Here is a 110,353-nt window from a genome sequence, read left to right on the forward strand (position 1 = left end):
CTCTTGGGGATCCGGGCGTAGGTGGTGCCGTCCAGGTCGATGCCGGCGCGTACCCGGGGATCCCGCACCATGGCCGCCACCGTGCTCGCCCCGCCGATCGACTGGCCCGCCATCGCGATCCTGGAGCGGTCGATCAGGTGTGCGCCGTCCCACTGCGACGGCAACCGGTCGAGCACGAAGGAGACGTCGGCCGCCCGCCCCTGGACCACCCCCGCGCCGAAGCCGGGGTCGGTGTCGCTGTCGCACGCCAGGCACTCCGCGACCCGGCCGCCGGTCAGGGTCGTGACGTGGCTCTCGTGGGTGTGGTCGATCCCGGCGACCACGTACCCTCGGCTGGCCAGCTCCTCGGCCAGCGACGTGAGCGTGCTCAGCGGCTTGGTGAAGCCGGGGGACAGCACCACCAGCGGCAGCTTCCGCCCCGCGGGCTCGGCGTCCCTGACGGCGTGGGTGCGGGTCTCGCTGAGGGTGTCGTACGGCACGCCGGCGATTCTCGATCCCTTGAGGAAGAGCTCCGACTCCTGTGCTGTCATGTACGGCGCCCGCTCACCCTCCCGCTGTTCGGTCGGGTACCACACGGTGACCTTCAGCTCCCTGGCGTCGGCGTCGAGGTCCCAGGGGTCGGGGCGGGAGGTGTCCTTCAGGTGCAGGACGGTGGTGCCGACGTGATGGGCGCCGGTGGGCGCGGGCAGGACAGCGGGGCCGGTCGGCGTGGGCGACACGCCGGCGGAGCGGGGCGGCGTGGGAGCGGAGCAGGCGGCCGAGGCGAGGATGGCCAGGCTCGCGGCGACCGCCAGGAGGTGTCTCATTCGGGGGTCCCTTCACTTCCGCAGCAAGGTCAGGGCCTTGGCCAGGGCGGGGTCGCGCCCGTCGGCCGCGTCCTCGGGGGTCAGGGGCACGTGGTGGTCGGGCGGCACGCCGATGCGGTCGATCACCTCGCGGTCGGGGCCCAGGTGGTGTCTGGCGGGGAAGGACAGCAGAGTGTTGTCGGCGAGCAGGTACGGCTGCGCCGGGCCGGAGATGACCCCTGCGGTCCTCGTGCCGACCAGCCGGCCGGCTCCCAGGTCCTTGATCGCGGAGGTGAAGTGCTCGCAGGCCGAGGCGCAGCCGCGGTCGGTGAGCACCACCAGCGGCAGGCCGATGAGCTCGACGGTGTCGTCGGTCCGCAGGGTCTCGCAGACGCCGCGCACGGTGCACAGGTGGGCGGTGACCTTGCCGTGAGCGAAGGCGCTCACCAGCCGGGTCGCCTCGACGGGGCTGCCGCCGCCGTTGCCGCGCAGGTCGAGCACCACGCCGGACAGGGGACGGCCGGCCCGCAGCCGGGAGACCGCCTTGAAGACCCTGTTCGCGGCGTCGGAGCTGAATCCGCGCATGCGCACGTAGGCGACGTCGCCGTCCAGCAGCTTCGAGCGCACCGCCTGCAGGGTGGCCAGGTCCCGTTGGTAGAGGCCGGGTTCGAGCGTGACGCTCCAGCGGCGGCCGGTGCTCTGCCGCAGCAGCCGCAGCCGGACCGGGCGGGCCTGCGGGTATCGCGGGTAGAGCGCGGAGATCACCGCGGTGGCCTTCCCGTCGAGGAAGGGAACCGACCCGTTGATCGACTCGATGACGTCGCCGGGGCGCAGCCCGGCGGCCCGCGCCGCGCCGCCCTCCACGGCGGTGACGAACAGCGGGGGCAGGGCGGTGCCGGGCTCGCCGTTCACCTGCGCATCATGGACGCTCGCCGCCAGACCCAGGCCGTAGCCGTCACCGTCGTAGTGGTCGGGGTGCCGCTCGACGTCGTGCGCCCAGCGGGCGTGGTTGTCGCCGAGGGACGCGACCATGGCCTCCAGGGTCACCACGGCCGGCCTGTCGCCCAGGTCCGGGACCTGGGCGGCGATCCGCCGGTAGACGGTCTCGAAGGCGGCCCAGTCGGCCTTCCGGTCGCCGGTCAGCGCGGGCATGGTCGCGCCGGGCAGGTCGCGGCCCTCGCGGTCCAGCTCGCGCGTCAGGGCGGCGAACCCGGCGATCAGCAGCGAGCGGGCGTCCATGGTGGCGCCGCCGTAGTAGGTGCCGAGGATGCAGAAGTACGCCTGCTCGACGACGTCGATCGTGGTGGCCTTCTCCGGTCCCGGGATGTTCTGCGGTCGCGCGCAGACCGTGCCGCCCGGCGTGCCCGCGTGGCCGCGCGGCGGCTCCGGTACGGTGCAGGCCGTCGCCAGGAGGAGGGCGACCCCGGCGGCCGCGGCCCTGACGGCGGTCATGACACGCGCCTTCTGATCCACCAGAAGCAGAACCAGGTGAGGCAGGCGGTGAGCGCGGCGTAGATGCCGGTCTCGATCCACTGGAAGGGCCAGAAGCGGTCGAGAGGCTGGTAGGCGGCCTGCTGCCGGTAGCCGAGCCGGTTGACCTCGGCCAGGCACATCTCCATGCCGCCCGACGGCGCGCAGGGCCCCGACGTGGTGGACATCGTGATCCCGCCGGGCTGGCCGTCGCCGCCGATCGCGCGGCCCGACGGGTCGACGAGCTCGCTGGACAGGACCCAGGCGCCGGGGTGACCGGGTACGGCCTGCTCCAACACGATGTGCACGGTCTGGCCCTCGTCCCGGTCCACGCCGATGCCGTCGACGTTCGCCTCGCCCAGCTCGAACGTCGAGGTGACCGAGGGCATCAGGTGCGGCCGGACGAGCAGCGGCATGGCGAGCTGGACCACGGCGAACAGCGCCAGGGTGAGGGCCATGGCGGGCAGCATGCGGCGCACCAGCATGCCCACGGTCACGCCGAGGACGAAGGCGAAGGCCGCGTACCCCATGGGGGCGATGCCGCGCGCCCCGAACACCAGCGGAGCCATCAGGGCGAATTCCGGCACGGCCGACTTGTCCAGGGGGCCGGACCACCAGGTCACCGCGAGGCCGCACAGGCAGGCGGCGGCGACGGCGGCCAGGCCGACGAGCGCGAGCTTGACGGCCAGCCAGCGGCGGCGGGTGATGCTCTGGTTCCACACCAGCAGGTGCGTGCCCGCCTCCAGTTCGCGGGTGATCAACGGCGCTCCCCAGAAGAGCCCGACGAGGGCCGGCAGGAGCAGCACGACGAGGGTCAGGCCGATGAACGGGAGCTGGTGGTCGTCGAAGAAGCGGTCGTAGAAACGGCCGCAGGTGTTGTCCTGGACGCAGTCGGCGACACCGGCGGAGTAGCTGGACGCCAGTCCGGGCCCGGTCAGGCCCAGGGCGACGGCGAGGACGGCGAGGGCGGCGGCTGTCATCACGGCCGAGCCGCGGAACTGGCGCCAGGTGAGCCAGATCATCACCGCACCTCCAGGGCGACGCGCCGGTCCTCGGCGATGTGCTTGTCCATGTAGGCCAGGACGAGGTCCTCCAGGCTGAGCCGGCTGACCGTCCAGGCGGGGTCGTGGATCGGGGCGTCGGTACGGATCACGTACGTGCTCTGCCGGTCGGTGTGGCGCGCGGAGATCACCTGCTGGCCGGCGGGGAGCCGGTCGGGATCGCGGCGCGGGCCGCTCAGCCGGTGATGGCAGGCGAGCAGCCGTTCGACCTCACCCGCGACCTGCACGCGCGAGTCGACGAGCACGATCAGGAAGTCGCAGATCCGTTCCAGGTCGGAGACCAGGTGGGAAGAGAGCACCACGCTGAACGCGTGCTCGACGGTGGCCTCCATCAGCCCTTGCAGGAACTCGCGGCGGGCCAGCGGGTCGAGCGAGGCCACCGGCTCGTCCAGGATCAGCAGCTCGGGCCGCTTGGCCAGGCCCAGGGTGAGGGCGAGCTGGGCGCGCTGGCCGCCGGACAGCCTGCCCGCGCGCTGATCGGAGGCGAGGCCGAGCCGCGCGATCCGATCCCGCGCGAGGACGTCGTCCCAGCGCGGGTTGAGCCGGGCGCCTAAGCGCAGGTGCTCGGCGACGGTCAGCCCGGCGTAGACAGGGGTGTCCTGGGCGACGAACCCGACCCTGGCCAGCTGCGCCGGGCCGGCGGCTGGGCGGCCGCCCAGCACGGTGATGCCGCCCGCCGTCGGTTCGAGCTGGCCGCCGGCCAGCTTCAGCAGCGTGGTCTTGCCCGCCCCGTTCGGCCCCACCAGGCCGACCACGTGCCCGGCCGGGATGTCGACGGTGCACTCGCGCAGCGCCCAGCGTCTGCCGTACTTCTTGCCCAGTGCCTGGGCCTGCAAGACAGAGGTCACGCTATGTCCTCCTGTGAGGCGGTCCGAAAGGTGGTCATGAACAGGGCCTCGATGCTCTCGTCGTCGAGCCCGGCCTTGCGGGCCCTGGCCAGCCAGCGCCGCAGGTCCTGGCGGAGCGGGCCGTGCGCGGTCAGCGAGGCGCCGGCCAGCGTCCTGGTCACGAACGTGCCGACTCCCGGACGGGCGGCCACGAGGCCCTCGTGCTCCAGCTCCCGGTAGGCCTTCAGCACCGTGTTGGGGTTGATCGCCAGCCCCGCCACCACGTCCTTGACCGTCGGCAGCTGGTCACCCTCGTGCAGCAGACCCAGCCGCAGCGCGTGCCGGACCTGCTGGACCAGCTGCAGGTACGGCGAGACGCCGGACCGGCTGTCGAGGTAGAACTCGATCAACAGAATCTCCATTCATCTAATCTCCTAGTACTTTAGGAGTGTAGATGTTAAGCGGCCATAAGGCCGTCGTCCAGGAGAGGCTGTTCGGTCGCGGGGGTCGAGCAGCATCGGAACGAAGAATCCGCGGTAGTGGGGTGGGCCGTGCCGGGTTAACGTTGGAGAAGCTGTTCTTCCTGGACGACGCCGACCGCAAGCTGATCGCCAAGCGGCGGGGCCTACATCGAGCGGCAGCAGACAGGTTCCTTCCCCGCAGGGCGGCCCGGGAGGTGTCCGGCGGGTTCGATACCTGTCCGCGGGGCCCGGTCAGCGCAGCGGGTCGCCGTAGCTATAGGTGCCCGAGCTGCAGGCCGTGAGCAAGTCGGCGCGCTTCAACGCGGCTGGCTGGTGGGGTGTGCCGGCTGGGTGGCTGCCAGGCTGATAAGAAGCTTGAGCCGCTCTTCGGAGGTGCTGCCCGGTTCCGTGGTGTAGATGGTGAGGTCGTACACTGTCCGGCTGGAGATGGGCAGGTCAAGGGACTGGTAGGTCAGCTCCAGGTCGCCGACCTGCGGGTGCCACAGCCGCTTGCCACCAGCGTGGCGGATGCGCACATCGTGGGCGGCCCACTGGCGGCGAAACGCGGTGCTGAGCGTGGACAGCTCGCCGACGAGGTCGCGTAGCGCCCGGTCGTGGGGCTCGCGTCCGGCCTCGGCGCGCAGCAGCGCGGCGCTGATGGCGGTGGCCGCGTCCCAGTCGGCGAAGAACCGCTGGGAGCCCGGGTCGAGGAAGACGTAGCGGGCGAGGTTCGCGCGGCCGTGCCGTGTGGTGGCAGGGCTGTCGAAGACCGGCGCGAGCAGGGCCCGAGCCAGCGCATTGTGGGCGACGATGTCCTGGCGGCCGTTGCGTACGAACGCCGCCGACATCGACATGGAGTCCAGCAGCCACTGGACGCGCGGGGGGACCTGGACGTCCTTGCGGCGCGAAGGTGCGCGGCGGGCGGGCCGGGCGGCCTGGGCCAGATCGAACAAGTAGGTGCGTTCGTCCTGGTCCAGGCGAAGGGCCTGGGCGACCGCGTCGAGTACCTCTTCCGATACGCCGCTGATGTGGCCCTTCTCCAGCCGGGTGTACCACTCGGTGCTCACACCGGCCAGCACCGCGACCTCCTCGCGGCGCAGCCCGGGGACCCGGCGCCGACCGCCGGTGGACAGCCCGACCTGCTCCGGAGTGAGCTTCGCGCGCCGGATGGCGAGGAAATCCCGGATCTGGTCGCGGTTGTCGGGCCGGTCGTCCATGCTCCCACGGTAACCGCAGGGTTCGCGCAGGCGCCGACGGTAAGGGGGTTGAGCTTATCCCCCTATAAATGCGCTCTGTCTCGCGCCCGGCCAGGCGGGTTTCCTGGGATCAGCGAATCGAACGCGACCTGCGACACGGAGACGGAACCTGTCCGACCAGCTTCTGTAGTGGTGATCGGGCCGCCCATCTCCGTCGACGCCCTCCTGTGATGCACCACCAGGACCTCCAGCACCCGGGAGTATGACCATGACCGGCAGGATCGTACTGATCACCGGCGCGACCAGCGGCATCGGCGCCCACACCGCACGATTGCTCCTCGACCGCGGCCACCGCGTGGCCGTCACCGGCCGCGACGAGACCAAACTCAAGTCCTTCCTCGACGAGACCGGCCACCCCGACCGGCTGCTCGGCATCATCGCCGCCGCCGCCGACTGGCCGGCCACCCAAGCCGCCGTGACCCGCACCGTGGCACACTTCGGCGCCCTGCACCCGCGGTGGCCAACGTCGGCTTCGTCCCCGCCGACCACCCACGCACCATCGCCGACGGCGACCCGGAACTGTGGGCGCCCATGGTCCTCACCAACGTCCTCGGCCCCGCCCCGCTGACCAACGCCGCCCTGACTCACCTCGAGACCACGGGCGGGCGGCTGGTGCTCATCGGCAGCGTCGCCGGCCTGAAGAACAGCCCCGCCAACGTCTACTCCGCCACCAACTGGGCCGTCACCGGCATGGCCGAGAACCTGCGGATGTACGCCACCAGCCGCGGCGTCGGCGTCACGCTCGTCAACCCCGGCATGACCGACACCGCCTTCTGGCAAGGCGGCGTCCCGCCCTTGGTCAAGTCTGCGGATAGTCCGGCTCCATTTCCACCGCATGAATCTCACCTGCAAAGGAGAAGTCCATGAAACGCATCGCCAAGCGCGCGGCCCTGGCCACTCTGGCGTCCGTCGCGGTGACGGCCTCACTTGCCGTCGTCCTCCCGACGGCGGCGTACGCGATCGATGAGGTCCCGTGCGGCGACCGGACCGACCTCGTGCGCGCCACAATCCACGCAACCAGCAGCTCGTCAGTCGACTACTGTTACGCCAACGCCGGAGAGGACATGTACGCCCTGAACATCTGGTGGGTCACCCGGATCTCGACCGGTAACAACCGCGTTCAGTGGTACGGGGACGGAAGGTGGCAGCCGGCTCAGCCGATCCCGAAGTGGACCGTGTTCACCTGGCCGAACCATCCCGGCGGGGTCCGCATCCAGGGGATCAGGATCCTCTGAACTGCCGGCGATATCGGGGCGGCGATCCTGCCCGATCGCCGCCCCGCCCGGCTTTCCCGGGGCACAGCCCCGGGAAAGCCGGGCTCCCGCATTGAGGTCGCGAGTTCGCGTCACCGCCACTCACATCAACTGCCGCTGGCTCACTCGCGATGATCGGGACTGTACGGTTTTCGGCTCTGGCCCACTTTCGGTGGGGGTGACGGGGCGTGTCCAGTAAACCGTACAGTCCCCGCCGTACCCACTGAAACGACAGGCGGCTTCCAGAGCGGCGCGCAGGCGCGGGGCAGCGGCGGCCGCTGGCGCGCGGCGAATAGCGTCGCGGCGGCTGCGGGAGGCATCTCCACGACGCAAGTCCGCTGTCAGGTGACATCCAATCTGGCCATTGATCATGGCGTGACCTCGTGTTGGCCAGTTCACCTGTCACGGACTGCGGGGTGGCCGTGTCATCTAAAGTGGCCATTTTCCGGCAGAGGTAGCGGTTGCCATGCCTGACGCTGCTCGGCGTGCTGAACCGCCGCAGCCGCTCCCTTAGGTTAATTGCGTGGATCGTACTGTGCTGTCTTTGCCACAATCGCCCGGTGCGATTGTGGACGGTGCAGCACCGGGCGGTCCTCGACTTGCTCGAGACCGACAGCGAACTGGTCGGTGACTGGGCCCGCCTGCTGGTCTCATCGTATCGGCCGGTCTACGAAGGGATGGTGGCGGAGATGGCCAGGCGCGGCCTCGACTGCCGGGGCCGCCCGCCGGTGTGGGCGTGGCTCGGTCCGGATACCCGTGACAATGCGGTAGCCGTGACGGCCGAGCTCCTCCTCTGCCCGGAGACCGACGAGGAGTACGCCCGTTACGTCGTCTTGGACCTGGATGTGCCGAGCGAGATGGTCTTGCTCAGCTCGTACGGACGCTGGAACGACTTCATGGAGGCAATCCTCCTGGGCGGAGGGCCGGCGACCATGGACTGGTCGATCGACCGGGAGGAACTCGCCGGTGTGCAGGCGTGCCTGCCACGCGTGCCGGCCAGGTACGTGCTCGGCGCCCGCCCTCTGGAACCGTTCGATCCGGAGAAGGAAGAAGACGAGGACGACGGCTCCTGACCTCGCGTTGGCCAGTTCACCTGTCACTGGCCAACTCTCTGGCCACTTCGGTTGGCACGCGGCCAGATCGCGTGTCACCTGACATCCGCTATCGGGCCCGCCGCGCCCGGGATGTCTGCTGTGCCCCCTGCGGTGGAGCCGTCCTGCTGGCCAGCAGGACGGTCAGCCGTTCCTGCAGCGGCGGCGTCACGGGGCGGTGGGACCGGGCCGAGCCACCGGCGCGCTCGGCGATGGCCCGGGCCTGGCGCACGAGCTCGGCGCGGCGGCCGGCGTTGGCGGCGCTGCGCTCGGCGTTGGTCCCCAGGAGCGCGGCGTGCCGGGCACCGTCGTGCTCGACCGGCAGCTGGAGCGGCGTGCCGGGCGGCGCGGCGTAGCTTGGCCAGGGCCCGGCCGATGCGCCAGCGCAGCACGCCGGCTAGGTCGGTGGCGGTTGCGACCTGGCTGGTTAGCAGCTCGCGCGCCTCCGAGGGCGGCCAGCTCGGCCGCGCCGACATCGAGAGCTACCTGCACCGGGCTCGCCTACCAGGAGGCGAACGACAAGCTCACCCACAAAGCGCGGGCTCGGATCGTCCGCCAACTCAAGCGGATGCTGGCCCGCGTCCGCATCCTCGGGCTGACCCGCCCTGGCAGGCCGCCGCCGGCCTGCCCGACGACTTCGTGCTCTTGAGCAGCGACGTCCCGCAGGAACCCGAGGACGACGAACCCGGCCGAGAACTTCCACCGGAGATCATGCGGCAGCCCTGCGAACACCTGCCGCGGTTCGAGGAGCTGGCCAGGACCAGCCGCGAGGTCCGCGTCGCCGTTGAGCTGGCCATTGACACCGGCCGTCGCCCCGATGACATCTGCGAACCGCCGTGGGATTGTCTGGCTGGGGGGGCGGCCAATGCCTGGACATGCGCTACGTGCGGGCCGGCGTGGCCGGGCCGAAGCCCGCATCCGTAGAAGGTGTTGCGCATGTTGGCGCCTTCGGCCAGAGGGGCCCACTCAGCGTCGGTGAGCGGGGTGTAGTGCACGCACTGTTCCTCGATCGCGTGCCGTTGCAAGCCAATGGTCAGCCCGGCCGCCAGCCCGGCGGCGTCGAAAACCCCGTGCACGGCGTCGGTGACGTGTTCGATGTCGTCGGCGCTCAGCCGCGCGGCGCCGAGTTGATCGGCCAGCAGGTCGATGTGGGTGGCGAAGTGCCGGCAGGCGTCGACCAGCGCGGTTACCGGATCGGTTCCTGCAGCGGGCGAAGCGGCCGTCGGGTCCTGATGCGTCACGCCCGTGACGACGCCGAGCCGCCCAGTCACGCACCCAGCTCCGTCGTTGAGTGACGCGGGTGGCCTGCTGACTGATGAAAGCGCCCGCGCAGGGCGAAACTCCCCTGAGCGGCTCGTCTTCCGCTTCATGCCTGACCGGTTACTAATGACGTGTGAGGCATCTGGACTGGGACCTCGGAGAAACCGGGGCCGGCGCCATCTTCGAGGTGGACTGGCGCGGCTCGATCGCCGGGCTGCCTCATGGACAGCGACGAATACCAGGCCTACCTCAATGAAGAGGAATACCAGTACCACGGCGGCTTCTTCGACTACAGCCCCATCAGCAGCGCCATCGCCGCCGCGATCAAGACGGGCTTCGACGTGGACGCCATCCGGAAGATCGTGTCCCGGCGCATCGGCGCGCCACCGTCGTGCCGCATCGTCCCGATCGCCTCGACGTGGGTCTCCTCGCCGTGGCTCACCAGGGCGACGAGGCCGGGGATCCTCCCCGATACCACGTGCCTAGTCAGGACCTCACGCAGCCTGCGTAGTCCCTGCTCGGACAGGCTGTTTCTGCTAATTGTCGTGATCTTGTCCTTGTCGTCATGAATGGTCCGCCGGTTCCTTCCGATCCGGCGTTCGTGCGTTCCTCTCGCGGAGGGGCCTGTCAGCGGGCAGCCCGGCCAGGTGACGGCCGCTCCCCGGCGAAGCCGGGAGCGTAGTTCCTGAGCCGTACGAGGTGGGGGCGGGCCACCGTCGTGCGGCCGAGCTCCTTCTCCGGAGGTGGGCCCAGGAAGAACTGGTCGGCGCCGGCGTCGGCCTGCTCCAGCGGCGACCGAGTCGTCGAAGACGTACTCGACCTCCCGCCGGGTGGCCTGGTACAGCAGGCCGGCCAGGTCGTCCCTGAGGATCTCGACGTCGGTGGGGCGGATCGCCACCGGCAGGGCGCCCTCGTCCTCCATCGCCGCGCCGCCCAGGCGCAGGTTCAGTGCTCGGATCTGGTCCAGCAGGGCCATCCGGTCCAGCACGTCCAGCACCTACCGCGCAGCCCTGTCGCGTAGCCGCCCGCGCGCTCCACCACCGTCGGGGTGAACCCGTGCTGGCGCAGCCAGCACGCCAGGGCGGCCCCGGCGACGCCGGCACCGTACACAACGACGTCCATCCACGTGCTCCCTCGACCAGCGGCGAATCCTACGAATTGAGGATCGAGTACCGTGAACGCCCGGAACAATGACAAACCCTGAGCGATCACCTTCAGTGGGAGTGGACGGAGCAGGTCAGGTGTGGAACTGCGGGACATCGAGATCTTCCTGGCCTTGGCCGAGGAACTGCACTTCGGCCGGACCGCCGCCCGGCTGTGCCTGTCGCCCGCCCGGGTCACCCAGGCGATCCAGAAGCAGGAACGGCAGGTCGGCGCTGCGCTGTTCGAGCGCAACAACCGCACGGTCCGGTTGACCCAGGTGGGGCCGTCAGCTCCGGGACGACCCGCGTCCGCTGTATGCGGGGCTGAAGGGAGAGTGTGGAACGCGCCCAGCTCGCCGGTCAGGGCATCACCGGCACGCTGCGCGTACGGCATGCTCCCCCTCAACGCCTACGACCTACGCCCCTACTGGGACGTCTTCCGCCTCCGCCACCCGCGATGGAAGTTGCGCATCCACAAGGCACAGCTGGGCGAAGCCTTTCCCGCGCTGCGGCGCGGGGACATCGACGTCCTGGTGAGCTGGCTGCCCGTCGACGAACCCGACCTCACCGTGGGGCCGGTCGTGTTCGCTGAGCAGCGCGTGCTGGCCGTCGCCGCCGACCACCAGCTCGTCGGGCGCGCGTCGGTCTCGCTGGAGACGATCTCCGACTTCCAGCACCCGCACGCCGACACCGGCCCCGGCTACTGGTATGACGCCTACGCCCCGCGCCTCGCCCGGCGCGGACGTCAGATCGAACGCGGCCCCGTGGTGCGGGACGCGGAAGAGGCCATGACCCTCGCCGGCATGGACGGGCTCGTCGGGCTCTTCCCCGCCCACGTCGCCCGCTACTGGGCACGGCCGGACATCGCCTACCTGCCGGTCACGGATCTGGAGCCGCTGCCGTACGCGCTGGTGTGGCGCAGCGAGGCGGAGAGCGAGCCCATCCGGGCTCTGGCCGGGATCATCCACGACTTGGGCCCTCTCCCGTCGGCCTGAAAGCCCGTTCAGACCGTAGTGAAGTCGAGCCGGGTGTCCATGTCCAGCCGGAACCGGCCGTAGGGGTTCACGTGAGCCCAGAACAGCGGGCTGAGGGCTCGCCGGTCCTCCTCGGTGAGCTTGCCGGCCCACTGTGGATCTCGCAGAACGGCCTGAAGGAACTGGGTACTAATGAACACCAATGCCGACTGCAGCGGGTGCAAGGTGAGCATGGGCACCTCGGCGTGCTCGCGGTCGGCCCCGGTCAGCACGCCTTCGCGCCCGTAGAAGATCTTGTCGTTGGCGCTGTTCCAGTTCTCCACGACCTGCCGCTGTTGATCTCCCGGCGTAGCTGCTCGTCCGTAGATAGTCGCAGGCGAAGATCGTGCGCACGACCCGGCCGAGTTCCTCCAGGGCCAGGTAGACCGGGTGCTTGGGGCCGTTGCCCTTCATGAAACGGCGCGGCACCTGCTCGGTTTCCGCTGTTCGCAGCCGCAGCGCCGGACTGGGCAGTCCCGCGCTGAGCGCCGCCTCGGCGGGCCGGACCGTCAATTACTAGCGCCACAATCCGGTCCGATCCTCCTCCGAGGCCCTCCTGCGGGAGATCGCTCGTACGTACGGAAGAGCAGGCAGCACAGGGCGAGCACGACCGCGAACACCGGCAGCCAGGCCAGCCGAGCCGCCACCCAGCCGAGCCCATCGGGAACGGTGTGCAGGCCGGGCAGGTGACCGCCGGCCCGCAGGCCGGCGACGGTCACGGCGATCATCGCGGTCTGGTGCCAGAGGAAGACGGTCATCGCCGACAGGTTGACCGCCGCCACCGCCGCCCACATGACGGGCCTGGCCAGCAGCCGCCGCAGCGGCCCGGCCAGCAGCGCCGCCGCGCCGCACTGGGCGAGGCCGAAGGCGACGGCGGCGAGCGTCGGCGGATCGAGATTCGACATCGGCGCGCCCGGCACCCCCACCATGGCGGCCGGGTACCCGCCCCACGCCACCAGCCCGATCGCCGCCAGCCCGCCCCCGGCCAGCAGGGCCCACCCGGTGGAGTCGCGCGGCAGGCCGCGCCGGCCCCAGGCCAGGCCCAGGCAGTACGGCACCAGCCAGCCGGCCACCACGTTCGCCCAGCCCACCCAGGACGGTCCGCCCAGCCCGTGCCGGACGAGATCGACGCAGGCGACCGCGACCGGCGGCCACGCCGGGTGCAGCCGGGACAGCAGCGGCGTGGCGGCCGTCAGCAGCGCGAACACCAGCAGGAACCACAGCGGCGACACCACCAGCCCGCCCAGCGTGCGCACCGTCTCCAGTTCCGCTCCCGACACGAACATCGCGCCCGCGGCCACCGCCCACACCGCCGCGAGCGCGGCCACCGGCCGGGTCAGCCGCGCCATCCGCGCCCTCACCCACGCGCCGTACGGACCGCTGCGCCGGGCGTTCACCAGCCCGCCCACCAGGAAGAACACCGCCAGCGTCTGGAACACCCAGGACACCGGAGCCAGCTCCGGCACCGCCCGCAGCGGGCTGCCGGAGCGCACCGTGTGACCGGTGGCCACCAGCGCGGTCACCAGCCAGTGGCCCAGCACGACGCCGGCGATCGCCAGCGCGCGCAGCCCGTCGAGAGCGCGGTCGCGGTCCGGCGGGGTGGCGTCGTCGATCCGATGGACGAGGGCCAGCAGGGATGCCATGAGGCGAACCTAGGGACCACCGCCCCTGACCTGCGTCCCTCTGGAGAGCCCATTCGCCGGTAGTCCTGAAGTACGGGGGCGTTCCGGTGTATCGACCCCGGACTACGTCGAGTGGCGTACTTCGAGGTCGGCCAGGCAGCGGATGTGCGCGCCCGGCCGGTTGGGGAGAGTTGTGCGCAGGAAGCACGCGGCCCTCAGGGCGCCACCGCCGGGCCGGCCGGATCAGGGACGGAGGACGGGGGACGACATGCCAGGAGGGACGCGGGAGGACCGGCGGGCGACGGGGGCGCTGCTGCGGCGCCTGCGGGAACGCGCCTTACTCACTCAGGAGGACGTGGCCGAGCGGTCCGGGCTCAGCGTCCGAACCGTCCGGCGGTTGGAGAGGGATGGACTGCCGCGCGCCCGCAGCACGTCGTTACGGCTGCTGGGCGAGGCACTGGGCCTGGACAGCGCGGAACGGGAGAGGATGGCGGCCATCGCCCGTGGTACGGCCGAGGTCGCCTGGTCCGAGTGGGCCGGCCCTTCCGCGCCGGAGGGCGCGCGGACGCGCGACGGTCTCGTCCGCGCGCATGACGCGCTCGGCCAGGCCGAGCACGCCTGCCGGGATGGACGTGAGGCCTTGGAAGCCCTCATCGCGGGAAACGCCGAGCTCAGCCGGTGATCACCTCGTGGGTGCTCAGCGCCCGGGCGCGTTCGGTCAGGAGGGTGCGCAGCCTCTCGGCCTCGGAGTCGATCTCGGCGCGGTCCTCCGGCGGGCGGACCCGGCGCAGGATGGCCCGGACCCGCAGCACCACCTCTTCCAGGCTGAACGGCTTGGTGACGTAGTCGTCGCCGCCCGCGCTGAGCCCGGCGATCCGGTCGGACACCGCGTCCTTGGCGGTCAGGAACAGCACCATGGGGCTGTCGCCGCGCTGCCGCAACCGCCGGGCGGTCGACGACCAGCACCTTCGCGTTCATGACGCTACTTGTTACCGCCCCTGTCTGAGAGCCCGCTGAAAGGCGCGGTCCTGCTCCGGTGGGCGAATCTACCCGCCGGGGCGGAGCGCCGGGTTCGCGGCGGTGCCCTCGGTGTTGAGCAGCACCACCGCCGAGTCGCTCGGCACGCCGAGCGACGGGCGCCGCGCGGCCGAGGTCAGGGCGGCCCTGGCCCCCGCGAGGGAGGCGGCGCCGCACGGACCCGCGTCGACGCCCAGGGCCAGCAGCTCCCTGGCCGCGCGGGCGCTGTCGGCGTCCCCGACGGCGACCGCCGCGTCCAGCCCGTCACGCAGGTACGGCCAGGCCAGGCTGGAGGGGGTGCCGCAGTTGAGCCCCGCCATGATGGTGTCGCCGGTGCCGATCCGCGCCGGCCGGCCCTCCAGCAGACCGGCGAGCACGCACGCCGCGGCCTCCGGCTCCACGATCATGACGGCGGTGCCGCTCCGCGCGCGGTAGTGGGCCACCGCCGCCTGGGCCAGGGAGCCCACGCCGGCCGGCACCACCACCAGCCCGGGAGCCTCGCCGAGCTGCTCGTCCAGCTCCGCGAAGAGCGTCCCGTACCCCTCCACGATCCAGCCGGGCGTCTCCTCGTACCCCTCCCAGGCGGTGTCCTGCACCAGCACCGCGCCCGGCTCCTCGGCGGCCGACGCGGCCCGCTTCACCGCCTCGTCGTAGCTGCCGCCCACCTCGGTCACGTCGGCGCCTTCCGCGGCGATGGCGGCCACGGCCTCCGGGTGCACGCCGCCTGGGGTGAACACCCGCGCCCGCTGCCCGAGCAGCCGCGCCATCCGGGCGACCGCCCGCCCGTGGTTGCCGTCGGTGGCGGTGACCAGGGTCAGCGGCCCTTCATGCCGTTCCAGGATGCGGTGGATCGCCCAGGACGCCCCCAGAGCCTTGAACGCCGGCAGCCCCAGCCGCGCCGACTCGTCCTTGACCAGCACCCGGCGCACCCCGAGCTCCCCGGCCAGGGTGGGCAGTTCCGTCAGGGGGGTGGGGGAGTAGCCGGGCAGGGACGCGTGGAACTCCCGGGCCCGGTCCGACGGGGGCGGGCAGCTCCAGCGGCGGGCGGCGGGATTGGCATACCAGAACGATGTGAGCACACCTCATGATCGCGTGCCTCCCGGACCGTGGTCCAGTACGTGGTCACCCCACGAACCGCTCGTAGAACTCCCGCTTCGCCTCGACGCTCGGGAGCCGGTCGAAGGCCCGCCACAGCGCCGTCGCCTCTGCGGGAGGGAGCTGGGCGCGCTCGACGGCCTCGGCCAGCATGCGGATCACCTGCGCGTCGTCTCTCATGACGAAGGCGTCGGCGACTTCTGCGAACCGCGGATCCGGACCGAGCCCGAGCACCCAGGACCGCACCTGGGACCGATAGCGCTCGATGCCGCGGTCGAGCTCGCCGCGCCAGTCCTCGTCTCTCTCCATCATCAGCGCGATCCGCTCGGCGTAGTGCCTGAGGGCGGTGAGGCCGACATCCTGTGCGATCTCGCGGGTCACCGGGTCGCGGAAGCGCTCCGAGACCCGCACCGGGTTCAGCCCGCTCAACGGGTCGGGCTCGAACCGCTGCAACCGTTGTACCGGTCCTGTCTCGTCGAGCAGCGGCGGGCTCGTGAACCGCCCGTGAAGCGTGCTTTCGACGAAGTACATCGTGAAGTACTGGATGTCGTCGGCGAAGGGCTCCGGGTTCTTCTCCTTCGAATACTGCATGACATAGCCCATCTTCGACCCGGGATGCGGGTCGTTGGCGCTTTCTCCGTAGAAGGCCAGGCGCCCCCGGAAGGACCTCAGCGGGTGGATGGCGGCCAGCATCTCCTGCACACTGCCCCGGTAGCCCGTGTCGACGATCGTGATCACGGCCCTGGCCGACTTGATGGGGATGTCCTGTTCGAGCAGGTAACGCGACAGTCGCCGTGCCGCGCCCTCGATCACCGCCGGGTCGAACTCGGCTCTCCGGTACCTGAACCCTTCGAGCTGGGGGAAGGACTCACCGCTGTACAGCTCTCGATCTCGCACCGCCGCCTCCGCGACCGCCCGGGAGATGACCGCCTCCGTGCAGTACGCGGCGAAGAACTCCGGATCCAGCGCCCGCACGCCGAGGGCCAGCGTGTGCCCGTCACGCCCGAGAAAGACGATCTTGGTGTGCCGCTGCTGTCCGAGATCCGCCGCCACCTCCGCCCGCAGATCCGTCAACATGTCCTGCGCGACCTTGACGAGCAGGGGAGCGGGGTAGTCGCGCGCCACCTCGTACGCCAGCTTCAACGCCGCGCTCGCCTGCGGGTCGTCGCCACCCCACCGCGCCTGGGCGACGGCCACGGTCTCATCCCGTTGCGCCTGGCTGTCCCCTTGACGCCACGCCTCGAAGTCCGGGCTCGGCCCGCGTTCGGCCGGGGGCTTGTGCGGCCCGTCGGGCGCTGTTCTGGGCGGCCCGTACGGCTCGGCGGGCGGCCTGGTGCCGAACGCCTCGGCCACCCGGTGACCGCCCGCGTGCTCCCCCTGGTCGCGCAGGCCGGGTCGGGTGGCCTGATCCGCGAGATGCGGGCGAGGTTCGTTCGCGCCCTGGGCGCGGTCACCGTGGCCGGGAGCGGACGGCTGGGCGGGATCATCCCTCAGGTGCGCCGCGGCGGAAGTCGTGCGGGGATCGGCCTGCGCCGGTGGCGGGGAGACGGCATCCCGGGCGGCGGACGTCACGCCGTGATCGGTGGGATGCGCGCCGTCGTGCGGCCGGGCTCCGGCGGCGGCAGGAGGGGTGTCGGCGGGGGTCCGCTGATTGATCACGCTGATGTCGCCGGGCCGCCTGGCGGAGCCCCCGTCGGGGGTCACGGCTCCCGCATCGCCGGCGGACGCGGGTCTCGTGCCGGGGGACATGGGTTCCGGCCGGGCCGGCCGGGTGACGGTGGCCTCGCCAGGACGAGAGCCCTGCGGGGCCGGTGGTCGGCGACGACGTCACCGCGTGGCCTGCGCACCGGCGGCGAGGGTTCGGGGCCGGTCCCGCCTCGCGCCGCCTCTGGCCCGCCCCCTTCTGGGGGTCTGACCACCGGCGCGCCGCCGCTCGTCTCGGCGGACGCCGGGCGCGCCGTCCCAGTGAGACTCGAGGGCCGCGCCGCGGGGTCCGTCGCGGGGGGCGGGAACCGGCCGTCCGGCCGTAAGCCGGCCTCCGGGGCCGCGGCCGGGGGCGGCGGTTCCGGACGGGCCTGGCCGGGTCCGGTGCGGCTGGGCGACTGATCGACCGGCCCCGGCGGCTCGGAGGTCCGTCCCGGGACGGCGCCGTCCGGATCGGCGGTGCCGGCGAGGGCCGTCCCCCGGCCGGGTGGCGAGCCGGTCAGGCCGGGGGTGGCCAGGTGCTGGCCGTCCGCGCCCAGGGCCGCGGAAGTGCCGCTGGTCAGGATCAGCCGCCAGTCCAGGGGCCGGCCGTCGAGCGTCAGGCTGACGGCCGTGGTGGCCGACCCGGCGACGCCGTACTGGAGCGCCTGGCCGGGCGCCGTCCGCGTCAGCAGGGCCAGCATCTTCTCACGGAAGACGGCCTCCTCACGCGCTATCCCGGCCCGTAACGCCGGCGTGGCCAGCCGGCCCAGCGCCCCTCCGAGCAGGCCGGTCAACGCCCCGTTGATGGCTCCGTCCCGTACGGCCAGCAGCAGTTGCTCGCGGTCGATCCCGTCCCTGCGCCCTCCCCGGACCTGCGAGTACTGCGTCAGCCAATCCAGGCCACCGCCGAACGCGGCGAAGAAGCCGACCAGGGTCAGGGTCATCCTGGCGATCTGCAGCGCACTCATCCTGGCGACCTGCAGATACGACCTGAGCATCCACGGCGCGTTCAGGATCAGCAGCGGCAGGGTCGCCAGCAGCGTGATCACGATGAATGTGATCATGCGTTGGGCGTACTGAATCGTCACGCCCACCCCGTTGTACGCGACGGCCGTCTCGATGAGCGTCTCGACCAGGTCGGCGCGCCGGCCGCCCACCCTCACCCGCACGCGTGCGGCGAACGCCTGCTGCGCCGCTCCGTCCCACCTGTCGCCGACCAGGCCGGCAGTGACCAGGTCCGCCGCGCCGGTGTCGGCCGTCAGCCGATGCGCCGCCGCCACGCAGGCGTCGGCGATCCGGAAGCACTTCTCGGGATCGCCCTCCGGCCAGGCCATCCCGGTGACCCAGTCGACGTACGGCCGCAGCGCCTCCGGTACGACACATCCGTCAAATCCCATGGGTCGCCGCCCATGCCCGCGGGGCCGGCCGAGGGATGCCGCTCACGCCGGTGCCGGCCGTGGCATGCCCGTCCCTGGCCGTACCAGGCTCAACCGTACGATCCGTCACCTCGGCCGTCTCGCATCTCGCTGCCGTCAGTTCGTTCGGCCATGCGCTGGCCTCCTGAGCCGTGCGCCGGGACGGTCAGGCCTCACGGGACCACGCCGGAACACCTGCCTCAGGAGGCACACGGTTCACCTCACGATAGCGAGCCACAGACTCAGGATCGAGTGACTCTCGGGGATCAGTCGATTCCGGGTGAAAGGCCGGCTTCAGCGGGCGGCGGGGACCAGGCCCTCACGGTGGAGATGGTCGCGGGCGGCGGCGATGGCCTCAGGGGTCGTGGCGAACACCCGGCCCTCGTCGGCCAGCCGCTGGATCACGCCCAGTGCCCGCAGCGGCTTGTGATGACCGTCCTTGAGGCCGGAGACGTACACGGTGATGCCGCGATGCCGCAGCCGCGCGACGGCGTCGCCGAGGACGAGCGCGCCGCTGGCGTCGATGGTGGTGACGCGGGACATGCGCAGGATCACCACCGACACGTGGGCCACCTCCGACAGCTCCAGCAGGAAGCGGTGCGCGGCGGCGAAGAACAGCGGCCCGTCCAGCCGGTAGGCGACGATGTGCTCCGACAGCAGCGCCAGCTCCTGGTCGGTGTGGTCGCCGGGCAGGTCGTCGTGGATCGGCATCGCGTCCAGGCGCACGTGGCGCGCGATCGCCCGCAACGCCAGCGCGCCCGCCACGAGCAGGCCGAGCACGACGGCCTGGACCAGGTCGAGCACCAGCGTGGCGATCGCGGTGAGCACCAGCACCGCCGCGTCGCCGCGGGTCGAGCGGACCATCGCCCTGACGGAGCCGACCTCGACCATCCGGACCGCCGTGGCCAGCAGCACCCCCGCCAGCGCGGCCAGCGGGATCTTCGCCACCAGACCGGCGGCCGAGTAGACGATCACGGCGAGGATGCCGGCATGCGCCAGCGACGCCAGCCGGGAGGAGGCGCCGGAGCGGACGTTCACCGCCGTGCGCGCGATGGCGCCGGTGGCCGGGACGCCGCCGAAGAGCGGCGCGGCCAGGTTGGCCAGACCCTGCCCGAACAGCTCCCGGTCGGGGTCGTGCTTGTGGTTGACGCTCATGCCGTCGGCCACGGCCGCCGACAGCAGGGACTCCAGCCCGGCCAGCGCGGCGACCGCGACCGCCGGGGCGATCAGCGAGGTCAGCGCGGCAGGGTCGAGGAAGCCCAGAGACGGCGCCGGCAGCCCGGCGGGCAGCTCGCCGATCCGGGCCACCGGCAGGTCGGCCAGCGCGACGGCGACGGTCGCGGCGACCACGGCCAGCAGCGAGAACGGCACCGTCGGCCACCGGCGCGCCCCGAGGAGCATGATCGCGGCGACGGCCAGCGCGATGCCCACCGCCCACCACTGCGGGCGGGCGGCGAAGTCCAGCACGGCCGTCCAGGCCACGACGACGACCTTCTCGCCTTCCGGCGTCGGCACGCCCAGCGCGGCGGGCACCTGCTGGAGGGCGATCACGCAGGCGATGCCGATGGTGAAGCCCTCGACCACGGGGGCCGGCACCAGCGCCATGTACTTCCCGGCCCGCGCCAGCGCCAGCGCGATGAGCAGGACGCCGGCCAGCACGCCGACGGTCAGCACGCCGGAGGCGCCGTGCTGGGCCATGATCGGCACCAGCACCACGGTCATCGCCCCGGTAGGCCCGGACACCTGCAGGCCGGAGCCGCCGAACACGGCCGCGAGCGCGCCGGCGACCACCGCGGTGGCCAGCCCCGCCTCGGCGCCCATGCCCGAGGAGATGCCGAAGCCGAGCGCCAGCGGCAGCGCCACGATCGCGACGGTGAGCCCCGCGAGCAGGTCGCGGCGCGGGCGGCGGGTCATCGCGGCCAGGTCGGCCCGGACCGGCAGGAGGGAGCGCACGCGGGCCCGGCCCGAGGAGAGCAGACGGTTCACCGGGGGTTGGTCTCCGCCCGCAACAGCTCGCTCAGCAACTCGTGCTGCCCGGTCAGCATCTGGGTCAGCAGCTTGCGGGCCGCGCGCAGCAGATCGGCCACGTCACCGCCGGCCAGGGAGTAGACGACGGTGGAGCCGTCGCGCTGGGCGGTCACCATGCCGGAGCGGCGCAGCACGGCCAGGTGCTGCGAGAGCCCGGTCGGCTCGACCTCGATGGCGGCCAGCAGGTCGCGCACCGGCATGGGCCGCTCCTGCAGCAGCTCCAGGACGCGGATCCGCACGGGATGGCCGAGCAGGCGGAAGAGCTCGGCCTTGGCCTCGTACAACGGCACCGAGGTCACGGGGCCACCTCCTCGTCCCGCGCCGCCCGGGCTCGCTTGCTGATGGCGGTCTTGCTGATGGCGGTGGCGAAAGGCCCGCTCAACGTCCCACCCCTTGTCGTCGCTTGACGGCAATGCTATCTCACTAATTGCGCACCTTCGCAATTGCTAAGCGGACGTGCCACCGGTTCGGACCCGCCGTTGGCCATGTCAGAGCCCGAACAGGGGAAACAGCCCGGAGCCCTGGAACGCGACGACCCGGCAGACGCCCTCGGTCGTGAGCGTCAGTACGTGTAGCGCATGTGGGTGTTGTGCGCCGTCATGGCCGAGGGCGTACACCGCGAAGGCGGGTTGTCCGTTGGCGGAGGTGGGGACGAGCGCGGCCGGTCCGATCACTCGCAGCTGTTCGGCCAGGAAGGCGAGGATGGTGTCGCGGCCTTCGAACCAGGTCGCGATCGGCGGCATCTCCCATCTGGCGTCCTCGGTCAACACCGAGACGAGTTGATCGACGTCCGCGGTCTCGAAGGCGGTGACGTACCGGTCGAGCAGGGCCCGCTGTCGTGGCTCGGCGGGTTCGGTCAGGTCGTCCTGGCTGAGCGGAACCTGGGCTCGGGCGCGCTGGAGCGCGCTGTTGACCGCCGCTGTCGTCGTCTCCAGCAGTCGCGCAACCTCGGCGGTACGCCATTGGAGCACGTCGCGGAGAATCAGCACGGCCCGCTGTCGCGGCGGCAGCCGCTGGAGCGCTCCCACCAGCGCGAGCCGCACAGTCTGTCGTTCGACCACGACCGTCGCCGGATCGGCCGGTGCCTTGGTGAACAGGAAGTCGGGTATCGGCTGGAGCCACGGCACCTCCCGAACGTGTGCGCCGAGCGCCGCGTCCAGGTCTGTCTGGGGGGCGCCGAGATCCGCGGGCAGAGGCCTGCGTCCACGTTTTTCCAGCGCCTTGAAACACGCCCGGGTCGCGATACGGTACAGCCAGGTACGCAGCGACGACCGTCCCTCGAACGCGTCGTAGGCACGCCAGGCGTCGAGGTAGACGTCCTGCACCACCTCTTCGGCCTCGTGGACCGAGCCGAGCATGCGGTAGCAGTAGGCGAGCAGCTCACGCCGGAAGGATTCGCTCAGCCTTCCGAAATCCTTGTCGTCGGCTGCCTTGGCTTCACTCATGATGTGGATGATCCGCCGATTCTGGGGTGGGTGGGATGCCCGGCCGCCGTTTCGGCGGCCGGGACTCGTCGGGGTCAGTCGACGATGGGGACTTCGCGGTGATGAAATGAGCCCGGGCATAGGTGGTGACCGGGCGCAGGAAATTCTCGACCGGCAGTTCGGCGAGCGGTGTCCCCTGCAATCCCACGGGTGAGATCCCGATCGCGTCGAACGACACGTCGATGCCGCCGACGTCGGCGACGACCGCGTCCAGGTGCTCGATCACGGATCTCTCGTCCCCGGCGTCCACCACGGCGGTCTCGACCGCTCCACCCGCAGCGGAGATCTTCTTCGCGACCGTGTCGATGATGTCGAGATTTCGCCCGGTCAGGAACACCCTGGCACCTTCGCGGGCGAAACCGTGGGCCACCGCACTGCCGACCGAGCCGCTCGCGCCGTAGACGACGACATTCTTGTTCTCCAGCAACATGACCTTCCCCTCCTGGTTGTTCACGCCATCGCGTGAAGCCCGTGGCCGGTGAGCCGGTACACCCGGTGCTCCTCCTGGCGGTCGGTGTCCCGGCACAGCCGCGCGATCTCGGCGCCGACGACGGCCGGCGTGAGAAGCGGTCGCAGTGCCGCCGCGAACGCGTCGGTGTCGATCCCCTGCCGCTGGGCATATGCGGCGACCCCGGCGGCGCCGAGTTCGGTGGCGGGTGTCAGCTGCGGCAGCACGGTGACGAAGCCGATGCCGAGCTGGGCGCGGCGAGATTCATCGGCGGCGTAACCGGCGAGAAATCGGATCATCGCCTTCGCGCCCGAGTATCCGCCGCTGAGCGGTGAGCCGCTCAGGGCGGCCCCGCTGGATATCGCCACCACCAGGCTGCCTGGCGTCAGCGGGTGGCGCAGTGCCGCGCGGATCCAATGGAAAGCGTGCTGGGTGTCGACCTGCCAGTTGCGGCTGAACGATTCCCAGGACTGTTCGTGTACCGGGCCGATGACGGGTGTCGCGCCCGCGTTGAGCACGAGCCGCGTCGGTTGGTGCTGCTCGATCAGGGTGCGGGCGGTCTCCGGGTCGGTCGCGTCGGCGACCACCGGGACGAACGCGGCACCCGATCGCCGGCGTACGTCCGCCAACGCCGCGGCGGTGCGCGCGACGCCGACGACCTGGTGGCCTTGGTCGATCAGCGCGGCGGCGATCGCCGATCCGAAGCCGCGACCCGCTCCTGTGACCACCGCTGTGGACTGTGACTGGCACGATGCGCTCATACCGATACAGAGGCGAGCTCACCGCGAAAGTCATCGCCGCGGCCCGGTTCGGGTCGCCGACACGGATTCGTCGAACGACCTCCGTGCCATCCCTTACGCGAGCCGGGCCGCGCGGCCGTTGAGGTAGCGCTGCTGGGGCAGGCTCCCGGCGCGGCGGGCGGCCTCCTCGTACGCCGTGCGCGCCGCCTCCCGCGCGCCCGCCATCTCCAGCAGATGGGCGCGGACGGCGTGCGTGCGGTGGTCGCCGGCGATGCGGTCGTCGGCGGCCGGCCCGTCGAGCAGCCGCAGTCCTTCCTCCGGCCCTCGGGTCATGGCCACGGCCACGGCGTGGTTCAGCCGGACGACCGGGGTGTCGGACACCCGCAGCAGCACCTCGTACAGGGCCGCGATCTGCGGCCAGTCGGTCTCGGCGGCGCTGGGCGCCTCGTCGTGCACGGCGGCGATCGCCGCCTGGAGCTGATACGGGCCGGTCGGGCCGCGCGGCAGCGCCTCGCCGACGAGCGCGACGCCCTCGGCGATCAGCGCCGCGTCCCACCGGCCGCGGTCCTGTTCGGCCATCGGGACCAGCTCCCCGTCAGGAGAGGTACGGGCCGGGCGGCGGGCGTCGGTGAGCAGCATGAGCGCCAGCAGCCCGGTGACCTCCGGATCGCCGGGCACCTGCCGGCGCACCAGGCGGGTCAGCCGGATCGCCTCCGCCGACAGCTCGTCCCGCCGCAGCAGGGGCCCCGACGTGCTCGCGTACCCCTCGTTGAAGATCAGGTAGAGCACGTGCAGCACCGTCCGCAGCCGCCCGGCCCGTTCGGCGTCCGGCGGCAGGCCGAACGGGACGCCGCTGTCCTTGATGCGCTGCTTGGCCCGGGAGATGCGCCTGGTCATGGTCGGCTCCGGCACCAGGAACGCCCGGGCGATCTCCGCCGTGCGCAGGCCGCCCACCGCGCGCAGGGTCAGCGCGATCTGCGAGGCGGGCGGCAGCGACGGATGGCAGCACATGAACAGCAGCACGAGCGTGTCGTCCGCGGCGCGCGGCGGCCGGTCGGCCGGCGGGGCCAGCCACTCCTCGGGCAGCCTCCCGCGGGCCACGGCGTCCTCCCGCCGCTGCCGCGCCTGCTCGGCGCGGAGCAGGTCGGTGAGCCGGCGCGAGGCCACGGTGATGAGCCAGCCGCGCGGGTGGCCGGGGACCCCGTCCTTCGGCCACTGCACGGCCGCGGCCAGCAGCGCCTCCTGGACGGCGTCCTCGGCCGCGTCGAAGTGTCCGTAACGGCGCACGAGCGCGCCGAGGACCTGCGGCGCCAGCTCACGCAGCAGGCCCTCGCCGCCGGGTCCGGTCACTCGATCTCGTCCACGCCGCCGTGGATGGGCCGCACGTCCACGTACCACTCGGAGTCCGGCCTGGCGTGCTCGGGGTGCGGGGTGCCGGCCAGCCGGGCGGCGAGCTCCGTCGCGCGGTCGAAGCTGTCGCACTCCACGATCGTGTAGCCGGCCAGGACCTCCTGCGTCTCGGCGTACGGGCCGTCGGTGACGACCGGCACCCCGTTCCGCAGCCGCACGCGACGGGTGTGGACCGGGGTGTCGAGTCCCTGGGCGTCGACGAACTCGCCGGACTCGACCAGGGCGTCGTTCCACTTCTCCATGAACGCGTGCAGGGCGCCGATCTCCTCCGGAGTCCAGGCGGCCCGGCCGTCGACGGCCCTGCCCGTCAGCACGTCGTAGTCCCGCTGCGACCCGTACAGCATGATCATGTACTTCACGGCCTTCTCCTTCTCTCGATGCTCTCACCGGAGACGTCGGAGCCGCCTGCCCGGGTCCGGACACGTTCGCGCGACATCCTTCCCCGAACGCCGGGCGGACGCCAGAGCGCCTACGTTGGAGGGCATGCGGGTGCGCGTTCTGGGGCCGGTGGAGGTCGTGGCCGACGGGGAGCGGCTGCCCGTCGGCGGGGCGCGGCTGCGCGCCCTGCTGGCCCGGCTCGCGCTCGACGCCGGGCGGACGGTGACGGCGGAGGCGCTGGCGGAGGCGCTCTGGCCCGACGGGGCGCCGGGCGACCCGGTCAACGCGCTGCACTCGCTGGTGTCCCGGCTGCGGCGGGCACTGCCCGGCGGGCGGCTGGTCTCGGCCGACGGCGGTTACCGGCTGGACGTCGAGCCCGACGCGGTGGACGCCCGCCGGTTCGAGCGGCTGGCCGGCGAGGGACGGCGGGCCCTGGCCCGCGACCGGCCCGAGGCGGCGCTGCGGTTGCTGTCGGAGGCGCTCGCACTGTGGCGGGGCGACCTGCCGGGCGAGGTGCCGGAGCCGGTGCGGCGGCGGCTGGAGGAGCTGCGGTTGTCGGCCCGCGAGGACCAGGCGCAGGCGGCCCTGGCCGGCGGGCGGACCGAAGGATTGGTCGCCGAGCTGGAAGCCCTCGCGGCGGCGCACCCGCTGCGGGAACGGCTGCGCGGGCTGCTCATCAGGGCTCTGCACGCGCAGGGCAGGCGGGCCGAGGCGCTGGCCGCGTACGAGGACGCGCGCAGGCTGCTGGCCGCCGAACTGGGCGCCGATCCCGGGCCGGAGCTGCGGGAGATCCATCTGGAGCTGTTGCGCGAGGAGGCGCGGCCGCGCGCCGGCAACCTCCCGGCGGCGCTCACGCCCCTGGTGGGGCGGGCGGACGACGTGGCGGCGGCGGCCGAGGCGCTGCGGGCCGGGCGGCTGGTGACGCTCACCGGGCCGGGCGGCGTCGGCAAGACCCGCCTGGCGCTCGACGTCGCCGGCCGTGCCCCGGCGGCCTGGCTGGTGGAGCTGTCGCCGCTGGGCGAGGCCGCGCACGGGCCGTCCGGCCGGGAAAGCACTGCCGGAGTCGCCGCCGCCGTGGCGCGGGTGGCCGGGGTGCGCGAGACGGCGACGGGCGGGGGACGGCTGCTCGACCGGGTGGCCGAGGCGCTGCCCGACGCGCTGCTGGTGCTCGACGGCTGCGAACGGGTGGCGGGCGAGGCGGCCCGCGTCGTCACCCACCTGCTGAGCCGCGCTCCCGGCCTGCGCGTGCTCGCCACCGGCAGGGAGCCGCTGGGCGTGCCGGGGGAGACGGTGCTGCAGGTGCCGCCGCTCGCGCCGGACGCGGCCGCGCGGCTGTTCGCCGAGCGGGCGGCGGCCGCCCGCGCCGGGTTCACGGTGCGCGACCCGGACCTGGTCGAGGAGGTGTGCCGCAGGCTCGACGGCCTCCCGCTGGCGATCGAGCTGGCCGCGGCCCGGCTCCGCTCGTTCCCGCTGGAGGAGCTGGCGACCCGGCTTGACGACCGGTTCGCCCTGCTCTCGGGGGTCAGCCGGGCGGCCGAGCCGCGTCACCGCACGCTGCGCGCGGTCGTCGCCTGGACGTGGGACCTGCTGGAGGACGACGAGCGGCGGCTGGCCCGCAGGCTGGCGGCCTTCCCCGGCGGGATCACCGTGGAGAGCGCGGAAGCGGTCGCCGCCGCCCGCCCGGACCTGCTCGCGGCACTCGCCGACCGGTCGCTGCTGCGCTTCGACGGCGAGCGCTACCGGATGCTGGAGACGATCAGGGAGTACGGGCTGCGCGAGCTGATCGGGCACGGTGAGCTCACCCGGGTGCGCGCCGCCCACGCCGCCCACTTCTCCGGCCTGGCCGCCCGCGCCGAGCCGGAGCTGCGCGAGGCCGGGCAGCTCCGGTGGATCACCCGGCTGGCCGCGGAGCGCGACAACCTGCTCGCCGCGCTCCGCTTCGCCCACGAAACGGGCGACGCCACGGCGGCGCTGCGGCTCTGCCTGGCGCTGGGGACGTTCTGGCTGGTACGGGGCGACCGGGCGGCCATGGAGTCCTGGACCCGCCTGGCTCTGGACACCCCCGGCCGCGCCCCCGCCGAGACGAGGGCCGTGGTGGCCGCACTCCACCTGCTGGCGGCCACCACGTGGGCGGGCCTGGAGATGGACGCGCGGGCCGCCGCCCGCGTCCGCCGTTCGGCGCCGCTGGAGGCGCCGGAGCATCCGCTCGCCGTCCTGGTCGAGCCGGTCCTGGCCGCCGCGAGCGGCGACGCGGCGGCGGCGCTGCCGGCGATCGAGCGGGGGCTCGCCCATCCCGACGCCTGGATCCGGGCCACCCTGCGGCTGGTCAGGGCCCTGCTGCGGGGGAACGCCGGCGACGCCGCAGGCATGGGCCACGACCTGGAGGTGGCCGTCGCCGGGTTCCGCGCCACGGGGGAGCGGGCCGGGCTGGCGTGGGCGCTGACGTCGCTGGCCGACGTGCGGACCAACGGCGGCGCGTACGCGGAGGCGGCGGCCGCGCTGGAGGAGGCGGTGCGGCTGCTGCGCGAACTGGACCCGTCCGACGAGGCCGCGTCCCCGCGGGTGTGGCTGGCCGAGGCCCGCGCCCGCGCGGGCGACACCGCGACGGCCCGCGCCGAGCTCGAGACGCTGGCCGCGCTCCCGGGAGCTCCCGCCGGCCTGCAGGTCCACGTCCGTGTGACGCTGGGCGACCTGGCCCGCCGCGACGGCGACCAGGCGGCCGCGCAGGCGCACTACGAGCAGGCCGAAGCGCACCTCCGGCCGCCCGAGGACCCGGTCCTGGCCGTCACGCTCGCCTGCGCGCGGGCCCGGCTCGCCATGGACCGCCACGACCCGGCCCAAGCCGCGCGGCGCCTGGCCCGGGCCTTCGACGCCGGCGCGGGAGATTCTTCGCTGGCCGCCATCGCCGCCGCCCACCTGACCCGCCTTCTGGCGTCCCTGGGCCGCGAGGCGGAGGCGGCGGAGCTGCTCGGCGCCGCCCACGCTCTGATCGGCGCCCTTGAGGCACTCGACCACGACCTCGTACGCCTGGCGCCCGAACTCCGCACCGCCATGGGCGTGGGGCGGTACGAGGCCGCGTACGCGCGGGGCCGCGACGGCTCGGCGGACGACGCGCTCACCCTGGTCCGCGCCCGGCTCGACGAGACGCTGAGCCGGAGCGACGCCCGGCTCGCCGGACGGGACCCTGAGCCGGAGTCGTGCCCGGCTCAGGGCTGACGGGTTCGCCGGGCCTCGGCGGCTTCGGGTGCCTCCTCGTACAGGGCGGTCGCGGGGCCGTGCGGGAGGGGGGTCGGTGGTATCGGTTACGGTGGCGGCATGGGTTGCTTCGCCGCCATGAACATTCGCGCCGCCGCTTAGCGGCGGTATCACGGCCGCCCGGAAGCGCGGCCTCGTGGCCAGCCCCCGCTTGGGGCCGGCGCCACGGTGTACCGCCGGATCAGTGTCCCGCCGGCAGCCCCGTGGCGTGTCTCGCCGTGCTGCCGGATCGTCCCGCGTGATCCGGAGACCAGTCCATGTCGCAGCAGTTCCCCGCAACGCGCCAAGACTCTTTTCCCCGCGTGTCCAAGCCCGCCGTCGCCGGCGAACCGGACCATGACGTACGGCCGGAACCCGCCAGGCTGTTCCTGATGGTCGGGCTCCCCGGCGCCGGAAAGACCACCCGGGCCGAAGAGCTGGCCACGGCGCACCGCGCGCTGCGGCTGACCCCGGACGAGTGGATGATCTCCCTGTTCGACGGGTCGCAGCCCGACGGCAAGCGCGACCTCCTGGAAGGGCGCCTCATCGCACTGGCCCTGCGGGCGCTGCGCCTGGGCACCGGCGTGGTGCTCGACTTCGGGCTCTGGAGCCGCGAGAAACGCTCGGCGCTGCGCTGGCTGGCGGCGTCGGCCGGGGCGGCCTGCCACGTCGTCTACCTGCCCGTCGGCGAGGCCGTCCAGCGTGCCAGGATCGCCCACCGCCAGGCGACCGCACCGCACACGACGTTCCCGATGAGCGAGGCGGACCTGGACACATGGCGGAAGCGGTTCCAGGCACCGGACGCGGCCGAACTCGCCGGCGGCGACATCCCCGGTCCGCCGCCGGGGTGGCCGGGCTGGCCGGAGTGGGCCGCGGACCGGTGGCCCACGCTCACACCCGGCGACGCCCCGCACACCGGGCCGACCTAGGTCACCGTGCCTCCCACGCGAGGACGCGCTGCCGGATCACGTCCCCGTCAGGCGGACGGGCCCGGCACGGCCATCTCCAGGATCGTCATGCCGTACTTGTCGCGCCCGGCGACGAGGAGCATCGCCGCCGCCGCGTCCCGCAGCGGGTAGCGGCCGGTGATCGGCGGTCTGACCCGGCCGTCGACGAACATGGCCTCCAGCTCGTCGCGGTTCGCCCGCGCCTGGCCGGGGTGGTGACGCTCGAAGTCGCCGATCTCGTACCCGGTGATGGTCGAGCCCTTGAGCAGCACGAGGTTGAGCGGGACCCGGGGGATCGACCCCGCGGCGAAGCCGACGACCACGAACCTGCCGCCGTAGCCGACGGCCCGCAGGGCGGGTTCGGAGAAGTCGCCGCCGACCAGGTCGAGCACGACGTCGGCGCTGCCGCCGCACACGTCCTTGAGCGTCTGCTTCAGATCGGGCCGGGTGTACTCGACCAGCTCGTCGGCGCCCAGGGCGCGGCAGAACTCCAGCTTCCCCGGGGTGGAGGCGCAGGCGACCACCCGGGCGCCGAGCGCCTTGCCGATGGTGATGGCGGCGCTGCCCACCGCTCCGGAGGCGCCCAGGATCACCAGGTCCTCGCCGGGCCGCAGCCGCGCTGTGGAGACGAGAGCGTCGTAGGCGGTGCGGTAGGTGGTGCCCGTCAGGCACGCCAGGTCGGCGCTCAGCCCGGCGGGGGTGGGCCGCAGCTGCCCCTCGCCGGCGAGGGCGCGTTCGGCGAACGCGCCGGGGACCATTCCGTGCACCCGGTCGCCGACGCCGAACCGGGTGACCCCCGGCCCCACCTCGCGGACCACGCCGGCGGCGTTGAACCCGGGCGTGAACGGAACGGGCAGGGCGACCTGGTAGCCGCCTCTGGCGATCAGGGTGTCGACGAACTCCACCGACGCCGCCTGGACCTGCACCAGCACCTGGCCGGGTCCCGGCGCCGGTTCGGGGATCTCCTCCACGGTCAGCCCCGTCGTCAGATCGCTGGTGTCATGGCAACGCAGAGCGAGCACGGCCCTCTCCTCTCCGGCCCGGTATCGGCACTGGGCGCCCAAGCTAGCACCGTGATCAACGGCCTTCCCTACTGCGGTTTGCAGGTAGGTTGAGCCCATATGCTGAGTCCAGATCGTTACCGGATGGGCCCGGGTTCCGCGTGTGGCGAGCCGCGGTCCGGGCACTGTCCGTCAACCAGAAGAGGGACGACAGCCGCTCGGCGCTGTCTGGAAAGGGTGGCGGTGCCGGAATGATCGCTGCGGATCAACCCGACCCGCCGTTGGTGCTCCTCGTCGAGGACGACCCCCAGGACGCGTTCATCGTGCGGGAGCTGCTCGAGGACAGTGGCCTGGCGGTGCGCCTGGAGTGGGCCAGGTCGCTCGACGAGGCGAGGCAGCTGCTGGCGCGGCTGCGAGCCCAGTGCGTGCTGCTGGACCTGGGCCTGCCCGACGCGCGCGACCTGTCGGCGCTGGCGGCGATGCGGGAGGCGAGCGGCGACGCGGCGGTCGTGGTGCTGACCGGGCTGGCGGAGGAGCAGGCGGGGCTGGCCGCGGTCACCGCGGGCGCCCAGGACTATCTGGTCAAAGGGCGCGTCGAGGCCGAGTGGCTCGGCCGCACGCTCCGCTACGCGATGCAGCGCAAGCAGGCCGAGCAGGCGTCCGTGGCGCTGCACGCCGAACGCATCCGCGCCGAGGAGAACGCCCGCCTGGAGCGCGGGCTGCTGCCCACGCCGCTGCTGCAGCAGATGCCGATCGAGGTGGTCACCCGCTATCGCGCCAGCCGCACGTCGGGCACGCTCGGCGGCGACTTCTTCGACGTGGTGGAGGACGACGACAAGGTCGTGCACGCCATGATCGGCGACGTGTGCGGCCACGGCCCCGACGAGGCCGCGCTCGGCGTCTGCCTGCGCATCGCCTGGCGCACGCTCGTGCTCAGCGGCGTGACCGGCACGGCCCTGCTCCGCCAGCTGGAGCGGGTGCTGCGGGCCGAACGCGGCGGTGACGAGATCTTCGTGACCATGTCGACGCTCGCGCTGGAGCCCGACCAGCGCACGGTGCGGGTGTGGCGGGCCGGACATCCCGGCCTGCTGGTCCACTCCGGCGACGCGGTCACCTGGGCGGAGCCGGGGCAGGGCCCGGCGCTCGGGCTCCCGCTGGAGTCGGACTGGGAGCAGAGTTCGCTGGAGCTGCCCGCGGGCGGCGGGCTGACGCTGTTCACCGACGGGCTGTTCGAGCGCCGCCTGCCCGGCGCGGGCATGCGGATGCTGGGCGAGGAGGGCCTGCTCCACGTCGCGCGCGAGCACGCCCACCTGTATGGCGAGGACTTCGTGGACGCGCTGATCGCCGGCACCGAGGCGGCCACCGCCGCCGACGCCTCCGCCGACGACGTCGCGGTGGTCCACCTGCGCTGGAAGGAGACGGCGTGATCGACCGTTCCGTGTCCGACACGGGCTGGCGGCGGCTGACGGTTCATCAGTGGTTCCTGCTGATGCTCGCGGCGATCACCGTGGTGGTCATGATCTTCGGCGTGGTCGGCGCCGTGATGCTGGAGCGCACCACCCATCTCGCGGGCGACCTGGTCGACCGCATCTCCCCGGCCAAGATCGAGGCGGCCGAGCTCCAGGGCTCGCTGCTGGACCAGGAGACGGGCGTGCGGGGCTTCCTCCTGACCGGCAACCGGGAGCTGCTCGAACCGTACGAGAGCGGCGTCGCCGACGAGCGGCGGCTGTACGAGCGCATTGAGGAGCTCGTCGGCGACCAGCCGAAGCTGCTGGCCCAGCTCCACGAGATCCGGCAGGCCGCCGCCGGCTGGCGGCGCGACTACGCCGAGCCGCTCATGGCGGAACGGCAGGCCGAGCGGCCGATCACCACGGCGGAGATGGAAGTGGGGCAGCCGGAGTTCGACCGGATCCGGGTGCTGCTCGGCACCCTGAACGACAGCCTCACGCAGTCGCGTCAGGAGGCGCGCGACCAGCTCGTGGCGGCCCAGCGGCTGCGCGACTGGATGTTCATCGCGATGGTGGTGATGTTCCTGGTGGCCGGTCTGTCGATGGCCGTGCTGCTGCGTCGTGCCGTGGTCCAGCCGCTGGACGAGCTGCGGATGGCCTCGCGGGAGGTCGCCGAGGGCAACTTCGACCACCCGATCCCGGCCCACGGCCCGTCCGACATCCGTGAGGTCGCGCTGGACGTGGACGAGATGCGCAGCAAGATCCTGGCCGCGCTGGAGGTGTCCCGCGACCACGAGGCGACGCTCGGCCAGCAGGCGGCCGACCTCGACGCCCAGGCGGTCGAGTTGCGCCGCTCCAACGCCGAGCTGGAGCAGTTCGCGTACGTCGCCTCGCACGACCTCCAGGAGCCGCTGCGTAAGATCGCCACGTTCTGCCAGCTGCTGGAGAAGCGGTACGTGGACGTGCTCGACGACCGGGGCCGGCAGTACATCCACTTCGCCGTCGACGGTGCCACCCGTATGCAGGGCCTGATCAACGACCTGCTGAGCTACTCGCGGGTGGGCCGGCTGTACGACGCGCGCAGGCCCGTCAACCTGCGGCTCAAGCTGGACAAGGCGCTGGACAACCTGTCCGCCAGGCTCGACGAGTCGGGCGCGACGGTCGAGGGTCCGGACAACCTGCCGCAGATCACCGGCGACCCGATGCTGCTGACCATGCTGTGGCAGAACCTCATCGGCAACGCCGTCAAGTTCCGCCACCCGGAGCGGCCGCCGGTCATCCGGATCGGGTGCGAGCAGGTGGAGGACGACGAGTGGCGCTTCTGCGTCACCGACAACGGCATCGGCGTGAACGCCGAGTTCGCCGACAAGATCTTCGTCATCTTCCAACGTCTGCACAACCGCGAGGCCTACGGCGGCACCGGCATCGGCCTGGCGATGTGCAAGAAAATCGTGGAGAACCACGGCGGCCGCATCTGGCTGGACACCACGTACGAGGGCGAGGGGACCAGGATCTGCTTTACGCTTCGTTCTGACACGCTTTCGTCGGAGGCCCGTTTCGCGGCCGCCACAGCCAGCTCAGAAGGACCCCGCGTATGAGCCCCACCGGACAGCCCATTGAAGTGCTTCTCGTCGAGGACGACCCCGGCGACGAGCTCATCACGCGGGAGGCGTTCGAGGACAACAAGATCGGCAACAACCTCCACGTCGTCCGCGACGGACTGGAGGCGCTCGACTTCCTCTACCAGCGGGGCGAGCACGTCGGCAAGCCGCGCCCCGACCTCATCCTGCTGGATCTCAACCTGCCGAAGTACGACGGCCGGCAGGTCCTGGAGAAGATCAAGAGCGATCCGGAGCTGCGCGCCATCCCGGTGGTGGTGCTCACCACGTCCTCCGCCGAGGAGGACATCCTGCGCAGCTACAAGCTGTTCGCGAACGCCTACGTGACCAAACCCGTCGATCTGAGCCAGTTCATGGCCGTGATACGGCAGATCGACGAGTTCTTCGTCACGGTCGTCCGCCTCCCCGGGCGGCATCAGTAGCCGACGACCTCCACGTAGTGCGGGTTGTACATCACCCCGATGATGTTGCCGAACGGGTCGACCACCGACGCCGTCACGAATCCCTCACCCCGCTCGACGATCCCCTGGTGCTTCTCGGCCCCCAGCGCCAGCAGCCGCTCGTAGGCCGCCCGCACGTCGTCGACGTGCCAGTACGCGACCACGCCGCCGCGCTCCGGGCCGTGCGGCCTCCAGGCGGCGTCGATGAGGCCGATCTCGTCCTGGTGGTCGCCGACGCGGAACTCGGTGTAGCCGAGCCGGCCGTCGGGGCCGTTGCGGTGGAAGTACGGCTCGACGCCGAGGAGTTCGGTGTACCACCGCTTGGCCGCCTCCAGGTCGTCGGCCCAGTAGCTGATGTTCGCGAGTCCACGCAACATGTGCTGCTCCCTTTGTCGTCGGTAGGAACGACACTAGGAGCCGTTGAGGAACATTCCGTTCCGCAATGGCTCACGGAGTGAGCGACGCGCGGGATTCGTTGAGGAACGCCCGTTCCGCCTCGTTCCCGGTGCGGGCGATCGCCTCCTCGTACGCCTGAGCCGCCTCCTCCACCCGGCCGAGCCGTCGGAGCAGGTCGGCGCGTACAGCGTGGAAGAGGTAGTAGGGAGCCAGGTCGAGGGCGTCGACCAGGTCGAGCGCCCGCGCCGGGCCCGACACCTCGGCGACGGCGACGGCGCGGTTGAGCGCCGCCACCGGGCTGGGCGCGACGGCCATCAGCAGGTCGTACAGCGCCACCACCTGCGCCCAGTCGGTCGGCGGCTCGCTGTGCACGGCGTTGATCGCCGCCTGGATCTGGTACGGCCCCGGGCTGTCACGGCGCAGGCAGCGGCGCACCAGCTCCCGGCCCTCCTCGGCCAGGTCCTCGTCCCACAGCCGCCGGTCCTGGTCGGCGAGCCGGACCAGCCGGCCGTCGGGGGTGGTGCGGGCCGGGCGGCGCGACTCCAGCAGCAGCATGAGCGCCAGCAGCCCGAGCGCCTCCGGCTCGTCCGGCATCAGCTCCACCAGCAGCCGTCCCAGCCGGATCGCCTCCGCGCACAGCTCCGCGCGCACCAGACGCTCGCCGGAGCCCGCCACGTACCCCTCGTTGAAGATCAGGTAGATGACGGCCAGCACCGACCGCGTCCTGGCGGGCAGGTCCGCCTCGCGCGGGACCCGGTACGGGATGCGCGCGTCACGGATCTTGCCCTTGGCGCGCACCAGCCGCTGCGCCATGGTCTTCTCCGGCACCAGGAAGGCGCGGGCGATCTGGGCGGTGTCGAGGCCGCCGAGCAGCCGGAGGGTCAGCGCCACCTGCGCGGCCCTGGACAGCGCCGGATGGCAGCAGGTGAAGATCAGGCGTAGCCGGTCGTCGCGCACGGGCCCCTCCTCGATGGGTTCGTCGCGGGCATGCAGCAGGGCGGCCTGGGCGTGCTTGCCGGCGCGGGCGGCCTCGCGGCGCAGCCGGTCGATGGCGCGGTTGCGCGCGGTGGTGATGATCCAGCCGGCGGGGGAAGGCGGCGGCCCGTCCTCGGGCCACCGCCGGACCGCGACGGCGAACGCGTCCTGGACCGCCTCCTCCGCCACGTCGATGTCGCCGAACACGCGGGTGAGCACGGCCACCGCCCGGCCGTACTCCTCGGTGAAGACGCGCTCGATGTCCATCAGATGATCGGGCGCACCTCGATCGGCAGGCCGACGACCTCGGCCAGCCGGCGGCCCCAGTCGAGCGCCGCGTCCAGGTCCGGCGCCTGGACGACGGTGAAACCGCCGAGGTGCTCCTTGCCCTCGGTGTACGGGCCGTCGGTCATGAGGACGTCGCCGTCCTGGGCCAGCAGCACGGTGGCGGTGGACGGCGGGTGCAGGCCGATCCCGAACATCCACGCGCCGGACGCCCGCATCTCCTCGTTGAGCGTGTCCAGCCTCTTCAGGATGGGGTCGAGGAGCTCGGGCGGCGGCGGGTCGCCGTCGGGCTCGTAGATGCTCAGCAGGTACTGCTTCATCGTCTCAATCCTCTCTCTCACCTCTCAGACGAACGGCCGCCGCCCGGATCGACAGCCGGACCGGGCCCGGACGGCCGCCGTGCTCGCCCCGGCGTCCGGCCCTCCAGTGTGGCGTCCCGGGACCGCCCTGCGTCCCCGGCTCCGAATCGGTCCTCAGGTCGGTGCCCGAATCGGCCCTTATCCCGGGTACCGATTCCCGCCAGGCTGAGGGGCATGACGACGACCCGCTTCGACGGCCGGCTCCTCACCCCCGGCGACGCCGGCTACGACACCGCCCGTACCGTCTGGAACGCCATGATCGACCGGCGTCCGCGCATGATCGTCCGCGCGTCGGGCGTCGCCGACGTGGTCGCCGCCGTGCGGCTGGCCCGGGAACTGGACCTGGAGATCGGGGTGCGCTGCGGCGGCCACAACGCGGCGGGCTTCGCCGTTCCCGACGACGGGCTCATGATCGACCTGACGCCCATGGGCGGGGTGCGGGTCGACCCGGCCCGCCGCCGGGCCCGGGTGCAGGGCGGCGCGCTGCTCGGCGCGCTGGACCGGGCCTCCCAGGCGTACGGCCTGGCCACCACCGCGGGCAACGTCTCGCACACCGGCGTCGGCGGGCTCACGCTCGGCGGCGGCATGGGCTGGCTGGCCCGCCAGTACGGCCTGACCTGCGACAACGTCGTCTCCTGCACGCTGGTCACCGCCGAAGGGGAGGTCGTGACCGCGAACCGCGCCGAGCACCCCGACCTGTTCTGGGCCCTGCGCGGCGGCGGCGGCAACTTCGGCGTCGTCACCGAGTTCGCCTTCCAGTTGCACCGCACCGGCACGCGGACGCTGGTCGCCGAGTTCGACTTCCGCGCCGAGGACGCCGTGCCGGTCATCGAGGGCTGGCGCGACCTGAACGCCGTCGCGCCCCGGCAGGCGACGTTCACCGCCGGCGTCGCCGGCGGTCCCGCCGGGCCGATCGCCACGCTGGGGTTCGTGTGGGTCGGCGACCCGGACGAGGGCCGCCGGCTGCTCCCCGCGATGCGGGCGCTCGGGCGTCCCGTCGCCACGCGCGTCACCACCCCGTCCTACCTGGAACTCCAGCGACGCGAGGACTCCACGGGCGGCCACGCCTACCGCCGCTACGCCAAGGCCCACTACCTGGGGCGATTCCCCACCGCGGCGATCGAGGCGTTCCTGCTGCGCGGCGCCGCCGACCTGAGCGCGAGCCCGCGCCTGCCGGCCGTCGGCCTGCAGGCGCACGGCGGCGCGATCGCCGAGATCCCGGACGCGGACACGGCGTTCAGCCACCGCGGCACGATGTTCGAGTTCGGCGCCGGCGCCCGCTGGACCGACCCGGCCGAGGACGAGGCCAGGATGGCCGCCGCCCGCGCCGCCGGCGCGTCGCTCGAACCGTACGCGAGCGGGGTGTACGTCAACTCGCTGACGGCCGACGAACTGGCCGACGGGCGGGGTGGGATGCGGCGGGCCTTCTCGCCCGCGAAGCTGGCCAGGTTGACCGCGGTGAAGACCGCCTACGACCCGGCCAACGTCTTCCACCTGAACCAGAACATCCGCCCGGCACGCTGACGCGCCGGTCAGCGCCCCCGTACCTCCCTGATGGCCCTGGCCAGCAGCGCGACCCCCTCGGCGATGGCGCTCTCGCCGAGGACGGCGTAGCCGAAGATGAGGCCGCCCGGCCCGGCGGAGGCGATCCGGTACGGGCCGACGCCGTGGATGCCGAGCCCGTGCCGGGCGGCGGCCGTCACCACCGCCGCCTCGTCGAGGCCGGGCGGGAGCCAGGCGACCACGTGCTGCCCGGCGGCGACCCCGGCCGGTTCCAGATCGGGCAGGTGGGTGCGCAGGGCGTGCAGCAGCGCGTCGCGGCGGCGGCGGTACACCGGACGCATCCGGCGCAGGTGGCGGTCGAACTCGCCGCGCGCGAGGAAGTCGGCGAACGCGAGCTGGTCGATGACCGGCGAGCCGCGGTCGGCGAGCATCTTGGCGTCGGCGACGTCGGCGGCCAGGCGGGCAGGCACGACCATCCAGCCGAGCCGCAGCCCGGGCGCGAGCGTCTTGCTGGCCGTGCCGCAGTAGACGACGTGATCGGGCGCCAGGCCCTGCATGGCGCCCACCGGCGACCGGTCGTAGCGGTACTCGGCGTCGTAGTCGTCCTCGATCACGATCGCGCCGCGGCGCTCGGCCCAGGCGATCACCTCGGCCCTCGCCGCGGCCGACAGCACCGCCCCGGTGGGCCACTGGTGCGACGGGGTGAGCACGATCGCGTCGGCGTCGGTCCGGTGGAGCGCGTCGACCCGGACGCCGTCCGGGCCCACCGGGACGCCGACCACGTCCAGACCGGCGGCGCGGGCCAGCACCCGGGCGTCGTCGTCGGACGACGGATCCTCCAGGGCGATCCTTCTCGCGCCGCGCCGGGCGAGCACCTGGATCAGCAGCGAGATGCCCTGCCCGTAGCCGTTGCAGATCACCATGGCGTCCGGGACGGACGAGGTGCCGCGGACCCGGTTGAGGTAGTCGCACAGGGCCTCACGCACTTCCGGGACGCCCCGGCCGTCGAGGTAGGCGAACCGGTCGTTGGGCGTGGCGGTGAGCACGGCCCGGACCGAGCGCAGCCAGGCGGCCCGGGGGAACCGCGACACGTCGGTGCGCCCGTACCCGAAGTCGATCCTGAAGCCCGCCCCGGAACCGGTGCTGCGCACGGGTGGCCGCGCCGTCGGAGCCGAGCCCGCCCCGGCGGCGGGCGGCGCGGGCGCGGCGACCCGGGTGTATCCGCCCGACCGGCTGGTGAGGTAGCCCTCGGCCACGAGCTGCTGATAGGCCTCCACGACCACCCCGCGGGACACCCCGAGCCCGGCCGCGAGGGTGCGGGTGGGCGGCAGCGACGTGCCCGATCGCAGCCGGCCGGCCCGGATGCCGGTGCGGATGGACGACTCGATCTGCCGGTGCAGGGGCACCCCCGCCTCCCGGTCCAGTTCGATGAGCAGGTCCTCGGCCGGCCCCGAATTGGTCCTCGATCGGTCCACGAAGTCGGACCTTACCGGCGTGTACCAATTCCTGCCAGGCTCAGTGGACCTGCCGCGGTCCAGGGGAGCCGGCTCTCTTCGACCACGGCATCGACCGCAAGCGGATCGCAGGAGGCGACGCGTGAACGACACCGAGCCACGGACCACGGCCGGGAAGGAGACGAGCCCGTGCTGAGACAGGTCGCGCAGGGTGTGCTGGTCCACGAGAGCGCGTTCGTCCGGAGCAACGCCGTGGTCGTGCACGGCCGGGCCGGCGTGCTGCTCATCGATCCCGGGGTGCAGGACCACGAGCTGGCCTGTCTCGCCGACGACCTGTCCGGTTCGGGGCGGACCGTGGTGGCGGGCTTCTCGACGCATCCGGACTGGGACCACCTGCTCTGGCATCCCCGGCTCGGCGAGGCCCCCCGGCACGGCACGGCCCGCTGCGCCGCCGCCGTCCGTGATCAGCTGTCCGACCCGGACGCCAAGGACCGCATCGCCGATCACCTGCTCGACACGGAGATCGCCGGGCAGGTCCCGCTGGACCTGCTCGGGCTCATCGACGGCCTGCCCGCCGGGACGACGCGGGTGCCGTGGGACGGCCCGGAGGTCCGGATCATCGAGCACCAGGCGCACGCTCCGGGCCACGCGGCGCTGTTCGTCGAGGACCGCGGGGTTCTCGTCGCCGGCGACATGCTCTCCGATGTCCTGGTCCCGATGCTCGACCTGGACGCCGCCGACCCGATCGGGGACTACCTCTCCGCGCTGCGACTGCTGGAGGGCGTGGCGGACGGCGTCGACGTGGTCGTGCCCGGCCACGGGTCCGTCGGCGGAGCCGGCGAGGCGCGGGCGCGGATCGAGCGGGATCGGGCGTACGTGCTCGCCCTGCGTGACGGCCTTCCCTTCAGCGACCCGCGCATCGGCCCGTCGGCCGCGCCAGGCTGGGAGTGGGTGAGCCAGGTGCACGCCGGACAGCTCCAGCGCCTGGCGGGCGGGGAGCGGGCGGGAGGCTGACGGTCCCGGCCGCCCGCTCAGCCGAAGGCGGCGGCCTCGACCATCTCGATGAGCGACTCGGCCGCCGCCCCGGCGTCATAGGCGGCGTCCCGCAGGTGCTCGCCGACGATGGCGTCGATCGCCCCGCCGGTGATGAGCGCGAGGGTGCGCGGATCGGGCCCGGGGCCCAGGTCCCGGGCCTCGCGGGCGTCCCGCAGCAGGGCGGCCAGCGGCTTCCAGCGGGCTTCCGGCGCGGGGCGGCCGTGGTGGAGCATCGCCTCGACGATCAGCCGGGCGTGGTCGGGGCGCTCGGCCAGGTGCCCGATCATCCGTCGCACGTACGCGGCCGGAGCCTGATCGGCGGGCACGGCCTCGACGGCCGCCCCGACGTCGGCCACCAGCGCGTCCAGCACCTGCGCGTGGGCCGCCGCCACGACCGCGTCCTTGGAGGCGAAGTGGTAGAGCACCGCACCCTTGGTGATGCCCGCGGCCTGGGCGATCCGTGCCAGCGAGGCGGCGGCGTAGCCGTGCTCGGCCACCAGCCGGATCGTGACCTCGATGAGCTGGGCACGCCGCGTCTGCTCGATGAAGCTGAGCGGCCTGTCCTCAGCTCCCGGCGTCGTTCGCCTTGCTGCCATGGGCACGACGGTATCGTGTCGCGTATCCTCTGACCATACGGTCAAAAATCTGACCGATGTTCAGAGGAGGGCACTCATGGAGGACGTCCACCCCGGCGGCCCGGCCGTCCCGCGCCGCCGCCGGGCGCTGAAGGTCACGGGCGGCGTCGCCGCCGTGCTGGTGGTCGCCGTGGCCTTCCTGCTGCGTCAGCCGTCACCGGTGGGCCACTGGAACAGCGCGGCCGACCGCGCGGAGTACATGGCCGCCTACGACCGGGCGATGGCGGACCTGCCGCGGGCCGCCGAGACGATCGACGTGCGGACCGACTTCGGGTTCGTGCGGGTCTACCGGTATGCGGGCGCCCCCGGCGGGGCCGGGCCGCTGGTGCTGCTGCCCGGCAGGGCGTCCGCGTCCCCGGTGTGGGCCGGCAACCTGCCGCACCTGCTCAGGATCGGTGACGTCTACACCGTCGATCTGCTGGGCGAGCCGGGCAAGAGCGTGCAGGACGCGCCGATCACCTCCGACGCGGACCAGGCGGCCTGGCTCGACCAGGTGCTCGCGCGGCTGCCGGAGGATTCCTTCCACCTGGTCGGGCTGTCCATCGGCGGGTGGACGGCCGCCAACCTCGCCGTCCACCGGCCGGGGCGCGTCGCCACGCTGACGCTGCTCGACCCGGTCTACACGTTCTCCGCCATCCCGGCCGGCACCGCGATCCGCGCCATCCCCGCCTCCGTGCCGTGGCTGCCGAAGTCCTGGCGCGACTCGTTCAACTCCTACACCGCCGGCGGCGCTCCCGTGGAGGACGTGCCGGTGGCGGACCTGATCGAGTCCGGGATGCGCGCCTACACGCTCAAGCTGCGGCAGCCCTCGCTCATCGAGGAGGGGAAACTGGGCGGCCTGACGATGCCGGTGCTGGCGATCCTGGCCGGGAAGTCCGTGATGCACGACCCCGGCGTCTCCCGCGAGGTCGCCGGGCGCGTGCTCGGGAACGGCACGGTGAAGGTCTACCCGGACGCCTCGCACGCGCTCGGCGGCGAGCACCCCGAGGAGATCGCCGCCGACCTCGCCGCCTTCCTCGCCGTCGGCTGAACGACCGGAACCCCGGGAGATGTATGCAAAAACCTTGTCCTCAGGTCCCGGTATGCCCATAATCGGGGCATTCGGCGTGAGGATGTATGCATGTCCGTCATTGATGATCTCAGGGCCCTGATACTCGGCGGCCGCTACGCGCCCGGCGACCGGCTGGGCGAGGTCGAGCTCGCCCAGCTGCTCCAGGTGAGCCGCACCCCCGTCCGCGAGGCGCTGCGCCACCTGCAGTCCGAGGGCCTGGTCGAGGTCACCGCCAACAAGGGCGCCAGAGTCGTCGAGTATCCGGCGGCGGACCTGGAGACGATCTTCGAGCTGCGGGCCAGGATCGAAGGGCTGGCCGCCAGGCAGGCCGCCGCGACCGCCACCGACGAGGACGTGGCACGGCTGCACGCGGTCGCCGTGTCGCTCGGCGAGCACGCCGACCGGCGCGAGCTGGACGCGGTCTACCGGCTCAACACCGAGTTCCACCAGGAGCTCGTGCGCCTGGGCGGCAGCGCCATCCTCGCCCAGTCGATCAGCGCCCTGATCCACTCACCCATCCTGCTGCGCACCTACGGCGCCTTCGACGAGGAGGCCATGCGGCGCAGCGTCAACCACCACATCGAGATCGCGGCGGCCGTCAAGGCCGGGGACCCCGAATGGGCGGAGGCGGTCATGCGAGCGCACCTGTTCTCGGCCCGCGCCTCCCTGCTCGGACCGAGGAAGAAGGCATGACACATCTCCCGTTGGACGACGTACGGGTCATCGAGCTCGGCCAGTTGCTGGCCGGACCCTTCTCCGGGCAGCTGCTCGGCGACTTCGGCGCGGAAGTGATCAAGGTGGAGGATCCCGGCCGCGGCGACCCGATGCGGCAGTGGGGCCGGGAGAAGCCGCACGGCAAGTCGCTGTGGTGGCCGGTCGTGGCGCGCAACAAGAAGTCGGTCACCTGCGACCTGCGCACCCGGCAGGGCCAGGACCTGGTCAGGAAGCTGGTGGCCGAGGCGGACGTGCTGCTGGAGAACTTCCGGCCCGGCACGCTGGAGCGCTGGGGCATGTCGCCGGACGAGCTGCACGCGATCAACCCCCGGCTGGTGATCACCCGGGTGACCGGGTTCGGGCAGACCGGCCCGTACGCGCCGCGCGCGGGCTACGGGTCGATCGGCGAGGCCATGGGCGGCATCCGTTACGTCACCGGCGACCCCAGCCTGCCGCCGTCGCGGGCCGGGATCTCGATCGGCGACTCGCTGGCCGCCACCCACGCCTGCGTCGGCACGCTGGTGGCGCTGCACGAGCGGCAGCGCAGCGGCCGCGGCCAGGTGGTCGACTCGGCGATCTACGAGGCGGTGCTGGCCATGATGGAGTCGCTGCTGCCCGAGTGGCAGCAGGCCGGCTACCAGCGCGAGCGCACCGGCCCCGTGCTGCCGAACGTCTCGCCCAGCAACGTCTACCCCACCCGGGACGGCGACGCGATCCTCATCGCCGCCAACCAGGACAGCGTCTTCGCCCGGCTGGCCCAGGTCATGGGCGCCGAGGAGCTGGCCGGCGACGAGCGGTACGCCACCCACGGCGCCCGCGGCGAGAACATGGACGAGCTGGACGGGATCATCGCCGCCTGGACCGCCGGCCACGCGGCCGACGAGCTGCTGCGGCTGCTGCACGACGGCGGCGTGCCGGCCGGGCGGATCTACACGGCCAAGGACATGTTCGCCGACCCGCACTTCGCCGCCCGTGAGGCCATCGTCAACGTGCCGCACCCGGACTTCGGCGAGGTGGCCATGCAGAACGTGGTGCCGAAGCTGTCCGGCACTCCCGGCCGGGTGCGCAGCGCGGGGCCCGCGCTCGGCCAGCACAACGAGGAGGTCTACGGCGGCCTGCTCGGACTCTCCCCTGAGGAGATCGCCGGCCTCTCCACGGCCGGAATCATCTAGAAGCGAGGAACCCCCCATGCGCTACCGGCTCGGGGTGGACGTCGGAGGGACGTTCACCGACATCCTTCTCATCGATCAGGAGTCAGGGCAGACCTTCCGCGCCAAGACTCCGTCCACTCCCCATGACCAGTCGATCGGCGTCCTGGCCGGCGTCGAGAAGGCGTGCGCGGTGGCGGGCGTCTCCCCGGACGAGATCGGGGAGATCCTGCACGGCACCACCGTCGCCACGAACGCCATCCTGGAGGGCAAGGGCGCCAGGGTCGGCCTCGTCACCACGGCGGGCTTCCGCCAGGTGCTGCAGATCGCCCGCTCGTTCGTCCCCGGCGGCCTGGCGGGCTGGATCATCTGGCCCAAGCCGGAGCCGCTCGCCGCCCTGGAGGACACCGTGGAGGCCGTCGAGCGGGTCGCCGCCGACGGCTCGGTGGTGACGCCGCTGGACGAGGACGACCTGCGGGCCAAGCTGCGGTCGCTGCGCGGCGTCGAGGCGCTGGCCGTCTCGCTGATCAACTCCTTCGCCTTCGACGGCCACGAGCGCCGCGTCGCCGAACTGGCGGCCGAGGAGCTGCCGGGCGTGCCCGTCTCGATCTCCTCCCAGGTGCTGCCCGAGCTGCGCGAGTACGAGCGGACCGTCACCACGGTCGCCAACGCCTACGTCCAGCCGAGGGTCGCCACCTACCTGGACAACCTGGGCCTCGACCTGTACGTGCTGCGCAGCGACGGCGGCCTGGCCTCCCGCGCGAACGCCAAGGCGGCGCCGGTCAACATGCTGCTGTCCGGCCCGGCCGGCGGGGTCGCGGGCGCCACCTGGGTGGCCGAGCAGGCCGGGTACACCGACTTCCTCACCTTCGACATGGGCGGCACCTCCACCGACGTGGCGCTCGTCCAGGACGCCCGGCCGCGGGTCGGCCGCGAGACCAAGGTGGGCGACCTCACCGTACGCTCGGCCTCGGTGGACGTGCGGACCGTCGGCGCGGGCGGCGGCTCGATCGCGCACGTACCCGCGCTGACCCGGGCGCTGCGCGTCGGCCCGCAGTCGGCGGGCGCGGAGCCCGGACCGGCCGCCTACGGCAAGGGCGGCACGGAGCCCACCGTCACCGACGCCAACGTGGTGCTGGGCTACCTGCCGTCGCGGCTGGCCGGCGGCGAGATCACGCTGGACCGGGAACGGTCCCGCGAGGCCGTGCGGCAGGTCGCCGAGGCGATGGGGCTGACGGTGGAGGCCGCCGCCCAGGGCATCGTCGACATCGTCAACGAGAACATGTTCGGCGCGCTGCGCCTCGTCTCCGTCCAGCAGGGCTTCGACCCGCGCGACTTCGCGCTGGTCGCCTTCGGCGGGGCCGGGCCGCTGCACGCCAACGCGCTCGGCCGGCTGACCGGGTCCTGGCCGGTCATCATCCCGCCGTCGCCCGGCGTGCTGTGCGCGTACGGCGACGCCACCACGTGCCTGCGCGACGAGGCGGCCAGGACCAGCATCAAGCGCTTCTCCCAGCTGACCGACGACGAGCTGAGGCAGATGCTGGCCGAGCTGGCCGAGCGGGCCGCCGCCACCCTGGAGGCCGAGGGGGTGGGCCGCGCCGACCAGACCGTCACGTACCAGGTCGACGTGCGCTACCACGGCCAGGGCTTCGAGATCCCGATCGACCTCGGCCTGGACACCGGGCTGGAGGCGCTGGGCAAGGCGTTCGACGCCGAGCACGAGCGGCTGTTCTCGTTCCTGCTGAGCAACGAGCACGAGATCGTCAGCGCCCGCGCCTCGGTGAGCGGGCCGCGCCCCGACGTCCAGCCGGTCCGGCTCGCGCACGGAGGACCCGAGGCCGAGCCCGTCGGCAAGCACGAGGTCTGGATCGACGGCGGCTGGGCGGAGGCCTCGGTCTACGACCGCGCCGCCCTGCTCGCGGGCAACCTGGTCGAAGGGCCCGCGATCGTCACCGAGATGGACTCCACCACGCTCGTCCTGCCCGGCCACGTGGCCGAGGTGCACGAGAGCGGCAGCCTGCTCATCCGGCCACTGGAGGCATGATGGCCCAGATCATCCAGACCGCGACGGCACCTCTGGCCGAGGCCGAGGTCGACCCCGTCACGCTCGACATCATCGAGAACGCGCTGCGCAACGCCCGCTACGAGATGGACGAGGTGCTCTTCCGCACCGCGCTGTCGCCGGGCATCCGCGAGCAGCACGACGAGTTCCCGCTCATCGCCGACGCCGAGGGGCGGATGGTCGCCGGCCAGTTCGGCCTGTCCATCCCGGCCCTGCTCGACCGGTTCGACGGGACGGTGGAGGAGGGCGACGTGCTGCTCACCTCCGACCCGTACTCCTGCGACGGCGCGATCAGCCACGCCAACGACTGGCTGGTCGTCATGCCGGTGTACGTGGACGGCCGGGTGGTCGGCTGGGCGTCGATGTTCGGCCACATGTCGGACGTCGGCGGCAAGACCGCCTGCTCGATGCCGACCGACGCGCGCACGATCTTCGAGGAGGGCGTGGTCATCCCGCCCTTCAAGCTCTACTCCAAGGGCGTGCTGAACGAGGACGCGCTGCGCATCATCCTCAACCAGGTGCGCCGGCCCGACTGGAACCGGGCCGACCTCAACGGCATCGTGGCCGCCTGCCGCACCGCCGGGCGCCGCATCCAGGAGCTGTGCGCCCGCTTCGGCGCCGACACCTACACCTCGGCCCTGCGGGCGCTGCTCCAGCGCAACCACGACGCGATGCGGACGCTGCTCACCACCCTGTTCGAGGACGGCGAGACGCTCACGTTCAAGGACTACATCTGCGACGACGGCGTCGGCAACGGCCCGTACGAGCTGGTGCTGTCGCTGACCCGCACGGGCGACAAGGTGCTGCTCGACTTCACCGGCAGCTCCGCGCAGTCCGAGGGGCCGATCAACTACTACCTGAACGAGAACCTCGCCCGGATGTTCTTCGGGATCTACCTCATCACGGTGGCCGACCCGCAGATCCTCTGGAACGACGGCTTCTACCCGCTGATCGACGTGCGCATCCCGGACAAGAGCTTCTGGAAGCCGGAGTATCCCGCCGCGCTCAACGCCCGCAACCACGGCATCGGCCGGATCTTCGACCTGTTCGGCGGCCTGCTCGGGCAGAAGACGCCCGACCTGCTGAACGCGGCCGGCTTCTCCTCCTCACCCCACTTCATGTACGCGGGCGACGGCTTCCAGCTCTACTCCATCGGCTTCGGCGGCATCCCGGGCAGGCCGATCGGCGACGGCCCCGACGGCCACTCGCTGTGGCCGTCGTTCACCAACATCCCGTGCGAGTTCCTGGAGTCGTACTACCCGCTGCGCATCGAACGCTGGGAGACCGTCGCCGACAGCGGGGGAGCGGGCCTGCACCGGGGCGGCAACGGCGTGGACGTGGCGTACCGGTTCCTGAAGCCGGGCACCATCGCCATCCACGACGACCGCTGGCTGACCTACCCGTGGGGCGTCAACGGCGGCGAGCCGGGCGCGCGCGGCCGCAAGTGGATCGAGCGGGCGGACGGCGGCAGGGAGATCCTGCCGAGCAAGGTCCACGACGTGCCGGTCTCGCCGGGCGACGTGCTGCACTTCGTCACCTGGGGCGGCGGCGGCTGGGGTGACCCGCTGGCGCGCGACCCCGCCCTGGTCGGGCTGGAGGTGCGGCGCGGCCTGCTGACGGCGCAGGGCGCCCGCAGCTACGGCGTGGTCTGCGCGGCCGACGGCACGGTGGACGAGGCGGCCACCCGTGACCTGCGGGCCGAGCTCGAACGCACGAGGCCGGAGCCGAAGGTCTTCGACATGGGCCCGCCGATGGCGGAGATCCTGGCCAGGTGCGAGGAGGAGACCGGCCTGCCCGCTCCCCGGCCCCCGGCCAGGGCGTGAACCCGTTCGACGGGACGCTCCCGTTCGGGGAGCGTCCCGCGCTCATCCTCGTCGACCTGATGCGGGCCTACTTCGAGCCCGGCGCGGACCTCTACATGGGGTCGCGGGACTGCCTGGACAGCGCCGCCCGGGTGCTGTCGGCGGCCCGCGCGGCCGGCCTGCCGGTGGTCCACACCCGGGTCGCGTTCGGCGCGGGCGGGCTCGACGGCGGGCTGTTCTACCGCAAGGTGCCGCCGCTGCGGCACCTTGCGGGGCCGCTGGGCGAGCTGATGCCGGAGGTGGCGCCCGCCGACGGCGAGGTGGTGATCGTCAAGCAGTACGCCAGCGCGTTCTTCGGCACCACGCTCGCCTCCACGCTGACCGCGCTGCGGGTGGACACGCTGCTCATCGCGGGCGTGTCCACCAGCGGGTGCATCCGGGCCAGCGCGGTCGACGCGGTGCAGCACGGCTTCGTCCCGGTGGTGGTCCGGCAGGCGGTCGGCGACCGCGACCCGGGCCCGCACGAGGCGAACCTCTTCGACATCCAGGCCAAGTACGGCGAGGTCTGGGACGAGGAGGAGGTGCTGCGGCGGCTCTGACGCCTGAACCGGGCACAGTCCTCGGGGGTCAGTGCGTCACCCGCCACCAGAAGCCGTCCGGGTCGGTGAAGGAGCCGGAATATCCCTGGGTCGTCTGCGCGGCGGCGACGGTGATCCTTCCTCCGGCGGCGGCCGCCGACGCCAGGAGGGCATCGACCTCTTCCCGGGACCCGGCCGTGTGGGTGAGGATCATTGAGGGGAAGCCGCCGCCGTCCCTCGTCGTGCCCGCGTCCCTGGCCAGGACTCCGCGTTCCATCAGGCACAGCCTGGCCGCCGCCTTGGCGGGGTGGAAGTCGACGTACTTGCTGCCGTAGTCGCGGTCGACCGACATGCCCAGGGCCTCGTAGAAGGCCTTCGACGCCTTCGGCGCGGCGACGCCGAGAATGAGGGTGGTCTCGGTCGGGACCGGGCTCTCCGCCGCGGGGCCGGTGTCCTTGCCGGTGGCCGCCGCCAGCTTCCAGATGGCGCCGTCCGGCGCCCGGAACGCCCCGGAGAACGAACCGAAGAGGGCCTTCTTCGCGGGTTTGAGAACCTCCGCGCCGCCCCGGACGGCGGCGTCCATCAGGGTCCTGACCTCGGTGGGCTGGTTGACGACGCAGGTCAGCACGTAGCCGCGGAACCCCGCCGCCACCGGTTCCGCGGCGAGCCCCTCGGCCGCGGACAGGGTGAGCCGCCCCGTCCCGTGCAGGTCGAGGTTCACCGAGTCATCGTCGTCGGCGACGGCGGGAGAGAGTGCGGTGCTGTAGAACCTGCGCGCGGCGGGCACGTCGGGCGCCCCGAGGGTGACGACGTCGAGGGTGAGGGCCATGGCGTGACTTCTGGGGCGGGAGGAATCCGCAGTGGGGGTGCTGTTCACGCGGGTAACGCTAGGTGCGGCTCGGCGGGCCGCGCTTCTCGATTCCTGACCGCTTCGGCATCCGCTTCAGCGGTCCGTCAAAGCCGGTATCCCGCCGCTGACACCTTGATCTCGGTCAGCATGCGCAACTAGAACTCGCCGCCTGCCGCATCGTGGGGAGTCCTCACCGACACGATCCGGCAGGCGGCGCAGTGGAAGGCGCCATCTCCCAACCTGTTGACTCGTCCTTCGGCACTCCGTGGGCAGGGATCCGTCCAGGGTCACCGGAACGTACTCTCCGGACGAGGGCGCGAACTGCCCCATCTCGGGGAGCACCGTGATCAGCATGGACCGCATCGAGGTGTACTGGGTCCGTGGTGACCTCTTTGCGGCTCACCTGGGCTCTTTCCGGTCGGCTGAGGAGGGCGGGAAGAACGGTGCGCCGCCTGCCTGCGGAATGCTGTCCGTGTGGCCGCGATTGAGGAACTCGGCGAGGCGGGCGGCGGAGTCGCCTCCGTGGCCGGCCGACACCGCGGCGTCGACGGCGTTCTTGGCGGCCTGGGTTACGGCCGGGGAGATCCCGGCCTCCTCCAACGCGTGAACGATGTGGTCCAGGCTCGTGGCGACCGAGGTAAGCGAGGCCGATTCCGTCCCGGAGAAACGCCCGGCGTCGATGTCGGACGCGAGTCCGGGCAGCAGGTTGGCGACCAGTTCCGCCATCTGCTGGGCGTGCGGCGCGAGCGCGGTGGCCGGCACGTTCTGCCGCGCCGCGAGCGCGAAGGAGTGCATCAGACCGGCGATCGAGGTCCAGAACAGGTTCAGCAGGGCGACGTCGAAGCTCGCCGCCCTGCCGGGGTCGTCCCCGAGATGCACCGCCGCGCCGCCCAGTGCCGCCAGCGTGCGGCGGTGGCGGTCGAAGAGGACAGCGGGCCCGCTGTAGAGGATGCGGGTCGCCGGCGTACCGATGGCCGCCGCCGGAGTCATGATCGAGCCATCGAGGTAGCGCACGCCCAAGTCGCCTGCCCTGGCGGCCAGTTCGCGTGTGCGCCCCGGCCCGTCGGACGTGAGATTCACCAGTGTGGCGGCGGGCAGCCGTGACCGGCCCGACTCCGCCAGCGCCCGGTCGAGGATGACGTCCACCGCGTTCGCGTCGATGACGCAGACGATGACCACCTCGGCGGCGTCGAGCGCGGCCAGCGGGCTGTCGGCCTGGACGGCCCCGCGGGCGAGAAGCTCGTCGGCCTTACCGGCGGTCCGGTTCCACACCGTGGTCGGGTGACCCGCGGCGAGGAACGCCGCGGCGATGGCTCGTCCCATGGGTCCCATCCCCAGCACGGCCACCGGTGCAGGCGAGAACTGCTGAGTCACTGTCATGTTCTCCCGTCGTTCGAGGACGCCGGGGTTCCCGGCGCATCCCCGTTACGCTAAAGGTTCACGTTGACGTGAAGGTCAAGACGGAGAGGCAGCGACGGGTGCGGATCGGTGCTCTGGCACGGCGCGCGGGAGTGAGCCCTCGCGCGTTGCGCTATTACGAGGAGAAAGGGCTGTTGGTCCCCGGGCGAACGGCTGGCGGATACCGCGTCTACACCGAAGAACACGTCGAAACGGTGCGCCGCATCCGGATCCTGCTCGCGGCGGGCCTCAACAGCGACATGGTCAGCGAGATCCTGCCCTGCATGGTCGACGAGGGAGAGTTCCTCGCGCCTGGCTGCGAGGACCTCATCGCCGAATTCGAGCGGGAACAGCGGCGCATCGACACCCGAATCGCCGAACTGCACGACGTAAGAGCGGCGCTGACGGGAATCATCAGCGCCGGCAAGGCTATCGCGGACAGGTAGCCGTCCCTGTCTTCCGAGAAGGCGGCACTGCCCCTTCAGGGCTTGCCGGTCATCGATCAGTGCCGTCTCTTCCGGCGAGCGAGCGGCGGCCGGATCGCTGATCAGTGATCGACGGACGGGAAGTCGCCCGCGCGGCCGAGCAGGGCGGGCACCGGCGCGCCCAGCCGCTCGCCGATGTACGCCGCGGCCGTGGTCAGCTGTTCCAGGTCGACTCCGGTACGGATGTGCGATCGGCGCAGCGCGTAGGCCAGGTCCTCGGTGGCGATGTTGCCGGTGGCGGCCGGGGCGAACGGGCAGCCGCCGATTCCGCCGCTGCTGGCGTCCAGGGCGCTCGCCCCGGCCTCGACGGCGGCCAGCGCGTTGGCGTACCCGGTGTTGCGGGTGTTGTGGAAGTGGAAGCGCAGCGGCAGGTCCGTGACCGCGCGCACCGCCTCGGTGAGGCGGCGCACGTCGGCGGGCACGCCGACGCCGATCGTGTCGGCCAGCGCGATCTCGTCGGCGCCCGCCTCGGCGCAGCGCCGGACCATCGCGGCGACGTGGTCCGGCGACACCTCGCCCTCGAAGGGGCAGCCGAACGAGGCGCCGACCGTCGCGGTGACCGGCAGCCCGGCGGCCCGCGCGCGGGCGGAGATGGCGGCGAAGGAGCCGAGCGCGGCCGCGATGGTCATGCCCTGGTTGCGCTGGGAGAAGGTCTCGGTGGCGACCACGGTGACGTTGACCTCGTCGACGCCTGCGTCCAGGGCCCGGTCCAGGCCGCGCTCGTTGACGATCAGGCCGATGTAGCTGAGCCCGTCGCGCCGGGGCACCCGGGCCATCACCTGCTCGGCGTCGGCCATCTGGGGGACCAGGCGGGGGTGGACGAAGCTGACCGCCTCGATGCGGGTCAGGCCGGCGTCGGCCAGGGCCTCGATGTAGGCGACCTTGTCGTCGGTGCCCACCAGGACGGACTCGTTCTGGAGCCCGTCCCTGGGGCCGACTTCGACGAGGTTCACTTCGGGGGGATACATGCTTCCTGGATACCAACATGTATGCAAAAAATCCACATATTAGGCTATAAAGCGCGATATATGGATTGGATGCATACAATCGTCATCCGGTCGCCCGGTCCAGGTCGTCGGCCTGGCGCGCGTACAGGCGGGCGTAGGCGTCCTGGCGGGCCAGGAGCTCCTCGTGGGTGCCCTGCTCCACCAGGCGACCGCGGTCCAGTACGAGGATGCGGCCGGCGTCGGTCACCGTGGCCAGGCGGTGCGCGATGACCAGGAGGGTCCTGCCCTCGGCCAGGTCGTCGATCTGCCGCTGGATCTCGGCCTCCGTGTGCGTGTCGAGCTCGGAGGTCGCCTCGTCCAGGACGATGATCGGGGCGTCCTTCAGCAGGGCGCGGGCGATCGCCAGCCGCTGCCGCTGGCCACCGGACAGCCGCTCGCCCATCTCGCCGATCACGGTGTCGTAGCCCTCGGGCATCGCCGTGATCGTGTCGTGCAGGGCGGCCCGGCGGCAGGCGGCCTCCAACTCCTCCTGCGTGGCGGCCGGCCGGGCGAGCCTCAGGTTGGCGGCCACAGTGTCGTTGAACAGGTAGGTCCGCTGGCCGACGACGGCCACCAGGTCGCGCAGGTCGCCGAGGCCGAGCCGGTCGACCGGGACGCCGCCGACGCGCACCCTGCCGGAGTCCGGATCCCAGAACCGGAGCAGGAGCGAGACCAGCGTGGACTTGCCCGAGCCCGACGCGCCCACGACGGCGTACCGCTCGCCCTCGGGGACGGTGAAGGAGACGTCCCGCAGCGCGGGAGCCGGCCCGCCCGGGTAGGTGAAGGTCACCGACTCGAAGGCGATCGACCGGCCGGCGGGCCGGGCCTCGGGGGATCCGGGGTCGACGACCAGAGGCGGCCGGTCGGTGATCTCCCAGAGGCGGCGGGCGGCGGCGAACGCCTGCTCCAGGTCGGCGACGAACTCCTCCACGCCCAGCACCGGCCCGAAGGCCGCCAGGCCGATCGCGACGGTGATCGCGATGTCCTGCCAGCCCAGGCCCTGGGCGTAACCGGTGAACAGGACCGCGATCATCCCGGCGGCGACGAGCAGCTCGTTGAGGCCCCGGCGCAGCGCGATCAGGCGGCCGAGCCTGCCGACGGCCGACACGCCTGCGCCGCCGAGCGCGCTCAGCTCCGCCAGGCGGCGCGGCCCGTACCCGAAGGCGAGCACCTCCCTGATGCCCTGGACGCCGTCGGTGAGGTGCTGGGAGACCTCGCCGCGCGAGCGGCGCAGCTCGGTGGCGGCGGTGGCGGCGGCGCGGTGGCTCAGCCACGGGACCCCGATGCCCACCCCGATCAGGAACGGCGCGAGCACGAGCGCCACCACCGGGCTGAAGACCGTCCCCAGCACGGTCAGGGAGATCACCGGCACGACGGCGGCGGCCAGCGCGGGCGCGATGGTGTGGGCGTAGAACACCTCGATGCGGTCGATGTCCTTCATCACGCGGGCGAGCAGGTCGCCGGAGCGGCCGCCCTCGGTGCCGGCGGGCGCCTGCGGCTCGATCCGCGCGTAGAAGTCGTCGCGCAGCAGGGAGAGCAGCTTGAAGGCGACGAAGTGCCCCGAGTACTGCTCGACGTAGCGGAACAGGCCCTTGGCGAAGGCCATGACGACCATGGCCACGGCGATCTCGCCGATCACCTCCGGCTCGCCGGACACGACCCTGACCACGCCCCAGGCGCCCACGCCGTACAGGGCGATGCCCAGGCTCTGCTGCAGCACGCGGAAGAGGACCGAGACGGCGAGCGGGACCAGGAGCGGACGGCCGAAGGCCAGCAGCCGCCGGCTGATCTGGAACCTGGTCATCGTGACCTCACCGCCCTGGCGTAGTGGCCTTCGCCCGTCATCAGTTCCTCGTGCGTGCCCTGCTCGGTGACGGCGCCGTCCTCCAGGACCGCGATCCGGTCGGCGTCGCGGACGGTGGACAGCCGGTGCGCGATCACCAGCACGGTCCGCCCGGCGGTGAGCCGGTCCAGCGCGGCCAGGATCGCGGCCTCGGACTCCAGGTCCACGTTGGAGGTCGGCTCGTCGAGGACCAGGATGGGTGCGTCCTTCAGCGCGGCCCGCGCGATCGACACGCGCTGCGCCTGACCGCCGGAAAGGGTCAGGCCGCGCTCGCCCACCGGCGTGTCGAGGTCCAGGTCGAGGTCGGCCACGGCGAGCGCCTCGCGCAACCGGTCGTCATCGGCGTCGGGCGCGGCGACCTTGAGGTTGTCCCTGAGCGTGCCGGTGAACAGGTAGGTCGTCTGGGCGACGACGCTGATCTGCTCGCGCACCCAGGCGGCGGGCACCGCGGTCACGTCGTGACCGCCGACGCGGATCGTGCCCTCGCCGGGGTCCAGGTTGCGCTGGAGCAGGGCGGCGACGGTGCTCTTGCCCGATCCCGAGGGCCCGACCAGCGCCAGTTTCTCGCCGGGCGCGATGGTGAAGCTCACCTCGCGCAGCACCGGGGTGTCCGCCAGGTAGCCGAAGCCGACCGCGTCGAAGGTCACCTCGGAGGTGGTCCCTGCCGGGTGCCCGGCGTCGGCGTCGGTGACCGAGGGCCGCTCGGCCAGCAGGTTCCTGATCTCCTTGGCGGCGGCCATGCCGCTCATGCCGACGTAGAAGAACTGGCCGACCTTGTCCAGCGGCTCGACGAGCTGGGTGGCCAGCAGCACCAGGGCGACGGCCTCGCCCGGGCCGATCGCGCCGTCGCGGAAGCGGATCATCGCCAGGACGGTCGCCGCGGTGATCATCCCCAGCGAGAAGACGGTGTCGATCACGAAGAGGATGACCTGGTTGCCGGCCAGCAGCCGCATGATCGCCTGGCGCAGGTCTTCCGAGGCCTTGGCCAGGGTCCGGCCGTGCGCGGTGCCCTGGTTGAAGAGCTTGAGCGTGGTCAGGCCCTGCAGGGCGTCCAGGAAGCGGGCGGCCAGCCGGTTGGCGGTGTCACGGTAGCCGTCGCTGACCCTGGCGAAGGCCCGCTGGAAGACGCCGACGGTGAGCGGGATGGCCGGGACCGCGACGGCCAGGACGAGCGCGGTCCACGGGTCGACGAAGATCGCGATGGCGGCCAGCACGAGGATCGGCACGGTCATCGAGGCGAGGATCGGGCCGAGGAAGGTGGCGTAGTAGGTGGCGACGAGCTCGACGGCCTCGGTGCCGGTGGAGACCAGGCGGCCGGTCTGCTCGCTGGAACGCAGCGGGGCGCCGAGCCGGAGCAGGTGGCGGTAGACCCGGTCGCGCAGGTCGAGCTCCAGCCGCCCGCCGGCCCTGACGGTGATCGCCGGCACCCAGGCGGCGGACAGCGCCCTTGCGACGGCCGCGACGGCCAGCCCGGTGACGACGCCGCCGTCGGGCGGACCGCCCGCGGCGATCTGGCCGATCGCGTTGCCGGTGAACAGCAGCAGCGCGGTCGTGGCCAGGGCCTGGAGCCACGTGCCCAGCACGGACAGCAGGACCGGCCCGCGGATGGGCCGCATCAGCGACTCCACGTGCACCTCCATCTGCGTGGACCGTCAGTCGACGGCGTCTTCGTACGCGGGAGCCTTCGCCCGCGTCAGGAGCCAGACCCCCAGGGCGAAGGCCGACCAGTTCAGCGTGTTGAGGATCTCCTCCGCCCACTGCAGGGCGATCGTCTGCTCGGGCCGCGAGGCCAGCAGGCCCATCACGTACGTGCCGAGAAGGTTGAACCCGAACAGGTAGACCGCGGCGGCAGCGCCGGCCCGGCGGGACAGCAGCAGCAGCCGGATGCCCACGAGGGTGGCCGAGACGGTGGTCACGATCAGCATCGGCCAGGTGTCGCGGACCGCGATCGCGGCGGCGATGCCCAGCAGGGCGAAGCCGGCGAACGCCCACGCCGGCGGCCGCCGGGCGGATCCGGTCGCCAGCAGCGCCCAGGCCATCAGCGTGAACCCGGTGCCGAGCAGGAAGAACTGGGCCTCGGCCAGCCACACGAGGTCCGGCCCGCGGATCGCCATGACCAGTTTCCAGACGGCCTTGAGCCCGCCGCCCAGCACGGTGAGCCAGCCGCCCGCGGCCACGGCCGGGTGACGGGCGTAGGGGACGAGCAGCGCGACCCCGACGGCCATGGCGATGACCGGCAGGAAGTCGACGAGGGCGAGGGAGAGGGGGTATTCCATGGCAACTCCCATTGGGGAACGTCGTTTCCAAGTAAGACACGAGATCCATTGACGGGAAACAGTGTTTCCATAACGATGTGCGCATGGCGGGCGCTGACGACTACGTCGAGATCCCCGTCGCGGGCAGGGCCCCCCGGCGGGTGCGCCTGGACGCGGCGGCGCCGTTCGGATGGTGGCCCGCGATCTGCGTCGCGCTGATCGCCTTCGTCGACCGGGTGGAGTACAACCTGATGGCGGGGGCGCTGGCCGGCATCCAGCGGGATCTCGGGTTCGGCGACACGGCGGGCGGCGCCATCGCGACCTCCGCCGCGCTGGCCGGCGTCATCCTGCTGATCCCCGCCGGGCGGCTGGCCGACCACGGCCGCAGGACCTGGACCCTGTTCCTGGTGGTGGCCGTCTGGTCACTGCTGACCCTCGGCAGCGGGCTGGTGACCTCGTACGCGATGCTGTTCGCCGTGCGGGTGCTGCTCGGCGGCACGGGGCTGCTCTACAACCCGGCGGCCTCCAGCCTGCTGGCCGACTACTTCCCCGGCGGCAGCCGGACCCGGGCGTTCTCGCTGGAGCGGTTCGGCTACTTCGCCGGGCCGCCCGTCGGCATCGTCGCCGGCGGCGCGCTGGCGGAGGCGTACGGCTGGCGGACCATGTTCTTCCTCGTGGCGGTGCCGGGCATGGTGATCGCCCTGCTCTGCCTGACCCTGCGCGAGCCCGAGCGGGGCACCGGCGACCGGATCGAGATGCTCAGGACCGGCAGGCAGGCGGAGCCCGCCGCCGCGCCGGAACGCCGCGGCCCGGTCCTGGCCGAGATGCGCGAGCTGCTGCGGATCAGGACCCTGCGCGCCATCGCCTTCGGGCTCGGCACCGTCTTCTTCGGGCTGGGCGGGCTGATGTTCTGGCTGCCCACCTTCTACCAGCGCACCTTCGACCTGTCCGTCGGCTCCGCCTCCGGGCTGGCCGGCGGTGTCGGACTGCTCGGCATGGTCGCCGGCAGCGTGCTCGGCGCCCGGCTCGGCGACAGGGGGCACCTGGTCAGGCCGGGCTGGCGGGTGACCGTCGGCGCCTGGGGGCTGCTCGTCGGGGCGCTCGCCCTGACGGGTGTCGCCCTGCTGCTGGTGCTGCCCGTGCAGCTGCTCTGCCTGGCTGTCGCCTCGGGCGGGTTCCTGGTGGCGATCCCCAACCTGACGGCGGCGGCCGCCGACGTGGTGCCCGCCGCGCGGCGGGGGCTCGGGTTCGCGCTGCTGCAGTTCCTGATCTCCCTGGCGGGATCGGCGGGACCGCTGCTGGTCGGCGCCTTCTCCGACGCCACCGGATCGCTGCGCTGGGCGTACGCGATCCTCGCCGTCCCGTTGCTGGCCGGCGCGCTGCCGGCGTTCCGGGGCAGGGCGAGCCTGGAGGACGACAGGAAGGCCGCTCTCCGGGCCTTTCAGTGATCGCGCAGGAGCGAGCCCGCGCCGTACACCTTGTCCTCGATGCCGTTGTCGCGCAGGGCCATCCACCAGGTGGCGGCGTTGATCGCGATGACCGGCTTGCGCAGCCAGCGCTCTGCCTCGTCGGCCAGCCGCACCATCGACAGGTTCGTGCCGCACTGCACCAGCACGTCCACGTCGGCGGAGTTCACCTCGACCAGGGCGTCGCGCAGCTCGGCCTCGCCCACGTGCGCGATCGACACGGCCGTGGGGCACTTCAGGCCCTTGATCGCGGTGACCTCGAAGCCGATCTCGGAGAAGAAGCGGACCACGTTCGCGTCGCCCACCGGCTGGTACGGGGTGACGACGCCGATGCGGCGGGCGCCGTAGAGCTTCAGCGCCCGCTCGCAGGCCTCCGCGCCGGTGGCCACCCGCAGTCCGGTGAGTCCGTGGATCTGCTCGACGAACTGCCGGTTGCCCTCGACGCCGCCCCAGAAGGTCTCGGCGGACATGCCCATGACCATGTAGTCGGGCTCGCAGGTCATCACCCGTTCGCAGGCCGCGCCGAGCTCGTCGCGGATCTGGCCGAGCAGCCGCTCCATGCCCTCGTCGCCGGCCATGTTCTGGTCCCTGATGTGGATCCGGCTGAAGTGCGCGGTCACGCCGGGCACCGTCATCGCGTAGAAGTCCGGCTCCACGATGGTGTTCGTGGAGGGCGCGATCACGCCGAACTTGCGTCGCCAGCCGAGTGCGTCGGTCACGGCAGGACCTTTCTCTTGGTGAAGGGGGCGACGGCGAACCGGGCCGCGACCTTGCGGCCGGTCAGCCAGCGGACGTGCGCGCCGTTCCGGGTACGGGCGAGCGCCTGCTCGGCCAGCCACGGGGTCACGGTCTCGACCCGGTCGGCCAGGATGTCGAAGACCTTGCGCGACTTCGGGTTCAGGTCGCGGACGAGCAGGTCGGTGACGACCATGCCGGGGCTGAGCAGCCCGACCGAGACCCCGGCGGGCACCTCCTTGGCCAGGGCCTTGGTGAGGTAGGTCAGCGCCCGCTTGGTGGCCCCGTACACCGAGAGTCCCGGCACGGCCCGGCCGTCGCTGCCCAGTCCCTCCATGTTCCAGACATGGCCGTGGCCCTGGGCGGTCATGCCCGCCAGCGCGACCGCGCAGCCGTTGACCACGCCGGTGAGGTTGACGCCGACGACCGCGCGGGTCTCCTCCTCGGGCAGTTCCCACAGCGGCGCCCGGCCGTGTGTGATGCCGGCGTTGTTGATCCAGATGTCCACCCGGCCGTATTCGGCGACGGCCGTGTCCCACAGCTCGCGCACCTGGGCCCGGTCGGTGACGTCGGCGATGACGCCCAGGCCGTCCTCGGGCGCCCGGGTGCTGCCGCAGGTCACCACCTGGTGGCCGCGCGCCAGGAACTCCCTGACCAGGCCCTGCCCGATGCCGCGGCTGCCGCCGGTCACGACGATGACCACGTCAGCACCCCGTGCATCACCGCGGCGAGCGCGCCGCCCTCGAACAGCTCGTAGACCACCGCCAGCTCGGTGCCCGAGCGCATGCCGGGCGAGGCGTCGAGCATGAACTCCCGGCCCTTGAGCTTCCACACGTCGGCGAAGTGGACGCCGGGGTAGTTGGCCCGGCCGAACGCCTGGGCGTTGCCCCACGCGTCCGGCCCCTCGTAGAAGGAACGGGTCCCGTCGCGCCGCACGTCCACCGTGTACGCGCGCTCCAGCGCGCCGGACCAGGTGACGCGCTGCCGGGTCCGCAGCAGGTCGAGCGGCTCCAGCTCGATCCGCAGGCCGACCGTGCCGATGGGCTTCTGGTCGGCGCCGAACAGCTCGCACGGGCCGGCGAACGCGCCGCCGGTCTTGGTCGGCAGGATGTACGGGACCGGCCCGTTCCTCGTCTCGGCGGCGAGCCAGTCGGCGGCCTTGGCCGGGTCGCGGGTGTAGAGGCCGTTGAAGCAGCCGACGACCGCGGGCCCCTGGTACAGCATCGAGGAGTAGACCTGCGTGTCACCGATGACCTGGTTCCAGGTGTTGAGGTCCACCTGCCAGCCCGGCCCGTAGTAGTGCGCGTCGACGAAGGACCCGTACGGCTGGCCGGTGCCGTAGAAGTCGGGGCCCGTGTAGATCCGGCTGGCGTCGGAGTCGACCACCCCGAACGCGAACGGGGCGCCCAGCCGGAACCGGCCCGCCAGCGGGCCGCCGCCCTCCAGCCCGCCGTCCATGTAGTACGTGGTCACGCCGCCCTCGCTGACCGAGGAGCGGCGGATGTCCTCGAAGCCCAGCCACGTCCCGGTGTGGTCGAACAGGGACGGCCGCCCGGTCCATTCGCCCTCGATGCGCCGCTGCCACTCGCTGGGCTCGGTCACTTCAGCAGTTCCTTCCGCACGGTCTCCGACTGGCCGGCGCCGATCAGCCTGGTCACCTGGTGCCAGACGGGGTCCACGTCGGGGGAGAAGAGGTTGGCCCGGCAGACGCGGTCGCGTCCGGCCAGGTCGCCGGCGGGCTCGGGGACGCCGCCGCCCACGAGTGTCAGCCAGTGGTCGAGGTAGGCGTCCACGGTCGGGCCGAGCGCGGCGAAGGCGTCGTCGGTGGCGCGGCACACCAGCATCCAGGGCGACATCATGGCCCGCTGCCTGGGTCCGATGGCGGCGGGGGAGAGCCCGTCGAGCCGCCAGGCCCGCTCCAGCGGGTCGGTGAGCGGCAGGAAGCAGGCGTCCAGGTACTCCAGGTTGACGGCCAGTTCGGCGCGGGGGATGAGGTCCAGGTGCATGGCGTGGAACTCGGCGGCGGCCACCGCGTCCAGCGTGAAGTGCGGAACCGCCGAGCCGGGCCGGGTGAACACGAAGATCATGTGGCTGTCGAGCCCGATCTGCGGGACCACGAGGCTGACCGAGACGGCCTTGCCGACCGGCCCGTCCGCGCCCTCCGGACGCAGCACGCGCAGCCGGCCGACCGGGTCGGGGGACATCGGCGAGGTCAGCGGCACGTCGTCGGCCGGCCTCAGGTCCAGGGCGGCGCTCAGCCGCTCCAGGGTGCGCTCACTCAGCGCTTCGGGCAGGCTCATGGTCGTCTCCTCGGGTCTTGTGCACCCACGCGCGGGCGAGTTCGGGATTGTCACGGCGGGCCGGCGAGGCGATGACGGTGGCCTCGCGGCGCGGCACGTCGCCCACCACGATGTCGTCGTCGTCCAGGAACCAGCCCTGCTCGACGAGCTCCTGGCGGCGCCGCCGGTAGGCGATCTGCAGCGCGTCGCTGCGCAGGTGCAGCTCGGCGGCCAGGTCGAAGGGCAGCAGTTCGGGCCGCTGCGCCTCCACCACCTTCCGGTCCTGCTCGAAGATCCGCCTGATCCGCTTGAGCGCGTTGCCGTCGGCCCACTTGCCGGGGAAGAAGTTGCGGTAGCCGACGAGCTTGACCAGGGTGCGGTTCTGCGACAGGGGGATGTTGTGGTCGTACAGGATCAGGTCGCCGAACGGGAGCCGGACGTGCAGTTTGACCACGTTCGGCAGGTACCAGCCGTTGGTGACGACGACGGGGTCGAGGCGCTTGGGGGACAGCATGCCCCACAGGCCCTTGGGCGCCGGCGGATTGAGCAGGATGTCGGCCTCCGCGTGCCACTCGCCCTGCGTCACCTCGTAGTCCGGGATCTCCGGCTTGTCGGGGTTGCCGAAGGCGGTGCCGTGCACGAACGGGGTGTGCGCCGCGTCCACGACGTTCTCCATCGCCCGCTCGTAGTTCGCCTCGACGACGGTCTGCCAGTAGACGGCGCGGAAGGAGGGGTCGTCGTGCTCGGCCATGTGCGGGATCGGCGGGCGTTTGTCCTCAGGCAGGTCGCCCAGGTAGGCCCAGACCAGGCCGTACTTCTCGACGATCGGGTAGGCGTCGACCCGGGCCTTCTTCGGGATGCCGCGGCCGGGCGGGTTCGCCGGGATCTTCACGCAGGTGCCGTCCGACTCGTACTCCCAGCCGTGGTACGGGCAGGCGATGCGGTCCTCGGTCAGCGTGCCCAGCGACAGGGCCCCGCCCCGGTGCACGCACAGGTCGGACAGGCAGGCCACCGAGCCGTTCCGCCGCCGCCAGATCACGAAGTCCTGCCCGAGGCAGGTGACCTTGCGCGGCCGGTGCTCCACGACGTGGCTGAACTCGATCGCGTACCAGAAGTTCTTAAGCATGCTTCCTCCTTATGGGCAGGCCGGACAGGACGGCCCGTGCCTCCGGATCGTCGTGCAGATGGGTACGGAGGAACGCGGTGACCAGCCGGGCCAGTTCGGGCCGGGGCTGGGCGGTGGCCGGCAGGTCCAGGAAGGCGCGTGCGGCCGTCGGGTCCACCGGGTCGGCGATCAGGAAGTGGTTGGCGCCCTCGAAGAGGGCCAGGAGGTGCTCGCCGTCGCCGAGGGCCTCCTCGAAGGTCCGGGTGACCGGGTCGGGGGCCCGCTCGTCCTGGCCGTAGCGGTCGGCGCTGCCCTGGATGACGCCGTCGCGGGTGCCGACGGACAGCAGCACCGGGCAGTCGGCCTGGGCGGGCAGGACGGTGCCGGCGGGCCAGCCCAGCATGGTGGCGACCATGGTGTGGGCGCCGTAGGAGAAGACGGCCTTGACGCCGGGGAAGAACCTGGCCGACTGCATCGCCACGGTGCCGCCGGCGGAGTGTCCGCCGATGGCCACCCGGTCGAGGTCGAGCGCGCCTTCGAGCAGGTCGATCCGGGCCAGCGAGGCCAGGACGCCGCCGATGGCGGGGCAGGTCGGGCGGGTGCCGTAGTGCGCGGGGGAGGCGGCCTCCAGGTCGACGCCGGGGGTGAGGCCGTACTGACCGCCGAACAGCTCGCCCACCCGGTCGAACGTCACGCACACGAATCCGGCGCGGGCGATCTCGATGGCCAGCCAGCGGTAGGCGTCCTGCCCGACGTTGATCCCGGACAGGAACAGCACGACCGGGTACGGCCCGCCCTCGGGCGGGAACGCGCCGGTCAGCCGGTCGCCCTCGGCGGCGGCCGGGTAGTGGACCTTGAGATGCGCGGTGCCGAACGGCGGGCTGCCGCCCGTCTCCGCGGCCCACCACAGGGACCGGATCATGACGCCTCCGGCCGGGCCCGGTCGCCGGCGGCCGGCGCGCGGACGAGCCGAAGCGGTTCCTTCACGACTTCTTCCCCAGTCTGTCACCAATAAAGAAACAGTGTTTCCATCCAGGATCTCCCGAAACCGTGACCCGTGTCCAGGAGGCCGCGCTACCCCTCGTGGTCGACCACCGCCCGAGCCTCCAGCCGGGGACGCAGCCAGCCGGCCACCTCCAGGTGCTCGGGGTGTTCCTGGTAGCCGCGCAGCTCCTCGGCGGACTCGTGCCGGGTGACCAGGCACAGGTCGTAGGAGACGGGCGAGCGCACCACGTCCAGGTGCGCGGAGAGTTCCCTGATCTGCGGCACCCGGCCGGCCAGCCCTTCGAGCAGCTTCTTGGCCTCCGGCGCGTCGGCGGGGTCGGTGAACTTCATCAGCACGACATGGGTCAGCACGAGCGGCTCCTCTGGACATCCGGCTCTGTTGTGCGAGAGTGTAAGCGATGGAAACGCTGTTTCTCTAGATGTAACAGGAGGCGCTGTGGTGCGGGTCGCCGCGGTTCAGTTCGAGACCGGCCAGGACGTCGCCGCCAACCTCGCCACCAGCCTGCGCATGATCGACACGGCCGCGGGCCGGGGCGCCGAACTGATCGTGTTACCCGAGTTCTGCAACCATCTGTCCTGGTACGAGGGCCGCGAGCACGCCCGCACGATGGCCTGCCGCCACGGCGACCCCTTCCTCACCGCGATCGCCGGCCGCGCCCGCGCGCACCGCGCGCACATCAAGATCGGCGTCACGCTCGCCCGCGACGACGGCCGCACCACCGGCGCCTCCCTGCTGTACGGCCCGGACGGCGAGCTGCTGGGCGAGGCGGACAAGCAGATCCTCATGGGCGCCGAGAACGACCACCTCGACCCCGCGACCACGGCCGGGCCCGTGATAGGCACCGCCGTCGGCCGCGTCGGCCTGTACGCCTGCATGGAAGGCGTGATCAGCGAGGTCACCCGGGGGCTGGCCCTGCGCGGCGCGCAACTGCTGCTCAACAGCCTGAACTCGTTCGCCACCGACGAAGCGTCGCTGCACGTCCCGGTCCGCGCCGCCGAGAACAAGGTCTGGGTGGTCGCCGCCAACAAGGTCGGCCCGCTCATCCCCGCCGACCGGCTGGCCGAGGTCGGCGCAGGGCTGAAGGTGCCGGTCGAGTGGCTGCACGGCGCAGGCGAGAGCCAGATCGTCGCCCCGGACGGGACCGTCGTGGCGCGGGCACCCCGCACCGGCGAGGCGGTCGTGGTGGCCGACGTCGATCCCGCCGCCGCCGACGCCGACCGCGCGCGGCTCCTGGCCACCCGCCGCCCCGTCCGCTACGCCGCCATCGCCCGGCCCCCGCGCGGCCGCACCGCCCCGCCGGGCGTGCCGTCCCTCCAGGTCGCGGTGGTCCGCGCCGGCGTCCCCGCCGTCCGCCGCGCCGCCGCCGACGGCGCCGCCCTCATCGTCCTGCCCGAGGGCTCCCCGCTGACGGCGGAGGAGGTCTCGGCGGCCGTACGGGACACCCCCGCGCATGTCGTCACCGGCGCCGGAGCGCTGGTGGACGGCTCGGGCGTGCTGGCCCCCGGCCCCGGGACCTGCCCGATACACCCGTTGCCCTGGGGGCGCCTGGCGGTCATCGCGGGGGAGGACGCGCGGCATCCGGAGGAGTTCCGCCTCGCGGCGCTGGCCGACGCCGACGTGGTCGCGGTCCCGTACACCGCCAGGGAGCCGTGGGAGCTGCGGCTGGGCCTGCTCGAAAGGGCCGCGGAGAACCGTCTCAACGTGGTGGTGGCCGGCCAGGACGGCCCCGACGGGGTGGCGGGGCTCATCCTGGCCGCGCCCCGGGACTTCACCCTCTGGACCGCCTGGGAAGGGCCCTTCACCGGCCGCATCAGCCACCCGGAGGTGACCGCGGTGAAGAACTCCGACGAGGTCGTGCACGCCGTGGTCCGCCCGGAGCAGGCGGTCAACCGCCACGTCTCCCGGGGCACCGACCTGGTGGACGGGCGCCCCTGGCGCCTGGCCGGCGCCCTGCTCGGCCAGGAAGGCCGAGACCCCGGTCAGGCGGGGTAGGCCGTGGCGGGCATGCCGTCTCCGCCTCCGCGGAAGGCCGCGGGGGCGTGCGCGACCGCGCTCTGGACGTACTCCAACAGCCCCTCCTCGCCGTACTCCCGGCCGTAGCCGCTGCGTTTGACACCGCCGAAGGGCGCGCGGAGCGACATGCCGGTGCGGTTGTGGGTGTTGACGAAGACGAAGCCGGCCTCCAGGCGGGTGGCCAGGGCGAAGGCGCGGTCCTCGTCGGCCGACCAGACCGAGGCGGCCAGCCCCAGCTCTCCGGCGTTGGCCCTGGCCAGCGCCTCCTCCTCGGTGTCGTACGGCAGCAGCGGCACGGCCGGGCCGAACTGCTCCTCGGCGACCAGGGGCGCGTCGTCGTCGAGCCCGGTGACGAGAGTCGGGGTCACGAAATATCCGGATTCGAGGTCGCCGTGCGCGCGACCGAGCGGCACCGCCGTACCGCCACGGGCGACCGACCCCGCCACCAGCCCCCGGACGCGGTCGGCGGCCGGGGCGGAGATGACCGGCCCCATCGTGACCCCGGCCGCCAGCGGATCGCCGACCACCAGCACCCGCTCGGCCGCCGCCCGGTACGCCTCGGTGAACTCCGCCAGCCGGGCACGCGGCACGTACAGCCGTTTGGCGGCCATGCACACCTGCCCGCTGGTCGCGAACGACGCCATGACCAGCCGCTCGTAGTCATCGTCGGTGAGCGCGAAGTCCGGCAGGAACAGGGCGGGGTCGTTGCCGCCGAGCTCCATCACCGACGGCGTGAGCATCGCGCCGGCCGCCGCCGCGATCTCCCGCCCGGCCCTGTCGCCGCCGGTGAAGGCCACCTTGCGGATCAGAGGATGGGTGACCAGCGCCCGCCCGGCCGGCGCGCCGCCGTGCACGACCTCCACACCCGGCAGCGCCGCGGCAACCTCGCCGACCGCCAGCGGCGCCAGCGGCGACGGCTTCAGCACCACCGTGTTCCCGGCCGCCAGCGCGGGCGCCAGCTTGACCATGGCCAGGATGACGGGGGCGTTCCACGGCGTGAGGCACGCCACCACCCCGTACGGCGCGCGCCGCACCACCAGCCGGCCGGCGGCGTCGTCGATCTCGGCGGGGGCCAGCACCCGGGGCGCGTGGTCGCACACCCAGCGCAGGTAGGTCAGCGCGAACGAGATCTCGCCCCGGCAGTCGGCCAGCGGCTTGCCGGACTCGCGCGCCAGCAGCCCGGCCAGCTCCCCGGCCCGGCCGGTGACGGTCTCGCCGGCCTGTCGCAGGACGGCGATCCGGTCGCCGATCGGCCGGGCCGCCCATTCCCGCTGGGCCCGTCCGGCCCGGCGCACCGCCGCGTCCACGCCGTCCGCGCCGGTGGCGGGCACCCGGCCCACGATCTCGGTGATCCGGGCGGGGTTCTCCCGGCTGATCAGTTCCATCAGGTCTTCCTTTCCCGGCCGCCCGGCGGCCGTGCCGGCCGGGCGTCACCTCAGGGACGTGATCAGGCAGGCGCGCAGCAGGTGCGCCCGGGCGGCCCGCGGGTCGGCGGCCAGGGCGCGCAGCTCGGCGTGGTGGGCGGCGGGGTCGGCCGAGCGCAGCTTCTCCCAGTTGCCGTGGCTGATCGCGCGGACGTGATCGAGCGCCACCCGCCGCCTGCGCCCGGCCGCCTCGTCCACCGCGGCCTCGTCGCCGGACAGCAGCGCGGCAGCGAGCAGCACGGCGTCGTGGATGCCGCTGTTCATGCCCAGGCCGCCGAGCGGGTTGTTGACGTGCGCCGCGTCCCCCGCCAGCAGGACCGGTCCGTCCCGGAAGCGGGCGGCCACCCGCTGGTGCACCCGGTACAGCGAGGCGTGCGTGACCTTCCAGTCACGCCCGGGGTCGGCGACGGCCCGCAGCCGCCCGGCCAGCCGGGCGAGCTCGGCCCCGTCGGGGGTGTCCTCGGGCGTGGGCAGCAGCACCCGCCAGTGGTCGGGCGTGCGCAGCAGGACCAGCCACTCCTCGGGGTCGAAGACGTAGTTGATCGGCGCGATGCCCGGCAGCAGGGTGTCCAGGTCCTCCTCGGTGGAGGCGACCAGGAAACGCTCGGGATAGGTGATGCCCTCGAAGGGGACGCCGAGCGAGCGCCGCACCGCCGAGTGGGCGCCGTCGGCGGCGACCAGCCGGTCGCCGGTGAACCGCGCGCCGGCCTCGGTGGTCACCAGCACGCCTCCGGCCTGCGGCAGCACCTCGCGGACCGCCGCGCCGAACACCACCTCGCCGCCGTGCCGCAGCAGGTGCTCCATCAGGATGGGGGTGAGCTTGCTCTGCTCGCACTGCACCCGGTACGGGTGGGGCGTGTCGTCGGCGAGCACGGCCATGTCCAGGGTGGCGACGGGGCCCCCGCGCCGGTCCCGGTACTGGAAGGTACGGGCGATCAGGCCGCGCGCCATCAGCTCCGGCAGCACGCCGAGTCCGTCCAGCATCTCCAGCGTCGGCGGGTGGAAGGTGGAGGCCCGGGACTCGGCGGCCAGCTCCGGCCCCGCCTCCAGGACGGTCACCGGCACGCCGCCGCGGGCCAGGGTGAGCGCCGCCGTGAGCCCCACCGGCCCGGCCCCGGCGACCAGCGCGCGCTTCACGGCGCCCGCTCGACGCCGACCACCCGGGTGCCGGTGAAGAACCGGATCGTCTCCGCCGTCCCCTCGTCCACCAGCCCGGACAGCCCCCACGCCGGACGCGGCGTGAACAGGTGGAGACTCATCACGCTCGACCCGTTCACCTTGACCTCGCCGGCGCGCACCCGCCGGGCCACGGCCAGCGCCCGCTCCTCGTCGGCGCCGAAGACGTAGCCTTCGAGCCCGTACGGGGTCGCGTTCGCCAACGCCACCGCCTCCTCCTCGGTGTCGTAGGGCACCACGGCGGCGACCGGTCCGAAGATCTCGTCGGCCAGGTCGGCTCCGGTGATGAGCGTGGGCGCCAGATAGCTGCCCCGGCCCGGCATATCGCCGTACGCGGTCGCCTGGCCGCCGGCCCTGGCCGTCGCGGCCCGTACCCGTGCCAGATGGGCGGAGTGGACCAGCGGCCCGTACTCGGTGCCCGGGTCGAGCGGGTCGCCGGCGCGCAGCGCGGCGAGCCGTTCGCCGAGGGCCGCCACCAGCTCGGCCAGGCGCGGGCGGGGCACGATGAGCCGGCCGAGCGCCCGGCACCACTGGCCGTTGAGCGAGGTGAGCAGCTCGGCGGCGGCCCGGGCGGCGGCGCCGGCGCCGGCGTCGGGCAGCACCACGAGCGGGTTGTTGCCGCCCAGTTCCAGCTGGGCGGGACGGAGCGCGCCGGCGCAGGCGGCGGCGACGGCCCGCCCGCCGGCCAGGCCGCCGGTGAAGGAGACGGCGCGGATCCTCGGGTCCCCGGCCAGCCGGGCCCCGGTGCGGGCGTCGCCCATGACGAGCTGGAAGACGCCGGGCGGCAGCACCTCGCCGAGGACCTCGGCCAGCGCCTGGGTGCCGTACGGGGCGTACTCGCTGACCTTGAGCACGACGGGGCAGCCGGCCGCCAGCGCGCTGGCAGTCTTGTGCGCGGCCATCGGGGCGGGCGCGTTCCACGGCACCAGGCACAGGGCCGGGCCCCAGGGCAGGTGGTGCACCTCGACCCCGTCGCGGTCGGCGCGCAGCAGCCCGGCGCTGATCTGGGCGGCGGCCAGCGCGAACGCGCCGTGCACGATGAGCCCGAGCGCGCGGGTCTGGCCGATCGGCACGCCGGTGGCGAAGGACTCCAGGGCGGTGATCTCGTCGACCCGTCCGCGCAGCCGCTCGGCGGCGGTGTCGAGCAGTGTGGCGCGCCGTTCGGCCGGGGTGCCGGCCCAGGCGGCGGCCGCCCGGTCGGCGGCCGCGAGCGCCGCCTCGACCCGCGCGGGGGAGGAGCCGAGCGCGCGGGCGACCGGCTCGCCGGTGGCCGGGTTCTCCAGGTCGAAGCCGAGGTCCTCGGTGCAGCGGGCCCAGCCGCCGTCGACGAGGTCGGCGGTGTCCGGCGGTGTGATCATGGCTTCTCCACGGCGGCGAACAGCGCGTTCTCCCTGGCCTGGGTCACCAGCTGGGCGACCTCCAGCCGGCCGCGCTCGGCGGGGAACGTCATCACCAGTCCCATCGCCAGGTCGCGCAGCGCCCGCCCGGCCGTGCTGGACATCGACGCGCCGGAGGTGCCCGAGGCCTTGAACGCGCCGAGCGCCACCTGGAAGCACGACTCGGTGACCGACCCCTTGCCCATCCGCCACTGGCGGAAGACCTCCTGCTTGGGCCGCAGCGGCGGTTCGGAGGTCTCCAGCAGGAGCTGACGGCGCAGCCACAGGTAGGCGGTCTCCAGCTGGACGGTCATCTCGCCGATGATCTGCTGGTGCATGGGCGAGGAGGCGATGGGCCGGCCGGTGTCGGCGAACGTCTTGCGGGTGAGCTGCTCGATGGTGACGTCGTAGACGTTCTGCGCGCAGCCGGTGTACGCGGCGGAGATGGCCAGCTGGTTGCCGACGAAGCTGCCGCGGCTCATCTGCAGCATCCGGGTGAACGCGCCGGGGACGGTCAGCGCCTCGTCCTCGGGGATGAACACCTGGTCCAGCCGGATGCCGTCGTTGGCGGTGGCCCGCATGCCGAGCCCGTCCCACGGCGCCCGGGAGGAGACGCCCGCCGCCTCGCGCGGCACGAAGAAGGTGACCAGGCCCTCGGCGGTGTCGTAGCCGTCGAGCTTGGCCGTGGTCAGGTAGTAGTCGGCGACGCCGGTGGCGCAGCCGAACGACTTCTCCCCGTCCAGGAGCCAGCCGCCCTCGGTGCGGCGGGCGGTGGTGGCGATGGCGATGTTGGCGGTGGAGCTCTTGACCGACTCGGAGGCGAAGTTGGCCAGCCAGACGCCGGAGGCCATCCTGGTCAGCACCTTCTCGGCGAAGGCCCGTACGGCCGGGATCTCGTCGTCGTCGAACAGGCCGGCCTCGATCGCCTCCAGCGGCAGCAGGCCGCGGGAGGCGCTGGTGTTGTGGAAGAAGAAGGCCAGGGCGGTGGACGGGCAGGCGGTGCCCATGGCGAACGTCGCGGCGGCGAGGTCGCGCAGCGTGCCGCCGAGCCCGCCGTACTCGCGCGGCACCACGAGGCCGAGCAGCCCGGCCTGCCGCAGCAGCGCCACGTGCCCGATCGGGAAACTGCCCTCCTGGTCGGCCTTGACCGCGGCGGCGCGCAGCTCGGGCAGCACGGCCTCGACGCGCCGGGCGCGGTCGCGCTCGGCCTCGGTCATGTCGTCGACGAGCCGCTCACCGGTCAGTCTGTCGGTCACGTTCTCCCCTTCAGTTCGCGAATCGGTAGGTGCGTCCGGGGAGCACGGATCCCCAGGTGCTCTCCAGCTCGGCGGCGCTGGCGATCAGCACCGACCGGTCGACGGCGGTGTCCACGTCGAGCTGTCCGGCCAGGAAGAGCACGTCTTCCGCGGGCAGGGCGCCGTCGACGCCGCCCAGCGTGGTGTCGAAGTGCCGCACCCCGCTCTTCATCGCCACCAGCGCGTTGACCAGGCCGATGCCGTGGCGTTCGCGCAGCGCGACGCGGACGGTGGCCGTCCCGGCGGCGGCCGCGGCGTCCTGCAGCAGGCCGCGGACGTGGACCGGGGTGGCGGCGACGGCGCCTTCCTCCAGGCCGATCTCGTCGCAGCCGAGTTCGGCCAGCCGGGCGACGGTCGCCACGACGTGGTCGGCGCGGTCCCGGGCGAACGCCTCGGGGATGTGCCCGACCGCGGTCAGTCCGGCGCGTCCGGCCGCCTCCAGGATGCGGGCGGCCTGCCCGGGCCTGGAGGCGATACCCGCGGTGAACCCCGCGGTGAGCCCGGAGGTGAGGCCGGCGGTGAATTCGGCCACTCCGGCCCCCGCCGCGGCCACGGCCCGCACCTGGGCGGGTTCGGTGATCAGGGCGGAGGCGGTGGCGGGGTCGAGGTCCTGGGGCGGCGGCGGTTCCCCGTACGGGTCGGCGCCGTGCGGGTCGAACAGGCGCACCCTGCTGCCCGCGGCGCGCAGCGCGCGGGCGATGCCGGCCAGCCGGGCCCCGGTGAAGCCGCGGGCGCGCAGCACGGCGAGCAGCCCGGTGTCGGCCACGCCGATGCGGTCGGGCAGCGGGTCGGCGAGCTGGCCCCAGGCGCGCGAGTGGAACAGCACCGGCGCCACCCGGCGCGGGGTGGCGGCCTCGGCGACCTCGCCGACGAAGATCGTGTGATCTCCTCCCGGGTACGCGTGCGCAACCCGGCAGTCGAGCCAGGCGACGGCGTCGGCGAGCACCGGCGCGCCGGTCCCGGCGGGGATCCAGCTGCCGCCGGCGAACCTGTCCGCGGCGGGTTCCTGGCCGGCGAACCTGCGCCCGATCGCGACCTGGTCCTTGCCGAGCACGCTGACGGCGAAGAACCCGTGCTCGGCGATCAGCCGGTGCGTCCTGGTGCCGTGGGCCAGGCAGACCAGGACCATCGGCGGGTCCAGGCTCACGCTCGTGAAGGAGCTGGCGGTCATGCCGTGCCAGGCGCCCTCGGTTCCGGTGGTCACGATCACCACGCCGCTCGGCCACTGCGCCATGGCCGCTCGGAAGGATTCGCCGCTTGCGGTCACCGGTCTCCCTGTTCCATTGATGGAAACAGCGTCACGCTGAAGGTAACGAACGCCCATTTTCATGTCAACGTGACGCTGTTTCCCCAAGGGAAATAGACTGGTCGCGTCCACGAGCAACGAGGGGGTCAGGTGCACGTCCAGGCGGAGTCGGAGAATCAGAGCCGGTCCATCGCCGCGGTGGAGCGTGCGATGGACGTGCTGCTGCTGTTCGGCCGGAGCACCCGGCCCGATCTCGGGGTGACCGAGATCGCCACCGAACTCGACCTGACCAAGGCCGCCGTCCACCGCATCCTCACCGCGCTGCGCAACCGCGACCTCATCGCCGTCGACCCCGTCACCCGGCGCTACTCGCTCGGCCACGCCGCCATCGCGCTCGGCCGCGCCTACCTCGCCCGCACCGACCTGCGCGCCATGGCCGGTCCCGAACTGCGCCGGCTGTCAGGCCAGTCAGGGGAGACCGCCACCCTGTCGGTGCGGCGCGGCGACACCCGCCTCTACGTCGAGCAGGTCGTGCCCGACCACGACCTGCGCATGGAGGTCTCGCTCGGCATCCCCTACCCGCTGCACGCGGGCGGCTCCTCCAAGGCCATCCTGGCGTTCCTGCGCGAGGAGGAGATCGACGGCTACCTGTCCAGGCACCGGCTCGCCGCCCTCACCGACAGGACGATCATCGACCCGGGCGCGCTCCGGGCCGAGCTGGCGGCGATCAGGCGGCGCGGCTACGCCAGCTCGCTCGGCGAACGCCTCGACGGCGCGGCCTCGATCGCCGCCCCCGTCTTCGACCACGACGGCCTGGTGATAGCCGCGGTGAGCGTCTCCGGGCCGAGCAGCCGGTTCGAGCCCCGCCTGCCCGAACAGGCGCGATTCGTGGTGGAGTCGGCCGCCCGTCTCTCCGCCCAGCTCGGCCACTCCTCCTGACCGGGATGTGTTGCCCTGCCCGTCCGGCTCGGGCGGTCAGGGCTCGTCGGCCTCGGTCAGGGCCCGCAGCACCTCGGCCTGTCCGACGCCGGCGCGCCAGAAACTCGGTCATCAGCGCGAGAGTGTCCTGCCCCGAGGCGAGCACCCGTCCAGCCTCGCTCGACGTAGGCGCGGGCTCGGCGCAGAGGGAACGCGCCCGCCCACACCGGTCGAGGTGCGACGCGGCCGCCCTCCACGGCGTCATCCTAGGTTGACGACCGCTTGAGCATCAACCAAAGCTGACGCGTGGGGCCGGGCCGTACACTCCCTGCCGCGTGGTCACCGTGGAAGGGGAGTACCTGAACGTTGATCAGGTCCGGCGTGACAGCGTGACGCCCAGCTCGCGAACGGCGAGGTGCCCGCACGCCCCCGCGCGGTCGTCAGGTCAGCGAGCGCAGGTCCGCGATGTCGTACTCCGCCACCGAGGCCGCGAGTATCGCGTCCTGCTGTGCGTCGTCGGGGCCGCTACCCCGGAACGCCTCGACGGCCGTACGCGAATCCCAGCGTTCGAAGATGTTGACCCGGCCGGCGTCCACCAGGTCCGCGCTGATGACGAAGTCGAGACAGCCGGGCGTGCGGCGTGCCAGCTCGACCACGCTCGCGCAGCCGGCGAGGTAGCGCTCGCGCCGGTGCGGGTCGACGACGATGTGTCCCGCGACGATGACCATGTCCTGCTCCTCTGCCAAGGGTGAAACGGATCGTCATGAAGTGACCGCCGGGCGGTCCGGAACTCATCGGTACGCGGCGCGCTCCGGCGCGTGTGATCGATCAGGAATCGAGAAGCGGCCGGCCCGTGCCCTGACATAGCGTGACGACCACGTTCACCAGTGAGTTCATCAGTGAGAGGAGCAGTGCGTCGATGAGTGCCGCGTCGAAGGCCCGCGAAGAAGACCAGCAGGGCGCGTCCCCCGAGGACGGGTTGTCCGAGGCGGAGCGAGCCGCCGTCAAGCAGCGCGCGGCGGAGCTGAGGACCGGCTCCCGCCGGGGCAAGGACAAGGCGGCGGCCGATGAGCGGGACGTGCTCGAGAAGATCGCCCAGATGCCGCAGCCGGACCGCGCGCTGGCCGAGCGCGTGCACGCGATCGTCCTGGCCGCCGCTCCTGAGCTGGCGCCGAAGCTGTTCTACGGCCAGCCCGCCTATGCCAGGGCCGGGAAGGTGGTGTGCTTCTTCCGCAGCGGGCAGGCGGACGCGCAGCGCTATTCGACGTTCGGCTTCAACCCGGTGGCGAACCTCGACGAGGACGAGGGCCTGTGGCCGACGTCGTTCGCCCTGGCGGAGCTGACCGAAGCCGGCGAGGAGACGATCAGGACCCTCGTCCGCAGGGCTGTGAGCTGATCGCGATCCCGTCCTGAACCCGGGCGCCGCGGCCCGTACGCCAGAGGCGAAGTCGCCGTCGCGGTGGATCTTCCCGCAGAACAATGAGCGCATGACGGACACTCGACTGACCGGCGCGATCCGGCTGCCCGACGGCGGCTGGGTGCGCGGCCGCGGCCTCAGGAATCCGGCCCCGGCGGGCGTGGCCCCCGACCGGGGCCTCTACCTGGGAGGCGGCCGGTTGCGCGGCCGTCACGAGCCGGAGCTGACCTGGCCGCACGCGTGGATCGACTGGCCGGACTTCCTGCTGCCGCGCGACCGCGAGCAGGCGGTCCGCCTGATCCGCGAGGTGTCGGAGCGGGCGCGTACGGGCGAGCGGGTGGAGGTGGCCTGCGGCGGCGGCGTGGGCCGCACCGGCACCGTCATCGCCTGCCTGGCCGTCCTGGCCGGCACGCCCGCCAAGGAGGCCGTCGCCTGGGCCCGCGCCCACTACCACCCGCGCGCCGTCGAGACGCCCTGGCAGCGTCGCTGGGTCGAGCGCTTCCCCGCCTGACCCGTCACCGGCCGTCGAGGCCCGTCGTTCACGCTGTGCCGGTCGCTGTGCCGGTCGCTGTTTCGGTCGCGGCGGCGGCGAAGCGGCGGGCCAGGCGGGCGAAGGCGTCCTTGAGCTCGGGCGGGCCGACGACCTCGATGGGGGCGTCGAAGCGGCCAAGATCGGCGGCCAGGCCCGGCCATGACCACGATCCGAGGACGAGCCGGCAGCGGTCCGGGCCGAGTTCCTCGACGACGCCGTCGCGGACGTAGCGGGACACGTCGGCGGCGGGCAGGCCGAGGATCACCTCGCCGCGGCAGGGCCAGTCGCCGGAGCCCGAGCCCCGGAAGCGGCTGGTCACGTACGCGGCCACGTCGCCGCCGGGCAGCTCACGCGGGGTGAAGCGGGGTCCCGCCGGGGTGCGCGGGGTGATCCGGTCGGCGCGGAAGATCCGCCAGTCACGGCGGCCGAGGTCCCAGGCGACCAGATACCAGCGCCCGCCCCAGGTGACCAGGTGGTGCGGCTCCACCCGGCGCGGCGGCCCGTCGCCGGCGGCGGACGAGGCGGCGGGCGCGGAAGCGTAGTCGAAGCGCAGCACCTCGTGGGCGTGGACGGCGGCGCTGAGCGCCAGGAGCACGCGGCTGTCGACCTGGGGGGCGGGCCGTTCGACGGCGGTGATCTGGAGGGTGTCGACGCGGTGGCGCAGCCGCGCGGGCATGACCTGCCGGACGGTGGTCAGCGCGCGGGCCGCGGCCTCCTCGATGCCGGCGCCGCTGATGGTGGCGATCTGGAGGGCGATGGCCAGCGCGACCGCCTGCTCGTCGTCGAACAGCAGCGGGGGCAGGTCCTTGCCGGCGTCGAGCCGGTAGCCGCCGTCGGGGCCCTTGACGGCCACGATGGGGTAGCCGAGCTCGCGCAGGCGGTCGACGTCGCGGCGCACGGTGCGCGGGCTGACGTCGAGCCGCCGGGCCAGCAGCGCCCCCGGCCAGTCGCGGCGGGCCTGCAGCAGGGAGAGCAGCGCCAGCAGCCGCGCTGAGGTCTTCGGCATGATTCCCATGGTGCCCGCGGTAGCGGCCAGAACCTGACCTCTGCTGCTGCGAGTGTGGTCCTCGTCCGAGCAGGTGATGATCGACATTCAGGAGACCACTATGTCCGTCAAGTCCGTCACGCATCTGAACTTCCGGGGAGAGGCCCGCGCGGCGCTGGAGTTCTACCGGTCGGTTTTCGGCGGTGACCTCGCCGTGGTGACCTATGCGGACGCCGGGGCCCTGCCGGGCCCAGGCGAGGCCGGCCAGGTGATGTGGGGCCAGGTGGTCTCCGGCGACGGCTTCCACGTGATGGCCTACGACGTGCCCGCGCGGCTGCCGTGGAACCGGGGCGAGAACGCGTTCTTCGTCTCCCTGCGCGGCCAGACCCCGCAGGAGGTGACCGCGTACTGGGAGAGGCTGTCGGCGGGCGCGGCCGTCGCGCGGCCGCTGGCGCCGGCGCCGTGGTCGGCGCTCTACGGGATGCTCACGGACCGTTTCGGGGTCACCTGGGTCGTGGACGTGGCGAGCGGCCACGACCGATGACCGCCGGACGACACCCCAGAAGGACGACGATGAGCACGCGACCGGCCGGCCGTCACGCCGGGGCGGGTGCCCGGTGACCGTGCTGGACGCCCGGGCGCTGAACCGCGCGACCCTCGCCCGGCAGCTGCTGCTCGGCCACGCCGGTCTGCCGGTCCTCGACGCCGTCACGCACCTGTGCGGGCTGCAGGCGCAGGAGCCGCAGGAACCGTTCGTCGGGCTCTGGTCGCGGGTGCGCGGCTTCGACCCGGCGGCGCTCTCGGACCTGCTGCTCGGCCGGCAGGTGGTGCGGGTCCACCTCATGCGCCGTACCGTCCACCTGGTCAGCGCGGCCGACGCGCTGGCCTGGCGGGCGCGGCATGACGACATGCTGCGCGGGCGCGTGCTGGGGACTTACCGCGCCGAGTTCGCCGGGGTGGACCTGGACGAGCTCGCCGCGGTGGGGCGCGCGCTGCTGGCGGACGGCGAGCCGCGCACGATGGCCGAGGTCGCGCGGGCGCTGGCCGGCCGCTGGCCCGGCGTGGGGCCGCGGCCGCTGGGCGAGATGCTCCTGGCCGCACTCGTGCCGGTGGTCCAGCTGCCGCCGCGCGGCCTGTGGCGGACGAGGGCGGGCGTGCGCACCGTCACGTTCTCCTCCTGGCTGGGCCGCGACCCCGACCCGCCGGCCGCCGGCGACCGCGATCGGGTGGGCGAGGAGCTGGTGCGGCGTTACCTCGCCGCCTTCGGCCCGGCCGCCACGGCGGACCTGCGCGCCTGGTGCGGCCTGACCGGGCTGCCGGCGGCGGTGTCCGCGGTCCGCCCGGAGCTGGTCTCCTTCCGCGACGAGCGGGGCCGGGAGCTGCTGGACCTGCCCGGCGCGCCGCGGCCCGACCCCGGCACGCCCGCCCCGGTGCGGTTCTTACCGGCGTTCGACAACGCGATCCTCGGCTACCACGACCGGAGCCGGATCATCGACGCGGCCCACCGCGGCCTGTCGGTCGCGGGGGCGCGCGTCGTGCTGGTCGACGGCAGGGTGTCGGCGACGTGGACCGCCGAGGCGGGCGCCGTGCGGGTCACCCCGCTGCGCCGCTGGTCCAGGGCCGAACGCGCCGCCGTGGCCGAGGAGGCGGGCGCGCTGGCGTCGTTCCTGTCCGACGGCGAGAGCGACCGGGTGCGGGTCGAGGCGTCCGCCCGCTGAGGGGATGCGCCCGTACGGTCAGGGCGCCGCCGCGTTCAGGAGCGGGATGAGGTTCTCCTCCTCGTAATCCAGATGCGCCTCCACCTGCGCGGTCAGCCGGTCGACCTCCGCCGGCACCGCGGCCCGGTCGGCGTGCTCGGCGTGCTCGGCGTGCTCGGCGCCGAGCAGCCGTCGCAGCTCCTCCAGGAGCCGGGCGATCTCCTCGTGTTCACGGCGCAGCCGGGCCATGACGTCGGCGAGCTCCGGGTACTGCTCGCCGACGCGCGGGAACAGGTGGGCGTCCTCCATCCGGTGGTGGTGGCCCAGCCCCTGGCAGACGGCCAGGCAGTTGACGCGCAGCTGCGCGCCGAGGGTGCCGCCGGACTCGGCGACCTCCCGGCGGACGATGGCCAGCTCCCGGCGCATGGCGTCGTGGATGAGCTTGAGCGCGTCGCCGGGCCGGGCGGGGCCGGGGGCGGGCGGCCCTTCGGACTCCAGCGCGACCACGGGCAGGGTGCGGCCGGAGGCGTCCTCGTACCGCTGCCATCCGGGGTCGGACTCGACGGCGCGGGCGAAGATCCGCTCGCGTTCCCGGCCTTGCAGGACGCGGGCCCGCGCCTCGTACGTGAACGCGCCGGTCTCGACGGTGACCAGCGGGTTCTTGCGGAGGTTGTGGAACCAGGCGGGGTGGCGCGGCGAGCCGCCGGCCGAGGGGATGACGTACAGCCGGTCGGGCTCCTCGTCCAGCAGGTAGCCGAGCGGCGTGGTGTGCCGGTCGCCGGTCCTGGCGCCGGTGGTGGTCAGCAGGAGCAGGCGGGCGTTCTCGAAGGGCGGCCCGACCCGGCCCTGACCGGCCCGGAACTGGTCGATGACGTGCTGGTTGAAGTCCAAGGTCATGCGGGTGCTTTCTCCTAAAAGGTAAGGAAAGCCCGCACGCCGACCACGCGAAGCGCATAGCTGGCGGAGCTACGGAGAACAGGGGAAGCGGGGACGGCGCGCAGGCGCGTCGAGGGTCAGGCGCGTCCATGTGAAGTCGTCATGGCATCGTCCCCTTGCTTCGCGGCCTCCATGCCACCGCCGTCCACCCGTGCGGCGTCACGCGACCTGCCGATCATTGAACGCCCGGCCGGTGCGGGCTGTCAAACCCACGGCGGGGCGTTTGCGGGCCGGCGGACCGCTCGGCTAGTGTCGCCATCCCAGCGACGACCGAGGAGGTGAGACCGATTCCCGCACGTACCGGCCGGGTGCTCTCACCTCACGACGTCCGCCCGGCCTAGCCGGCCGGGGAGAGCGCCCGTGGCATCTCGAAAGGCGCTCATGTCTTTTTCCTTCATCGTCTCCCGGCTCCGCGCCGCGGGCTGCGTCTTCGCCGAGGAGGAGGCCCGTCTGCTGGCGGAGGCCGCCCGCGATCCCGGCGCGCTCGCCCGCCTGGTGGAGCGCCGGGCCGCCGGCGAGCCGCTGGAGCACGTCCTGGGCTGGGCCCGCTTCCGGGGCCTGCGCGTCCTGGTGGATCCGGGCGTGTTCGTGCCGCGTCCGCGCACCGAGTTCCTGGCCGAGCAGGCGATCGCGGTCGCGCCGCGCCGGGCGGCGGTCGTGGTGGACCTGTGCTGTGGGTCGGGCGCGCTCGGCGCCGCGCTGGTGGCGGCGCTGGAGGAGGTGGAGCTGCACGCCGCCGACATCGACCCGGCCGCCGTCGCCTGCGCCCGCCGCAACCTGCCCGGGGCCGGGGTGTACGAGGGGGATCTGTACGATCCGCTGCCCGCGGGGCTGCGCGGCCGGGTGGACGTGCTGCTGGCCAACGTCCCGTACGTGCCGACCGGGGAGATCCCGCTGCTGCCCGTCGAGGCCCGGCTGCACGAGGCCCGGGTCGCCCTGGACGGCGGCCGGGACGGGCTGGAGGTGCTGCGCCGGGTGGCCGCGGGCGCGGGCCGCTGGCTGGCGCCTGGCGGCCGGCTGCTCTTCGAGACGAGTGAGCGCCAGGCGTCGCACGCCGTCGAGGCGATCGCCCGGTACGGGCTGTGGCCGCGGGTGACCCACTCCTCCGGCTGGGACGCCACCGTGGTGATCGCCACCCGCCCGGCCTGACGCCGATGAGTTCGCGCGCGGCCCGAGGTCTGCCCCGGGAAAGTGCCGGATGGACGGGAGGCCCGCGATGGGCAGGCTGATCTACTCGATGATCACCTCGCTGGACGGCTACGTGAGCGACGAGAACGGCGGCTATGGCTGGGGCGCGCCGGAAGAGGAGTCGCACACGTTCATCAACGAGCACATGCGGTCGATCGGCACCTACCTCTACGGCCGCCGGATGTACGAGACGATGGTCTTCTGGGAGACCGCGCACACGCTGCCGGACCAGCCGCCGTTCATCCTGGAGTGCGCGGAGGTCTGGCAGGCCGCCGACAAGATCGTCTATTCGGCGACGCTGGAGGAGGTGTCCAGCAGGCGGACCAGGATCGAGCGGTCGTTCGACCCGGAGTCGGTGCGCAGGCTCAAGGCCGAGTCCGACCGCGACCTGTCCGTCGACGGGCCGAACCTGGCGGCGCAGGCGATCGCGGCCGGGCTGGTCGACGAGTACCAGGTGTTCGTCGGGCCGGCCGTCGTCGGCGGCGGCACCCGGTTCTTCCCCGACGGCGTGCGCGCGGATCTGGAGCTGCTGGACGAGCGGCGCTTCGGCAACGGCGTGGTCTACCTGCACTACGGCGTCAAGCCGTGACCGGCGCCTTCGACGAGGGCCCGCGTGAGGCGTTCACGCGGCCGTCCGGGGTAGGGAGCGGCCATGGCAACGCTCATGGACCGGGTGCGCGCGTACATGCGCAGCCCCAAAGGCAGGCAGGCGGTCGAATCGGCCAAGCGGATGGCCCGCGACCCGCGTAATCAGCACAAGGCCAGGAGGTTCCTGGACAGATTCCGCTCCGGGCGGCGCTGACGGCGGCCGGCGGCGGTGGACCCGTCCACCGCCGCCGGCCCGAGCCGGAGAGTGCCCGATATATTCGGCTTGACTTATATAAGCGCCACCTGAAACACTCGGATTCGTGCACGCGTTCGACGTCCTCGGTGACCCGGTCCGGCGCCGGATCCTGGAGCTGCTCGCCGACGGCGAGCTGAGCTCCGGTGAGGTCACCGCCGTCATCCAGCGCGAGCACGGCATCTCCCAGCCCGCGGTCTCGCAACACCTCAAGGTGCTGCGCGACAACGGCTTCGCCACCGTGCGCGCCGAGGGGACCCGGCGGTTCTACGTCGTGGACCCCGAGCCGCTGCGCGAGGTCGACCAGTGGCTGGACCGCTTCCGCGGCTTCTGGGACCAGCGCCTCGACGCGCTGGCCGTGGAGATCGCCCGCGGCAAGCGGGAGCGCCGTGCCCGCGACCCGAATCCGACAGAAAGCTGACTCCGGTGGACATCATCGATGAGATCACCCGCACCCATCGCGAGGTGCGCGACAGCGGCGAGACCAAGGTCGTCCAGCTCGTCCGCCACTATGACACCGTGGTGGAGGACCTCTGGGACGCCTGCACCAGCGCCGAGCGCATCGGCCGCTGGTTCATGCCCGTCACCGGCGACCTGCGGCTCGGCGGCCACTTCCAGCTGCAGGGCAACGCGGGCGGGGAGATCCTGGCCTGCGAGCCGCCGCGCCTGCTCAGAGTGTCGTGGGTGATGGGCGAGGGCCCGGCTTCCCACGTGGAGGTGCACATGTCGGCCGACGGCGACCGCACCCGGTTCGAGCTGCGCCACGAGGCCGTCGTGGCGCCCGAGTTCTGGGACCTGTACGGCCCCGGCGCGGTCGGCGTCGGCTGGGACCTCGGCCTGCTCGGCCTGGCCCTGCACCTGACCGGCGGCGAGAAGGTGGACGAGCAGCACTTCCACGAGACCGCCGAGGGCCGCGAGTACATCACCCGCAGCAGCCGGGCCTGGGGCGAGGCGCTGCGGGCGTCAGGCGCCACCGACGAGCACGCCGCCGCCGTCACGGCCGCGACCACCGCCTTCTACGCACCCCCCGCGGAGTGACGCGATGCCCAAGCAGATCACGCCGTTCCTCATGTTCGAGGGCAGGGCGCAGGAGGCCATCGACTTCTACCTGACGGTGTTCGGCGACGCGGAGCTGCTCTCCGTCACCCGCTACGGCCCCGGCGAGCCGGGACCGGAGGGCACCGTCCAGCTCGCCCACCTCCGCGTCTGCGGCCAGGAGTTCTTCTGCAACGACAGCTTCGTGTCGCACGCCTTCACCTTCACCCCGTCGCTGTCGCTGTACGTGGAGTGCGAGTCGGAGGAGGAGATCGACCGGCTCTACCCGGTGCTGTCGGAGCAGGGCGGGGTGATGATGCCGCTCGGCGCGTACGGTTTCAGCGCCAAGTTCGCCTGGGTGGCCGACCGGTTCGGCGTCTCCTGGCAGCTCACCCTGCCCTGACGTTCAGCCGAGCAGCGCGGCCGGGTCGCGTTCGGGCGGGCCCGCGGGCCACCAGGCGTCGCCGCGCCGTTCGAACGGGTACCACCGGCCGTCCCTGCCGTACCTGAGCTGGAGGTCGCCGATGGTCCACCGGTTGCGGGCCGTCTCCACCTCGGCGGGCGGCTCGCCCTCCCCGACCGTTTCCAGCGCCGTTTCCAGCGCCGTTTCCAGCATGGCGCGGGCTCTGGCCAGGTCCTGCCGGGCGGGGGTCCAGGCCGTCTCCAGCGCCTCCAGCCCGGCGGCGCCGCCGTGCCGCCAGGCGGCCGCCTCGGCGTCGAGGCCGAGGTCGAGGCCGAACGCGGCGCTCAGGCGTACCAGGTCCTGGTGTTCGGTCAGGACGGGCAGGTGGCCGCGGGTGAGCAGGTCGCGCGCCCGGGAGGCGGCGGAGGCGGCCAGCAGTTCCAGCGCGGCCACGTCCACGCCGGGCGCGGGCTCCAGCCCGAGCGGCGTGTAGGCGACGTCCAGCGGGGGCGGCTCGGGCAGCGGCGGCACCCCGCGCGCGAAGGCCTCGCGCGCGGGCGCGCCGGCCCGCGCGGGCCTCGGCGCGGGCGGGGCGTCGCGCAGGCGCAGCGCCTCGATCAGCTCGCGCTCGCCGCGGCCGCGCAGCAGCAGCAGGACGAACGGGTCCGCGTCGAGCAGCCATGAGGCCTGGTAGCACAGGGCGGCGGTGTGCCGGCAGGCCCAGTCGGGGCAGGAGCACTCCGGTTCCAGGTCGCCGACCCCGGGCAGCAGCGGCACGCCGGCCGCTTCGGCGGCCCGCACCAGGTCGTGCGGCATGTCGCGGTCGAGCAGGGCGGCGATGTGCCCGGCCTTGGCCGCGACCTGGTCGAGGAAGCGGTCCCACGCGGCGTCGGAGAGCTGTTCGACCCGTACGACGGCGTCGTGCTCGTGCTCGGCGACGGCGGCCAGCCGGCCGGGGCTGACCGTGATCGGGCCGAGCTGCCCGGACTTGGCGTAGGCGCGGCCCTGCTGCAGGAGCGTCTGGTCGAGGGAGGTGTCCTCCAGTGCCTGGAGCCAGGCGCCTCCCCACCAGGTGGTGGCGAAGCGGGCGCCGGCGCGCCGGCGGGGGAAGGCGGGAAAGCCGCGGGCGGCGGTCATCTCAGCTCCACGAGTGCGGCCAGTTCGGCGTCGGTCAGCTCGGTGAGCGCGGCCTCGCCGGAGGCCAGGACGGCGTCGGCGAGTGAGCGCTTGGCGGCGAGCATCCGGGCGATCCGGTCCTCGATCGTGCCTTCGGTGATCAGCCGGTGCACCTGCACGGGCCTGGTCTGGCCGATGCGGTGGGCCCGGTCGGTGGCCTGGTCCTCGACGGCGGGGTTCCACCAGCGGTCGTAGTGGATGACGTGGTCGGCGCGGGTGAGGTTGAGCCCGGTGCCGGCGGCCTTGAGCGACAGCAGGAACACCGGGGCCCGGCCGTCCTGGAAGCGGCGCACCATCTCCTCGCGGCGGGCGACGGGGGTGCCGCCGTGCAGCAGCTGGGTGGGCACGCCCCGGGCGGACAGGTGGGTGTCGATCAGCCGGGCCATGGCCACGTACTGGGTGAAGACGAGCGCCGCGCCGTCCTCGGCGACGATGGTGTCGAGCAGTTCGTCGAGCAGTTCGAGCTTGCCGGAGCGGCCGGCGAGCCGGGGCGCGCTCTCGTGCAGGTACTGGGCGGGGTGGTTGCAGATCTGTTTGAGCCCGGTGAGCAGTTTGACGACGAGGCCGCGCCTGGCCATGCCGCGGGCGCTCTCGATCTGGGTCATCAGCTCGCGCACCACCGCCTCGTACAGGCCGGCCTGTTCGGTGGTGAGGGGCACCGGGCGGTCGGTCTCGGTCTTGGGCGGCAGTTCGGGCGCGATGCCGGGGTCGGACTTGCGGCGGCGCAGCAGGAACGGCCGCACCAGCGCCGACAGCCGCTCGGCCGTCGCGGTGTCGCCGGACTCGATCGGCCTGGCCCAGCGGGCGCGGAAGCGGGGCAGCGGGCCGAGCAGCCCGGGGGTGGCCCAGTCGAGGACGGCCCACAGGTCGGACAGGTTGTTCTCGACGGGGGTGCCGGTGAGCGCGACGCGGGCGGCGGCGGGGATGTCGCGCAGCGCCTTGGCGGTGCCGGAGGCCGGGTTCTTGACGTGCTGGGCCTCGTCGGCGACGACCAGGTCCCACGGGTGCTCGGCCAGCCGGGCGGCGTCGAGCCGCATGGTGGCGTACGTGGTGAGCACGAACCCGTGGCCGGCCAGGGTGCGGGCGGAGCCGTGGAAGCGGGTCACCGGGACGCCGGGGGCGAACTTGGTGATCTCCCGCTCCCAGTTGCCCAGCAGCGAGGCCGGGCAGACGACGAGCGTCGGGCCCGTGCCGCGGTGCAGGTGCAGGGCGATGAGCGTGATGGTCTTGCCCAGGCCCATGTCGTCGGCCAGGCAGGCGCCGAGCCCGAGCGAGGTCATCCGGGCCAGCCAGCGCAGGCCCTGGAGCTGGTAGTCGCGCAGGGTGGCGGCCAGGCCGGGCGGCGGGGCGAGGTCCTCCGGTTCGCTCAGCCGCTCGCGCAGCTCGCGCAGCCACGCGCCGGGTTCGACGGGCACCTGCTCGCCGTCGGCCTCGACGGTGCCGGTGAGCGTGGCGGCGAGCGCGTCCAGGCCGGTCAGCGGCTTGAGCTCGCGCCGGCGTGCCTTGCGCGCCAGGTCGGGGCCGATGAGCACCCACTGGTCGCGCAGCCGTACGACGGGGCGGTGGGCCTCGGCCAGCCGGTCCATCTCGGCGGCGGTGAGGGGTTCGCCGCCGAGGGCGAGCTGCCAGTCGAAGGCGACCAGGTGGCGGCCGCCGAGGAACGACGGCAGGTCGGACGGCTTCGGGCCGCCGAGCACGGCTCTGGCGGTCAGGCCGCGGACGAGGGCGCGCGGCCAGTGGACCTCGACCCCGGCGGCGGCGAGCCGGTCGGCGGCCCCGGACAGCAGGTCGGCGACGTCCTCGTCGGTGAGCGGCAGTTCGTCGGGCACGGCGCTGTCGAGCAGCGTCTCCAGCCGGGGCCAGGCGCGGGCGGCGCGGCGCAGCCCGATGGTCGTCTCGATCCTGGCCCGGCCGCCGAACCCAGGGTCGCGGCCCTGCCACAGGTCGGCGGCGTCCACCACGAGCGACGGGCCGGACAGGCTGTGCACCTGCACCACGGCGCGGAAGTCGCCGCCGGTGACGTCGTCGGCCTCGATCCGCAGCGACACCCGCACTCCGGCGTCGAGCCCGGCGGAGACCTCGTCGGCCCAGTGGCGCAGCCGGGGCACCTTGACGGGGCGCAGGGCGGCGAACGCGGCGTGGCCGGTCGCCTTGACGGCGCCGGGCGAACGCGGCATGCCGTCGGCCACGGCGTCGAGGAAGGCCCGCACCAGCGTCTCGGCGTCGGCCAGCACCGGCTCCCCGCCGCCGGGCCAGGCCTCCGATGCAGGGTCGGGGCTGTGGTCGGGAAGGGGGACGGCGCGGGCGGAGCCGGGCATGGCGGCGGCGAGTTCGCGGATGCGCTGGACGTCGGCGGCGTCGAAGGGGCCGGCGCGCCAGGCGTCGTGCCCGGACGCCGTCACGGTGGGGCGGACGCGGCCGCGGGTGACCAGCTGGAGCGCCACCAGCGCCGCCGCGCCCCAGAAGCGGGCCGCCGGGTGGGCCGAGGCGTCGGCGCGGGCTTTGGCCAGGGTGGCGACGGCTTCGGTGACGGGGATCCGGGTGGCGGCGCTCCGCCGGGTCGTGATGCCGTCGCCGCCGGGCTCGGCGACGGTGACGGTGTCCTCGCCCGCCGGGTCCAGGAAGATCAGCCGCCCGGCCCTGGGCGGGTCCCCCGGCTCGTAGACGACCGCGTTACGTACCGAATCATGTCCGACTGCCACAACCGTACAGTGTACGGTACGACGGGGTGTGGTTTGCCACACCCCAAGAGAGAGGCCCGCCTCATCACCGAGGACACCCGATCTTCCGTACGCTTGGCGCATGGTTGATTGGGTTGTGCAGTTGATGGAGCTCCTGGGCGCCCCGGGAGCCGGCGTGGCGATCGCGTTGGAGAACCTGTTCCCGCCGATCCCGAGCGAGGTGATCCTGCCGCTGGCGGGCTTCACCGCCAGCCAGGGCGAACTGGGCCTGGTCGACGCTCTGATCTGGACCACGGCCGGCTCGATCGTGGGCGCGCTGGCGCTCTACTGGGTGGGGGCGCTGCTCGGCCGTGAGCGGGTGCTGGCGATCGCGTCGAAGATGCCGCTGGTGAAGGTCTCCGACATCGAGAAGACCGAGGCGTGGTTCGTCAAGCACGGCAAGGCGACGGTGTTCTTCGGACGGTTCATCCCGATCTTTCGCAGCCTGATCTCGGTGCCCGCCGGGGTGGAGCGGATGCCGATGCTGCAGTTCACGCTGCTCACGGCGGCCGGCAGCGCCATCTGGAACACCATCTTCGTGCTGGCCGGCTACTACCTGGGCGAGTCCTGGCATCTGGTCGAGACGTACATGGGCGTGGCCTCCAAGGTGGTGCTCGGCCTGGTCCTGCTGGCGGTGGCGGTCTTCGTGGTGGTACGGCTGGGCGAGCGGCGCAAGGGGCGCCATGCGCTTCGCCGCTGAGGGCGCGCGGGTCCTGCTCGCGGTCGTGCTCGGCGCCGTCACCGCGCTGGTGGAGCTCGTCCTCCTGCTGGTGGCGCTGCCGTTCCTGAGGGGCGGGCGGGCCGAAAGCGCGGCCGGGCGGCTGGCGGCGCTGGAGGTGCGGCGGCTGGGCCTGGAGGCGGAGCTGGACGCGCCGGCCGTCCCCGGCGGCGCGCCGGCGGTGCGCTACCTGGCCGCGCGGGTGCCCGTCGGCGTGCTCGGCGGCGTGGTGGTGCTGCTGCTCGCCGTCGGAGCCGGTACAGGGGTGCGGCTGGCGGCGGTGTGGGCGGCGGGGGAGACGTTCGACGGGATGGCGCCGACGGCGCCGATCGTGGCGTACATCGCCGTGGCGGGGCTCGTCCTGCTGTTCCTGGTGCTGTCGGGCATCGCGGGCGTGCACGTGCTGGAGCGCGGGCTGGCCCGCCGGATGCTCAGGCGCGACCGCGCCGAGGAGCTGGAACGCCGGATCGCCGAGCTGTCGGAGAGCCGGGCCGGGATCGTGGCGGCGGTCGACTCCGAGCGGCGCCGGATCGAGCGTGACCTGCACGACGGGTTGCAGCAGCGACTGGTGGCGCTGTCGATGCTGATCGGCCGCGCCCGGCGCGGCCACCCTGAGCTGATGGACCAGGCGCACCTGGAGGCGCGGCGGGCGGTGGCCGAGCTGCGCGAGGTGGCCTGGCGGGTGTACCCGAGCGGCCTGGACGCGCTCGGGCTGGGCGAGGCGCTGGCCGGGGTGGCCGAACGGTCGGCCGTGCCGGTCACCGTGGCGTGCGAGCTGGCCGAGCGGCCGCCGTCGGCGGTGGAGACGGCGGCCTACTTCGTGGTGTGCGAGGCCGTGACGAACGCCAACAAGCACGCGGGCGCGGGCCTGGTCGAGGTCGGGGTGAGACGGGAGGGGCCGGTGCTCATGGTGCGGGTGCGCGACGACGGCGCGGGCGGGGCGAGCCTGTCCGGCGGCGGGCTGTCGGGGCTGCGGCGCCGGGTGGCGGCGCTGGACGGGGCGTTCGAGGTGGACAGCCCGGCGGGCGGGCCGACGGTGGTCAGGGCCGAGCTGCCGTGCGGGTGATCCTGGCGGAGGACTCCACGCTGCTGCGCGAGGGGCTGGTGCGGCTGCTGCTGGAGGAGGGCCACGAGGTCCTGGCGGCCGTGGGCGACGGCGAGGCGCTGGTGGCGGCCGTGGCGGCGCGGCGGCCGGACGCGGTGGTGGTGGACGTGCGGATGCCGCCCACGCACACCGACGAGGGGCTGCGCGCGGCCCTGGAGATCAGGCGCCGCCTGCCGGAGGTGAAGGTGCTGGTGCTGTCGCAGTACGTGGAGAAGCGGTACGCGACGGAGCTGATGAGCTCGGACGTGTCGGGCCTGGGCTACCTGCTGAAGGACCGGGTGGCGCAGGTGGCGGACTTCCTGGACGCGCTGGACCGGGTGGGCGCGGGGGGAGCGGCGTTCGATCCCGAGGTGGTGCGCCAGCTGCTGGCCCGCACCAGTCAGGTGGATCCGCTGGCCCGGCTGACGCCGCGCGAGCGCGAAGTGCTGGAGCTGATGGCGCAGGGGCTGACGAACGCCTCGATCGCGCAGGCGCTGCACGTGTCGCGCAGCGCGGTGGAGAAGCACGTGAACGCGCTGTTCGACAAGCTCGGCCTGGCGCACATCACGGGTTACAGCCGGCGGGTGCTGGCGATCCTCCGCTTCCTCGGGTCCTGATTTTTCTCGATATCTCACCGTACGGGGTGACCTGCGGCGCTGCTTGACAAATTTATTTGTCGGTGGGACGGTGGACCCACCCCGACAACGAGGAGTCAACGATGCGGAAGATCATCGCCGGCCTGTTCATCACCCTCGACGGCGTCGTGGAGGCGCCCGAGAAGTGGCACTTCCCGTACCTCGACCAGGACGTGGAGCGGTCCGTCTTGTCCCTGCTGCGGCGCACCGAGGTCATGCTGCTGGGCCGGCGCACCTACGAGGAGTTCGCCCCCCACTGGCCTCAGCAGGATCCGGAAGACCCGCTGGCCGCCCTGATGAACGGGCGGACCAAGTACGTGGTGTCCTCCACCCTCGCCGACCCCGCCTGGCAGAACACCACCGTCATCACCCTGGACCAGGTGGCCGCGCTCAAGGAGGAGCCCGGCGGCGACATCGGCATGAGCGGCAGCCCCTCACTGGTGGTGACGCTGCTGCGCGAGGGCCTGCTGGACGAGCTGCACCTGCTGATGGACCCTGTGGTCCTCGGCACCGGGCGGCGGCTGTTCGAGGAGGGCGCCGGGCACATCCCGCTCACGCTGACCAGGTCCGCGACGTCAGGCACCGGCGTGCTGGACCTGACCTACACGAGAGCCTGAACTCCTCCCCAAGGGTCTCCTCGCCAAGAGTCTCCTCCCCGAAGGTCTGACCCTCAGGAGCCCTGACCCGCGGGGCTCTGACCGGCGAGGGCCTGGTCCGGGCCGTCGCCCGGACAGCCGCCGCCCAGGTAGTCGTGCAGGTGCGCGGCGCCGGCCAGCAGGGCGGCGGTGTGGCCGGCCAGCTCCCGGTGGCGGCGGGCGATGGCCGCGCGCAGAGCCTCGCTGCTGCCGGTGCGGCGCAGGCCCTCCAGGACGGGCCTGATCTCCTCGAAGGAGTGGCGGGCCTGCCGCAACATGAAGATCATACGGGCGTCGCGGACGTCGGCCGGGCCGTAGAGGCGGTAGCCGGTGCCGGGTTCGCGGCGCGGCGCCAGCAGCCCCGCCGCCTCCCACACGCGCAAAGCCGAGGTCCGCACCCCCAGGTGGCGGGCGAGCGCGCCGATGCGCAGGGGCTGCCGGCCGGAGGCGCCGGGCCCGCCCGCCTCCAGCGGCGCCTGCGCGGTCGCCTCCAGCGCCCGGCCGGCCGACTCCAGGGCCGTCCGCTCGCGGTGCAGCCCGGCGTGGCCGGCGTCGACGAGGGCGAGCGCGCGGGGCACGTCACCGGCGTGCACGGCCTGCATGATCGTGCGGGCGGCGTGCCAGCCGTGGCCGGCGGCCAGCGCCCGGTAGGTGAGCAGCGCCTGCCGGTGACGGGCGTCGAAGCGGCGGTAGCCGGCCGGGGTGCGCGGGGTGGGCGGCAGGATGCCGGAGTCGGCGTAGTGCCGGATCTGCTGCGTGGACAGGCCCGCGAGCCGGGCCAGGTCGATCGGTCGCACCGGGGCCGCCTTCCACCTCAGGGGCTATGTCCGACTTTAAGGTTAGCGGCGTCCCGCCCTGGTGAAGGCCGCCCAACCTTTCGGCGGATAGTTCAATGACAGACTTGATGCCATGACTATCGCCGACGATCTTCGTACGAGTGATCACCGCGCCGCTGACGGCCACGACCACATCCAGGTGCGCGGCGCCAGGGAGAACAACCTGTCCGGGATCTCCCTCGACATCCCCAAACGGCGGCTGAGCGTGTTCACCGGGGTGTCCGGCTCCGGCAAGTCGTCGCTGGTCTTCGACACCATCGCCGCGGAGTCGCGGCGGCTGATCAATGAGACGTACACGGCGTTCATCCAGGGGTTCATGCCGCCGCTGAACCGCCCGGACGTGGACGCGCTGCACAACCTGAGCGCGGCGATCATCGTCGATCAGGAGCGGATGGGGGCCAACGCCCGTTCGACGGTCGGCACCGCGACCGACGCGTACACGATGCTGCGGCTGGTGTTCAGCCGGATCGGCACCCCGCACGTCGGCCCCGCCTACGCCTTCAGCTTCAACACCCCACAGGGCATGTGCCCCGCGTGCGAAGGGCTGGGCCAGATCACCGACATCGACGTGGACGAGCTGGTGGACCGGGAGCTGTCGCTGAACGAGGGCGCGATCAAGGCGCCGGGCTTCCCGGTGGACTCCTGGTACTGGCAGGTGATGGCGAACTCGGGGCTGTACGACCCGGCGGTCAAGCTGAAGGACTTCACCCCGCAGCAGTGGGAGGACTTCCTGCACAAGCCGGCCACGAAGCTGAAGATCGGCACGAGCACCCTCACCTACGAGGGTCTCGTGGTGCGGGTGCGCAGGCAGTACCTGGGCAAGGACCGCGAGTCGATGAAGGGGCAGACGCGCGCGTTCGCCGACCGGGCGGTCAAGCTGGTGCGCTGCGCGGCGTGCGACGGCACCCGCCTCAACGAGGCGGCCCGCTCGGCGCGGATCGACGGGCTGAACATCGCCGAGTGCTCGGCCATGCAGATCAACGACCTGGCCGCCTTCCTGGGCGGCATCGCGGACGCGTCCGTCGGCCCGGCGCTGGACAACCTGCGGGCCACCCTCGACGGGCTGGTGGAGATCGGGCTGGGCTACCTGAGCCTGGACCGCGAGTCGGGCACCCTGTCGGGCGGCGAGGCCCAGCGGGTCAAGATGGTGCGCCACCTCCACTCCAGCCTGAGCGACGCCACGTACGTCTTCGACGAGCCGACCGCCGGACTGCACCCGCACGACATCCAGCGGATGAACGAACTGCTGATCAAGCTGCGGGACAAGGGCAACACCGTGCTGGTGGTGGAGCACAAGCCGGAGATGATCGCCATCGCCGACTTCGTGGCCGACCTGGGGCCGGGCGCCGGCGCGCAGGGCGGCAGGCTCTGCTACGCCGGCGACCTCAAAGGGCTGCGCGACTCCGGCACCCTCACCGGCCGCTACCTGGACCACCGGGTGACGCTGCGGGAGAAGGTACGCGAGCCGTCCGGGTGGCTGCCGATCCGCGGCGCCACGCTGCACAACCTGCGCGACGTCGACGCCGACCTGCCGCTCGGGGTGCTGACCGTCGTCACCGGGGTGGCGGGGTCGGGCAAGAGCTCGCTCATCCACGGCTACGTCGCCGGCCGCGAAGGGGTGGTGGTGGCCGACCAGACGCCGATCCGCGGGTCGCGGAGGAGCAACCCGGCCACGTACACGGGTCTGCTCGACCCGATCCGGGCGGCGTTCGCGAAGGCGAACGGGGTCAAGCCGGCCCTGTTCTCGGCCAACTCCGAGGGCGCCTGCCCGGCCTGCAAGGGCATCGGCCTGATCTACACCGACCTGGCGATGATGGCCGGGGTGGCGACGGTGTGCGAGGACTGCGAGGGCAGGCGGTTCACGCCGCAGGTGCTGGCCTACACGCTGCGCGGCAGGAACATCAGCGAGGTGCTGCAGATGCCGGTGGCCGAGGCGTCGGAGTTCTTCACCGAACGGGCGGCCCGGGTGATCCTGGAGCGGCTGTCGGCGGTCGGGCTGGGCTATCTGGGGCTGGGGCAGCCGCTCACCACGCTGTCGGGCGGCGAGCGTCAGCGCCTGAAGCTGGCGGTGCACATGGCCAGGAACGGTTCCACCTACGTCCTGGACGAGCCGACCACCGGGCTGCACCTGGCCGACGTCGACCACCTGCTGGGCCTGCTGGACCGGCTGGTCGACGACGGCAACACGGTGATCGTGATCGAGCATCACCAGGCGGTGATGGCGCACGCCGACTGGATCGTGGACCTGGGGCCGGGCGCGGGTCACGACGGCGGCCGGGTGGTGTTCGCCGGCACGCCGGCCGAGCTGGTGGCCTCGGGCGACTCGCTGACGGCCCGCCACCTGCGCGCCTACGTGGGCCGGTAGCGGGCCGGTAGCGGGCCGCTGCCCGCGGGGATCAGGTACGGGGACGCGCGGGCCGCCCGGTCGGCCTCTCGCCCCGCGGGCCGCGGTGGCGCACGATGGGTCTGACCGACCCGAGGAGGTTCACGTGAGCACCGACGCCTCACCGCCGGCACCGCCCCCGTTCGATCCCGAGCTGGGCCCGGTGCTGGACGTCCTGACCGAGGTCCTGCCCCCGGCGATCACCCCGGACATGATCCCCCGGCTGCGGCAGCCGGTCCCGGGCATGGAGCCGCCCACGAACGAGGAGCTCAGCCGCGACGGCGCCTTCGAGCTGGAGGAACTGTCGGCGCCGGGGCCGGCGGGCGACGTCCCGCTGCTGGTGTGCCGGCCGTCCGGCGCGCCCGGCCCGGCCGGGGCGGTCTTCTACGCCCACGGCGGCGGCATGGTCATCGGCGACAACCGGATGGGCCTGCCGGAGGTGCTCGACTGGGCGCAGGAGCTGCGGCTGGTGGTCGTGTCGGTGGAGTACCGGCTGGCGCCCGAGCATCCGCATCCGATCCCGGTCGAGGACTGCTACGCGGGGCTGACCTGGACCGCCAAGAACGCCGCCGACCTGGGCGCCGACCCGGACCGGCTGGTGGTGGCGGGGCTGAGCGCGGGCGGCGGCCTGGCGGCGGCGCTGGCGCTGATGGCCCGCGACCGCGGCGGGCCGGCGCTGGCCGGGCAGCTGCTGATGTGCCCGATGCTCGACGACCGGGGCGCCACCGTGTCGGCGGCGCAGATGGCCGGGCTGGGGGTGTGGGACCGGACGGCGAACGAGACCGGCTGGACGGCGCTGCTGGGTGAGGCGCGCGGCGGGCCGGAGGTGTCGCCGTACGCGGCCCCGGCGCGGGCCGAGGACCTGTCGGGGCTGCCGCCGGCGTTCATCGACGTCGGGTCGGCGGAGACGTTCCGCGACGAGGACGTCGCCTACGCCTCACGCATCTGGCAGGCGGGCGGGCAGGCGGAGCTGCACGTGTGGCCGGGCGGGTTCCACAGCTTCGACCTGCTGGTGCCGGACGCGGCGCTGTCGGTGGCCGCCAAGCGGGCGCGGGTGAGCTGGCTGCGGCGGCTGCTCGGCGCCTGACCGCCCGCCTCCCCGCGCCGTGGTAGACATGCCACCGCGGACCGTCCGCATCCCCGTAGGAGAAAGGCGTCCTGGATGACCCGTACGTTGGCCGAACGCAAGAAGGACACCCTGGCCCGGCTCGAGAACGACGTGGACGCCTGGGTGGCCACGGCCGGGCCGGACGGCGCGGGGCCGTGCATGGTGCCGCTGTCGTTCCTGTGGGACGGGGAGACGCTGCTGATCTCCACGGCGGAGGCGGCGCCGACGGCGCGCAACCTGCTGGCCGACGACCGGGTCCGCGTCGGGGTGGGGCTGACGCGCGACGTGGTGCTCATCCAGGGCACGGCCCAGCCGGTCCGGCCGCGGGACCTGCCGGAGGCGACGGGTGACGCGTTCGCCGTCAAGACCGGCTTCGACCCGCGCTCGCTCTCCTCCCCGTACCTGTACTTCCGGATCCGGCCGGTCTGGGTGCGGGCGTGGCGGGAGGAGGACGAGCTGGCGGGCCGGGTGCTCATGCGTGAGGGCCGCTGGCTGGGTTAGCGGCTCCGGCCCGCAGTCGGCCGGTTACGGGTTTCGGTAAGAAACATGTCATGAGCCCCAAACGGCGTTCCTCGGAGTTCGGCTTCTACGAGTGGTCCGGCTCCACGATCGAGTACCACCGCCATCAGATCCGCACGCGCCTGGGCTTTCGCACCTGCACGACCGAGGACGCGGCGAAGCTGGCGGTGTGGCCGGCCGGGGAGGTCGCACACGCCGAGCGACGGCCTGAACGGGTCCGGGAGGAACTGCTCAAGCATCTGCGCGAGGAACGGATCGAACCGCCGGCGCCTGGTCGGATCTCCCGGATCGTGGCCTCGGCCCTGCACAACGCGGAGGTCGCCTGGTCGGTGCGGATCGCCTCCCGGTGGTGGAGTCCTCCAACGGAGCGAACTCGGTCATCTTCTACGGCAAGGGCGGTGACATCGCCACCAACCGGCGCGAGGAGCTGGAGATGAGCGTGTTGTGCCTGCGCATCCTGCAGGCCGCGCTCGTGTACATCAACACTCTGATGTCGCAGGACGTCCTGGCCGACCCCGGGGGCGCTGAGCTGCTCAAACCGGCCGACCGGCGCGGGCTGACCCCGCTGTTCTGGCAGCACGTCGAGCCCTACGGCGAGGTGCGGCTGGATGTGGCCAAGCGTCTGCCGCTGAGCGGCGGCGAGGATGCCGCCCAGCAGCACGAACCGCAGTAGTCCAGATCCCGTGGCTCTTCCCCTGCGGGCCGGACCGGGCGGGACCGGCGCGGCGCTGGTGGCCGCTACCTGGGCAGGAGCACCGTGCCGATGCCGAGCAGCGCGCAGATGCCGAGGATGCGCAGCATCGGCCACTTCAGCACGAACGTCATGACCAGCGCCGCCGCCGTGATGGCCAGGGCGACAGGGTTGAGCGTGCCGAGCTCGGGGACCTGCACGGTGAACGGACCCCAGGCCCAGGCGAAGGTCTGCCCGAACAGGGTGTGCTCGGCGAAGTAGAGGGCCAGGTTGGCGATGACGCCGACGACCGAGGCGGTGATGCCGGTGAGTGCGGCGCTGATGGCGGTGTTGTGGCGCAGCTTCTCGACGAAGGGGGCGCCGAGGAAGATGAACAGGAAGCACGGCACGAACGTGACCCAGGTGGTCAGCAGCGCCCCCAGCAGCGCACCGGCCCATGGCGTGAGGGCGCCGGGGTCGCGGTAGGCGCCGAGGAACGCGACGAACTGCACTACCATGATCAGCGGCCCCGGCGTGGACTCGGCCAGCGCGAGTCCGCGGACCATCTCTCCTGGGGTCAGCCAGCCGTAGACATCGACGGCCCGCTGGGCGACGAAGGCCAGCACGGCGTAGGCGCCGCCGAAGGTGACCAGCGCGGTGCCGGAGAAGAACAGGCCTTGGGTGGTGAACACGCTGTCGGTGCCGAGCAGGAGCGCCACCGCGGCGACCGGCAGCCACCAGGCGCCCAGCCCGATGGCCAGGATCTTGGCCGCCGACCGCCAACTGGGCGGGGCGTGGTGCAGGGCGTCGTCCGGGATCAGCGGCGCCGGCCCGCCGTCGCCGCCGTGCCCGTTGCCCGCTTTGAAGACGTGCGGGGCCAGCCGGTGGACCAGCCATCCGGCGAGCGCCGCGGCGGCGACCACGATCGGGAACGGCACGGCGAACAGCGCGAGCGCGGCGAAGGCGGCCACGGCCAGGGCGACGAAGAAGGGGTGGGTGAGTGAGCGCTTGGCGACCCGGATGACGGCCTGGGCGACGATCGCAAGCACGGCCGGGGCGATCCCGGCGAACAGCGCGGTCACCACCGTGGTGTCCTGCCACAGGAGGTAGACCGCCGACAACACCAGCAGGGCCAGCATGCCGGGTAGCACGAACAGCGTCCCAGCCACCAGTCCGCCACGGGTGCCGTTGAGCAGCCAGCCGACGTAGATGGCCAGTTGCTGGGCCTCGGGGCCGGGCAGCAGCATGCAGTAGTTGAGCGCGTGGTTGAAGCGCTGCTGGCCGATCCAGCGTTTCTCCTCCACCAGGGTGCGCTGCATGACGGCGATCTGCCCGGCCGGGCCGCCGAAGGTCTGCAGCGAGATCAGGAACCAGGCCCGCACAGCTTGGCGGAACGGGATCACATCAGGGGTTGCTTCGATCGTCATGACGGCCTTCCAGGGGGCGGGGCAGGCAGGCGAACGGATCGGAGGATCCGCCACAGGGTCAGGTCGTAGGCGGTCTTGGCGGCCCTGGCGATCACGAACGGCAGCGCCAGGCCGAGGGGTAGCAGGAAGCCGACCGCACGGGTCATGCCAGTTCCCGCCCCAGCAGCAGGGCCCGCCGGTGGAACTCGTACAGCCCATCGAAGAGCGGCCCGGTGATCTCCAGCACGCGCTCGTCGTCGCAGATCATGGACAGTCCGCGCAGGATCACATCCACTCCCGGCGCCTCGGGGGCGTCGAAGCGCTCGTCGTCGATGTCGGCCTCGTGCACGATCTCGGCCAGCTTCCACAGCACCGGGTCGTTGAGCTCGTAGCGGCGCAGGATGGTCTCGAAGCTGCAGTCACCGTCGTGATGGGACAGCTCGGCTCCGCGCATGTCGAACGGCGTCGCGTCGGCCGGCACCGCCGCTGGGTCGTCGACGAACACGAACTCCGGCTCGGGGTCGAGGTGCCGCCGGATCAGCCAGGCGCATGCCGCCCGGTCGATGTGCGCGCCGGCGCGCGTGGCCCACCTCATCGCGTGACCTCGCTCGCTCTGGCACCAACGCCGGTGTCCGTATCGGTGTCGGATCCGGTGTCGGCCAGCGCCCGCACCGCGCGCTGCGCGGCCTCACGCTCGGCGGGCGGGAAGTAGTCGCGCCGGCTGATCCTGCGCAGCTCAGCCTGCAGCCGCTTGACTGTGCGGCTGCGCTCGCCCGGCCGGGCCCGGGCCGCCGCCTCGGCCTGCTCGAGCACCGCCCGGTATTCCGCTGCCCGCGCGGTGCGCATCTCGGTGGCGATCGCCTTCTCCTGGGCGGCGCTGCCGGCGGCGGCCAACCACACGGTGGAGCTGCCGCCCATCTCGCCGATCTCCTCGGCGATCCAGTCGATCTGCTCCCGGGTCCGGGCGTCGGCGGGCAGTGCGACCAGGCCGTCGCCCAGCCGCGCTACCCCGAGCCGGTCCAGCTTGCGCCAGATCGTGATCCGCAACGTCGATGGCTGACGCGGAATGCGATACGCCAACAGCACCCATTGCCCGGCCGTGCCTGTCATCGCCCCTCCACCATGCCCAACTTCTCAGTAACCAGAGTTACAGTAACCATGGTTGCACATTCACCGCAATCGGCAGGCGGGCGCTCCTGCGGCCACCCCGCCCAGCGGATTGCCTCATAACTGTTGTTATCAGGCAATATGGCCACTGCGGGCTGGGCTCGAGCCGGGCAACCGCCGTCCGGCGCGAACGCTTCGGTTCCCGGTTATCTGGCAACCCGGCGGATGGTGGAAGTCGGCACGGTGGATCCGGTCATCGCCGAGCAGTTCGGCAGCTCTCACCCGCTCGCCCGCCATCTCGACGACTTCCTCACCGACCTGGCCAACGCCGGGAAGTCGGCGCACACCCGGCGCGCCTACCGCGGCGACCTGATCGCCTTCGCCGCCCACCACGGCGAAGAACTCGCCGAGCTGACCGCCGCGCCGGTCCGCGCCTACCTGGCCGAGCTCGCCGACCTGTCACAGGCCAGCCGCAAGCGCAAACGCGCCGCCGTCGCCTCCTTCACCAAGTGGGCCGTCCGCCACGACCTCCTGCAGGCCAACCCGATGGACCGCATCGACACCGTCAAGGTGCCCAAGAACCTGCCGCTGGACCGGCTGCGGGACAGGCTGCTGTTCGAGACCGCCTACGTCTGCGGCGCTCGTGCCTCGGAGGTCTGCGGACTGTACGTCGAGGACCTCGACCTGCGCCTGGACGACGAACACGTCCGCATCCACGGCAAGGGCGGCCGCCTCCGCACCGTGCTGCTCGACGACCGCGGCTACGCCTCCACCGAAACCACCCAGCTATACGCGCTGCTGGACGACAAAGTCGCCGACGCCGAGATCCGCGCCGCCCGGCGACGCCGAGATCGGACAGCCCGCCGTACCTGACGTCTACCCCCCGGCGGTTACGGGTCGATGAGCTGCAAGATCAACGCCGTTTGGGGTTCATGACACATTTCTTACCAGCACCCCGTTGCGGGCCGGGCGCGGTGGTTCGGGGCGGGCAGGCGGGGAAGACCCGGGGGCGTCCACGGCGGCAGGCTTGGTGAGAGGAGGTCGGCGAGGTGACGGGTCACGTGTACGCGGCGGCGCAGGTGCGGGTGCCGGCGCCGCCGGAGCGGGTGTTCGCGCTGGTGACCGACTGGCCGCGGCACCGCGAGTGGATGGTGCTGACCTCGGCGCGGCAGGTCGGCGAGCGGGTGGAGGCCTACACCGGGGTGTGGCCGCTGGGGTTCCTCGACGTGATGACGATCAGCCGCTGGGAGCCGCCGCACCTGGTGGTGATGCGGCACCTGGGCCGGGTGGTGCGCGGCGACGGGGTGATCCGGGTGCAGGAGTGCGCGGGCGGCAGCCGGGTGATCTGGGCCGAGCGGCTGCGCCCGCCGCTGGGGCCGGTGGGGTGGCTGCTGTGGCCGCTGGCCCGGCCGGTGGTCAACGCGGCGGCCCGGCTGTCACTGCGCCGCCTGGCCCGGCTCCTCTGACCGCCGTCCCGCCGTCCCGCCGTCCCGGCTTCCGTCCCGGGCTCTTGTCGCGGGCTCTTGTCGCGGCGCGGCCGGGGCCCCCGCACCCCGGCCGCGCCGGTTCAGGACCGGCTCATGCGGCCGGGGTGCGGGAGGCGGCGTGGCGGGCGACGGCGTGGCGGGCGACGGCGGCGGCGAAGGCGGCGATGAGCGGGTGGGCGCGGCTGCCGTCCCCGGCGAGTTCCGGCTGGAACAGCGTCCCGACGAAGAACGGGTGCCCCGGAAGCTCGGCGACCCGTACCTCTCCGTCGGTGGCGTGACCGGAGAACACCAGCCCCGACGCCTCCAGTGACCGCTTGTACGTCTCGTTCAGCCCGTAGGAGCAGTTGTAGGCCTCGACGGTGACCGTGGCGCCCATGATCTGCTCGATGAGGCTGCCGGGCGTCAGGCGGATCTCGCCCTCGTGCCCGGCCAGGGAGCAGCTCAGCGCCGTGAGCAGGAAGTCGGCGGCGCCGGGGGTGTTCTCCTGGTGGGCGACGTCCAGTCCGCACACGCCGCGCGCGTACTCCAGCAGCAGGTGCTGGAAGCCGCCGCAGGTGCCCAGGAACGGGATGCCGCGCGTGCGCGCGGTGCGGGCGGCGGCCACGGCGCCGTCCTCGCTGCGGTAGGGGCTGCCGGGCAGCACCCAGATGCCGTCGAAGCCGTCGAGTCCGCCGGGGGCGGCGGCCTCGGTGGTGGGGATCCAGTACGGGTCGAGCGCGATCCCGTCACGTTCGCGCAGCGCGTCGATGAGCAGAGGGATCCGGGTGTGGGCGCGCACGCCTGGGGAGCGGTCGGCGACCAGGGCGATGTTCATGCCCCCCATCGTGGAGCCGGATGGGCGTTCACCGCCAACGATGATCTGTGCATCTGCTATAAGCGTTGCTGATGGATCCTCATGTGCTGCGCACGTTCGTGACGGTGGCCAGGCTCGGCTCGTTCTCGGCCGCGGCCGACGAGCTCGGCTACACCCAGTCGGCGGTCTCGCAGCAGGTCGCGGCGCTGGAGGCGGACCTGGGGCTGACGCTGCTGCGGCGCCGCCCGGTGGAGCCGACGGAGGCGGGGCTGCGGCTGCTGGAACACGCCGGCCCGCTGCTGCTGCGCATCCAGGCGGCGCGGGCCGACGTGCGGCGCACGGCGGCGGCGCCGGCCTACCGGCTGACGCTGGCGGCCGCCCCGGCCGCGTTGAACGCGGTCGTGGCCCGGCGGCTGGCGCGGGCGCGGGCGGCCCAGCCGCGGCTGACGGTGCGGGTACGCGCCTGCCCGGCGGCGCAGGTGGCCGACCTGGTGGCGGGCGGGCAGGCGGAGCTGGGGCTGGCCGACGGGATCGCGGCGCCGAGCGACCCGCTGCGGATGCCGGACGTGGGTCCGCTGACCCGGGCCGGGGTGGGGGAGGAGCCGCTGGTGGTGGCGTTGCCGGCGGGTCACCCGCTGGCGGGGCGGCCGGGGCTGCGGCTGGCGGACCTGGTGGACGCGCGCTGGCTGCAGACGCCGCTGTGCCCGGTGGAGCGGCTGCGGGAGCTGGCCGGTGACGGGTTCCGGCCCGCGCTGACGTACACGGGCCAGGACGTGCGCGCGGTGGTGAACCTGGTGGCGGCGGGGCACGGCCTGACGCTGCTGCCCGCCTCCGCCGCGGCCGGGGTGCCGGGCCTGAGCGGGGTCGCGGTGCTGGCGCCGCGGCTGGTGCACCGGGTGGAGCTGCTGCACGGCACGCTGCCTCCGGGCCCGGCCGCCGAACTGGCCGCCGAACTGGCCGCCGAACTGGCCGCCGGGCTGTCGGGCCCGGGCTGAGGGCCGCGGGTCAGGCGGCCTCGGTGTGGCGGCGCACGAACGCGCTGATCAGGGCGGCGACCTCAGCCGGCCGTTCGGCGACCATGCCGTGCCCGGCGTCGATCTCCCGTACCTCGACGGCGGGACGCTCGGCGGCCAGGGCGGCGAGGTCGCGGCGCAGCCCGGCCCGGTAGGCGTCCATCAGCGGGACCAGCGGCGGCGGGACGGGCGGGTTGCGGGTGGCGTTGACGATGAGGAACGGGACGGTGAGGCGGCGGAAGACGGGCAGCGCGTCGGCGAGCTCCGGCAGCTCGCGCAGCGCGCCGGTGACGCCGGGGCCTGGCCGCAGCAGGAACCCGCCGTCGTGGGGGCGCAGGTTGCGGCGCAGCGACCGCACCCACGTCTCGGGGTCGACGTCCTGGGCGGCGGCGAAGGCGCGCTGCCCTTCCAGGAACTCCTCGGCCTGCCCGGCGGTCATCGGCCGGGCCATCATGGCGACCTGCTGGGTGAACAGCTCGTGCAGCACGGCCAGGCCGCGGTCCACCTGTTCGGGGTCGAGGCCGGCGTAGTTGGCGGGGTGGGTCTCGGCGGCGCGGTGGCCGTCGAGGCTGACGGCGGCCGGGCAGGCGGGGTGGCGCTCGGCCCACAGGCCGGCCAGCATGCCGCCGAGGCTGTGCCCGGCGACGGCGGGCTCGCGCAGTCCGAGCGCGGCGACGACGTGGTCCAGGTCGTCCAGGACGGCCTTCCACGTCCACGGCCCGTCGCCGGAGCGGCCGTGGCCGCGCAGGTCGACCGCGACCGGCCGCACCCCGGTCAGGTGGGCGACGACCGGCGCCCAGGCGAGCAGGCTGCCGCCCGCTCCGTGCAGCAGCAGCAACGGCGGGCCGTCGCCGCCGTGGTCGTGGACGGCGATCGGGATGTCGCCGTCAAGGATGGTCTCCATGCACCCCTCCGGGGTCGAGTCGTTCGCGGACCGAGCGCGTGGTGACGCCGCCGTCCGGGTGCGGCCGGAGCTTTCCTCTGCGCACCAGGTCGTGCACGCCCTGGCGGGTGATGCCGAGCATCGCCCCGGCGACCGCGTACGGGACGCGGTCGGCGGAGGGATGGCCGACGCGCCGGGCGATCGCCCGGCCCAGGGGGGTGCGCCACCATTCGGGCGGCGGGTCGAAGGCGGCGTCGCCCGGGTACAGGACCGCGATCAGCCGCGCGCCGGTGTGGACGGCGCGTGACCGGTCGGGGCCGAGCAGGTCGGCCGCCCAGGTGGCGGCGTCGTGCCGGGCCCTTGCGCGCAGCTCCTCCAGAGCCCCGGCCGCGCCGCCGCCGTCGCCGTCGCCGTCGCCGTCACCGCTGCCGCTGCCGTCGCCGAGGAGGATCTCCAGCGGGTCGAGCAGCCTGCTGCCGACCAGCCGGAGGATGTCCCCTTCGAGCGCGTCGTGTTCGTCCCTGTGTTCCTGGCCGTGTCCATCGTGGGTCATGTCGCCTCCCGCACTACTTGACGAACCATAGCAAGTACTTGACGTATGACGTCAAGCATTGGGGGTGTGCCATTCCCCCGCGCCTCCCGGGATCGGCGCCCGCGGATCGTACGGCTCGCGGGTGAAGACGAACGAGTTGAGATCCAGATGATCCGCCGCCACCCGCAGCGTCTCGCCCGCGTAGTAGCCGTCCAGCCCCAGCCACGTACCGTCCTCGCGCGGCACGAACCGCGACGCCCGCCCGCCGCCGGACACCGGCGCCAGCGACAGCCCGCGATCGGGCAGCAGCCGCAGCGTGAACGGCGCCGGCCCCCAGTGCCACAGCCCGGTCAGCGCCAGCAGCCCGGGGTCGGCGGCCTGCGGCGCCCACTCGCGTGGCAGCCGCGGCTCGTGCTCGTCCAGGATCGCCAGCAGGTCGAACAGCAACGTCCGCCCCACCCCGGAGGTGGTGTTGGCCAGGAACAGCGCCCCCGTCGCCTCCGCCGGATCGGCCCACACGGTGGCCAGGAACCCCGGCATCGACCCCGTGTGACCGGCCAGTCGGCGGCCCTGATGGCGGGCCAGCTGCAGCCCCAGCCCGTAACCGCCGGTCCAGGCGTCGCCGTCGTCGACCGTGGCCGGCTCGCGCATCTCGGCCAGCGTGCCCGCCTCCAGCACGCCGCCGGTGTCACCGGCCACGAACGACGCCCACCGCGCCAGATCACCGGCCGTCGACCACAGCTGCCCGGCCGGCGCCATCGCTGCGTGGTCGTGCTCGGGCTCGGTCAGCAGCACGTCGGCGTACGGGTGCACGGCGTAACCGGTGGCGTGCGGCGGCCTCGGCCGCGCCGTGGTGTCCCGCATCCCGAGCGGCTCCAGCACCTCGGCCCGCACCGCCTCCAGCCACGGCGCCTTCCGCACCCGGGCGACCACCTCGCCCAGCAGCGCGTACCCCGCGTTGGAGTAGTGGTAGCGGCGTCCCGGCCGGTGCTTGACCTCGCCCGGCCCGAGCCGGCCCAGCAGCTCGCCCGCCGGCACCCCCGGCGTGCGCTCCCACCAGTCCGTCGGCGGCTCGGCCGTCAGCCCGCCCGTGTGCGACAGCAGCTGCGCGATCGTGGCCTCCCCGGCCCGCGCCTCCGGCACATGCCTGCCCACCGGGTCGGCCAGGTCGAGCAGCCCCTCGTCACGCAGCCGCATCACCACCACGGCCACCATGCTCTTGGTGATCGACCCGAGCCGGTACTGCGTCGCCGGCGTCGGCTCGCCCCCCTCGGCGACCCGGGAGGCGTCCGGCCCGGCCGGCCCCGTCGTACGGCCGCGCCCGGCCTGCCACACGATCCGCCCGTCGCGGACGATCGCCGCCACGATCGAGGGAACACGCGATCCGTTCTGCTCGACGGCCAGGCGGCGCATCAGCGCACGAGCCGTCACCTGTCCCACCAGCGTCATGGGCACCAGGGTAGGCGTTCCCCCGAAACCCCAACGATCTCACGAACCCCGTCATCCCCGCCTACCTCGCGGATCAGCGGGGCTCCGCGGCGTCGAAGGCGTCCAGGATGAGCGCGGTCGCGTCCAGCCCCCGCGCGGTGACGCCCAGCCGGGGCACCTCGATCGGGCCGGGCCACGTGTGACCGCCGCCGTCGATCGTGTAGAGCCGCACGGCCGCCCCCCGCTCGCACCCGTCCCAGGCGCGCAGCCGCACCGACCGTACGGGGGAGCTGACCTCGGGCTCCGGGCAGCCGAGCGCGGCCGCCCACTCCTCGGCGCTGCGCCGCACCGGCGGCAACGTCACCAGGTCGGCGAGCTTGCGCAGGTCGCCGGTGGCGTCACGCAGCGGATGCCCGCCCCGGTACGGCACGGCCCGGTCGGCGGTGCCGTGGAAGGCGACCAGCGTGACCGGCGGCGGGTCCTGGCACGGCCGTACCAGGCTCAGCCCGGCGACGACGGCCACCCCGGCCAGCCGCCCGCGCAGCCCGCACGCCAGCGCCGCGGCCATCCCGCCCCCGTACGACAGCCCGGCCGCGAACGCGCGCCGCCGGTCCACGCACAGGCGCTGCTCCAGCCGGTCCAGCAGCGCCCCCAGGAACCCGGTGTCGTCGGGGCCGAACCCGCGCGGCAGCGTCCAGGCGAGCCGGTCCTCGGCCACCTGCGGGGTCGCCACGACGTAGCCGCGCGCCGCGCCCGCGCGCGGCAGCCGGCTGTAGGCGGCCTGCTCGCGGGCGTTGGAGCCGAGCCCGTGCAGGTTGAGCAGCACGGGGTGCGGGCCGTCGCCGTCGGGCAGCGCCAGCAGGAACTCCCGCTTCATCCCGGCGAACTCGATCGTGTGCCGCCCCTCCTTCAGCCGGGGCCCGCCGCCGTCGCAACCGTCCGGCGCCGCGACCGCTGTGGGCGTGCCGGTGGGCGTGCCGGTGGGCGCGGCAGGCGGGGTGGCCGAGGTGGCCGAGGTGACCGGCGCCGGGGGCCGCGCCGAGCAGCCCGCGGCCGCTACCGTCACGCTGAGGAGCGCCGCCACGATGACGCCCAGCCCGCGCCCGGCCAAGCCACCCACCTCCCGCGCTTCGCGGCCCGACCCTCGGGCTCCAGTGTCCCCCGGCCGCCGGCCCTTCAGCGCACGACCTTCAGCGCACGCCCATCAGTGCACGACCTTCAGCCCCACGACCCCGCCCACGATCAGCGCCAGGCACACCAGCCGGGCGGTCGTGGCGGCCTCACCGAGGAAGACCATCCCGTACACCGCGGTGCAGACGGCGCCGATGCCCACCCACACCGCGTAGCCGGTGCCGACCGGGATCGACCGCAGCGCGTACCCCAGCCCCGCCATGCTCGCGGCCAGCGCGGCCACGAACAGCAGGCTGGGACGCAGCCGCGACAGGCCCTGCGAGGCGGCCAGCGCCGCCGCCCACACCGCTTCCAGCAGACCCGAGACGACGAGCACGATCCACGCCATGACGACACACCTCCGAGAGAACCGACCTGTGGTCCACGTCGTCTTGTCGTGCCGGGTACGACGCGCTCGTCCGGGGCGTGCCTGCGGGGGAGACCCACGGCGGGCAGCCGCAAGAGACGCTACCACCCGCCCCCCGGTGCCGGGCCCGGCGCTCTCGGAGGAACGGGATCACTCCCAGTCGGAGCCGAATCCCGCGAAGAAGTACGACGCTTCGAAGGACGACGAGTCGATGAACATCGTGATGCCCAGCCCGAAGGAAACGCCATGGTTCATCGTGATCGTGTTGTCCGGCGTGATGGAGAGCTTGTTGCCGCAGATGAGCACTCCGCGGTCCTCGATCCGGTTGGTGTTGTCGAAGATGTGCACCCGCCGGATGCAGCTGCTGACGTCCGAGTTGCCCAGGATGAAGATCCGCTTCAGCCGGGGGCGGACCCCGGCGAGGATGACGGGGGTGGGCATCGGCACGTGAAACCACTGCTGGGTGCCCCTCTTCAGCTTCACCTGCGTGCCGAAACCGAACCGGGTGCACTGGAGAAGGAGGTCGGGCGTTTCGGGGATCACCGCGTTGCCGTGGGTCCACATGGCGGTCAGTGCCACGGTTCCTCCTCGTCGTCGATCGGACGTCAGGCGGCAGCCGCGCCCGAGGGGGTGAACGTGTCCTTGGCATACCCCGCGGCCGGTCGCGATCCACCCTGCCGCCGCCTCGTCTTGTCCCGTGGCCGGGGGATACGCGGCAGGCACCGGCCCCGCCGCACGGACGGGGCCGGTGACGGCAGGGGCCGGTCAGTCAGCGCAGATGGCGAAGACGCTGATGCCGACGCTGTTGTAGCCGATCTGGCGGCCCAGGGCGATCCAGCCGCGTCCGTCGTCGGTGGGGAACGACCCCACCAGGATGGCGCCGTTGCCCTGCGCCTCCGCGCCGCCGCCGAGGACGCGCTTGGAGCCCGGGCAGTACAGCGTGCGGCGCTGGAAGTTCGGCACGTTGGCGTTGGGCAGGGTGACGAGCTGGTAGCCGGGCGGCAGCGCCGAACGGCCGGTGCCGGCCTCGGCCGGCGTGGACGTCTGCAGCGCGACGACAGCGGCCGTCACGCAGCCCGCCGTGGCCAGGGCGGCGAGGGAAACGAGCAGGGACTTCTTGGACCGCACGGTTTCTCCTTGTCTTGGTCCCCGACAGGCATGACGACCGGCCGGCGCGGCGCCGGCCGGAACGGTGCGAGATCAGGGAACGGAACGAATGCGAAGAGTATCGATACAGTTACCCTTCGTGTCCAGTGCGGCCCGCCGGACCATTGCCCGATCGCGACCGCCGCCCGCGCGGACATCCACGAGCCGGCGCCCCCCTTTGCCATGCCGGCTCGGTGGCGGGCCCATGCTGCTCTACCCTTGCCACGGAAAGACAGGCGGGAGAGGGGTCTGGTGTGAAGCCCGGCGCGGACGGTCCACCCTTTTCGTCGCTCGACGCCGTCCTGGAACGCATCACCTACGCGGACGAGGACAGCGGCTACACCATCGCCCGCGTGACCACCGGCCGCTCCGGCTCCGAGCTGCTCACCGTCGTCGGCCCGCTGCTCGGCGCCCAGGTGGGGGAGTCGCTCCGGCTGACCGGCCGCTGGACCTCCCACCCCCGCTACGGCCGCCAGTTCGAGGTCCGCTCCTACACCACCGTCCTGCCCGCCACCGTCCAGGGCATCCGCCGTTACCTCGGCTCCGGCCTCATCAAGGGCATCGGCCCCAAGATGGCCGAACGGATCGTCGACCACTTCGGCACCGACACCCTCGACGTCATCGAGAAGGAACCCGCCCGCCTGGCCGAGGTGCCCGGCCTCGGCCCCAAACGCACCCGCATGATCGCCGACGCCTGGGAAGAACAGAAGATCATCAAAGAGGTGATGGTGTTCCTCCAGGGCGTCGGCGTGTCCACCTCCATCGCGGTGCGCATCTTCAAGCAGTACGGCGAGCGCAGCGTCGAGGTCGTCCGCACGCAGCCGTACCGGCTGGCCGACGACGTGTGGGGGATCGGCTTCAAGACCGCCGACACCATCGCCCAGGCCGTCGGCATCCCGCACGACAGCCCCGAACGCGTCAAGGCCGGCCTGCGCTACACCCTGTCCGAGGCCGCCGACGACGGCCACTGCTACCTGCCCGCCCCCAACCTCGTCGCCGACGCCGTCAAGATCCTGGAGGTGCCCGCCCCGCTCACCGCCTCCTGCCTCGACGAACTGGCCGCCGCCGAGGGCGTGGTCCGCGAGCAGGTGCCCGCCGGCGACAACGAGGTCCCGGCCGTCTACCTGCCGCCGTTCCACCGCGCCGAGCAGTCCCTGGCCGGCTCCCTGCTCACCCTGCTCCACCACGGCCACGACCGGCTCAAGGCGTTCGCCGACGTCGACTGGGCCAAGGTGGAGTCGTGGCTGCGCGAACGCACCGGCGCCGACCTGGCCGGCGAGCAGCGCCAGGCCGTCCGCCTGGCGCTCACCCACAAGGTGGCGGTGCTGACCGGCGGCCCCGGCTGCGGCAAGAGCTTCACCGTCCGCTCCATCGTCACCCTCGCCCGCGCCAAACGCGCCAAGGTCATCCTGGCCGCCCCCACCGGCCGCGCCGCCAAACGCCTGTCCGAGCTGACCGGCCACGAGGCCACCACCGTCCACCGGCTGCTGCAGCTGCGCCCCGGCGGCGACGCCGTCTTCGACCGCGACAACCCCCTCGACGCCGACCTCGTCGTCGTCGACGAGGCGTCCATGCTCGACGTGCTGCTGGCCAACCGGCTCGTCAAGGCCGTCGCCCCCGGCGCCCACCTGCTGTTCGTCGGCGACGTCGACCAGCTGCCGTCCGTCGGCGCCGGCGAGGTGCTCAAGGACCTGCTCGCCGCCGCCGACATCCCCCGCGTACGGCTCACGCAGGTCTTCCGGCAGGCGGCCGAGTCCGGCGTCGTCGTCAACGCCCACCGCGTCAACTCCGGCCTGCAGCCCCAGCTGGCGGGACTGGACGACTTCTTCCTGTTCCCGTGCGAGGAGCCCGACGAGATCGCCGCCCTGGCCGTCGACGTGGCCGCCCGCCGCATCCCGCGCCGCTTCGGTCTCGACCCGCGCCGCGACGTGCAGGTCCTGGCCCCGATGCACCGCGGCGCGGCCGGCGCGGGCGCGCTCAACGCCGCCCTGCAGGAAGCGCTCACCCCGGCCCGCGACGGCCTGCCCGAACGCCGCCACGGCGGCCGTGTCTTCCGCGTCGGCGACAAGGTCACCCAGCTGCGCAACAACTACGACAAGGGCGCCGCCGGCGTGTTCAACGGCACCGTCGGCGTCGTCGCCGACATCCGCCCCGACGACCACGCCCTGACCGTCCTGACCGACGAGGACGAGAGCGTCGAGTACGCCTTCGACGAACTCGACGAGCTCGCGCACGCCTACGCCGTGTCCATCCACCGCTCCCAGGGCAGCGAGTACCCCGCCGTCGTCATCCCGCTGGCCACCAGCGCCTGGATGATGCTGCAGCGCAACCTCCTCTACACCGCCATCACCCGCGCCAAGAAGCTCGTCGTCATCGTCGGCTCCCGCCGCGCCCTGGCCCAGGCGGTCCGCACCCGCGGCGCCGGCCGCCGCCACACCGGCCTCACCCACCGGCTCACCCGCACGCCATGACCCCGTCACCGGTTTTCCCGGCCGCGCCGCCCCGCTGACCTGCGCCTCACCCACCAAAAGTGATCGAAATGTGACTGAACTCTCCCAAACCAATTCCCGTCATACAGGCAGGAGCATTAGGGTCTTTTAGTGCGTCGCACGTAACTGGGGAGAGGTTCCGTTGACCATCACCACACCTTGGAGGAAGACCGCCACAGGCGTCGCCCTGCTCGCCGCCGCGACCCTGACCGCGTCATGCTCCGCGCCCGCCGGCACCGGCCCCGGCGCGTCCGACGCCACCACCTCCGCCACCCCCGAACCCCCCACCCTCACCATCACCCCCGCCGAGGGCAGCGCCAAGGTCAACCCCGGCAAGCGGATCGTCGTCACCGCCGAAGGCGGCGCACTCGACGAGGTCACCGTCGAAGGCGACGACGGCCAGATCGAAGGCACCTTCAACACCGAGCGCACCAAATGGGTCTCCAAGACCCCGCTCAAGCCCGCCACCGGCTACAACGTCTCGGCCACCGCCGGCACCGCCACCGCCACCAGCGCCTTCACCACCCGCAAACCCGAGCGCGTCCTGCAGATCACCGACGTCACCCCCAACATCAAGGGCGAGAAGGTCGGCATCGGCATGCCGATCATGGTCAGGTTCAACCAGCCCGTCGCCGACAAGGCCGCCGTCGAACGCGCCCTGAAGGTCGAGGCCGAAAAGCCCGCCGACGGCGCCTGGCGCTGGATCGACGACTCCTACGCCATCTACCGCCCCGCCAAGTACTGGGCCCCCAACCAGACCGTCACCTTCAACGCCGCCCTCGACGGCGTCAAGGCCGGCAAAGACCTGTGGGGCATGAAGAACTACGACTACGACATCACCATCGGCGACAAGGTCGTCAGCAAGGTCGACGTCAACAAGCACATGATGTACGTCTACCGCAACGGCAAGCGCGTGCAGACCATGGCCATCAGCGCCGGCAAGGCCACCACCCGCGAATACACCACCACCAGCGGCGTCCACCTCACCATGGAGCGCGCCAACCCCGTCCGCATGATCTCCCCCGGACGCGAGAAGGGCGACCCCGGCTACTACGACGTCATCGTCGACCACGCCGTCCGCATCTCCAACAGCGGCGAGTACGTCCACGCCAAGAACAACGTCTGGGCCCAAGGCCGCCAGAACGTCAGCCACGGCTGCATCAACGCCCGCCCCGACCAGGCCAGATGGTTCTACGACAACTTCCAGCGCGGCGACATCGTCGAGATCACCGGCACCGACCGCGAACTCGAATGGAACAACGGCTGGGGCTTCTGGCAGATGTCGTTCAACCAGTGGAAGAAGGGCAGCGCCCTGAAGGACCGGAGCTGAGCCCTCCCCGCTGACCGGCCGCCCGGCGCGGGGGAGCGGTCACACCAGCGACAGCTGCCCGAACCTCGGCTCCCGCGCCTCCGGCTCACCCGGACCGCACCGCATCCCGTACACCCGGCACAACTGCGCGATCTGCCCCACGATCCGCTCCTCATAAGCGGGAGAGGGCAACCCGTCACGCCCGTACAGCTCCTCATAACGGGCCACCAGCCCCGGATGCGCCTCACCCAGCCACGCCCCGAACCACGACCGCGTGCCCGCGGGCAGCCGCAACACCACCGGCTCCACCGCCCGCGCCCCCGCCTGCCCGATCCGCCGCACCGTCGCCGCCAGCTGATCGGAGCCGTCACTCAGCAACGGCAGCACCGGCGCCATCAGCACCCGGCAGTCCACCCCCGCCTCCACCAGCGACGCCACCAGCTCCAGCCGCGCCTGCGCCCCCACCGCGCCCGGCTCCACCGCCCGCCGGATCCGCTCGTCCACGAACGCGATCGACACCGCCACCCGCACCCCGGACTCCGCCAGCAACGCCGCGTCCCGCAACACCAGCGGACTACGCGTGTAGACCGTCGCCGGCACCCCCGCCTCCGCCAGCGCCGTCACGATCCCCGGCATCAACCGGTACGTCTCCTCCGCCGGCTGATAACAGTCACCGCTCACCCCCACCGCCAGCGGCTCACCACCCCACCGCGCCAGCTCCGCCCGCAACCGCGCCACCGCGTTCGGCTTCACCACGATCCGCGTGTCGAAATCACGCCCCGCGTCCAGCCCCAGCCGCCGATGACCCGCCCGGGCGCCACACCCCAGACAGGCATGAACGCACCCGCGATAAGGCGACACCGCCCACCGCTGCGCGATCCCCACGACCGGCGGCACCCGCTCGATCACCACCCGCGCCTGCGTCTCGTAGAAACCCCCGCGCAGCACGGCACGCCGCTCGATCAGCGGCCGCTCACCGGCCGCCTCCACCAGAGGCCGCGCGTCCCAACCCACCACCCAAGTGGAACACGCATTCGACACCGTTTTCAACCCGAACGGCGAACACCCTGTCACCCGCCACCACCGCCACCCCCGATAAACTTGAACACCCGTACCACTTCCGGGGAGAACACCCATGGCCTGGCTCCTGCTCACCCTCGCCATCGCCTGCGAGGTCACCGCCACCTCCGCACTCAAACTCAGCGACGGCTTCACCCACCCCGGCTGGACCATCACCACCGCCATCGGCTACCTCGCCTCCTTCGCCCTCCTCGCCCAGGCACTCAAACTCCACCTCGACATGGGCACCGCCTACGCCGTCTGGGCCGGCGCCGGCACCGCCGCCATCGCCCTCATCGGCGCCGCCTTCATGGGCGAAACCCTCACCCCGCTCAAAATCGGCGGCATCCTCCTCATTATCGGCGGCGTCGTCGTCCTCAACCTCGCCGCCACCCCATGACCCGCCAGGAACGCGGCCGCCGCCGCCGCGCCCACCTCCTCACCACCGCCGTCACCCTCCTCACCGAAGGCGGCTTCAACGCCGTCACCCACCGCAACGTCGCCCGCCGCGCCGGACTCCCGCTCGCCGCCACCACCTACTACTTCACCAGCCGCGACCAGCTCCTCACCGAAGCCTTCCAGCACCTCGTCCACACCGAACTCGACACCCTGCGCCACTGGATCACCCAGCACGGCCTCCCCGAACTCGCCGACCAGATCCACCACGCCGACCGCAACCGCCAGCTCGCCCTGTGGGAGCTCTACGTCCACGCCGGCCGCCACCCCCACCTGCAGGACATCGCCCGCCACTGGACCGACGGCTGCGTCAGCATCATCACCGACACCCTCCACCTGCCCGCCGACGACCCCCGCCCTCGCCTCCTCTATACCGCCATCTCCGCCCTCTGGCTCGAACACGTCGTCGAACAACACCCCCTCGACCACACCCGAGCCCTCCTCACCACCGCCCTGACCACCCTCACCCGGAAACCCGGCTGAACTCCCGCCCGCAACCCCCCTAAACTGCTCCCGTGCTCAAACCCCGATACCCCATCACCACCCCCCGCCTCACCCTGCGCCCCTTCACCACCGACGACCTCGACGCCCTGCACGCCTACGAATCCCGCACCGACGTCGCCCGCTACCTCTACTGGGAACCCCGCGACCGCGACGCCGTACGCACCTTCCTCGACAAGAAGACCGGCCGCACCGCCCTCCAGGC

General features: G+C 72.9%; 113 protein-coding genes, 2 pseudogenes and 1 riboswitch (2 of these 116 running past the window's edge). Of the genes and pseudogenes, 50 read left to right on the top strand and 65 right to left on the bottom strand.

All coding sequences use genetic code 11. The features are described 5' to 3' along the window. The 6 genes from ACQEUU_RS21410 to ACQEUU_RS21435 all read right to left on the bottom strand — a co-directional run. A protein-coding gene (locus tag ACQEUU_RS21410) for an alpha/beta hydrolase family protein (protein WP_433068466.1) crosses the window boundary here: on the bottom strand, positions 1–806 show its 5' portion. 355 nt of this gene lie to the left of the window's left edge; 806 of the gene's 1,161 nt are visible here — the first part of the coding sequence; it begins with the start codon at positions 804–806; the stop codon falls past the left edge of the window. Positions 807–818: 12 nt separating this feature from the next. Beyond that, entirely contained in the window at positions 819–2,237 is a 1,419-nt protein-coding gene (locus tag ACQEUU_RS21415; protein ID WP_433068468.1) for a S41 family peptidase, read from the bottom strand. Next, positions 2,234–3,277: an ABC transporter permease gene (locus ACQEUU_RS21420; RefSeq protein WP_433068470.1), complete on the bottom strand. Its 1,044-nt coding sequence runs from the start codon at positions 3,275–3,277 to the stop codon at positions 2,234–2,236. The genes ACQEUU_RS21415 and ACQEUU_RS21420 overlap by 4 nt, the downstream gene beginning before the upstream one ends. Then, complete coding sequence (locus ACQEUU_RS21425) at positions 3,277–4,164, bottom strand: ABC transporter ATP-binding protein (RefSeq protein WP_433068471.1); 888 nt, start codon at positions 4,162–4,164, stop codon at positions 3,277–3,279. The genes ACQEUU_RS21420 and ACQEUU_RS21425 overlap by 1 nt, the downstream gene beginning before the upstream one ends. Next, a complete protein-coding gene (locus tag ACQEUU_RS21430; protein WP_433068473.1) occupies positions 4,161–4,565 on the bottom strand; it encodes a GntR family transcriptional regulator in 405 nt (134 codons plus the stop codon). The genes ACQEUU_RS21425 and ACQEUU_RS21430 overlap by 4 nt, the downstream gene beginning before the upstream one ends. 356 nt (positions 4,566–4,921) lie before the next feature. Then, complete coding sequence (locus tag ACQEUU_RS21435) at positions 4,922–5,821, bottom strand: helix-turn-helix transcriptional regulator (RefSeq protein WP_433068475.1); 900 nt, start codon at positions 5,819–5,821, stop codon at positions 4,922–4,924. 247 nt (positions 5,822–6,068) lie between these two features. Here ACQEUU_RS21435 and ACQEUU_RS21440 point away from each other — a divergent pair, with 247 nt between their 5' ends. The 4 genes from ACQEUU_RS21440 (at position 6,069) to ACQEUU_RS21455 (ending at position 8,186) form a co-directional block, all read left to right on the top strand. Beyond that, positions 6,069–6,428: an SDR family oxidoreductase gene (locus tag ACQEUU_RS21440; RefSeq protein ID WP_433068476.1), complete on the top strand. Its 360-nt coding sequence runs from the start codon at positions 6,069–6,071 to the stop codon at positions 6,426–6,428. After that, complete coding sequence (locus ACQEUU_RS21445) at positions 6,317–6,727, top strand: SDR family oxidoreductase (protein WP_433068478.1); 411 nt, start codon at positions 6,317–6,319, stop codon at positions 6,725–6,727. Before ACQEUU_RS21440 ends, ACQEUU_RS21445 begins: the two co-directional genes overlap by 112 nt. After that, positions 6,724–7,095 carry a beta/gamma crystallin domain-containing protein gene (locus ACQEUU_RS21450; protein ID WP_219547358.1) on the top strand — a complete coding sequence of 124 codons (372 nt, stop codon included), beginning with the start codon at positions 6,724–6,726 and terminating at the stop codon, positions 7,093–7,095. The genes ACQEUU_RS21445 and ACQEUU_RS21450 overlap by 4 nt, the downstream gene beginning before the upstream one ends. A gap of 578 nt (positions 7,096–7,673) precedes the next feature. Continuing rightward, positions 7,674–8,186, top strand: coding sequence for a hypothetical protein (locus ACQEUU_RS21455; RefSeq protein WP_433068481.1), 513 nt, complete (start codon positions 7,674–7,676; stop codon positions 8,184–8,186). A 578-nt stretch (positions 8,187–8,764) separates the two neighbouring features. On the opposite strand, the gene ACQEUU_RS21460 is transcribed toward ACQEUU_RS21455, so the two are convergent. The 3 genes from ACQEUU_RS21460 to ACQEUU_RS21470 all read right to left on the bottom strand — a co-directional run bounded on the left by ACQEUU_RS21460 (position 8,765) and on the right by ACQEUU_RS21470 (position 10,586). Further along, positions 8,765–9,475, bottom strand: a complete 711-nt coding sequence (locus tag ACQEUU_RS21460; protein WP_433068483.1) for a hypothetical protein — start codon at positions 9,473–9,475, stop codon at positions 8,765–8,767. 278 nt (positions 9,476–9,753) lie between these two features. Then, positions 9,754–10,452: a serine hydrolase gene (locus tag ACQEUU_RS21465; RefSeq protein WP_433068485.1), complete on the bottom strand. Its 699-nt coding sequence runs from the start codon at positions 10,450–10,452 to the stop codon at positions 9,754–9,756. Then, positions 10,410–10,586: an FAD-dependent oxidoreductase gene (locus tag ACQEUU_RS21470; protein WP_433068486.1), complete on the bottom strand. Its 177-nt coding sequence runs from the start codon at positions 10,584–10,586 to the stop codon at positions 10,410–10,412. The genes ACQEUU_RS21465 and ACQEUU_RS21470 overlap by 43 nt, the downstream gene beginning before the upstream one ends. Before the next feature lie 121 nt (positions 10,587–10,707). On the opposite strand from ACQEUU_RS21470, the gene ACQEUU_RS21475 reads away from it, so the two are divergent. Next, on the top strand, positions 10,708–11,601 hold the full coding sequence (locus ACQEUU_RS21475) for a LysR family transcriptional regulator (protein ID WP_433068488.1): 894 nt from the start codon (positions 10,708–10,710) through the stop codon (positions 11,599–11,601). An 8-nt stretch (positions 11,602–11,609) separates the two neighbouring features. Here ACQEUU_RS21475 and ACQEUU_RS21480 read toward each other — a convergent pair. Together ACQEUU_RS21480 and ACQEUU_RS21485 are read right to left on the bottom strand one after the other, a co-directional pair. Then, positions 11,610–12,033, bottom strand: a pseudogene (locus ACQEUU_RS21480) (Tn3 family transposase). A gap of 95 nt (positions 12,034–12,128) precedes the next feature. Next, a complete protein-coding gene (locus tag ACQEUU_RS21485; RefSeq protein ID WP_433068490.1) occupies positions 12,129–13,262 on the bottom strand; it encodes an acyltransferase family protein in 1,134 nt (377 codons plus the stop codon). Between the two features lie 247 nt (positions 13,263–13,509). Between ACQEUU_RS21485 and ACQEUU_RS21490 the strand changes: the two genes are divergently transcribed. Beyond that, positions 13,510–13,923, top strand: coding sequence for a helix-turn-helix domain-containing protein (locus ACQEUU_RS21490; RefSeq protein ID WP_433068492.1), 414 nt, complete (start codon positions 13,510–13,512; stop codon positions 13,921–13,923). Positions 13,924–14,023: 100 nt separating this feature from the next. Here the strand turns inward: ACQEUU_RS21490 and ACQEUU_RS21495 are convergent. From ACQEUU_RS21495 to ACQEUU_RS21545, 11 genes and pseudogenes are all read right to left on the bottom strand, one after another. Next, positions 14,024–14,188, bottom strand: a pseudogene (locus ACQEUU_RS21495) (response regulator); the annotation flags it as partial. Positions 14,189–14,287: 99 nt separating this feature from the next. Beyond that, on the bottom strand, positions 14,288–15,337 hold the full coding sequence (locus ACQEUU_RS21500; RefSeq protein WP_433068494.1) for a pyridoxal-phosphate dependent enzyme: 1,050 nt from the start codon (positions 15,335–15,337) through the stop codon (positions 14,288–14,290). Positions 15,338–15,380: 43 nt separating this feature from the next. Beyond that, positions 15,381–17,057, bottom strand: coding sequence for a hypothetical protein (locus ACQEUU_RS21505; RefSeq protein ID WP_433068496.1), 1,677 nt, complete (start codon positions 17,055–17,057; stop codon positions 15,381–15,383). Then, positions 17,054–18,436, bottom strand: coding sequence for a hypothetical protein (locus tag ACQEUU_RS21510; RefSeq protein WP_433068498.1), 1,383 nt, complete (start codon positions 18,434–18,436; stop codon positions 17,054–17,056). The genes ACQEUU_RS21505 and ACQEUU_RS21510 overlap by 4 nt, the downstream gene beginning before the upstream one ends. A 312-nt stretch (positions 18,437–18,748) precedes the next feature. Next, positions 18,749–20,368, bottom strand: a complete 1,620-nt coding sequence (locus tag ACQEUU_RS21515; RefSeq protein ID WP_433071926.1) for a SulP family inorganic anion transporter — start codon at positions 20,366–20,368, stop codon at positions 18,749–18,751. Positions 20,369–20,436: 68 nt separating this feature from the next. After that, on the bottom strand, positions 20,437–20,781 hold the full coding sequence (locus ACQEUU_RS21520) for an ArsR/SmtB family transcription factor (protein WP_433068500.1): 345 nt from the start codon (positions 20,779–20,781) through the stop codon (positions 20,437–20,439). 189 nt (positions 20,782–20,970) lie between these two features. Beyond that, positions 20,971–21,927, bottom strand: a complete 957-nt coding sequence (locus tag ACQEUU_RS21525; protein WP_433068501.1) for a sigma-70 family RNA polymerase sigma factor — start codon at positions 21,925–21,927, stop codon at positions 20,971–20,973. Next, positions 21,920–22,420, bottom strand: a complete 501-nt coding sequence (locus ACQEUU_RS21530; protein ID WP_433068503.1) for an SDR family NAD(P)-dependent oxidoreductase — start codon at positions 22,418–22,420, stop codon at positions 21,920–21,922. Before ACQEUU_RS21530 ends, ACQEUU_RS21525 begins: the two co-directional genes overlap by 8 nt. Next, the gene (locus tag ACQEUU_RS21535; protein WP_433068505.1) at positions 22,417–23,142 is read right to left on the bottom strand and encodes an SDR family oxidoreductase; all 726 of its coding nucleotides are present in this window, start codon (positions 23,140–23,142) and stop codon (positions 22,417–22,419) included. The genes ACQEUU_RS21530 and ACQEUU_RS21535 overlap by 4 nt, the downstream gene beginning before the upstream one ends. A gap of 126 nt (positions 23,143–23,268) precedes the next feature. Next, positions 23,269–24,504 (bottom strand): RNA polymerase sigma factor, encoded by a 1,236-nt coding sequence (locus ACQEUU_RS21540; protein ID WP_433068507.1) that lies wholly within the window; start codon positions 24,502–24,504, stop codon positions 23,269–23,271. Further along, positions 24,501–24,914 carry a YciI family protein gene (locus ACQEUU_RS21545; protein ID WP_433071928.1) on the bottom strand — a complete coding sequence of 138 codons (414 nt, stop codon included), beginning with the start codon at positions 24,912–24,914 and terminating at the stop codon, positions 24,501–24,503. The genes ACQEUU_RS21540 and ACQEUU_RS21545 overlap by 4 nt, the downstream gene beginning before the upstream one ends. Before the next feature lie 133 nt (positions 24,915–25,047). Between ACQEUU_RS21545 and ACQEUU_RS21550 the strand changes: the two genes are divergently transcribed. After that, positions 25,048–28,158: a BTAD domain-containing putative transcriptional regulator gene (locus ACQEUU_RS21550; protein ID WP_433068509.1), complete on the top strand. Its 3,111-nt coding sequence runs from the start codon at positions 25,048–25,050 to the stop codon at positions 28,156–28,158. Between the two features lie 341 nt (positions 28,159–28,499). Then, positions 28,500–29,105, top strand: a complete 606-nt coding sequence (locus ACQEUU_RS21555; protein ID WP_433068511.1) for an AAA family ATPase — start codon at positions 28,500–28,502, stop codon at positions 29,103–29,105. A 47-nt stretch (positions 29,106–29,152) separates the two neighbouring features. On the opposite strand, the gene ACQEUU_RS21560 is transcribed toward ACQEUU_RS21555, so the two are convergent. Then, positions 29,153–30,145, bottom strand: coding sequence for an NADPH:quinone oxidoreductase family protein (locus tag ACQEUU_RS21560; RefSeq protein ID WP_433068512.1), 993 nt, complete (start codon positions 30,143–30,145; stop codon positions 29,153–29,155). Between the two features lie 230 nt (positions 30,146–30,375). Between ACQEUU_RS21560 and ACQEUU_RS21565 the strand changes: the two genes are divergently transcribed. Genes ACQEUU_RS21565 through ACQEUU_RS21575 form a run of 3 tightly spaced genes read left to right on the top strand, consistent with a single transcriptional unit; the run spans position 30,376 to position 33,613 of the window. Then, positions 30,376–31,551 (top strand): PP2C family protein-serine/threonine phosphatase, encoded by a 1,176-nt coding sequence (locus ACQEUU_RS21565; RefSeq protein WP_433068513.1) that lies wholly within the window; start codon positions 30,376–30,378, stop codon positions 31,549–31,551. Continuing rightward, positions 31,548–33,170, top strand: a complete 1,623-nt coding sequence (locus ACQEUU_RS21570; protein WP_433068515.1) for a sensor histidine kinase — start codon at positions 31,548–31,550, stop codon at positions 33,168–33,170. Before ACQEUU_RS21565 ends, ACQEUU_RS21570 begins: the two co-directional genes overlap by 4 nt. Continuing rightward, positions 33,167–33,613, top strand: coding sequence for a response regulator (locus tag ACQEUU_RS21575; protein ID WP_433068516.1), 447 nt, complete (start codon positions 33,167–33,169; stop codon positions 33,611–33,613). Before ACQEUU_RS21570 ends, ACQEUU_RS21575 begins: the two co-directional genes overlap by 4 nt. On the opposite strand, the gene ACQEUU_RS21580 is transcribed toward ACQEUU_RS21575, so the two are convergent. From ACQEUU_RS21580 to ACQEUU_RS21590, 3 genes are all read right to left on the bottom strand, one after another. Continuing rightward, the gene (locus ACQEUU_RS21580; RefSeq protein WP_433068517.1) at positions 33,607–34,008 is read right to left on the bottom strand and encodes a VOC family protein; all 402 of its coding nucleotides are present in this window, start codon (positions 34,006–34,008) and stop codon (positions 33,607–33,609) included. The genes ACQEUU_RS21575 and ACQEUU_RS21580 overlap by 7 nt on opposite strands. Before the next feature lie 70 nt (positions 34,009–34,078). Then, positions 34,079–35,269 carry an RNA polymerase sigma factor gene (locus ACQEUU_RS21585; RefSeq protein ID WP_433068519.1) on the bottom strand — a complete coding sequence of 397 codons (1,191 nt, stop codon included), beginning with the start codon at positions 35,267–35,269 and terminating at the stop codon, positions 34,079–34,081. Then, complete coding sequence (locus ACQEUU_RS21590) at positions 35,269–35,607, bottom strand: YciI family protein (RefSeq protein WP_433068521.1); 339 nt, start codon at positions 35,605–35,607, stop codon at positions 35,269–35,271. The genes ACQEUU_RS21585 and ACQEUU_RS21590 overlap by 1 nt, the downstream gene beginning before the upstream one ends. A gap of 213 nt (positions 35,608–35,820) precedes the next feature. Between ACQEUU_RS21590 and ACQEUU_RS21595 the strand changes: the two genes are divergently transcribed. Continuing rightward, positions 35,821–37,170, top strand: coding sequence for an FAD-binding oxidoreductase (locus ACQEUU_RS21595; RefSeq protein WP_433068523.1), 1,350 nt, complete (start codon positions 35,821–35,823; stop codon positions 37,168–37,170). Between the two features lie 8 nt (positions 37,171–37,178). On the opposite strand, the gene ACQEUU_RS21600 is transcribed toward ACQEUU_RS21595, so the two are convergent. Further along, the gene (locus ACQEUU_RS21600; protein ID WP_433068525.1) at positions 37,179–38,624 is read right to left on the bottom strand and encodes a PLP-dependent aminotransferase family protein; all 1,446 of its coding nucleotides are present in this window, start codon (positions 38,622–38,624) and stop codon (positions 37,179–37,181) included. A 168-nt stretch (positions 38,625–38,792) separates the two neighbouring features. Here ACQEUU_RS21600 and ACQEUU_RS21605 point away from each other — a divergent pair, with 168 nt between their 5' ends. Next, on the top strand, positions 38,793–39,617 hold the full coding sequence (locus ACQEUU_RS21605) for an MBL fold metallo-hydrolase (RefSeq protein WP_433068527.1): 825 nt from the start codon (positions 38,793–38,795) through the stop codon (positions 39,615–39,617). Positions 39,618–39,634: 17 nt separating this feature from the next. Here ACQEUU_RS21605 and ACQEUU_RS21610 read toward each other — a convergent pair whose 3' ends face one another. After that, positions 39,635–40,234, bottom strand: coding sequence for a TetR/AcrR family transcriptional regulator (locus ACQEUU_RS21610; protein ID WP_433068529.1), 600 nt, complete (start codon positions 40,232–40,234; stop codon positions 39,635–39,637). Between the two features lie 76 nt (positions 40,235–40,310). Here ACQEUU_RS21610 and ACQEUU_RS21615 point away from each other — a divergent pair, with 76 nt between their 5' ends. The 6 genes from ACQEUU_RS21615 to ACQEUU_RS21640 all read left to right on the top strand — a co-directional run bounded on the left by ACQEUU_RS21615 (position 40,311) and on the right by ACQEUU_RS21640 (position 47,649). Then, the gene (locus tag ACQEUU_RS21615; protein ID WP_433068531.1) at positions 40,311–41,303 is read left to right on the top strand and encodes an alpha/beta fold hydrolase; all 993 of its coding nucleotides are present in this window, start codon (positions 40,311–40,313) and stop codon (positions 41,301–41,303) included. A 90-nt stretch (positions 41,304–41,393) separates the two neighbouring features. Next, positions 41,394–42,017, top strand: coding sequence for a GntR family transcriptional regulator (locus tag ACQEUU_RS21620; protein WP_433068533.1), 624 nt, complete (start codon positions 41,394–41,396; stop codon positions 42,015–42,017). Beyond that, positions 42,014–43,210, top strand: a complete 1,197-nt coding sequence (locus tag ACQEUU_RS21625; protein ID WP_433068535.1) for a CaiB/BaiF CoA transferase family protein — start codon at positions 42,014–42,016, stop codon at positions 43,208–43,210. Before ACQEUU_RS21620 ends, ACQEUU_RS21625 begins: the two co-directional genes overlap by 4 nt. A gap of 16 nt (positions 43,211–43,226) precedes the next feature. Then, complete coding sequence (locus tag ACQEUU_RS21630) at positions 43,227–45,230, top strand: hydantoinase/oxoprolinase family protein (protein WP_433068537.1); 2,004 nt, start codon at positions 43,227–43,229, stop codon at positions 45,228–45,230. Further along, entirely contained in the window at positions 45,227–47,071 is a 1,845-nt protein-coding gene (locus ACQEUU_RS21635; protein ID WP_433068538.1) for a hydantoinase B/oxoprolinase family protein, read from the top strand. Before ACQEUU_RS21630 ends, ACQEUU_RS21635 begins: the two co-directional genes overlap by 4 nt. Continuing rightward, on the top strand, positions 47,020–47,649 hold the full coding sequence (locus ACQEUU_RS21640) for an isochorismatase family protein (RefSeq protein WP_433068540.1): 630 nt from the start codon (positions 47,020–47,022) through the stop codon (positions 47,647–47,649). Before ACQEUU_RS21635 ends, ACQEUU_RS21640 begins: the two co-directional genes overlap by 52 nt. A gap of 28 nt (positions 47,650–47,677) precedes the next feature. Here the strand turns inward: ACQEUU_RS21640 and ACQEUU_RS21645 are convergent, their stop codons facing one another. Both ACQEUU_RS21645 and ACQEUU_RS21650 read right to left on the bottom strand, forming a co-directional pair. Next, positions 47,678–48,457, bottom strand: coding sequence for a VOC family protein (locus ACQEUU_RS21645; protein ID WP_433068541.1), 780 nt, complete (start codon positions 48,455–48,457; stop codon positions 47,678–47,680). Between the two features lie 420 nt (positions 48,458–48,877). Next, positions 48,878–49,858 (bottom strand): NAD(P)-dependent oxidoreductase, encoded by a 981-nt coding sequence (locus ACQEUU_RS21650; RefSeq protein WP_433068543.1) that lies wholly within the window; start codon positions 49,856–49,858, stop codon positions 48,878–48,880. Positions 49,859–49,926: 68 nt separating this feature from the next. Between ACQEUU_RS21650 and ACQEUU_RS21655 the strand changes: the two genes are divergently transcribed. Next, positions 49,927–50,322 (top strand): MerR family transcriptional regulator, encoded by a 396-nt coding sequence (locus ACQEUU_RS21655; protein WP_433068545.1) that lies wholly within the window; start codon positions 49,927–49,929, stop codon positions 50,320–50,322. A gap of 101 nt (positions 50,323–50,423) precedes the next feature. Here ACQEUU_RS21655 and ACQEUU_RS21660 read toward each other — a convergent pair whose 3' ends face one another. The 4 genes from ACQEUU_RS21660 to ACQEUU_RS21675 all read right to left on the bottom strand — a co-directional run bounded on the left by ACQEUU_RS21660 (position 50,424) and on the right by ACQEUU_RS21675 (position 55,466). Then, positions 50,424–51,329 (bottom strand): hydroxymethylglutaryl-CoA lyase, encoded by a 906-nt coding sequence (locus ACQEUU_RS21660; RefSeq protein ID WP_433068546.1) that lies wholly within the window; start codon positions 51,327–51,329, stop codon positions 50,424–50,426. An 82-nt stretch (positions 51,330–51,411) separates the two neighbouring features. Then, positions 51,412–53,151: a thiol reductant ABC exporter subunit CydC gene (gene cydC / locus ACQEUU_RS21665; protein WP_433068548.1), complete on the bottom strand. Its 1,740-nt coding sequence runs from the start codon at positions 53,149–53,151 to the stop codon at positions 51,412–51,414. Beyond that, the gene (locus tag ACQEUU_RS21670; protein ID WP_433068550.1) at positions 53,148–54,818 is read right to left on the bottom strand and encodes an ABC transporter ATP-binding protein/permease; all 1,671 of its coding nucleotides are present in this window, start codon (positions 54,816–54,818) and stop codon (positions 53,148–53,150) included. The genes cydC and ACQEUU_RS21670 overlap by 4 nt, the downstream gene beginning before the upstream one ends. A gap of 24 nt (positions 54,819–54,842) precedes the next feature. Then, on the bottom strand, positions 54,843–55,466 hold the full coding sequence (locus tag ACQEUU_RS21675) for a hypothetical protein (RefSeq protein ID WP_433068552.1): 624 nt from the start codon (positions 55,464–55,466) through the stop codon (positions 54,843–54,845). An 83-nt stretch (positions 55,467–55,549) separates the two neighbouring features. Between ACQEUU_RS21675 and ACQEUU_RS21680 the strand changes: the two genes are divergently transcribed. After that, positions 55,550–56,893 carry an MFS transporter gene (locus tag ACQEUU_RS21680; protein ID WP_433068554.1) on the top strand — a complete coding sequence of 448 codons (1,344 nt, stop codon included), beginning with the start codon at positions 55,550–55,552 and terminating at the stop codon, positions 56,891–56,893. On the opposite strand, the gene ACQEUU_RS21685 is transcribed toward ACQEUU_RS21680, so the two are convergent. From ACQEUU_RS21685 to ACQEUU_RS21715, 7 genes are all read right to left on the bottom strand, one after another. Then, the gene (locus tag ACQEUU_RS21685; RefSeq protein WP_433068556.1) at positions 56,887–57,630 is read right to left on the bottom strand and encodes a maleate cis-trans isomerase family protein; all 744 of its coding nucleotides are present in this window, start codon (positions 57,628–57,630) and stop codon (positions 56,887–56,889) included. The two genes, ACQEUU_RS21680 and ACQEUU_RS21685, sit on opposite strands and share 7 nt — an antisense overlap. After that, positions 57,627–58,349: an SDR family oxidoreductase gene (locus ACQEUU_RS21690; RefSeq protein WP_433068558.1), complete on the bottom strand. Its 723-nt coding sequence runs from the start codon at positions 58,347–58,349 to the stop codon at positions 57,627–57,629. The genes ACQEUU_RS21685 and ACQEUU_RS21690 overlap by 4 nt, the downstream gene beginning before the upstream one ends. Then, positions 58,334–59,248, bottom strand: coding sequence for a hypothetical protein (locus tag ACQEUU_RS21695; RefSeq protein ID WP_433068560.1), 915 nt, complete (start codon positions 59,246–59,248; stop codon positions 58,334–58,336). The genes ACQEUU_RS21690 and ACQEUU_RS21695 overlap by 16 nt, the downstream gene beginning before the upstream one ends. Further along, on the bottom strand, positions 59,245–59,946 hold the full coding sequence (locus ACQEUU_RS21700) for a hypothetical protein (protein ID WP_433068562.1): 702 nt from the start codon (positions 59,944–59,946) through the stop codon (positions 59,245–59,247). Before ACQEUU_RS21700 ends, ACQEUU_RS21695 begins: the two co-directional genes overlap by 4 nt. Then, on the bottom strand, positions 59,921–61,051 hold the full coding sequence (locus tag ACQEUU_RS21705) for a Rieske 2Fe-2S domain-containing protein (protein WP_433068563.1): 1,131 nt from the start codon (positions 61,049–61,051) through the stop codon (positions 59,921–59,923). Before ACQEUU_RS21705 ends, ACQEUU_RS21700 begins: the two co-directional genes overlap by 26 nt. Then, positions 61,044–61,952 (bottom strand): alpha/beta hydrolase family protein, encoded by a 909-nt coding sequence (locus ACQEUU_RS21710; protein WP_433068564.1) that lies wholly within the window; start codon positions 61,950–61,952, stop codon positions 61,044–61,046. The genes ACQEUU_RS21705 and ACQEUU_RS21710 overlap by 8 nt, the downstream gene beginning before the upstream one ends. A gap of 152 nt (positions 61,953–62,104) precedes the next feature. Continuing rightward, complete coding sequence (locus ACQEUU_RS21715; protein ID WP_433068566.1) at positions 62,105–62,386, bottom strand: Dabb family protein; 282 nt, start codon at positions 62,384–62,386, stop codon at positions 62,105–62,107. Positions 62,387–62,471: 85 nt separating this feature from the next. On the opposite strand from ACQEUU_RS21715, the gene ACQEUU_RS21720 reads away from it, so the two are divergent. Beyond that, a complete protein-coding gene (locus tag ACQEUU_RS21720; RefSeq protein ID WP_433068567.1) occupies positions 62,472–64,028 on the top strand; it encodes a nitrilase-related carbon-nitrogen hydrolase in 1,557 nt (518 codons plus the stop codon). On the opposite strand, the gene ACQEUU_RS21725 is transcribed toward ACQEUU_RS21720, so the two are convergent. From ACQEUU_RS21725 to ACQEUU_RS21745, 5 genes are read right to left on the bottom strand one after another with little or no spacing between them, the layout of a single operon-like run. Continuing rightward, on the bottom strand, positions 64,016–65,434 hold the full coding sequence (locus tag ACQEUU_RS21725; protein ID WP_433068569.1) for an aldehyde dehydrogenase family protein: 1,419 nt from the start codon (positions 65,432–65,434) through the stop codon (positions 64,016–64,018). The two genes, ACQEUU_RS21720 and ACQEUU_RS21725, sit on opposite strands and share 13 nt — an antisense overlap. Positions 65,435–65,479: 45 nt before the next feature. Continuing rightward, positions 65,480–66,610 (bottom strand): FAD-dependent oxidoreductase, encoded by a 1,131-nt coding sequence (locus ACQEUU_RS21730; RefSeq protein ID WP_433068570.1) that lies wholly within the window; start codon positions 66,608–66,610, stop codon positions 65,480–65,482. Beyond that, positions 66,607–68,007 carry an aldehyde dehydrogenase family protein gene (locus tag ACQEUU_RS21735; protein ID WP_433068572.1) on the bottom strand — a complete coding sequence of 467 codons (1,401 nt, stop codon included), beginning with the start codon at positions 68,005–68,007 and terminating at the stop codon, positions 66,607–66,609. The genes ACQEUU_RS21730 and ACQEUU_RS21735 overlap by 4 nt, the downstream gene beginning before the upstream one ends. Next, a complete protein-coding gene (locus ACQEUU_RS21740; RefSeq protein ID WP_433068574.1) occupies positions 68,004–69,281 on the bottom strand; it encodes an acyl-CoA dehydrogenase family protein in 1,278 nt (425 codons plus the stop codon). Before ACQEUU_RS21740 ends, ACQEUU_RS21735 begins: the two co-directional genes overlap by 4 nt. Positions 69,282–69,291: 10 nt before the next feature. Beyond that, positions 69,292–70,587, bottom strand: a complete 1,296-nt coding sequence (locus ACQEUU_RS21745; RefSeq protein WP_433068576.1) for a flavin reductase — start codon at positions 70,585–70,587, stop codon at positions 69,292–69,294. Positions 70,588–70,716: 129 nt separating this feature from the next. On the opposite strand from ACQEUU_RS21745, the gene ACQEUU_RS21750 reads away from it, so the two are divergent. Further along, positions 70,717–71,505, top strand: coding sequence for an IclR family transcriptional regulator (locus tag ACQEUU_RS21750; protein WP_433068577.1), 789 nt, complete (start codon positions 70,717–70,719; stop codon positions 71,503–71,505). Positions 71,506–71,924: 419 nt separating this feature from the next. Here ACQEUU_RS21750 and ACQEUU_RS21755 read toward each other — a convergent pair whose 3' ends face one another. Continuing rightward, positions 71,925–72,212, bottom strand: a complete 288-nt coding sequence (locus tag ACQEUU_RS21755; RefSeq protein ID WP_433068578.1) for a putative quinol monooxygenase — start codon at positions 72,210–72,212, stop codon at positions 71,925–71,927. A gap of 191 nt (positions 72,213–72,403) precedes the next feature. Between ACQEUU_RS21755 and ACQEUU_RS21760 the strand changes: the two genes are divergently transcribed. Together ACQEUU_RS21760 and ACQEUU_RS21765 are read left to right on the top strand one after the other, a co-directional pair. After that, positions 72,404–72,880, top strand: a complete 477-nt coding sequence (locus tag ACQEUU_RS21760; protein WP_433068580.1) for a DUF1801 domain-containing protein — start codon at positions 72,404–72,406, stop codon at positions 72,878–72,880. 91 nt (positions 72,881–72,971) lie between these two features. After that, entirely contained in the window at positions 72,972–73,412 is a 441-nt protein-coding gene (locus tag ACQEUU_RS21765; protein ID WP_433068582.1) for a protein-tyrosine phosphatase family protein, read from the top strand. A gap of 28 nt (positions 73,413–73,440) precedes the next feature. On the opposite strand, the gene ACQEUU_RS21770 is transcribed toward ACQEUU_RS21765, so the two are convergent. Next, complete coding sequence (locus tag ACQEUU_RS21770; RefSeq protein ID WP_433068584.1) at positions 73,441–74,439, bottom strand: helix-turn-helix transcriptional regulator; 999 nt, start codon at positions 74,437–74,439, stop codon at positions 73,441–73,443. Between the two features lie 100 nt (positions 74,440–74,539). On the opposite strand from ACQEUU_RS21770, the gene ACQEUU_RS21775 reads away from it, so the two are divergent. Next, a complete protein-coding gene (locus ACQEUU_RS21775; RefSeq protein ID WP_433068586.1) occupies positions 74,540–74,962 on the top strand; it encodes a VOC family protein in 423 nt (140 codons plus the stop codon). Between the two features lie 73 nt (positions 74,963–75,035). Then, positions 75,036–76,136 (top strand): winged helix DNA-binding domain-containing protein, encoded by a 1,101-nt coding sequence (locus ACQEUU_RS21780; protein ID WP_433068587.1) that lies wholly within the window; start codon positions 75,036–75,038, stop codon positions 76,134–76,136. Positions 76,137–76,154: 18 nt separating this feature from the next. Here ACQEUU_RS21780 and ACQEUU_RS21785 read toward each other — a convergent pair whose 3' ends face one another. Next, positions 76,155–77,012 (bottom strand): nitroreductase/quinone reductase family protein, encoded by an 858-nt coding sequence (locus ACQEUU_RS21785; protein WP_433068589.1) that lies wholly within the window; start codon positions 77,010–77,012, stop codon positions 76,155–76,157. 420 nt (positions 77,013–77,432) lie between these two features. On the opposite strand from ACQEUU_RS21785, the gene ACQEUU_RS21790 reads away from it, so the two are divergent. From ACQEUU_RS21790 to ACQEUU_RS21815, 6 genes are all read left to right on the top strand, one after another. Then, positions 77,433–78,200, top strand: a complete 768-nt coding sequence (locus tag ACQEUU_RS21790) for a putative protein N(5)-glutamine methyltransferase (protein ID WP_433071930.1) — start codon at positions 77,433–77,435, stop codon at positions 78,198–78,200. A 67-nt stretch (positions 78,201–78,267) separates the two neighbouring features. Beyond that, entirely contained in the window at positions 78,268–78,828 is a 561-nt protein-coding gene (locus tag ACQEUU_RS21795; protein WP_433068590.1) for a dihydrofolate reductase family protein, read from the top strand. Between the two features lie 63 nt (positions 78,829–78,891). Beyond that, complete coding sequence (locus ACQEUU_RS21800; RefSeq protein ID WP_433068592.1) at positions 78,892–79,041, top strand: hypothetical protein; 150 nt, start codon at positions 78,892–78,894, stop codon at positions 79,039–79,041. 106 nt (positions 79,042–79,147) lie between these two features. Further along, positions 79,148–79,501 carry an ArsR/SmtB family transcription factor gene (locus ACQEUU_RS21805; protein WP_433068594.1) on the top strand — a complete coding sequence of 118 codons (354 nt, stop codon included), beginning with the start codon at positions 79,148–79,150 and terminating at the stop codon, positions 79,499–79,501. Positions 79,502–79,506: 5 nt separating this feature from the next. Then, complete coding sequence (locus tag ACQEUU_RS21810; RefSeq protein ID WP_433068596.1) at positions 79,507–80,118, top strand: SRPBCC domain-containing protein; 612 nt, start codon at positions 79,507–79,509, stop codon at positions 80,116–80,118. A gap of 4 nt (positions 80,119–80,122) precedes the next feature. Then, entirely contained in the window at positions 80,123–80,518 is a 396-nt protein-coding gene (locus ACQEUU_RS21815) for a VOC family protein (protein ID WP_433068600.1), read from the top strand. A gap of 3 nt (positions 80,519–80,521) precedes the next feature. Here ACQEUU_RS21815 and ACQEUU_RS21820 read toward each other — a convergent pair whose 3' ends face one another. Both ACQEUU_RS21820 and ACQEUU_RS21825 read right to left on the bottom strand, forming a co-directional pair. Then, positions 80,522–81,655 (bottom strand): SWIM zinc finger family protein, encoded by a 1,134-nt coding sequence (locus tag ACQEUU_RS21820; protein WP_433068602.1) that lies wholly within the window; start codon positions 81,653–81,655, stop codon positions 80,522–80,524. Further along, a complete protein-coding gene (locus ACQEUU_RS21825) occupies positions 81,652–84,396 on the bottom strand; it encodes an SNF2-related protein (protein WP_433068603.1) in 2,745 nt (914 codons plus the stop codon). Before ACQEUU_RS21825 ends, ACQEUU_RS21820 begins: the two co-directional genes overlap by 4 nt. A 100-nt stretch (positions 84,397–84,496) precedes the next feature. Here ACQEUU_RS21825 and ACQEUU_RS21830 point away from each other — a divergent pair, with 100 nt between their 5' ends. The 4 genes from ACQEUU_RS21830 to ACQEUU_RS21845 all read left to right on the top strand — a co-directional run bounded on the left by ACQEUU_RS21830 (position 84,497) and on the right by ACQEUU_RS21845 (position 87,468). Next, entirely contained in the window at positions 84,497–85,114 is a 618-nt protein-coding gene (locus ACQEUU_RS21830) for a DedA family protein (RefSeq protein ID WP_433068604.1), read from the top strand. Next, positions 85,098–86,198, top strand: a complete 1,101-nt coding sequence (locus ACQEUU_RS21835) for a sensor histidine kinase (RefSeq protein WP_433068606.1) — start codon at positions 85,098–85,100, stop codon at positions 86,196–86,198. The genes ACQEUU_RS21830 and ACQEUU_RS21835 overlap by 17 nt, the downstream gene beginning before the upstream one ends. After that, complete coding sequence (locus tag ACQEUU_RS21840) at positions 86,189–86,833, top strand: response regulator (protein WP_433068607.1); 645 nt, start codon at positions 86,189–86,191, stop codon at positions 86,831–86,833. Before ACQEUU_RS21835 ends, ACQEUU_RS21840 begins: the two co-directional genes overlap by 10 nt. Before the next feature lie 101 nt (positions 86,834–86,934). After that, the gene (locus ACQEUU_RS21845) at positions 86,935–87,468 is read left to right on the top strand and encodes a dihydrofolate reductase family protein (protein WP_433068609.1); all 534 of its coding nucleotides are present in this window, start codon (positions 86,935–86,937) and stop codon (positions 87,466–87,468) included. Between the two features lie 53 nt (positions 87,469–87,521). On the opposite strand, the gene ACQEUU_RS21850 is transcribed toward ACQEUU_RS21845, so the two are convergent. Beyond that, entirely contained in the window at positions 87,522–88,283 is a 762-nt protein-coding gene (locus ACQEUU_RS21850) for a MerR family transcriptional regulator (protein WP_433068611.1), read from the bottom strand. Between the two features lie 112 nt (positions 88,284–88,395). Between ACQEUU_RS21850 and ACQEUU_RS21855 the strand changes: the two genes are divergently transcribed. The 5 genes from ACQEUU_RS21855 to ACQEUU_RS21875 all read left to right on the top strand — a co-directional run bounded on the left by ACQEUU_RS21855 (position 88,396) and on the right by ACQEUU_RS21875 (position 93,005). Beyond that, positions 88,396–90,687, top strand: a complete 2,292-nt coding sequence (locus ACQEUU_RS21855) for an ATP-binding cassette domain-containing protein (protein WP_433068613.1) — start codon at positions 88,396–88,398, stop codon at positions 90,685–90,687. A 124-nt stretch (positions 90,688–90,811) separates the two neighbouring features. After that, positions 90,812–91,792: an alpha/beta hydrolase gene (locus tag ACQEUU_RS21860; protein ID WP_433068615.1), complete on the top strand. Its 981-nt coding sequence runs from the start codon at positions 90,812–90,814 to the stop codon at positions 91,790–91,792. 75 nt (positions 91,793–91,867) lie between these two features. Beyond that, positions 91,868–92,314 (top strand): pyridoxamine 5'-phosphate oxidase family protein, encoded by a 447-nt coding sequence (locus tag ACQEUU_RS21865; RefSeq protein WP_433068616.1) that lies wholly within the window; start codon positions 91,868–91,870, stop codon positions 92,312–92,314. Positions 92,315–92,364: 50 nt separating this feature from the next. Beyond that, positions 92,365–92,769, top strand: a complete 405-nt coding sequence (locus ACQEUU_RS21870; RefSeq protein WP_433068618.1) for a DUF4158 domain-containing protein — start codon at positions 92,365–92,367, stop codon at positions 92,767–92,769. Further along, positions 92,682–93,005 (top strand): Tn3 family transposase, encoded by a 324-nt coding sequence (locus ACQEUU_RS21875; protein ID WP_433068620.1) that lies wholly within the window; start codon positions 92,682–92,684, stop codon positions 93,003–93,005. Before ACQEUU_RS21870 ends, ACQEUU_RS21875 begins: the two co-directional genes overlap by 88 nt. Before the next feature lie 65 nt (positions 93,006–93,070). Here ACQEUU_RS21875 and chrA read toward each other — a convergent pair whose 3' ends face one another. The 4 genes from chrA to ACQEUU_RS21895 are packed head-to-tail and all read right to left on the bottom strand — an operon-like array spanning position 93,071 to position 95,518. Then, on the bottom strand, positions 93,071–94,429 hold the full coding sequence (gene chrA, locus ACQEUU_RS21880) for a chromate efflux transporter (RefSeq protein ID WP_433068622.1): 1,359 nt from the start codon (positions 94,427–94,429) through the stop codon (positions 93,071–93,073). After that, positions 94,426–94,575, bottom strand: a complete 150-nt coding sequence (locus ACQEUU_RS21885; protein ID WP_433068623.1) for a hypothetical protein — start codon at positions 94,573–94,575, stop codon at positions 94,426–94,428. Before ACQEUU_RS21885 ends, chrA begins: the two co-directional genes overlap by 4 nt. Then, positions 94,572–95,003: a chromate resistance protein ChrB domain-containing protein gene (locus ACQEUU_RS21890; protein WP_433068624.1), complete on the bottom strand. Its 432-nt coding sequence runs from the start codon at positions 95,001–95,003 to the stop codon at positions 94,572–94,574. The genes ACQEUU_RS21885 and ACQEUU_RS21890 overlap by 4 nt, the downstream gene beginning before the upstream one ends. Then, on the bottom strand, positions 95,000–95,518 hold the full coding sequence (locus ACQEUU_RS21895) for a Chromate resistance protein ChrB (RefSeq protein ID WP_433068626.1): 519 nt from the start codon (positions 95,516–95,518) through the stop codon (positions 95,000–95,002). The genes ACQEUU_RS21890 and ACQEUU_RS21895 overlap by 4 nt, the downstream gene beginning before the upstream one ends. 240 nt (positions 95,519–95,758) lie before the next feature. Here ACQEUU_RS21895 and ACQEUU_RS21900 point away from each other — a divergent pair, with 240 nt between their 5' ends. Both ACQEUU_RS21900 and ACQEUU_RS21905 read left to right on the top strand, forming a co-directional pair. Beyond that, a complete protein-coding gene (locus ACQEUU_RS21900; RefSeq protein ID WP_433068627.1) occupies positions 95,759–96,388 on the top strand; it encodes a site-specific integrase in 630 nt (209 codons plus the stop codon). 176 nt (positions 96,389–96,564) lie between these two features. Then, complete coding sequence (locus tag ACQEUU_RS21905; RefSeq protein ID WP_433068629.1) at positions 96,565–96,981, top strand: SRPBCC family protein; 417 nt, start codon at positions 96,565–96,567, stop codon at positions 96,979–96,981. A gap of 112 nt (positions 96,982–97,093) precedes the next feature. On the opposite strand, the gene ACQEUU_RS21910 is transcribed toward ACQEUU_RS21905, so the two are convergent. Continuing rightward, positions 97,094–97,816 (bottom strand): CTP synthase C-terminal region-related (seleno)protein, encoded by a 723-nt coding sequence (locus tag ACQEUU_RS21910; RefSeq protein WP_433068631.1) that lies wholly within the window; start codon positions 97,814–97,816, stop codon positions 97,094–97,096. Positions 97,817–97,887: 71 nt separating this feature from the next. Here ACQEUU_RS21910 and ACQEUU_RS21915 point away from each other — a divergent pair, with 71 nt between their 5' ends. Beyond that, positions 97,888–98,790, top strand: coding sequence for a LysR family transcriptional regulator (locus ACQEUU_RS21915; protein WP_433068633.1), 903 nt, complete (start codon positions 97,888–97,890; stop codon positions 98,788–98,790). Positions 98,791–98,800: 10 nt separating this feature from the next. On the opposite strand, the gene ACQEUU_RS21920 is transcribed toward ACQEUU_RS21915, so the two are convergent. From ACQEUU_RS21920 to ACQEUU_RS21950, 7 genes are all read right to left on the bottom strand, one after another. Continuing rightward, positions 98,801–99,712: an alpha/beta fold hydrolase gene (locus ACQEUU_RS21920; protein ID WP_270159137.1), complete on the bottom strand. Its 912-nt coding sequence runs from the start codon at positions 99,710–99,712 to the stop codon at positions 98,801–98,803. Beyond that, entirely contained in the window at positions 99,696–100,244 is a 549-nt protein-coding gene (locus ACQEUU_RS21925; protein ID WP_433068635.1) for a hypothetical protein, read from the bottom strand. The genes ACQEUU_RS21920 and ACQEUU_RS21925 overlap by 17 nt, the downstream gene beginning before the upstream one ends. A gap of 51 nt (positions 100,245–100,295) precedes the next feature. Continuing rightward, on the bottom strand, positions 100,296–101,672 hold the full coding sequence (locus ACQEUU_RS21930; RefSeq protein WP_433068637.1) for a serine hydrolase domain-containing protein: 1,377 nt from the start codon (positions 101,670–101,672) through the stop codon (positions 100,296–100,298). A 73-nt stretch (positions 101,673–101,745) separates the two neighbouring features. Beyond that, positions 101,746–102,762 (bottom strand): alpha/beta hydrolase family esterase, encoded by a 1,017-nt coding sequence (locus tag ACQEUU_RS21935; RefSeq protein WP_270159134.1) that lies wholly within the window; start codon positions 102,760–102,762, stop codon positions 101,746–101,748. 93 nt (positions 102,763–102,855) lie between these two features. Then, positions 102,856–103,170, bottom strand: coding sequence for a DMT family transporter (locus ACQEUU_RS21940; RefSeq protein ID WP_270159133.1), 315 nt, complete (start codon positions 103,168–103,170; stop codon positions 102,856–102,858). Between the two features lie 32 nt (positions 103,171–103,202). Next, positions 103,203–103,269: riboswitch (guanidine-III (ykkC-III) riboswitch) on the bottom strand. A 69-nt stretch (positions 103,270–103,338) separates the two neighbouring features. Beyond that, positions 103,339–103,767, bottom strand: coding sequence for a DUF6623 family protein (locus tag ACQEUU_RS21945; RefSeq protein ID WP_433068640.1), 429 nt, complete (start codon positions 103,765–103,767; stop codon positions 103,339–103,341). 186 nt (positions 103,768–103,953) lie between these two features. After that, entirely contained in the window at positions 103,954–104,316 is a 363-nt protein-coding gene (locus ACQEUU_RS21950; RefSeq protein WP_270159131.1) for a hypothetical protein, read from the bottom strand. A gap of 272 nt (positions 104,317–104,588) precedes the next feature. On the opposite strand from ACQEUU_RS21950, the gene recD2 reads away from it, so the two are divergent. Both recD2 and ACQEUU_RS21960 read left to right on the top strand, forming a co-directional pair. Further along, entirely contained in the window at positions 104,589–106,805 is a 2,217-nt protein-coding gene (gene recD2, locus ACQEUU_RS21955; protein ID WP_433068642.1) for an SF1B family DNA helicase RecD2, read from the top strand. Between the two features lie 160 nt (positions 106,806–106,965). Beyond that, on the top strand, positions 106,966–108,153 hold the full coding sequence (locus ACQEUU_RS21960; protein ID WP_433068644.1) for an Ig-like domain-containing protein: 1,188 nt from the start codon (positions 106,966–106,968) through the stop codon (positions 108,151–108,153). 39 nt (positions 108,154–108,192) lie between these two features. Here the strand turns inward: ACQEUU_RS21960 and ACQEUU_RS21965 are convergent, their stop codons facing one another. Beyond that, positions 108,193–109,146, bottom strand: coding sequence for a radical SAM protein (locus tag ACQEUU_RS21965; RefSeq protein WP_433068646.1), 954 nt, complete (start codon positions 109,144–109,146; stop codon positions 108,193–108,195). A gap of 121 nt (positions 109,147–109,267) precedes the next feature. Between ACQEUU_RS21965 and ACQEUU_RS21970 the strand changes: the two genes are divergently transcribed. The 3 genes in view from ACQEUU_RS21970 to ACQEUU_RS21980 are tightly spaced (at most 32 nt apart) and all read left to right on the top strand, a layout consistent with a single transcriptional unit that may run on beyond the window. Beyond that, positions 109,268–109,591 (top strand): DMT family transporter, encoded by a 324-nt coding sequence (locus tag ACQEUU_RS21970; protein WP_433068648.1) that lies wholly within the window; start codon positions 109,268–109,270, stop codon positions 109,589–109,591. Beyond that, on the top strand, positions 109,588–110,130 hold the full coding sequence (locus ACQEUU_RS21975; RefSeq protein WP_433068650.1) for a TetR/AcrR family transcriptional regulator: 543 nt from the start codon (positions 109,588–109,590) through the stop codon (positions 110,128–110,130). The genes ACQEUU_RS21970 and ACQEUU_RS21975 overlap by 4 nt, the downstream gene beginning before the upstream one ends. A 32-nt stretch (positions 110,131–110,162) precedes the next feature. After that, positions 110,163–110,353 carry the beginning of a GNAT family N-acetyltransferase gene (locus ACQEUU_RS21980; RefSeq protein ID WP_433068651.1) on the top strand. Its footprint extends 364 nt past the window's final position, so the window shows 191 of its 555 coding nt (coding positions 1–191); it begins with the start codon at positions 110,163–110,165; its stop codon lies off the right edge, out of view.

The organism is Nonomuraea sp. CA-218870 (assembly GCF_050936535.1).
GTDB lineage: Bacteria > Actinomycetota > Actinomycetes > Streptosporangiales > Streptosporangiaceae > Nonomuraea > Nonomuraea corallina.

Coding starts and splice junctions, on each gene's coding strand:
- ACQEUU_RS21415 (WP_433068468.1), bottom strand. CDS start 2,237: ATGACCGCCGTCAGGGCCGCGGCCGCCGGGGTCGCCCTCCTCCTGGCG.
- ACQEUU_RS21420 (WP_433068470.1), bottom strand. CDS start 3,277: ATGATCTGGCTCACCTGGCGCCAGTTCCGCGGCTCGGCCGTGATGACA.
- ACQEUU_RS21430 (WP_433068473.1), bottom strand. CDS start 4,565: ATGGAGATTCTGTTGATCGAGTTCTACCTCGACAGCCGGTCCGGCGTC.
- ACQEUU_RS21435 (WP_433068475.1), bottom strand. CDS start 5,821: ATGGACGACCGGCCCGACAACCGCGACCAGATCCGGGATTTCCTCGCC.
- ACQEUU_RS21440 (WP_433068476.1), top strand. CDS start 6,069: ATGACCGGCAGGATCGTACTGATCACCGGCGCGACCAGCGGCATCGGC.
- ACQEUU_RS21450 (WP_219547358.1), top strand. CDS start 6,724: ATGAAACGCATCGCCAAGCGCGCGGCCCTGGCCACTCTGGCGTCCGTC.
- ACQEUU_RS21470 (WP_433068486.1), bottom strand. CDS start 10,586: ATGGACGTCGTTGTGTACGGTGCCGGCGTCGCCGGGGCCGCCCTGGCG.
- ACQEUU_RS21485 (WP_433068490.1), bottom strand. CDS start 13,262: ATGGCATCCCTGCTGGCCCTCGTCCATCGGATCGACGACGCCACCCCG.
- ACQEUU_RS21490 (WP_433068492.1), top strand. CDS start 13,510: ATGCCAGGAGGGACGCGGGAGGACCGGCGGGCGACGGGGGCGCTGCTG.
- ACQEUU_RS21510 (WP_433068498.1), bottom strand. CDS start 18,436: ATGGGATTTGACGGATGTGTCGTACCGGAGGCGCTGCGGCCGTACGTC.
- ACQEUU_RS21515 (WP_433071926.1), bottom strand. CDS start 20,368: ATGACCCGCCGCCCGCGCCGCGACCTGCTCGCGGGGCTCACCGTCGCG.
- ACQEUU_RS21525 (WP_433068501.1), bottom strand. CDS start 21,927: ATGAGTGAAGCCAAGGCAGCCGACGACAAGGATTTCGGAAGGCTGAGC.
- ACQEUU_RS21545 (WP_433071928.1), bottom strand. CDS start 24,914: ATGATCATGCTGTACGGGTCGCAGCGGGACTACGACGTGCTGACGGGC.
- ACQEUU_RS21550 (WP_433068509.1), top strand. CDS start 25,048: ATGCGGGTGCGCGTTCTGGGGCCGGTGGAGGTCGTGGCCGACGGGGAG.
- ACQEUU_RS21565 (WP_433068513.1), top strand. CDS start 30,376: ATGATCGCTGCGGATCAACCCGACCCGCCGTTGGTGCTCCTCGTCGAG.
- ACQEUU_RS21575 (WP_433068516.1), top strand. CDS start 33,167: ATGAGCCCCACCGGACAGCCCATTGAAGTGCTTCTCGTCGAGGACGAC.
- ACQEUU_RS21580 (WP_433068517.1), bottom strand. CDS start 34,008: ATGTTGCGTGGACTCGCGAACATCAGCTACTGGGCCGACGACCTGGAG.
- ACQEUU_RS21585 (WP_433068519.1), bottom strand. CDS start 35,269: ATGGACATCGAGCGCGTCTTCACCGAGGAGTACGGCCGGGCGGTGGCC.
- ACQEUU_RS21590 (WP_433068521.1), bottom strand. CDS start 35,607: ATGAAGCAGTACCTGCTGAGCATCTACGAGCCCGACGGCGACCCGCCG.
- ACQEUU_RS21595 (WP_433068523.1), top strand. CDS start 35,821: ATGACGACGACCCGCTTCGACGGCCGGCTCCTCACCCCCGGCGACGCC.
- ACQEUU_RS21610 (WP_433068529.1), bottom strand. CDS start 40,234: ATGGCAGCAAGGCGAACGACGCCGGGAGCTGAGGACAGGCCGCTCAGC.
- ACQEUU_RS21615 (WP_433068531.1), top strand. CDS start 40,311: ATGGAGGACGTCCACCCCGGCGGCCCGGCCGTCCCGCGCCGCCGCCGG.
- ACQEUU_RS21620 (WP_433068533.1), top strand. CDS start 41,394: ATGTCCGTCATTGATGATCTCAGGGCCCTGATACTCGGCGGCCGCTAC.
- ACQEUU_RS21625 (WP_433068535.1), top strand. CDS start 42,014: ATGACACATCTCCCGTTGGACGACGTACGGGTCATCGAGCTCGGCCAG.
- ACQEUU_RS21630 (WP_433068537.1), top strand. CDS start 43,227: ATGCGCTACCGGCTCGGGGTGGACGTCGGAGGGACGTTCACCGACATC.
- ACQEUU_RS21635 (WP_433068538.1), top strand. CDS start 45,227: ATGATGGCCCAGATCATCCAGACCGCGACGGCACCTCTGGCCGAGGCC.
- ACQEUU_RS21645 (WP_433068541.1), bottom strand. CDS start 48,457: ATGGCCCTCACCCTCGACGTCGTCACCCTCGGGGCGCCCGACGTGCCC.
- ACQEUU_RS21650 (WP_433068543.1), bottom strand. CDS start 49,858: ATGACAGTGACTCAGCAGTTCTCGCCTGCACCGGTGGCCGTGCTGGGG.
- ACQEUU_RS21660 (WP_433068546.1), bottom strand. CDS start 51,329: ATGTATCCCCCCGAAGTGAACCTCGTCGAAGTCGGCCCCAGGGACGGG.
- cydC (WP_433068548.1), bottom strand. CDS start 53,151: ATGACCAGGTTCCAGATCAGCCGGCGGCTGCTGGCCTTCGGCCGTCCG.
- ACQEUU_RS21675 (WP_433068552.1), bottom strand. CDS start 55,466: ATGGAATACCCCCTCTCCCTCGCCCTCGTCGACTTCCTGCCGGTCATC.
- ACQEUU_RS21680 (WP_433068554.1), top strand. CDS start 55,550: ATGGCGGGCGCTGACGACTACGTCGAGATCCCCGTCGCGGGCAGGGCC.
- ACQEUU_RS21700 (WP_433068562.1), bottom strand. CDS start 59,946: ATGAGCCTGCCCGAAGCGCTGAGTGAGCGCACCCTGGAGCGGCTGAGC.
- ACQEUU_RS21705 (WP_433068563.1), bottom strand. CDS start 61,051: ATGCTTAAGAACTTCTGGTACGCGATCGAGTTCAGCCACGTCGTGGAG.
- ACQEUU_RS21710 (WP_433068564.1), bottom strand. CDS start 61,952: ATGATCCGGTCCCTGTGGTGGGCCGCGGAGACGGGCGGCAGCCCGCCG.
- ACQEUU_RS21725 (WP_433068569.1), bottom strand. CDS start 65,434: ATGGAACTGATCAGCCGGGAGAACCCCGCCCGGATCACCGAGATCGTG.
- ACQEUU_RS21735 (WP_433068572.1), bottom strand. CDS start 68,007: ATGATCACACCGCCGGACACCGCCGACCTCGTCGACGGCGGCTGGGCC.
- ACQEUU_RS21755 (WP_433068578.1), bottom strand. CDS start 72,212: ATGGTCATCGTCGCGGGACACATCGTCGTCGACCCGCACCGGCGCGAG.
- ACQEUU_RS21760 (WP_433068580.1), top strand. CDS start 72,404: ATGAGTGCCGCGTCGAAGGCCCGCGAAGAAGACCAGCAGGGCGCGTCC.
- ACQEUU_RS21765 (WP_433068582.1), top strand. CDS start 72,972: ATGACGGACACTCGACTGACCGGCGCGATCCGGCTGCCCGACGGCGGC.
- ACQEUU_RS21770 (WP_433068584.1), bottom strand. CDS start 74,439: ATGCCGAAGACCTCAGCGCGGCTGCTGGCGCTGCTCTCCCTGCTGCAG.
- ACQEUU_RS21775 (WP_433068586.1), top strand. CDS start 74,540: ATGTCCGTCAAGTCCGTCACGCATCTGAACTTCCGGGGAGAGGCCCGC.
- ACQEUU_RS21785 (WP_433068589.1), bottom strand. CDS start 77,012: ATGACCTTGGACTTCAACCAGCACGTCATCGACCAGTTCCGGGCCGGT.
- ACQEUU_RS21790 (WP_433071930.1), top strand. CDS start 77,433: ATGTCTTTTTCCTTCATCGTCTCCCGGCTCCGCGCCGCGGGCTGCGTC.
- ACQEUU_RS21795 (WP_433068590.1), top strand. CDS start 78,268: ATGGGCAGGCTGATCTACTCGATGATCACCTCGCTGGACGGCTACGTG.
- ACQEUU_RS21800 (WP_433068592.1), top strand. CDS start 78,892: ATGGCAACGCTCATGGACCGGGTGCGCGCGTACATGCGCAGCCCCAAA.
- ACQEUU_RS21815 (WP_433068600.1), top strand. CDS start 80,123: ATGCCCAAGCAGATCACGCCGTTCCTCATGTTCGAGGGCAGGGCGCAG.
- ACQEUU_RS21820 (WP_433068602.1), bottom strand. CDS start 81,655: ATGACCGCCGCCCGCGGCTTTCCCGCCTTCCCCCGCCGGCGCGCCGGC.
- ACQEUU_RS21830 (WP_433068604.1), top strand. CDS start 84,497: ATGGTTGATTGGGTTGTGCAGTTGATGGAGCTCCTGGGCGCCCCGGGA.
- ACQEUU_RS21835 (WP_433068606.1), top strand. CDS start 85,098: ATGCGCTTCGCCGCTGAGGGCGCGCGGGTCCTGCTCGCGGTCGTGCTC.
- ACQEUU_RS21845 (WP_433068609.1), top strand. CDS start 86,935: ATGCGGAAGATCATCGCCGGCCTGTTCATCACCCTCGACGGCGTCGTG.
- ACQEUU_RS21855 (WP_433068613.1), top strand. CDS start 88,396: ATGACTATCGCCGACGATCTTCGTACGAGTGATCACCGCGCCGCTGAC.
- ACQEUU_RS21865 (WP_433068616.1), top strand. CDS start 91,868: ATGACCCGTACGTTGGCCGAACGCAAGAAGGACACCCTGGCCCGGCTC.
- ACQEUU_RS21870 (WP_433068618.1), top strand. CDS start 92,365: ATGAGCCCCAAACGGCGTTCCTCGGAGTTCGGCTTCTACGAGTGGTCC.
- chrA (WP_433068622.1), bottom strand. CDS start 94,429: ATGACGATCGAAGCAACCCCTGATGTGATCCCGTTCCGCCAAGCTGTG.
- ACQEUU_RS21885 (WP_433068623.1), bottom strand. CDS start 94,575: ATGACCCGTGCGGTCGGCTTCCTGCTACCCCTCGGCCTGGCGCTGCCG.
- ACQEUU_RS21890 (WP_433068624.1), bottom strand. CDS start 95,003: ATGAGGTGGGCCACGCGCGCCGGCGCGCACATCGACCGGGCGGCATGC.
- ACQEUU_RS21895 (WP_433068626.1), bottom strand. CDS start 95,518: ATGACAGGCACGGCCGGGCAATGGGTGCTGTTGGCGTATCGCATTCCG.
- ACQEUU_RS21910 (WP_433068631.1), bottom strand. CDS start 97,816: ATGAACATCGCCCTGGTCGCCGACCGCTCCCCAGGCGTGCGCGCCCAC.
- ACQEUU_RS21915 (WP_433068633.1), top strand. CDS start 97,888: ATGGATCCTCATGTGCTGCGCACGTTCGTGACGGTGGCCAGGCTCGGC.
- ACQEUU_RS21920 (WP_270159137.1), bottom strand. CDS start 99,712: ATGGAGACCATCCTTGACGGCGACATCCCGATCGCCGTCCACGACCAC.
- ACQEUU_RS21925 (WP_433068635.1), bottom strand. CDS start 100,244: ATGACCCACGATGGACACGGCCAGGAACACAGGGACGAACACGACGCG.
- ACQEUU_RS21930 (WP_433068637.1), bottom strand. CDS start 101,672: ATGACGCTGGTGGGACAGGTGACGGCTCGTGCGCTGATGCGCCGCCTG.
- ACQEUU_RS21940 (WP_270159133.1), bottom strand. CDS start 103,170: ATGGCGTGGATCGTGCTCGTCGTCTCGGGTCTGCTGGAAGCGGTGTGG.
- ACQEUU_RS21970 (WP_433068648.1), top strand. CDS start 109,268: ATGGCCTGGCTCCTGCTCACCCTCGCCATCGCCTGCGAGGTCACCGCC.
- ACQEUU_RS21975 (WP_433068650.1), top strand. CDS start 109,588: ATGACCCGCCAGGAACGCGGCCGCCGCCGCCGCGCCCACCTCCTCACC.